The 115,343-nt window shown below is 43.5% G+C and carries 97 protein-coding genes and 7 pseudogenes (2 of these 104 only partly in view); 54 read left to right on the forward strand and 50 right to left on the reverse strand.

Features of this window, described 5'->3' with window-relative positions:
• Both LNL84_RS12150 and gltS read right to left on the reverse strand, forming a co-directional pair.
• The coding region (locus tag LNL84_RS12150; RefSeq protein WP_244357732.1) for a tandem-95 repeat protein at positions 1 to 1,425 on the reverse strand (1,425 nt) is incomplete at its 3' end.
• Positions 1,426 to 1,680: 255 nt separating this feature from the next.
• Positions 1,681 to 2,907 carry a sodium/glutamate symporter gene (gene gltS, locus LNL84_RS12155; protein ID WP_244357734.1) on the reverse strand — a complete coding sequence of 409 codons (1,227 nt, stop codon included), beginning with the start codon at positions 2,905 to 2,907 and terminating at the stop codon, positions 1,681 to 1,683.
• Positions 2,908 to 3,206: 299 nt separating this feature from the next.
• Here gltS and LNL84_RS12160 point away from each other — a divergent pair.
• Positions 3,207 to 3,890, forward strand: a pseudogene (locus tag LNL84_RS12160) (DUF4344 domain-containing metallopeptidase).
• 65 nt (positions 3,891 to 3,955) lie between these two features.
• On the opposite strand, the gene LNL84_RS12165 reads toward LNL84_RS12160, so the two are convergent.
• The 6 genes from LNL84_RS12165 to LNL84_RS12190 form a co-directional block, all read right to left on the reverse strand.
• Positions 3,956 to 4,834, reverse strand: coding sequence for an NAD(P)-dependent oxidoreductase (locus tag LNL84_RS12165; protein ID WP_244357736.1), 879 nt, complete (start codon positions 4,832 to 4,834; stop codon positions 3,956 to 3,958).
• Between the two features lie 241 nt (positions 4,835 to 5,075).
• Entirely contained in the window at positions 5,076 to 5,792 is a 717-nt protein-coding gene (locus tag LNL84_RS12170; RefSeq protein ID WP_244357738.1) for a YebC/PmpR family DNA-binding transcriptional regulator, read from the reverse strand.
• Between the two features lie 108 nt (positions 5,793 to 5,900).
• Positions 5,901 to 6,113, reverse strand: a complete 213-nt coding sequence (locus tag LNL84_RS12175; protein WP_244357740.1) for a DUF3283 family protein — start codon at positions 6,111 to 6,113, stop codon at positions 5,901 to 5,903.
• A gap of 111 nt (positions 6,114 to 6,224) precedes the next feature.
• Positions 6,225 to 6,431 carry a hypothetical protein gene (locus LNL84_RS12180; protein ID WP_244357742.1) on the reverse strand — a complete coding sequence of 69 codons (207 nt, stop codon included), beginning with the start codon at positions 6,429 to 6,431 and terminating at the stop codon, positions 6,225 to 6,227.
• 459 nt (positions 6,432 to 6,890) lie between these two features.
• Positions 6,891 to 8,861: a replication initiator protein RctB domain-containing protein gene (locus LNL84_RS12185; RefSeq protein WP_244357743.1), complete on the reverse strand. Its 1,971-nt coding sequence runs from the start codon at positions 8,859 to 8,861 to the stop codon at positions 6,891 to 6,893.
• A gap of 542 nt (positions 8,862 to 9,403) precedes the next feature.
• Positions 9,404 to 9,547, reverse strand: a complete 144-nt coding sequence (locus LNL84_RS12190; RefSeq protein ID WP_244357744.1) for a hypothetical protein — start codon at positions 9,545 to 9,547, stop codon at positions 9,404 to 9,406.
• A 507-nt stretch (positions 9,548 to 10,054) separates the two neighbouring features.
• On the opposite strand from LNL84_RS12190, the gene LNL84_RS12195 reads away from it, so the two are divergent.
• From LNL84_RS12195 to LNL84_RS12210, 4 genes are all read left to right on the forward strand, one after another.
• Positions 10,055 to 11,272: a ParA family protein gene (locus tag LNL84_RS12195; RefSeq protein ID WP_244357746.1), complete on the forward strand. Its 1,218-nt coding sequence runs from the start codon at positions 10,055 to 10,057 to the stop codon at positions 11,270 to 11,272.
• Positions 11,273 to 11,278: 6 nt separating this feature from the next.
• Entirely contained in the window at positions 11,279 to 12,250 is a 972-nt protein-coding gene (locus LNL84_RS12200) for a ParB/RepB/Spo0J family partition protein (RefSeq protein WP_244357748.1), read from the forward strand.
• 90 nt (positions 12,251 to 12,340) lie between these two features.
• Positions 12,341 to 14,434 (forward strand): GNAT family N-acetyltransferase, encoded by a 2,094-nt coding sequence (locus tag LNL84_RS12205; RefSeq protein WP_244357750.1) that lies wholly within the window; start codon positions 12,341 to 12,343, stop codon positions 14,432 to 14,434.
• Between the two features lie 260 nt (positions 14,435 to 14,694).
• Positions 14,695 to 16,368: a DUF342 domain-containing protein gene (locus tag LNL84_RS12210; protein ID WP_244357752.1), complete on the forward strand. Its 1,674-nt coding sequence runs from the start codon at positions 14,695 to 14,697 to the stop codon at positions 16,366 to 16,368.
• Positions 16,369 to 16,485: 117 nt separating this feature from the next.
• Here LNL84_RS12210 and LNL84_RS12215 read toward each other — a convergent pair whose 3' ends face one another.
• From LNL84_RS12215 to LNL84_RS12235, 5 genes are all read right to left on the reverse strand, one after another.
• Complete coding sequence (locus LNL84_RS12215) at positions 16,486 to 16,773, reverse strand: hypothetical protein (protein ID WP_244357754.1); 288 nt, start codon at positions 16,771 to 16,773, stop codon at positions 16,486 to 16,488.
• A gap of 156 nt (positions 16,774 to 16,929) precedes the next feature.
• Positions 16,930 to 19,044 (reverse strand): type I secretion system permease/ATPase, encoded by a 2,115-nt coding sequence (locus tag LNL84_RS12220; RefSeq protein ID WP_244357756.1) that lies wholly within the window; start codon positions 19,042 to 19,044, stop codon positions 16,930 to 16,932.
• Positions 19,045 to 19,059: 15 nt separating this feature from the next.
• Positions 19,060 to 20,970 carry a bifunctional diguanylate cyclase/phosphodiesterase gene (locus LNL84_RS12225; protein WP_244357758.1) on the reverse strand — a complete coding sequence of 637 codons (1,911 nt, stop codon included), beginning with the start codon at positions 20,968 to 20,970 and terminating at the stop codon, positions 19,060 to 19,062.
• 5 nt (positions 20,971 to 20,975) lie between these two features.
• Positions 20,976 to 21,614 (reverse strand): transglutaminase-like cysteine peptidase, encoded by a 639-nt coding sequence (locus tag LNL84_RS12230; protein WP_244357946.1) that lies wholly within the window; start codon positions 21,612 to 21,614, stop codon positions 20,976 to 20,978.
• A gap of 67 nt (positions 21,615 to 21,681) precedes the next feature.
• Positions 21,682 to 23,073, reverse strand: coding sequence for an HlyD family type I secretion periplasmic adaptor subunit (locus LNL84_RS12235; protein WP_244357759.1), 1,392 nt, complete (start codon positions 23,071 to 23,073; stop codon positions 21,682 to 21,684).
• A gap of 398 nt (positions 23,074 to 23,471) precedes the next feature.
• Here LNL84_RS12235 and pdxH point away from each other — a divergent pair, with 398 nt between their 5' ends.
• The 7 genes from pdxH to LNL84_RS12270 all read left to right on the forward strand — a co-directional run bounded on the left by pdxH (position 23,472) and on the right by LNL84_RS12270 (position 31,931).
• The gene (pdxH, locus tag LNL84_RS12240) at positions 23,472 to 24,110 is read left to right on the forward strand and encodes a pyridoxamine 5'-phosphate oxidase (RefSeq protein ID WP_244357761.1); all 639 of its coding nucleotides are present in this window, start codon (positions 23,472 to 23,474) and stop codon (positions 24,108 to 24,110) included.
• A gap of 150 nt (positions 24,111 to 24,260) precedes the next feature.
• Complete coding sequence (locus LNL84_RS12245) at positions 24,261 to 25,043, forward strand: helix-turn-helix domain-containing protein (RefSeq protein ID WP_244357763.1); 783 nt, start codon at positions 24,261 to 24,263, stop codon at positions 25,041 to 25,043.
• A gap of 311 nt (positions 25,044 to 25,354) precedes the next feature.
• On the forward strand, positions 25,355 to 28,480 hold the full coding sequence (putA, locus tag LNL84_RS12250; RefSeq protein WP_244357765.1) for a bifunctional proline dehydrogenase/L-glutamate gamma-semialdehyde dehydrogenase PutA: 3,126 nt from the start codon (positions 25,355 to 25,357) through the stop codon (positions 28,478 to 28,480).
• A gap of 12 nt (positions 28,481 to 28,492) precedes the next feature.
• Entirely contained in the window at positions 28,493 to 29,182 is a 690-nt protein-coding gene (locus LNL84_RS12255) for a 1-pyrroline-5-carboxylate dehydrogenase (protein WP_244357767.1), read from the forward strand.
• A gap of 87 nt (positions 29,183 to 29,269) precedes the next feature.
• Complete coding sequence (putP, locus tag LNL84_RS12260; protein ID WP_244357948.1) at positions 29,270 to 30,760, forward strand: sodium/proline symporter PutP; 1,491 nt, start codon at positions 29,270 to 29,272, stop codon at positions 30,758 to 30,760.
• Positions 30,761 to 31,068: 308 nt separating this feature from the next.
• Complete coding sequence (locus LNL84_RS12265; protein WP_244357769.1) at positions 31,069 to 31,317, forward strand: hypothetical protein; 249 nt, start codon at positions 31,069 to 31,071, stop codon at positions 31,315 to 31,317.
• 122 nt (positions 31,318 to 31,439) lie between these two features.
• Positions 31,440 to 31,931 (forward strand): Lrp/AsnC family transcriptional regulator, encoded by a 492-nt coding sequence (locus tag LNL84_RS12270; protein WP_244357771.1) that lies wholly within the window; start codon positions 31,440 to 31,442, stop codon positions 31,929 to 31,931.
• 51 nt (positions 31,932 to 31,982) lie between these two features.
• On the opposite strand, the gene LNL84_RS12275 is transcribed toward LNL84_RS12270, so the two are convergent.
• Positions 31,983 to 32,687, reverse strand: a complete 705-nt coding sequence (locus LNL84_RS12275; protein WP_244357773.1) for a DUF445 domain-containing protein — start codon at positions 32,685 to 32,687, stop codon at positions 31,983 to 31,985.
• Between the two features lie 270 nt (positions 32,688 to 32,957).
• Here LNL84_RS12275 and LNL84_RS12280 point away from each other — a divergent pair, with 270 nt between their 5' ends.
• Positions 32,958 to 33,458 (forward strand): hypothetical protein, encoded by a 501-nt coding sequence (locus tag LNL84_RS12280; protein WP_244357775.1) that lies wholly within the window; start codon positions 32,958 to 32,960, stop codon positions 33,456 to 33,458.
• Between the two features lies 1 nt (position 33,459).
• Positions 33,460 to 34,518 (forward strand): porin, encoded by a 1,059-nt coding sequence (locus tag LNL84_RS12285; protein ID WP_244357777.1) that lies wholly within the window; start codon positions 33,460 to 33,462, stop codon positions 34,516 to 34,518.
• A gap of 121 nt (positions 34,519 to 34,639) precedes the next feature.
• On the opposite strand, the gene LNL84_RS12290 is transcribed toward LNL84_RS12285, so the two are convergent.
• Entirely contained in the window at positions 34,640 to 36,487 is a 1,848-nt protein-coding gene (locus LNL84_RS12290; RefSeq protein ID WP_244357779.1) for an ABC transporter ATP-binding protein, read from the reverse strand.
• Between the two features lie 356 nt (positions 36,488 to 36,843).
• On the opposite strand from LNL84_RS12290, the gene LNL84_RS12295 reads away from it, so the two are divergent.
• From LNL84_RS12295 to LNL84_RS19815, 3 genes are all read left to right on the forward strand, one after another.
• Positions 36,844 to 37,830, forward strand: a complete 987-nt coding sequence (locus LNL84_RS12295) for an arginine deiminase-related protein (protein WP_244357780.1) — start codon at positions 36,844 to 36,846, stop codon at positions 37,828 to 37,830.
• A 211-nt stretch (positions 37,831 to 38,041) separates the two neighbouring features.
• A complete protein-coding gene (locus LNL84_RS12300; RefSeq protein ID WP_244357782.1) occupies positions 38,042 to 38,293 on the forward strand; it encodes an HP1242/YdcH family protein in 252 nt (83 codons plus the stop codon).
• Between the two features lie 61 nt (positions 38,294 to 38,354).
• Complete coding sequence (locus LNL84_RS19815; protein ID WP_425244308.1) at positions 38,355 to 38,498, forward strand: hydrogenase/urease maturation nickel metallochaperone HypA; 144 nt, start codon at positions 38,355 to 38,357, stop codon at positions 38,496 to 38,498.
• Here the strand turns inward: LNL84_RS19815 and LNL84_RS12305 are convergent.
• Positions 38,495 to 40,414: a winged helix-turn-helix domain-containing protein gene (locus tag LNL84_RS12305; RefSeq protein ID WP_244357950.1), complete on the reverse strand. Its 1,920-nt coding sequence runs from the start codon at positions 40,412 to 40,414 to the stop codon at positions 38,495 to 38,497. The two genes, LNL84_RS19815 and LNL84_RS12305, sit on opposite strands and share 4 nt — an antisense overlap.
• Positions 40,415 to 40,576: 162 nt before the next feature.
• Between LNL84_RS12305 and LNL84_RS12310 the strand changes: the two genes are divergently transcribed.
• A complete protein-coding gene (locus LNL84_RS12310; RefSeq protein WP_244357784.1) occupies positions 40,577 to 41,101 on the forward strand; it encodes a hypothetical protein in 525 nt (174 codons plus the stop codon).
• Between the two features lie 24 nt (positions 41,102 to 41,125).
• The gene (locus tag LNL84_RS12315) at positions 41,126 to 41,485 is read left to right on the forward strand and encodes a group I truncated hemoglobin (protein ID WP_244357786.1); all 360 of its coding nucleotides are present in this window, start codon (positions 41,126 to 41,128) and stop codon (positions 41,483 to 41,485) included.
• A 217-nt stretch (positions 41,486 to 41,702) separates the two neighbouring features.
• On the opposite strand, the gene glgX is transcribed toward LNL84_RS12315, so the two are convergent.
• Positions 41,703 to 43,661 carry a glycogen debranching protein GlgX gene (gene glgX / locus LNL84_RS12320; protein WP_244357788.1) on the reverse strand — a complete coding sequence of 653 codons (1,959 nt, stop codon included), beginning with the start codon at positions 43,659 to 43,661 and terminating at the stop codon, positions 41,703 to 41,705.
• Between the two features lie 434 nt (positions 43,662 to 44,095).
• On the opposite strand from glgX, the gene LNL84_RS12325 reads away from it, so the two are divergent.
• The 6 genes from LNL84_RS12325 to LNL84_RS12350 all read left to right on the forward strand — a co-directional run bounded on the left by LNL84_RS12325 (position 44,096) and on the right by LNL84_RS12350 (position 51,300).
• Positions 44,096 to 45,340, forward strand: coding sequence for a maltoporin (locus tag LNL84_RS12325; protein ID WP_244357790.1), 1,245 nt, complete (start codon positions 44,096 to 44,098; stop codon positions 45,338 to 45,340).
• A 74-nt stretch (positions 45,341 to 45,414) separates the two neighbouring features.
• Positions 45,415 to 46,227, forward strand: coding sequence for a MalM family protein (locus tag LNL84_RS12330; RefSeq protein ID WP_244357792.1), 813 nt, complete (start codon positions 45,415 to 45,417; stop codon positions 46,225 to 46,227).
• 488 nt (positions 46,228 to 46,715) lie between these two features.
• Complete coding sequence (locus LNL84_RS12335) at positions 46,716 to 47,996, forward strand: carbohydrate porin (protein ID WP_244357794.1); 1,281 nt, start codon at positions 46,716 to 46,718, stop codon at positions 47,994 to 47,996.
• Positions 47,997 to 48,130: 134 nt separating this feature from the next.
• A complete protein-coding gene (locus LNL84_RS12340; protein ID WP_244357796.1) occupies positions 48,131 to 48,928 on the forward strand; it encodes a MalM family protein in 798 nt (265 codons plus the stop codon).
• Positions 48,929 to 49,059: 131 nt separating this feature from the next.
• On the forward strand, positions 49,060 to 50,220 hold the full coding sequence (locus tag LNL84_RS12345; RefSeq protein WP_244357798.1) for a tetratricopeptide repeat protein: 1,161 nt from the start codon (positions 49,060 to 49,062) through the stop codon (positions 50,218 to 50,220).
• 366 nt (positions 50,221 to 50,586) lie between these two features.
• Positions 50,587 to 51,300 carry an oligogalacturonate-specific porin KdgM family protein gene (locus LNL84_RS12350; protein WP_244357800.1) on the forward strand — a complete coding sequence of 238 codons (714 nt, stop codon included), beginning with the start codon at positions 50,587 to 50,589 and terminating at the stop codon, positions 51,298 to 51,300.
• Between the two features lie 66 nt (positions 51,301 to 51,366).
• Here LNL84_RS12350 and LNL84_RS12355 read toward each other — a convergent pair.
• Both LNL84_RS12355 and LNL84_RS12360 read right to left on the reverse strand, forming a co-directional pair.
• Positions 51,367 to 51,750 (reverse strand): annotated as a pseudogene (locus LNL84_RS12355) (ABC transporter permease); the annotation flags it as partial.
• Between the two features lie 54 nt (positions 51,751 to 51,804).
• Complete coding sequence (locus LNL84_RS12360; protein ID WP_244357802.1) at positions 51,805 to 52,452, reverse strand: HAD family hydrolase; 648 nt, start codon at positions 52,450 to 52,452, stop codon at positions 51,805 to 51,807.
• 480 nt (positions 52,453 to 52,932) lie between these two features.
• Here LNL84_RS12360 and LNL84_RS12365 point away from each other — a divergent pair, with 480 nt between their 5' ends.
• From LNL84_RS12365 to LNL84_RS12390, 6 genes and pseudogenes are all read left to right on the forward strand, one after another.
• Entirely contained in the window at positions 52,933 to 54,807 is a 1,875-nt protein-coding gene (locus LNL84_RS12365; RefSeq protein WP_244357804.1) for a PTS mannitol transporter subunit IICBA, read from the forward strand.
• 111 nt (positions 54,808 to 54,918) lie between these two features.
• Positions 54,919 to 56,067 carry a mannitol-1-phosphate 5-dehydrogenase gene (locus LNL84_RS12370; RefSeq protein WP_244357806.1) on the forward strand — a complete coding sequence of 383 codons (1,149 nt, stop codon included), beginning with the start codon at positions 54,919 to 54,921 and terminating at the stop codon, positions 56,065 to 56,067.
• 23 nt (positions 56,068 to 56,090) lie between these two features.
• Positions 56,091 to 56,651: an MltR family transcriptional regulator gene (locus tag LNL84_RS12375; RefSeq protein WP_244357808.1), complete on the forward strand. Its 561-nt coding sequence runs from the start codon at positions 56,091 to 56,093 to the stop codon at positions 56,649 to 56,651.
• A gap of 295 nt (positions 56,652 to 56,946) precedes the next feature.
• Positions 56,947 to 57,717 carry a DeoR/GlpR family DNA-binding transcription regulator gene (locus LNL84_RS12380; RefSeq protein ID WP_244357809.1) on the forward strand — a complete coding sequence of 257 codons (771 nt, stop codon included), beginning with the start codon at positions 56,947 to 56,949 and terminating at the stop codon, positions 57,715 to 57,717.
• A gap of 78 nt (positions 57,718 to 57,795) precedes the next feature.
• On the forward strand, positions 57,796 to 59,628 hold the full coding sequence (gene glmS / locus LNL84_RS12385; RefSeq protein ID WP_244357810.1) for a glutamine--fructose-6-phosphate transaminase (isomerizing): 1,833 nt from the start codon (positions 57,796 to 57,798) through the stop codon (positions 59,626 to 59,628).
• A gap of 173 nt (positions 59,629 to 59,801) precedes the next feature.
• Positions 59,802 to 60,818, forward strand: a pseudogene (locus LNL84_RS12390) (IS110 family RNA-guided transposase).
• Positions 60,819 to 61,310: 492 nt separating this feature from the next.
• Here LNL84_RS12390 and LNL84_RS12395 read toward each other — a convergent pair.
• Entirely contained in the window at positions 61,311 to 62,603 is a 1,293-nt protein-coding gene (locus LNL84_RS12395; RefSeq protein ID WP_244357951.1) for an anaerobic sulfatase maturase, read from the reverse strand.
• Positions 62,604 to 62,718: 115 nt separating this feature from the next.
• Between LNL84_RS12395 and LNL84_RS12400 the strand changes: the two genes are divergently transcribed.
• The 9 genes from LNL84_RS12400 (at position 62,719) to LNL84_RS12435 (ending at position 70,358) form a co-directional block, all read left to right on the forward strand.
• Complete coding sequence (locus LNL84_RS12400) at positions 62,719 to 63,621, forward strand: LysR family transcriptional regulator (RefSeq protein ID WP_244357812.1); 903 nt, start codon at positions 62,719 to 62,721, stop codon at positions 63,619 to 63,621.
• Between the two features lie 4 nt (positions 63,622 to 63,625).
• Positions 63,626 to 64,609, forward strand: coding sequence for a Bug family tripartite tricarboxylate transporter substrate binding protein (locus LNL84_RS12405; protein WP_244357814.1), 984 nt, complete (start codon positions 63,626 to 63,628; stop codon positions 64,607 to 64,609).
• On the forward strand, positions 64,609 to 65,127 hold the full coding sequence (locus LNL84_RS12410) for a tripartite tricarboxylate transporter TctB family protein (RefSeq protein ID WP_244357816.1): 519 nt from the start codon (positions 64,609 to 64,611) through the stop codon (positions 65,125 to 65,127). Before LNL84_RS12405 ends, LNL84_RS12410 begins: the two co-directional genes overlap by 1 nt.
• A 5-nt stretch (positions 65,128 to 65,132) precedes the next feature.
• Positions 65,133 to 66,641 (forward strand): tripartite tricarboxylate transporter permease, encoded by a 1,509-nt coding sequence (locus tag LNL84_RS12415; protein WP_244357818.1) that lies wholly within the window; start codon positions 65,133 to 65,135, stop codon positions 66,639 to 66,641.
• Positions 66,628 to 68,109: a sulfatase gene (locus LNL84_RS12420; RefSeq protein WP_244357820.1), complete on the forward strand. Its 1,482-nt coding sequence runs from the start codon at positions 66,628 to 66,630 to the stop codon at positions 68,107 to 68,109. Before LNL84_RS12415 ends, LNL84_RS12420 begins: the two co-directional genes overlap by 14 nt.
• 10 nt (positions 68,110 to 68,119) lie before the next feature.
• Entirely contained in the window at positions 68,120 to 69,040 is a 921-nt protein-coding gene (locus LNL84_RS12425; RefSeq protein ID WP_244357822.1) for an ROK family protein, read from the forward strand.
• A 16-nt stretch (positions 69,041 to 69,056) separates the two neighbouring features.
• Positions 69,057 to 69,437, forward strand: a complete 381-nt coding sequence (locus tag LNL84_RS12430; protein WP_244357824.1) for a YidH family protein — start codon at positions 69,057 to 69,059, stop codon at positions 69,435 to 69,437.
• Positions 69,431 to 69,766, forward strand: a complete 336-nt coding sequence (locus LNL84_RS19820; protein WP_425244307.1) for a DUF202 domain-containing protein — start codon at positions 69,431 to 69,433, stop codon at positions 69,764 to 69,766. The genes LNL84_RS12430 and LNL84_RS19820 overlap by 7 nt, the downstream gene beginning before the upstream one ends.
• Positions 69,767 to 69,830: 64 nt before the next feature.
• Positions 69,831 to 70,358 (forward strand): hypothetical protein, encoded by a 528-nt coding sequence (locus LNL84_RS12435; protein WP_244357826.1) that lies wholly within the window; start codon positions 69,831 to 69,833, stop codon positions 70,356 to 70,358.
• Positions 70,359 to 70,374: 16 nt separating this feature from the next.
• Here the strand turns inward: LNL84_RS12435 and LNL84_RS12440 are convergent.
• Positions 70,375 to 70,739: pseudogene (locus LNL84_RS12440) on the reverse strand (transposase); the annotation flags it as partial.
• Positions 70,740 to 70,772: 33 nt separating this feature from the next.
• Positions 70,773 to 73,820, reverse strand: a pseudogene (locus LNL84_RS12445) (Tn3 family transposase).
• Between the two features lie 148 nt (positions 73,821 to 73,968).
• Here LNL84_RS12445 and LNL84_RS12450 point away from each other — a divergent pair.
• Positions 73,969 to 74,553: a recombinase family protein gene (locus LNL84_RS12450; protein ID WP_244357828.1), complete on the forward strand. Its 585-nt coding sequence runs from the start codon at positions 73,969 to 73,971 to the stop codon at positions 74,551 to 74,553.
• Positions 74,541 to 74,786, forward strand: a complete 246-nt coding sequence (locus LNL84_RS12455) for an arylsulfatase regulator (RefSeq protein WP_244357830.1) — start codon at positions 74,541 to 74,543, stop codon at positions 74,784 to 74,786. Before LNL84_RS12450 ends, LNL84_RS12455 begins: the two co-directional genes overlap by 13 nt.
• 185 nt (positions 74,787 to 74,971) lie before the next feature.
• Here the strand turns inward: LNL84_RS12455 and LNL84_RS12460 are convergent, their stop codons facing one another.
• The 7 genes from LNL84_RS12460 to LNL84_RS12490 are packed head-to-tail and all read right to left on the reverse strand — an operon-like array spanning position 74,972 to position 81,934.
• Positions 74,972 to 75,433, reverse strand: coding sequence for an L-rhamnose mutarotase (locus LNL84_RS12460; protein WP_244357832.1), 462 nt, complete (start codon positions 75,431 to 75,433; stop codon positions 74,972 to 74,974).
• A 42-nt stretch (positions 75,434 to 75,475) separates the two neighbouring features.
• Positions 75,476 to 76,624, reverse strand: coding sequence for an iron-containing alcohol dehydrogenase (locus LNL84_RS12465; protein ID WP_244357834.1), 1,149 nt, complete (start codon positions 76,622 to 76,624; stop codon positions 75,476 to 75,478).
• 51 nt (positions 76,625 to 76,675) lie between these two features.
• Positions 76,676 to 77,503, reverse strand: a complete 828-nt coding sequence (locus tag LNL84_RS12470; RefSeq protein ID WP_244357836.1) for a dihydrodipicolinate synthase family protein — start codon at positions 77,501 to 77,503, stop codon at positions 76,676 to 76,678.
• Positions 77,503 to 78,612 carry a mandelate racemase/muconate lactonizing enzyme family protein gene (locus tag LNL84_RS12475; protein WP_244357838.1) on the reverse strand — a complete coding sequence of 370 codons (1,110 nt, stop codon included), beginning with the start codon at positions 78,610 to 78,612 and terminating at the stop codon, positions 77,503 to 77,505. Before LNL84_RS12475 ends, LNL84_RS12470 begins: the two co-directional genes overlap by 1 nt.
• A 54-nt stretch (positions 78,613 to 78,666) precedes the next feature.
• Complete coding sequence (locus tag LNL84_RS12480) at positions 78,667 to 79,659, reverse strand: aldo/keto reductase (RefSeq protein ID WP_244357840.1); 993 nt, start codon at positions 79,657 to 79,659, stop codon at positions 78,667 to 78,669.
• A 20-nt stretch (positions 79,660 to 79,679) separates the two neighbouring features.
• Entirely contained in the window at positions 79,680 to 81,077 is a 1,398-nt protein-coding gene (locus LNL84_RS12485) for a PTS galactitol transporter subunit IIC (protein WP_244357841.1), read from the reverse strand.
• Between the two features lie 11 nt (positions 81,078 to 81,088).
• Positions 81,089 to 81,934, reverse strand: a complete 846-nt coding sequence (locus LNL84_RS12490; protein ID WP_244357843.1) for an amidohydrolase family protein — start codon at positions 81,932 to 81,934, stop codon at positions 81,089 to 81,091.
• A gap of 207 nt (positions 81,935 to 82,141) precedes the next feature.
• On the opposite strand from LNL84_RS12490, the gene LNL84_RS12495 reads away from it, so the two are divergent.
• Positions 82,142 to 82,744: a GntR family transcriptional regulator gene (locus LNL84_RS12495; RefSeq protein ID WP_244357845.1), complete on the forward strand. Its 603-nt coding sequence runs from the start codon at positions 82,142 to 82,144 to the stop codon at positions 82,742 to 82,744.
• 356 nt (positions 82,745 to 83,100) lie between these two features.
• Here the strand turns inward: LNL84_RS12495 and LNL84_RS12500 are convergent, their stop codons facing one another.
• The 11 genes and pseudogenes from LNL84_RS12500 to kdgR all read right to left on the reverse strand — a co-directional run bounded on the left by LNL84_RS12500 (position 83,101) and on the right by kdgR (position 95,157).
• Positions 83,101 to 83,577 carry a site-specific integrase gene (locus LNL84_RS12500; protein WP_244357846.1) on the reverse strand — a complete coding sequence of 159 codons (477 nt, stop codon included), beginning with the start codon at positions 83,575 to 83,577 and terminating at the stop codon, positions 83,101 to 83,103.
• Positions 83,578 to 83,686: 109 nt separating this feature from the next.
• A pseudogene (gene tnpC / locus LNL84_RS12505) lies at positions 83,687 to 84,475 on the reverse strand (IS66 family transposase); the annotation flags it as partial.
• 284 nt (positions 84,476 to 84,759) lie between these two features.
• A complete protein-coding gene (istB, locus tag LNL84_RS12510; protein WP_055318542.1) occupies positions 84,760 to 85,515 on the reverse strand; it encodes an IS21-like element helper ATPase IstB in 756 nt (251 codons plus the stop codon).
• Complete coding sequence (gene istA / locus LNL84_RS12515) at positions 85,505 to 87,019, reverse strand: IS21 family transposase (RefSeq protein ID WP_244357848.1); 1,515 nt, start codon at positions 87,017 to 87,019, stop codon at positions 85,505 to 85,507. Before istA ends, istB begins: the two co-directional genes overlap by 11 nt.
• Positions 87,020 to 88,085: 1,066 nt before the next feature.
• Positions 88,086 to 88,865: an IclR family transcriptional regulator gene (locus tag LNL84_RS12520; protein ID WP_244357850.1), complete on the reverse strand. Its 780-nt coding sequence runs from the start codon at positions 88,863 to 88,865 to the stop codon at positions 88,086 to 88,088.
• A gap of 11 nt (positions 88,866 to 88,876) precedes the next feature.
• Positions 88,877 to 90,184 (reverse strand): TRAP transporter large permease, encoded by a 1,308-nt coding sequence (locus LNL84_RS12525; protein ID WP_244357852.1) that lies wholly within the window; start codon positions 90,182 to 90,184, stop codon positions 88,877 to 88,879.
• 6 nt (positions 90,185 to 90,190) lie between these two features.
• A complete protein-coding gene (locus LNL84_RS12530) occupies positions 90,191 to 90,700 on the reverse strand; it encodes a TRAP transporter small permease (protein ID WP_244357854.1) in 510 nt (169 codons plus the stop codon).
• 70 nt (positions 90,701 to 90,770) lie between these two features.
• Positions 90,771 to 91,754 (reverse strand): TRAP transporter substrate-binding protein, encoded by a 984-nt coding sequence (locus tag LNL84_RS12535; protein WP_244357856.1) that lies wholly within the window; start codon positions 91,752 to 91,754, stop codon positions 90,771 to 90,773.
• Between the two features lie 22 nt (positions 91,755 to 91,776).
• Positions 91,777 to 92,610, reverse strand: a complete 834-nt coding sequence (gene kduI / locus LNL84_RS12540; RefSeq protein WP_244357858.1) for a 5-dehydro-4-deoxy-D-glucuronate isomerase — start codon at positions 92,608 to 92,610, stop codon at positions 91,777 to 91,779.
• Positions 92,611 to 93,662: 1,052 nt separating this feature from the next.
• A complete protein-coding gene (locus tag LNL84_RS12545; RefSeq protein ID WP_244357860.1) occupies positions 93,663 to 94,076 on the reverse strand; it encodes a VF530 family protein in 414 nt (137 codons plus the stop codon).
• Positions 94,077 to 94,374: 298 nt separating this feature from the next.
• Entirely contained in the window at positions 94,375 to 95,157 is a 783-nt protein-coding gene (gene kdgR / locus LNL84_RS12550) for a DNA-binding transcriptional regulator KdgR (RefSeq protein WP_244357862.1), read from the reverse strand.
• A gap of 248 nt (positions 95,158 to 95,405) precedes the next feature.
• Here kdgR and kduD point away from each other — a divergent pair, with 248 nt between their 5' ends.
• From kduD to LNL84_RS12590, 8 genes are all read left to right on the forward strand, one after another.
• Complete coding sequence (kduD, locus tag LNL84_RS12555) at positions 95,406 to 96,167, forward strand: 2-dehydro-3-deoxy-D-gluconate 5-dehydrogenase KduD (protein ID WP_244357863.1); 762 nt, start codon at positions 95,406 to 95,408, stop codon at positions 96,165 to 96,167.
• A 17-nt stretch (positions 96,168 to 96,184) separates the two neighbouring features.
• A complete protein-coding gene (locus tag LNL84_RS12560) occupies positions 96,185 to 96,691 on the forward strand; it encodes a YgjV family protein (protein ID WP_244357865.1) in 507 nt (168 codons plus the stop codon).
• A gap of 125 nt (positions 96,692 to 96,816) precedes the next feature.
• Positions 96,817 to 97,455, forward strand: a complete 639-nt coding sequence (locus LNL84_RS12565) for an RpiB/LacA/LacB family sugar-phosphate isomerase (RefSeq protein WP_244357867.1) — start codon at positions 96,817 to 96,819, stop codon at positions 97,453 to 97,455.
• Positions 97,456 to 97,525: 70 nt separating this feature from the next.
• Complete coding sequence (kdgK, locus tag LNL84_RS12570) at positions 97,526 to 98,455, forward strand: 2-dehydro-3-deoxygluconokinase (protein WP_244357869.1); 930 nt, start codon at positions 97,526 to 97,528, stop codon at positions 98,453 to 98,455.
• A gap of 9 nt (positions 98,456 to 98,464) precedes the next feature.
• Positions 98,465 to 99,088: a bifunctional 4-hydroxy-2-oxoglutarate aldolase/2-dehydro-3-deoxy-phosphogluconate aldolase gene (locus LNL84_RS12575; RefSeq protein ID WP_244357871.1), complete on the forward strand. Its 624-nt coding sequence runs from the start codon at positions 98,465 to 98,467 to the stop codon at positions 99,086 to 99,088.
• Between the two features lie 118 nt (positions 99,089 to 99,206).
• On the forward strand, positions 99,207 to 99,719 hold the full coding sequence (locus LNL84_RS12580; RefSeq protein ID WP_244357873.1) for a DUF2780 domain-containing protein: 513 nt from the start codon (positions 99,207 to 99,209) through the stop codon (positions 99,717 to 99,719).
• A gap of 536 nt (positions 99,720 to 100,255) precedes the next feature.
• Positions 100,256 to 101,209 (forward strand): M23 family metallopeptidase, encoded by a 954-nt coding sequence (locus tag LNL84_RS12585; RefSeq protein ID WP_244357952.1) that lies wholly within the window; start codon positions 100,256 to 100,258, stop codon positions 101,207 to 101,209.
• Positions 101,113 to 101,541 (forward strand): bactofilin family protein, encoded by a 429-nt coding sequence (locus LNL84_RS12590; protein WP_244357875.1) that lies wholly within the window; start codon positions 101,113 to 101,115, stop codon positions 101,539 to 101,541. The genes LNL84_RS12585 and LNL84_RS12590 overlap by 97 nt, the downstream gene beginning before the upstream one ends.
• Before the next feature lie 168 nt (positions 101,542 to 101,709).
• Here LNL84_RS12590 and nagB read toward each other — a convergent pair whose 3' ends face one another.
• The 3 genes from nagB to nhaD all read right to left on the reverse strand — a co-directional run bounded on the left by nagB (position 101,710) and on the right by nhaD (position 104,896).
• On the reverse strand, positions 101,710 to 102,510 hold the full coding sequence (gene nagB, locus LNL84_RS12595) for a glucosamine-6-phosphate deaminase (RefSeq protein WP_244357877.1): 801 nt from the start codon (positions 102,508 to 102,510) through the stop codon (positions 101,710 to 101,712).
• A gap of 256 nt (positions 102,511 to 102,766) precedes the next feature.
• The gene (locus LNL84_RS12600; RefSeq protein WP_244357879.1) at positions 102,767 to 103,147 is read right to left on the reverse strand and encodes a MaoP family protein; all 381 of its coding nucleotides are present in this window, start codon (positions 103,145 to 103,147) and stop codon (positions 102,767 to 102,769) included.
• A 309-nt stretch (positions 103,148 to 103,456) separates the two neighbouring features.
• Positions 103,457 to 104,896, reverse strand: a complete 1,440-nt coding sequence (nhaD, locus tag LNL84_RS12605; RefSeq protein WP_244357881.1) for a sodium:proton antiporter NhaD — start codon at positions 104,894 to 104,896, stop codon at positions 103,457 to 103,459.
• A 197-nt stretch (positions 104,897 to 105,093) separates the two neighbouring features.
• Between nhaD and LNL84_RS12610 the strand changes: the two genes are divergently transcribed.
• On the forward strand, positions 105,094 to 105,627 hold the full coding sequence (locus LNL84_RS12610) for an SPOR domain-containing protein (protein ID WP_244357883.1): 534 nt from the start codon (positions 105,094 to 105,096) through the stop codon (positions 105,625 to 105,627).
• A 31-nt stretch (positions 105,628 to 105,658) separates the two neighbouring features.
• Here LNL84_RS12610 and LNL84_RS12615 read toward each other — a convergent pair whose 3' ends face one another.
• Both LNL84_RS12615 and LNL84_RS12620 read right to left on the reverse strand, forming a co-directional pair.
• Complete coding sequence (locus tag LNL84_RS12615; RefSeq protein WP_244357885.1) at positions 105,659 to 106,525, reverse strand: glycerol kinase; 867 nt, start codon at positions 106,523 to 106,525, stop codon at positions 105,659 to 105,661.
• A gap of 300 nt (positions 106,526 to 106,825) precedes the next feature.
• The gene (locus LNL84_RS12620) at positions 106,826 to 107,365 is read right to left on the reverse strand and encodes an isochorismatase family protein (protein WP_244357887.1); all 540 of its coding nucleotides are present in this window, start codon (positions 107,363 to 107,365) and stop codon (positions 106,826 to 106,828) included.
• 204 nt (positions 107,366 to 107,569) lie between these two features.
• On the opposite strand from LNL84_RS12620, the gene LNL84_RS12625 reads away from it, so the two are divergent.
• A complete protein-coding gene (locus LNL84_RS12625; protein WP_244357889.1) occupies positions 107,570 to 108,460 on the forward strand; it encodes a LysR family transcriptional regulator in 891 nt (296 codons plus the stop codon).
• A gap of 48 nt (positions 108,461 to 108,508) precedes the next feature.
• Here LNL84_RS12625 and LNL84_RS12630 read toward each other — a convergent pair whose 3' ends face one another.
• The 3 genes from LNL84_RS12630 to LNL84_RS12640 are packed head-to-tail and all read right to left on the reverse strand — an operon-like array spanning position 108,509 to position 111,714.
• Positions 108,509 to 109,483 carry a TAXI family TRAP transporter solute-binding subunit gene (locus LNL84_RS12630; protein WP_244357891.1) on the reverse strand — a complete coding sequence of 325 codons (975 nt, stop codon included), beginning with the start codon at positions 109,481 to 109,483 and terminating at the stop codon, positions 108,509 to 108,511.
• A 57-nt stretch (positions 109,484 to 109,540) separates the two neighbouring features.
• A complete protein-coding gene (locus tag LNL84_RS12635) occupies positions 109,541 to 110,377 on the reverse strand; it encodes a beta-keto acid cleavage family enzyme (protein ID WP_244357893.1) in 837 nt (278 codons plus the stop codon).
• The gene (locus tag LNL84_RS12640) at positions 110,374 to 111,714 is read right to left on the reverse strand and encodes an aspartate aminotransferase family protein (RefSeq protein ID WP_244357895.1); all 1,341 of its coding nucleotides are present in this window, start codon (positions 111,712 to 111,714) and stop codon (positions 110,374 to 110,376) included. The genes LNL84_RS12635 and LNL84_RS12640 overlap by 4 nt, the downstream gene beginning before the upstream one ends.
• 565 nt (positions 111,715 to 112,279) lie before the next feature.
• On the opposite strand from LNL84_RS12640, the gene LNL84_RS12645 reads away from it, so the two are divergent.
• The gene (locus tag LNL84_RS12645; RefSeq protein ID WP_244357897.1) at positions 112,280 to 113,821 is read left to right on the forward strand and encodes a glutamate synthase-related protein; all 1,542 of its coding nucleotides are present in this window, start codon (positions 112,280 to 112,282) and stop codon (positions 113,819 to 113,821) included.
• A 98-nt stretch (positions 113,822 to 113,919) separates the two neighbouring features.
• Here the strand turns inward: LNL84_RS12645 and LNL84_RS12650 are convergent, their stop codons facing one another.
• Positions 113,920 to 115,343: the 3' portion of a lipopolysaccharide biosynthesis protein gene (locus LNL84_RS12650; RefSeq protein WP_244357899.1), read on the reverse strand. Its footprint extends 19 nt past the window's final position; only the last 1,424 of its 1,443 coding nucleotides appear in the window; its start codon lies beyond the right edge, outside the window — the gene reads right to left on this strand; the stop codon is at positions 113,920 to 113,922.
• A pseudogene (locus LNL84_RS19825) lies at positions 115,340 to 115,343 on the reverse strand (hypothetical protein) (its annotated part continues 53 nt past the right edge of the window); the annotation flags it as partial. The gene LNL84_RS12650 and the pseudogene LNL84_RS19825, both read right to left, overlap by 23 nt.

The raw sequence follows: 115,343 nt of genomic DNA on the forward strand, positions 1-115,343 counted from the left end.
CGCGTTATCAGCCAGATCCACATCCGTCGCGCTCATTGCGCCAGTAATGACGGTGTCTTCGGTAACGCTGTCGGTTTTCGCCTCTGCGACTGGCGCGTCATTAGTGCCCGTCACGGTAATGGTCAGCGTGGTTTGCGCAGCTGCGTCGTGCTCGTCGGTGACGGTCACGGGGATCTCTAATACTAACTTCTCGCCTTTGCCCAGGCTGTCGTACGAAGAGGCATCAAATGTATAACTGCCATCGGCATTGAACGTTAGGCCTTCTGCGGTGGATTCGGTGCTAAACACCAATTCAGCATCGTCACCTAAGTCGACATCCGAAGCACTCACTACGCCCGTAATCACCGTGTCTTCGGTAACGCTGTCGGTTTTCGCCTCTGCGACTGGCGCATCGTTGGTGCCAGTCACGGTAATGGTCAGCGTGGTTTGCGCCGTGGCGTTGTGCTCGTCGGTGACGGTCACGGGGATCTCCAGTACCAGCTTTTCATCTTTGCCTAAGCTGTCGTACGAAGAGGCATCAAATGTATAACTGCCATCGGCATTGAACGTTAGGCCTTCTGCGGTGGAATCGGTGCTAAACACCAATTCAGCATCGTCACCTAAGTCGACATCCGAAGCACTCACTACGCCCGTAATCACCGTGTCTTCGGTAACGCTGTCGGTTTTTGCGTCTATAGTAGGCGCGTCATTATCAGCAACAATATCAATTTTTGCTTTGGTTGTGGCAGTAGCACCATCATCATCTCGAATGGTGACATCTAATTCGACTTGGCCATTAAAGTGCTCATTTGGAATAAATGTGTAGGACCCGTCAGAGTTTTCGACAAGGGTACCATCGGTACCTGTATACGTTACGGAGTCAAATAAAACACGGCCATCGACGTCTATCGAGTTTGCTAGCAAATCATCGGTTGTGAAGGTAAGGGTTTCATCTTCTAGGATGCTGAAATTGGTGTCACCAGCAACAGGCGCCGCATTCCCAAAGACATCTAACAGGGATAAAGATTGAGACGTCGTGAGCCCTTGTTTTTCTAACGGTGTAGTATCAAATTGAGTGGTAGCTATCGTCTCTTCACCACTTCGTTCAACACCAAAAGACAAAGTAACACTCGAACCAATAGCAGAACCTGCGGCGGGAGCTTGCTCTTCCAGTTGGGTCGGATCTTGTCCATCTTCAATTTGTGCAATAATGTCATCGACATCAATATCGAGGTCTGTTTCTAGGTCAACATCCTTTAATTCACCGTCTTCAGTGACGAGCAAAATAGCAAGTTCGTCGTCTAAGTTTAGGTTGTCTACTTTGGTAATTACGACATCCCCCACACGAGGAGGAATACCGTCTTCTAGAACTCTAAGATTACCGTTTGCATCTAAAACCAAAGTTCCTGAAACTGTATTAAACCCAAATTGAGACAAAACGCTCATTATTCACTCCTTGAATTACTTAACCCTAGCTGGGAAGTAGTGTCATCACTGACCGTATATTTTTACTAAGTTAATCGACGATGATTGAAACTAGATTTAATTCGCCAACTCGAATGATTTGTTTTACTTATAGTTCAGTACCTTACTATCAAATTTACTATCAAATGTGAAGAGCTCTATACAGCTAATTTCTGTGAGTCTCAAAAACGAAAAAAGTCTCGCAATAACGAGACTTTAGGTGAAGGGTAGAAGTGGTTACCCGATGAAAGAAATATAACCCTGAAGTATTATCAAATTAACAATATCAATGAAGAAAGCTCCCACAATTGGAACCACCATAAACGCTTGTGGAGATGGTCCAAATCGATTAACTAATGAGCCCATATTCATTACGGCTGTTGGCGTTGCACCAAGACCAAACCCGCAATGCCCTCCAACTATAACCGCGGCATCATAGTTTTGCCCCATAACCTTGAACGTTACATAATAAGCAAAAATACCCAATACCACAGATTGCACAGCCAAAATAACAAGAAACGGTATGGCTAAATCAAATATATTCCAAAGCTTGAGGCTCATCAAAGCCATCGCTAAGAATAGTGATAATGAGACAGTACCTAGGATATCTACCGTTTCGGCATCAACTTTATAGCTCTTAGTCACTTCAAAAATATTGGTAATGAAAACGCCGATAAATAGGGCGTAAACAAAATCAGGTATCATCAACCATTTAATATCAAAACCATTGACCCACTCTTGAATATACTTAGCCCCTGTAACACAAATCAGCAGAACAAACAGGATTTCGATGACCTTCTTAGCCGTCACTCTGTCTTTTTCGTATTCATTATATGTAACCAGTTCAGGAAAGCGTTCGTGCGTGTCATTGCCTTTACCGTATTCAGATTCAAAGCCGTGCTTATTAATCAGTTTTTGTGCAACCGGACTGCCTATGATGCCACCAATAATAAGACCGAACGTTGCTGAGGCCATTGCGATTTCTAACGTATTGGTTAACCCATAACTTTCATTAAACGTTTGTGCCCAAGCCGCGCCAGTACCATGTCCACCTGAAAGGGTAATAGAACCAGCAATTAATCCCATTAAAGGCTCTAGCCCCAATACGCTGGCCAGACCAACACCTACACCATTTTGAATGATGATATAAACCGAAGCTATTGCCAAAAATACAAAGACCTTTGCACCGCCTTTTGCCAACTGAGTATAATTTGCAGCTAGACCAACCGTACTAAAAAACATCAGCATAAATGTCTTTTGTAATGGCAACGAAAACTCCAAAGTCACGCTATTGAAGTGTAAAACCGTAATCAAAAAAGCAACAATTAGCCCGCCGACTATCGGCTCTGGAATGTTGTACTTCTTAAATATGGGGAATTTGCTATTAATTAGATGACCTAAAAATAAAACGCCAATAGCAATCAAGAATGACTCTAACGCTCCGACTGAAATTGTATTGTTCATATAACCTCTGTATTCTGCTTTGCTCATCTTCCCTAATGAGGTTAGGTTCTAAGTAATTAGTGTAGTCGTTATCAGTTTGTAGGAAAAAAAATATCCCTAATAGTTACCTTACGTACTATAAATTTGACACTGAAAGAGTGTTCGAAAAGGACTTGCAAGAATGATAATGCAGAAGAATTAATCGACTTTACTTTGTTGAATTAACTACACTAAAGAAGACCCGTTTAGTGTACCATAAAATGAAGAAAACACCTAAACCGTCGCAAGGTGGCAAGAAGCAGGCAGCTACTGGAGCAAAAATGTCGAATATTTCTATAGCAGCTTTGTCTGTAATCCTTTTGCTTTCCGAACTCAACATCCAAAACAGTTACGCGAGTATTGCGTTCTCTTACCTTCCAACTAGAAGCGAATCTGAGGAGTCAGCTCAAAGCCAAATCAAGTCTAGTGAAGTCGCGATGTTAACTCAGGATCTGTCTCAAGAATACTTCCCTTTTAAGAAAACCCTATTGATACAATATGGGGGATAGGACGGTCCACTTTATGATCGTTCAGCAAAACAAGCTGCTATTGATACACTTTTGCATACCATACTGCATGAGATAGGGCATGCTTTTGTCAATGAGTTCGATATAGCTATCTTAGGAAAAGAAGAAGATGCGGTAGATAACTTCGCTGCAATAATCATACTAAATCACATTGAAAGTGGCGCGGATATTGTGATTAGTGCAGCGGATATGTTTGCTTTTGAGTCTGAGGATAAGCCTGAATACTATGAAGCTGGTGAGTATATAGATGAACACAGTTTTGACCTACAGCGTTACTTCTCTACATTATGCTTGGTTTATGGTAGCGATCCTGAGACACATTCAAACTTATCAGAAGAAATAGAGCAAGAATACCGAGCCGATAGAAGAGGATTCTGTGTGGAGCTGTTTAATATGAAAAATAGAAATTGGCATCGAGTGCTATCTTCCGCCTTATGAGTTCTATTTCTATAGATGAGCAACAATTGGTGAGCATTTACACTGTAAACACCCACCAATACTGACTATTTATCGAGTGCAGTTTTCGCGATTGCTTTCATCAAAACAGAAGTATCGGAGCGCCCTTCCCCGTTTTCAGAAAGTTCTTGATAATTTTCGATGGTTTGCTTGGCTAATGGTAAAGACATACCCAATCTATCTGCCTCATCAAGGCAAAAACCCAAATCTTTAATCATCCAATCAATCGCGAATCCAAAATCATACTTATCTTGGGCCATTGTCTCTGCGCGATTTTCCATCTGCCAAGAACCAGCAGCACCATTTTTCAAACAATTCACTAAGGAGGGGATATCAAGTCCACTCTTCTGAGCCAACAGGAGCCCTTCAGATAGACCCGTTAGCACACCAGCAATACATATTTGATTCACCATTTTCGCACGCTGACCTTGCCCTGCACGCCCCATAAGTACGCTGGACTTAGCATACGCGTTAAAAACCGGCTGGAGTGCATCAAATGTACTTTGCTCACCACCACACATAATCGTTAATACACCATTCTCAGCGCCCGCTTGTCCGCCAGATACAGGGGCATCCATAAAGTGGACGTTTTTTAGCTCGGCAAAAGCCTCTAATTGTTCTGACAATACTGCAGATGTCGTCGTATGGTCGACAAGAATAGAACCTGGCTTCATAAATTCAAGAGCACCAAGTTCCGAAGTGGTCATCTGTTTTACGTCATCATCATTTCCAACACAAACAGCCACTACATCGGCATTCGCAACACAATCAGCGACGCTACTAGCAAATGAACTACCAAACTCGTCAGCCCATCGCTTGGCTTTACTAGTCGTGCGATTGTAAACCGTAACATCAAAACCAGCTTTAACCAGATGTCCTGCCATTGGGTATCCCATGACGCCCAATCCAATAAAACCCACTCGCATGCTTTAATCTCCATTAGTTGATGATGTTATCGAACTTTAGGCTCTCACAGATTACGGTACGTTGACAATGTTTAATTGGCTGTATAAAAAGCCTTAGTGATCAGTCGGTCGCCTAAGGTTCTATATTAAAAACCTATGGGTGTAACCGGAACAATGATCAAGAGAGATTATTCTTTAGCTACTTATTTGGGTATAAAAAAAGCCGGCTAATAAAGCCGACTTTTCAATCTTCAGAACAGAATTAGAGTTCCGCGTTGTGATATACCTGCTGAACGTCATCACAATCATCCAACAGGTCAAGGAATTTCTGGAACTTCTCTTGGTCGTCTGCGCCAATTGCGGTGTGCGTTTGAGGTACGAAGGTGATTTCTTCAACGTCTAATGTGAGCTCTGGGTACTCAGCATTCAAAGCAGTTTTTACCTTGAAGAACTCTGTATGGGGTGCAAATACAGTGATAACACCGTCTTCCAACTCAATATCAGTGACATCAACATCAGCCATCATTAGTGCTTCGAGAACGGCTTCTTCGTCTTCACCTTTAAATTGGAAAACAGCCTGATGCTCAAACATATGTGCAACAGTTCCTGGGCTACCAATTTTCGCACCCGTCTTAACAAAGCACTGGCGAACATCTTGGAAAGTACGATTACCGTTATCAGTTAAGCAGTCAACAATAACGCTTGCGCCACCAGGAGAGAATCCTTCATAACGAGCTGGCTGGTAATCTTCACCGCCACCGCCTGTCGCTTTGTCAATCGCCTTGTCGATAACATGAGCTGGTACTTGATCTTTCTTTGCCTTAGCAATTAGATGCTTAAGCGACAGGTTCATATCAACGTCTGAGCCGCCATTTCTCGCACACATGTAAATTTCTTTACCGTATTTTGAGTAAACTTTAATTTTTGCGCCTTGAGTTTTTGCCATTGAGGCCTTGCGCACTTCAAAACTTCGTCCCATTGGGATGTTCTCTCTAATTCAATTTGACGAGCTGATTTTATCAAAACAGCGCCGCAATTCAATGATTGTGGTCGAATCTAGTTGCCAGTTCAGCAATAAATCTAAATATTAGTTCACACCCATGATCTTTTTGTACTTTGAAACACATTGTTCGAACCATTCTTTTTCAGCTTCGTTTAATAGTTTTGCTAATTGTGTGCTGATGGCTTCCGGTCCAATCTTTGCTTCTTTGATCTGCCAAACAATATACGACGCTTGTTTATCGATCTCGATTCTGTTTTTGTCTTCAGGGGGGAGTAGAGATAGGTTGTAGGGCTTCATTATCTTTCACTAGTAACGTTTATTTTTGTTTACTATATCACAAGCTTTAGACAATCATGCACTCACAAGGGTGGACAACTGCCACCCTACTTTATTTCGATTCACTGTGGTTCAATGAATAATTCCAAGCTCCCTAGCTTCCTCAAGTGAAAGGCCACTTTCTCTGATTTCCTTTAATGCTTCAATTCGACGACGAGCTTCAGCCGATTTTACTTGCTTTTTCGGCCGAGTATCTACAGATTGCTCAAGAGTTTCAGAAGCATCCCAACTGTTAGCGATCGATGTCATTTCATCATGATTAATCGAATTTATCGACATGTTACCTCCAAACAAAACTTCGCTAGGACAGGTCATCTTTAGCAAACGTAATTTTAATTGTTAAGACCAACAGTGTCAGAATGTGATGATGACGATATTTCAGAATATTCGTGTATGGAAGGCTAATAAATGTCTTTGAAATGTAGTCAAGTGCGAAGTACATTGAGCGGATTACTCACCGAAAACACAACATGATCTAAATCATTTTTCAGTTACTCCTTTCCTTGATCATCGTTTCGAGATCTATTCTTTAGACCAAAAAAAAAGCGAGCTCGAAAGAGCTCGCAAAAAATATCAGAATGAATGTAACAATATGAGCCAATCTATATATTTCATTAGAAAGGACAAAAGGTTGTCTATTCGGAATTGATACTACGCAACCAAGGCGCCATCTATGTCAGTGAATTGTCAGCGTTATTTCGAAAAAGAAACAAGTTTTAAATAAGTGTAACAAGTCTTTTAAACTGCGACTTCATCAAGCACTCTAAATACGGTCTCGTCAAAATGTCCCAGGTAGACCTGTTTACACACTTTCTTGCGTACTGCCAATGCAGAAATTAATCGCTCTATCGACAAATGTTTGTTTTCACTACGGCTATTATAAAGTTCGATCAGACGGCTCAATGTCTCATAGTTGACTGGATTGTCATCAACACGTAGCCAATCTAGCTTCTCTAGGAGCTCTGTACACTCGTTTTTAATCGAATTGTACGGATGACCTGTCATTGCGGATAAAGCCGTTATACTGCGCTCTAGAGCCTCTGTAGAGGTATATTTCGATAACACTATCGTGATTTCATCGGCATTTATTTCAACTAAGTGTTTACGAAGTTTAACGCGACGTCCCAAATTACCTCTTGGGGAAGGCGCTTTACGTTGGATTGGTTCAAATTCACCATCAATGACACTAGATAACTCGTCAAGTCGCTTTTTAGAAACTAATTCATGACGCAACGGATTTGGTAGCGTTGGAGCCATATTTCTTTTACCAGCGTTAGTCGTCCTAGCTCGGGAGTAACGCAAAACTTCCTCTACATCACACTTAATATCAACTTCAAAGTCACTGACTTTGCTTTGATCATCAAGTTTGGTCAGTGTCAAATGATAGCCCCATAGATTAACGACAAACAGCTCTTCGGATCCTTTCCCATCTGAGAGTTTTCTCAGTTCACGTAGAAGATCCATTGAGAAACGGCGCCATTCTATGTTTCGAGCAAGCTTTTGATTCAATTCCGTTAGTAACATTTGATCGGTGTGGCGGCGTGACATACGACTACGGAAATAGGAATACAATTGAAACACTAAAGTGTGTTGCTTTAGAATTTCGGGTGGAAATAGGAAAAAATAATCGCGCGTTAATAATTCTTCGTAGAATGATGGTTCCCATACCAAAATATAGAGATTAGGTTTGATCTTTATCTCGCCATCAGCACCTTCTCGTGGAGCTTCTTCTGAAGCAGTGATTGTTCTGGCCAAGAATCTGAAACGATCACTTTTAAAACCTTCTGGCATGTTTTCGCTTAACCAACGTCCCGTCAATTCATGTAACTGAAAGTCAGTGAATTCAATTCTGTCAATACTATCTCTGATTGAATCGCGTGCTGGCCCGCTGTCTTTCTTGCCTCTCAAAGACAGTATGTCGGTGATGTATAACGGAGTTTTATTAGGTACTTGTTTAGCGTCTAGATGATACTCTTCGTGATGATGATCATGATATTGAACCGTTAACGTAAAGAGTGCAAACAAGGTCATTAGATCGTCGACGGTCATAATGTTTTTCGATGATCTTGTTTCGATCACAGCACGGGTACCAGAAATAGAAACCATTGACTTTTGGTAACTTTTTCGTGTTCTTGGTGGCGCTAACGCTTGATCGATAATACCGGCCCAGTTGGTAGGAGAAACGATAAATTGATCCGCTTCGTCTTTCATCGCCGGTGGTGTATACAGACCGTGCTCGTTTAGAAGCCTTTTGTTAACTTGAGTTTGAGCAAGGGCTTTAGATTTTTTTTTCTTTTCCGATAACTTGACCGATTCAGTAATTAAGCTTGTTGCGCCAAGTGCAGAGACAAGTTGATTTGGATTCACGAAGCGATGCAACATCGTTTTGCCAGCGAGGCCTTCTTCAAATTTGACTGGATGTTGAGTAAACAAGCCAATATTAACGGCTGAGCGAAGTCTTTGTTGAACTGCCGCTCGAGTTAATTGTCCGTCTGTTGCATCGATCAGCTCTGTTGTTGATACGTAACCATCTTTACTGGAAAAACCTCGTAACGAAATAAGGTTCAGAAGTTCAATGATACTTTTGGTTACGCCTTTGAAGTGTTGATATTGCTCGATCCAATCAACAGCAGTTTCGGTGACAGCAAATAAATGGCCACCTTTGTGATCCCGAGGGGACTCGATCAATATTTTTTCTAGAGTGGTCATGATTAGATCTATATCACATTGTCCGTAAAACCGATATCAGTCCTAAAGAGGATAAAGAAAAAAAGATCATAAATAAAGAAAAAGTTGTTGCTCTAAATAAACTGATCTATTTGTTTATAATGATCTAAATTGATTATGTGATCTAATGATCTGGGTGGCAATCTGCTTGTAAGTTACTGTATAAGAACAAGTATTTTTTTTGCACATCAGAAGCATGATCATCGTAACTTAGGAAAGATGATCATTGTTTGACAGTAAGCATGATCATCTTTGACGGTAAGCATGATCATCAACAACAAGAACACATGATCATGAGAAAAAAGGAACTATGATCATCGGCAAACCACAGGTTATCCACAGCCACCTATAGGGGATTGCATTATTTGTGTTCTATTTGGCGATCTCACCAGCGAAAGCATGATCAAGATAGTGTCATTTGTAGTTTTAGCAGATTACTTATTTGTAATAATCGACTAATTTCTCATTTAAAAGTGTTTCTTTCTCACCTGACTTTACAGTTACATTGAATAAATTGGTTTTCCTTACCTTAGCGAAAGCATGATCATGGTAAAGTGACGTAGTTTCGATAGTTGAGTGTATTTTGACAGATCAACAGCGTTCATGAGTATGGCTTCTAACCCCTTACTCCAAAAGCAATCATCCGTAAACTGGTCGAGACTTTTCATGCTTCCGGTTCCCTACTCTCTTGATCATTTGTCCGGGGATTTGGATCTTTACTTGTAGTCTCATTGGTTAGATCTCATTCGGCTCTACTACCTTGATCATTGGTCCAGAACCTCGGAACGATGATCAAGTGTAACGTCTGCTGATACTTCGATATTCGGCATTTGAAAATTAATTAGTTTCAATAATTCTCTTTCTTATAAGTTGATAGTTGTTTAAATAACACCATCCGTAATCTAGTGAGTACATTCAATCGTTCCGGGTACAATTAATCTTTACATTGTAAATACGTGACACTGTGACACTTTAAAAGTGGAGTTCTTATCTTGGTTGACACAGACAAAAAATTGATGAATATTTGACACAATTTATGCAATGTTCGGTTAAAAGGTTAGTTAGCTCTCTAATTAATGTGATTACAATCAATAAATGAATGTGCAGCTTTTTGTTGAGTTATTCGTATATTGCTGTACTATAGTGAATATAGCTGAATACACTGGAATTGAGTGATGAAAAGAGAAAAGACGATAGAAAATCTCTACCAACTTGCTGAACAAACACAGCAGGTACAAGCCGATCGAATTGAGATTGTTTTGGAGGAACGCAGTGAAGAGCATTTTCCTGCGATGTCGAAAGCCCTAATGGAAACTCGTTCCGGCTTGACTCGTCGTAAATTAGATGAGGCAATAAACAAGATGGAATCAGACGGGCATCAGTTCACTAAGAATAATGCTAATCACTATTCTATTTCGTTGACCGAAGCCCATATGTTGATGGACGCTGCTAAGGTTCCTAAGTTTCATGAGCGTAAGAATAGTGCAAACAATAAGCCTTGGATTATCAATGTTCAGAACCAAAAAGGCGGTACTGGAAAGTCTATGAGTGCTGTACATTTAGCAGCATGTCTAGCGTTAAACCTAGATAAACGTTACCGTATTTGTCTGATTGACTTAGACCCACAGGGCTCATTGCGACTTTTCCTAAACCCTCAAATTAGTGTATCTGAGCATGATAATATTTATTCTGCAGTAGATATTATGCTGGAAAACGTACCGGAAGATATCGAAATTACACCAGAGTTTTTGCATAAAAATGTACTCCTTCCGACGCAGTACCCAAACCTTAAAACGATTTCTGCGTTTCCTGAAGACGCGATGTTCAACGCGGAAGCGTGGCAAAACTTGTCTCAGAATCAGTCCTTGGATATCGTTAAGCTCCTTAAAGAAAAGTTGATAGATAAGATAGCCGATGACTTTGATATCGTTATGATAGACACTGGGCCGCACGTAGATCCACTCGTTTGGAATGCTATGTATGCGTCTAATGCACTGCTAATTCCTTGTGCAGCAAAACGTCTTGATTGGGCATCAACGGTTAACTTTTTTCAGCATTTACCTACAGTGTACGAGATGTTTCCAGAAGATTGGAAAGGCCTCGAGTTTGCTAGACTGATGCCGACAATGTTTGAAGACGACAATAAAAAGCAAGTATCTGTATTAACTGAAATGAACTATTTATTGGGCGATCAAGTCATGATGGCAACGATACCTAGAAGTAGAGCGTTTGAAACCTGCGCAGATACCTACAGCACGGTGTTCGACCTTACGGCCACAGATTTCGAAGGTGGCAAAAAAACACTAGCAACAGCTCAGGACGCTGTGTATAAAAGCGCTCTAGAATTAGAAAGAGTTCTACATAGTAATTGGTCTTCATTGAACCTTGGATAATTGATTATGGCTATTAAAACTTCAGATCTGAACGCAAAATTATTCGGTAAAGCCAACAAGAGAAGGGCGACAACGCCACAAGAAGCACAAACAGCGGCTAAAGAAATGGCTCAGGTTATCGAGTTAGCTGTCGCTGGCGAAGAGATGGTTTCGTTTGAACTACTTCGCATACCTGCACACGATATTGAAGAAAAGACATTCGTATTTGAAGAAAACGCCCGTGAACAGTCGTTTTTAAATGAACACGCATTGTCAGATGTACTCGCAACGTTAAAAGAAAAAGGGCAACAGTATCCGGCCGTAGGTCGTAGAAATGAAGATGGGCGTATAGAGATTTTAGACGGTAGTCGCCGTCGTATGTCTTGTATTCTTTCCGATAAAGAGTTTTTGGTCTATACCGCAGACAATATCAATGCTGAACACGCTAAATTTCTTTCAGATGTTGCCAACGCTCATAAACCACTTTCTTTGTATGAGAAAGGCAGAGAGATGCTCATTAAATTGAAAAGTGGGGAAGCTGACGATCAGAAAGCTCTCGCTAAGATGTTCCAGTGCAGTGAAGCGCTCGTAAGTGGGGCTCTTAAAGCGGCTGATTTGCCACTCGAGTTACTTCAGGCTTACCCAAATGTAAGTGATTTAGGTCGACCGACAATTGTTAAGTTGCACAAGCAATTTAACGAACTTGATGAGGAAAACCAGCTTAAACTTGTAGCTCGCTGTCAGGATGAAGACGGCTTTGTTTGGCAAACGAGTTCAGCACAAGGTGTAGCCCGTATAACAAAAGAAGTGACGGAAACACTTGAATCCTGGATATACGATCTAGCGCCACCAAAACGAACAAGAGTTACCAAAGTCGATCTTGTCAAAGGTCGCGCTAGTTATACTAGAAAGGGAGCTAACCTAGCCCTTAATTTGAAAAAGGTTGATGACAAGCTTATGGACGAAATTTTGAGTTACATAAAAGATAAGCTAGATTAAACGTTATAAAAGTCTCGCTGAAGAAGCCTCGCATTTGCGAGGTTTTTTTTTGTGTTACCATTAATTCAACCACCACAACAAATATTTGCTATGAAACAAAATATTGAGCATCACATTGAGCAACTATTGCTTGTTAAGCGTAAAGCTGAAAAACATTTTTGCAGAATTCCAGTAGTCCTAAAAGGTGACGACAGCTGGATAAATTCTTTGCTCAACCGTTATGTCAGTTGTCTTGACGAAAGGGCTATTATTGTAAAGATCGGTGGAGAGAGCTTTGACAGAATATCCGCTTTACCAATTGGAAAAGGGAAGCAGTTATTAGGGAGTGAGTGTGATGTTTTGATATATGACATGCGAAGTGGATTTGACGCGAATTGCTTTAATTCAGCAGTTGGCACCATAAAAGGGGGAGGGGCGCTTATCGCATTGCAGCCGAACTCGTCTAACCTCAATCATTGGTTACAACGTCAAATTGAGATATTACCAACGTTACTAAGCTCCTCTAAATCAATCGCCAATCTTACTATGCTATCCGAATTACCACCAAGTTATAGTGATAGTGAAGACCTATACGGTGAACAAACCCAAGCCGTAGCGTTAATTAAACGAGTACTGTATGGACATCGAAAACGTCCTCTGGTGCTTTCTGCTGATCGTGGTCGTGGAAAAAGTAGCGCGCTGGGTATTGCGGCAGCGGGCCTGATTAGTGAACGCGCTTGTCAAATTATCGTATCTGCCCCTGCTCGCAGTACAGTGGAACCACTTTTTCAACACTGCTACAGATTGCTTGGTGATTCAATAACGCATAGCAGTCGCAATAAACTTTGTAGTCAATCCGGGAGTGTTCGTTACATCTCTGCGGACGAATTGATGAGGGACCAAGTCGAATGTGACTTACTTTTAATTGACGAAGCTGCAGCAATACCTGTACCAATGTTAAAGAATTTGATAAGTCGATATCATCGGGTTGTACTGTCTAGCACGGTTCATGGCTACGAAGGGTGTGGTCGAGGTTTTAGCTTAAAATTCGTACCCTGGCTTCGTGATGTAAGAGCAGGCATGAAAGAATTCTTAATGAGTCAACCTATCCGTTGGGCAAAGTCGGACCCATTAGAGACATGGTGTAGAAACACATTCTTGTTAGCAAGTGAACTGAGTAGTGTCGATAACATATCTAAATCCCACAGTCGCGCTGTTCTGTTTGAGGCTTTCCAAAAGGAGCACATGTCAGCTAATAGCGATACGTTGTCAAAAGCATTCGCTCTTTTGGTCAATGCGCATTATCAGACATCACCCAATGACTTAATGCAAATAATAGATAACCCAAACGTTACCCTTTACGTTGCTCGTGTTGATAAAGAAATTGTTGGTAGTGTATTGGTCAACAAAGAAGGGCAGTTGGCACTGGATATCGTTTCTAATATCCAATTAGGAAAGCGACGGCCTAAGGGGCATTTGGTGCCGTCAGATTTGGCTAATCACCTTGGAGTCGCTCAGGCCGCTACTCAAAGCTGTGCTCGAGTGATGAGAATGGCCGTTCATCCTAAACTTCAAAACTGCGGATTTGGTAGTGCTATGTTGTCGAAATTGGAGAACTTGCTTAAGGGCAAGGTTGATTATCTGGCGACGAGTTTTGGTGCAACCAAAGAATTGCTTCTATTTTGGGATAAAGCTAACTACCTACCATTGCGGCTTGGTTTTTCCGTGGATCAAGCGAGCGGCACCCACAGCGTAATTTTTGTTAGAGCATTATCAAACGATAGTCGTCAGTGGGTCACTGAAGGCATCGTAACTGCCACTAAGATTTTTCAAAGTCAGTTTATGGTCAGTGCAAGGAAAGTATCGCCCGATGTGGCTAATGTTTTATTTCATCTTATTTCTAAAGCAAAGTCGCACTGTGCAGTTGACATGACGCCGTTACTAAAACGTTACGCGGATGGCGGCAACAGCTTAGAAACCATTAGACCGTTTCTAGTTGATTTAATGGATGCCGGTGACATTGAGGATGAACATTCAGATTTGTTAGCAGCGATTGGTTTGCTCGGTTGGTCGTTACCTGAGTGTGCCGACTATTTTGGTATTAAAGGCAAGAAAGCCGTGGAAGCTAAGTTGCGACGAGAGGTTTCAGATTTGTTGGTTCGTTTACAGTGTAAATCCAATGGTATTTCAAATCAGGTCGACTAATTTACAGTGTAAAAAGCCAGACTTTGCGATTTACACTGTAAAATATCATACATCCGAAGGCGGCCAACTAATTCGTTAATTAAATTAAATTAAATTAATAGGTTAGTTCGTATTCGATTGAGACTCAGCTCAGAACTTTGCCCAAAAAATAGTGATAGAAGACGGATATTTGCCGAAGTTCAATAGTCTCAGCTTTGTGACAGAGATACACTGTTTTAAACAGAGTGCGATTTGACCTGCAAGGAAGTGTGAGAAAGATTATGTGGAAGAATGTCATACAGGTTTCGGAAAGTCGAGATCGTGTCACCGCCAAATTGAACGAACGGTATGAAGAGGGGTTGCTTCTAGAGCCTAACCTTCTGCATACGCACCTGCTTGAATTATCGCTCGAACATCTCTATGTCGATTCCGAAGCCGTTCGTCTATTTGTTGAATCTTCAAAAAATGGCACTTCTCCTGCCTTTCAAGGTATCGACATCGCTTATCAAAAAAATGCCCAGGTTGAAGTGGTCCTCGGTGAAAACAATATGCTAGCAAGTATGATCGTCACCGGTGCCTACGGCGGCACACCACTTCAAGGGAAAGATCTTGTTGAATGCTTGAAAGAAGCCAGTGTTACTAAAGGTATTAACAAGTTGGCGCTGAAAAAAGTGTTAATGGTTAGTCAGGAATTGCGAGGTGGGGAGACATTTAATCAACCCGTTGCTCAAGGAAAAAGACCAATAGAGGGGAGCAACGCACGTTTTATTCCCCTGATCGATGACATCAATAAACGTGTTCTGAAACCACAAAAAAAAGCGGGCACAGATAAGGTTGATATGCGTGACCTTGGTGAGCTCATTACGGTAGGCGTCAATGAAGCGGTGATGAAGCGTATTCCAGCTAAACCGGGTATCCCAGGGTATAGCGTTTGTGGCGATGATATTCCACCGAAGCCAATACAAAACGAACCTTTGATGGTTGGAAAAGGAACACGGATAAGTACGAAAAACGTCAATGTTCTAATCTCTACCCAAGCTGGAATGCCGATTATTAAACCAAGAACCATAGAAGTTGAAGATGCGCTCTGCTTAAGTCAAGTCGATATTTCTACGGGTCATATTAAGTTTAAGGGAAGCGTTATTATTAGCGGTAATGTCGACCCTAAAATGGAAGTACGTGCGACGGGGGCAATTACCGTAGGTGGTTTTGTTGAGTCTGCGTTTTTACAAGCCAGTGGCGATATTACCGTGGGCAAAGGAATTATTGGTCACAATGTTACGGAAGGAGAGGAGAAATCCTGTCAGATCATTTCCGGTGGTAATGTAACTGCTAACTATGCACAATTCGCCGACATATCGGCTAGAGGTGACATTAACTTTGTTGTTTATAGTATGAACAACATACTAGAATGTAACGGTAATTTGGTTGTCCAGGGCATTAACAATAAGCAAGGCGTGCTAAGTGGGGGCCTTGCACATGTCGGTGGTAAAGTTCTTTGTACTCAACTTGGAGTCGAGGGCGATACCGCTACGTACATTACTGCGTTTACTAAATATGTATCGATTCGAACGGAACTCGACGAGAAGCAAGAGCATTACGCATTATTACAGGACCGCAAGATGAAACTCGTCCGTAGAGAAATTGAACTTAAGAAAATACCTAAGTCGAAGAGAACAGCGGAAGAGCAACAAGAGTTGGATGCTTTAGACAGTACGAACAAGAAAGAGCTTGATCAGTTGCAGTCTCAAATTGATCGGCTTGAATGTGCAATACAAACTCAATTGCAGGTCAACACTGTTGAGTCTACGTTCCAAACGCACACCCGGGTGACGATTGAGTTTAATGAAGACAAAGTGACAACAAAAAATACCCACGGGCCATCCGTTTTTGCCTATAACCAAACGGGTATCGACTTTATTCCTAAATTGAAAGAAGACGATGTAATCGTTTAATTCTAAGCTGATTCTTTATTTTGAAGATAGGTACCAACGACATTGGTCAATTAGCAGAGTTTTCGATATTGAGTTTGATGCGCCTGATACCAATTAAGGAGCACTCTTAGTATTAGATTACTTGTCGAATATATGACGCATTGCTACGGACAAGTAGAGTTCTTTGACCACTTCTTCACACTGTTCTGGAGAAAGCTTGCGACGCCAACGTTCACCTTGTAATGCAATATGAGTTTGATTTGTGGGTCGATAACCATTTGATGCCTCACAGAGCTCAACGTCTGACATGTGGTTAGGGTAGCTATTGATAGAAGACGAGCGTAAACCTATCTGATTCATTTGATAAGACGAACAACCACTAAAAAGTAAAGAGATCAGTATGACGGAAAATGAACGTAACAACACGAATAACCCTATGATTTAGAATGCATGGAGAACATCTTAACACCTTCTATAGAAAGGCGAGATAAAAAGCACAGTTCGTGATGTAAGACAGTGATGAAGGGCGGGTTGATTGTTCATATAGGTAATAAAGAAATGGGGCTAATAGCCCCATTTTTATTAACCGGTAGCTCGAACTTTACCTTGTTTCAAGTCATTGAGAACTTTTTCTTTCGGACCATCGGCAATAATAGATCCTTTTTCCATGACGATGACTCGATCGACAACATCTAGCATGGACGTTTTGTGTGTAATCAAAAGCAAAGTTTCAGAGCTACGCAACTGTTTGAGTTGATTCTTTATGTGCATTTCTGAGCGGTTGTCCATCGAACTGGTAGGCTCATCCATGATAAGAATTGGCGGCCTTGCAAGAAACGCGCGAGCTACCGCGACAGCTTGTCTCTGTCCTCCAGAAAGCAATAACCCACCTTCTCCAACTTGTCGCTCAAGGCCCGCTGGATCTTGCTGAGTAAAGACAGTGACACCTGCTCTATTAGCCGCATCCATGACATCACGGTCGTCAACTAAAGGACGCCCTAATGTAATATTGTCGCGTATCGTACCATAGAAGAGAGCGCAATCTTGCGGTACGCAGCCTATATTGCGCCTGACATCGACATGGTGAAGTTGTTCTATGTCAGTATCATCGATGCGCACATGACCCTCTATGGGCTTATACAGGCCCATAATAAGGCGCTCTAGTGTCGTTTTTCCAGAACCTATGCGGCCAATGATGGCAACTTTTTCTCCAGGATTTATGGTAAGTGTCAGGTCCCTAATTGAAGCAATAGGTGAATCAGGATAATTGAAGGTAACACGGTCCAGCTCAATTTTCCCATGGATTATAGGTCGATGAATGTAGCGCTTACCAACTTCTTGTTCGTCGGGCATCTCCATCACTTGTTCGATGATAGTCATCGAAGACTTTGCTTGATTGTAGCGTGTCGAAAGTAAAGATAGCTGAACTAAAGGACCAATGGCACGGCCACTTAACATGGTCGCAGCGATAAGCCCCCCCATAGTAAGTTCGCCCTCTGCGATAAGATAAACGCCAAGAATAATCATCCCAATATTGGAGGCTTGTTGAACAAATCCGGCGGTGTTTTGGATACCATCAGTGATCCTGCGACTCTTGATATTCCAGTTAGCCATATGAGCTACGGCTTCTTCCCAGCGATACTGGTACTGACTTTGAGCACCAAATATTTTCACGGTTTCTAAGCCTGCCAGACTCTCAATGAGATTCGCGTATTTTTGCGAGGCGAGACGAGAACCCTCTTCGATCGTTCTTCTTAGAGGCCCCTGAATGAGCAATGAATAGATGACCAAAATAATTACGCCGACTATCGGTATGATGACGAGGTTACCAGCCATCAGCCAGATAAGGACCAAAAACAAGATAGCGAAGGGAAGGTCTATCAATGAAGAGATAGTTGCCGACGTGAAAAACTCCCGGATGGACTCAAATTCTTGCAGGTGTCTGGCAAACGCGCCAACCGAAGGTGGGCGAGATTCCATTCTTATTCCCATTACTTTGCTAAATAATTTTGAGGAAATGAGAATGTCTGACTTTTTACCCGCGACATCGATAAAGTAGCTTCGCAATAATTTGAGCAACAAGTCAAAGAGAAAAACGATGAAAATACCGACGGCAAGCACCCAAAGGGTTTCGAAGGCGAGGTTAGGAACGACTTTATCATAGACTAGCCGCGTAAACATTGGGGCTGCGACAGCGAAAACGTTTATTAGAATAGAAGCGACCAAAACGTCACGGTAGATGTTTTTTGATTCCCAAATTGTGCCCCAAAACCAATGACCATCGCGTGTTTTCAAAACCTCGGGTGAACGTTCATCATAACGAAACTGTTTCTTTACTAGGAAATAGCGGCCAATATATTGGCTTTCTAATTCGTCAAGTGGTATTGCGATGGGCACCATTCCTGATTCAAGGGTGATAACCTCGGCCTCTTGTGTATCTGGGCTTATGCTGTTCAGCACACAAGCGTCGCCATTTCTTAAAAGCAACACGACGGGTAAAGTAATTGCTGGAATACTGGCGAGCGAAGCACGATTTTCTTTGGCGACTAAACCAGCACGCTCGGCAGAGCGAGGAAAAAGAAAAGGTGTCAGTTTTCCTTCGGACAGGGGAAGTCCAGTCACCAGAGCATCTGGTGAGTTGGCTAGGCCATAATAACGGCTGATGTAGATAAGCGAATTCAGTAATGGATCTTGCATTCGTTGTGCGCCCGGTTATTTGTCAACGATAAAGCCTTGGAAGACTTCAATAAAGTGCTCAGACAAAAAGTCTAATTGCGTTTGAGTTTCGACTCGCGAAGCAATGGTTTTTATTCCTAAGTTATGCGCTGTGCGGCAGATAGACGTCAATGTGAACTTTTGTTTCTCGTCATCAAGTTGATGGGTGTAGAGATAATCAAGCTTGACATAATCAGGTCTGAATTCATTAATATACTCAAGGGAATGGAAGTTGCGACCGTAATTATCTACCCCGAATTTGGCACCTTCGTTTCTTAATGCATTACAAAATAGCGCAGTATGGTGAGGGTTACTGACGAAGCAACTTTCTGGTATTTCAAAATGAAGTTTGTTGGTTATGCCCTTGTGCTTGGCCAACACTTGACTGATCCAACGGATGAAGCTCGGCTGTCCAATACTGCTAGGTGCGATATTTATGGCAACTGGGTCGGTAAGTTCGCCTGCTTCAATTTTGTCGATAATGGATATGATTACATACTCATCAAAGATGTGGCTGGCATTGAGTTGTTCTAATGCGAGAAGATACTGGTTAGCGGCATAACGTTCGCCGTCATTTTCAATCGCAGAGAATACTTCTTTGTGATAGGTTTCGCCCCAACTGCTGTTAGCAGATTGGAAGCGGAACGCCACCCAATCATTACTGATGGCTTCTTCAACAAGACTACGCCATTCCTGCTTACCTAAAATAACGCCTGAATTTTCGCTAGACAGATAACCAAATTCTAGTTCTGGATCAGCCTTCGCTTTGGTTAAGGAATTATCAAGCATAGACAACATTTGTGTGGAATTTTTGCGTTGTTCGTTAAATACAATACCAAGGGAGGCTTTTGCTTTTGACAAACCAGTAGGATCTGAGTTTAGATCTTGAACACAACTTATTACATTGCTCGCGACATTTTTAAGTTCGTCATCATCGATATTAGGGAAAATGAAACCAAATTCATCGGTCGAGATACGTGCAATGATGGCGTTGGGGATGTTAATCGTCGTCGACAATAGATCTGCAAGCTCTTTTATCAAACCATCCCCAGCTTCATAACCATCCGCTTTGTAGATTTGTTTAATAAACTGAGCTTGAAGTATGGCTACGCCACCACGTGACGATTCCGACAACCACTGGTTGAGCTGACCCATGAAAAACGCACGGTTACCTAAGTGAGATACCGGATCCATATAGGCTCGCTCGCGCAGCTTTTGTGCCTCTTTCGCTTGCTGTTTAAACGAGGCCTCAACTTGAGCTGACATGCTATTGATGCCATCAACAACCGCAATCAAATCTTGAGTTTTTGGTCGAGATAGAGGCTCACCAAATTGTTTATTAGCCACTTGTTCCATCTTACTAACGATCGCCCGTAACGGCCTCAAAGCGCGTTTTAACATGAAAGTAATCGCTAACAAACCAAAGATGAAAATGAGACTAAAAGCAAAGCTCAGCCGTTCGAAAGCTTTCCATAATTGCGAATAGGCTTCACCAGGATGGCTCACAATTTCCACCTCGGCCAATTGCAACCAACCGCTTGTCACCACACGGCTATCGTGGATCTTTTGAAACAAATTTAAGTTTGTGAACCATGATGGAACATCGTTTGGTTGAATAGGGTAGGTCCGGACAATCTCTTCATTGGTTTCTAGAAAAACCAATTTTACCGATGAGTATGAGCTGCCATCGAATAAGGCGTTGATGACCGATTCAACGGCAACGGTGTCATGTGCCTTTAAATAGGGTGCCAAAGCCAAGCCCACCGTATTGATGGTGTTATTTACTTCTGAGCGTTGTTGAATTTCAAGGTTATTCCTTGTTGTGCTAAATTCAATAACGAACACTGACGTCAAAAGCAGTACAAAGACTGCAATCATGCCAACCACTAACTGTTTGTATAGAGTCATAATATTTACTCGTCGTAACTAACCTTTGGTTTCCTTAATTCCAATGAGCGCTTTCTATCGCGCAAATCGTTCCATAATTTAAGTCGTGACGACTTGCCTGCCAGTTTGCCTTGAGTGGTTTTCATTACCCATAGGTTTCGACCGTTAAAGCTGTAGATCGGCAGTAAATCATTACGTTTTGATGCAAGCTTAATCTCTCCGATTAAGTTATCTAAAATGATCGGTTCTGATCTTGGTGTTTCATAATAAGCAAGTACCATATGAAATTGATTCAGTTCTATGGCCTTGACGTAGACTAATCGCAATTTCTTATCTGAGACACCAAGCTCTAGCAGCGAGAAGTACTTTGCAATCGTGAAATCTTCACAATCGCCGGCATTGCTACCAAGAAATTCAAGTGGTGTTGCCCAATAGTCCTTTCTACCCCACAAATCGATATCATCAACAAAGTACAGCTGATTAAAAAACTGATTAACTTGCTCGAGTTGAACTTGCTCGGGTTGACCTTGCAACTCGGATATCAAGTGGCGCCAGGTTTCTGTTCGTAGTCCAGCTCGAGGTCCATACTTTTGGGAAACGGCGTCAACCCATTGTTGTTCTTGCCGATTCAATGCTTCACTATGCCCACCAGCGAATAACATCATGCTGGTTATGATAACGGTGAGGGTTTTTCGACTAAGCTGCGTTACATCCTTGATCACAATTTGGTCACTACTCTCTTAAGGCATTGGTTTGAGCACTGAGTATCGGTTTCAATAAATAATCCAGTACCGTTCGTTTCCCGGTAATAATATCCACTGACGCTGTCATACCGGGAATGATCGGTAACTCTTTGCCCCTTCCAAAATTGGTTACTTCGGTTCTGATCCTAACAATGTAGAAGCTGTTGCCTTCTTCGTCTTGAGTTGTATCCGCACTAATATGTTCTAACGTGCCATCTAGTCCACCGTACTTGGTGAAATCGTAAGCGCTAAACTTAACGATGGCATGCAACCCTGGGCGCAGAAATGCAATATCTTTAGGAGCAATTTTCGCCTCGACCAATAAAGTGTCTTCATTGGGAACGATTTCGATGATATCCATACCTGGCTGGATAACGCCTCCAACAGTATTGATATTGAGCGTTTTCACCGTGCCATTAACCGGAGATACCACGACTGTTCTATTCACACGATCCTCCAGTCCGACGGCAGACTCAGTCATAGAAGATAATTTGTCTTGTGCTTGGTTGAGTTTCTCTTGTTGCTCAGAACGAAATTGTTGAGCGGCATCGATGCGGCTTAGCATTGCTTCTCGAACCGCAGACCTTAAAGTCGGGATCTTTAGCTCTGTAGAGGTGAGTTCTCTTCGGGTGTCGTTGACCTGCCGCCTTAGTTTCAATAATTCGACTTTCGGGACGACACCTTCGTCGGCTAGTGGTGCGGTTATTTCTAACTCATTGCGTGCCAGATTATAACCTTCTCGAAGATTTCGGGCACGGGCCTGTAGTTCGATCAAATCCTGTTGCTTCTGCCTAACTTGCTGAGTTATAACAGAAAGTTGGTTGTTCAGATTATTCAGATCTTGCTGGTACTCCGCTCGGTGACGCCGGACAAGCTTTGGTTGTTCTTGTTCAAAAACCGGAGGGAAAACCAACTTATTGAAATCTAGAGAAACGGACTGTTGCCAGTTTGAGTTATCAAAATTTTTCTGGATCACAACACTGGTTAGTGATGCCGACAACTGCAGGACACTTGCGGTTAGGTTGATCACTTGTTGTTCCCGTTCCCGAAAGTCGGAGCGAAAGCGTGTGTCGTCAATTAAGATCAATTGTTGACCCTCTTCGACCAAATCACCTTCTCTAACCATGATTTTTTTGACTAGCCCGCCTTCAAGATTTTGGATAACTTGCACTTGAGAGGATGGAATGACTTTGCCTTGGCCCACCGTCACTTTATCTATCTCTGCCCATTTGGCCCAAAAAACAGCAGCAATGAAAAACAAAAGCACAACCCACAGCATTATTTTGGCGCTGGTTGGTGTGCCTAAAAGGAGGGCGGCGGTTTTGTCGTCAACATATTCAAGCTCGGTATCGGACAGCTTATTATATTCATTTTTTCCCATTCAAGTTCCTTTGGGATGGAAAAGTCATAATTGTTAGATTTTATTACTTCCTTTAACAAAATGTAATCCGGTTAATCAAAAATATTGAGCGTAGGAATGAATTGAGCTTTTGTATGACTAAGTAAATCAAACGTAGATCACATCTTCTTTTCCTGGCACCGTCACTCTCACATCAAATGCTTTATGTCTTTGTGAACATTGTTAATGATTAAAATTGTAGCAGTTACAAGGTAAATATTGATGCGGTATTCATAGAATATGAGCCATTTTTGAGAACCAAAGCGCTACATCGATGAATCAAACGACAAACACACTCAAGTATTTACAGCAAATAATAGCTGTTACTTGTTTTCTTTTTCGTATAAGAGCAAAATCGAGGAAAAAATGAGGAGCGTAACATGAAAATTGCTGATATTCGTCGAGAGTACATTAAGGGCGGTCTTAGACGAAAAGACCTTAAGGCGGATCCTATCGAGCAATTTAATTTGTGGCTAGAACAAGCTGTTGCCGCAAACCTAGAGGATCCGACGGCAATGACGATAGCGACCGTCGATGAAAATGGGCAACCTTTCCAGCGTATCGTATTACTTAAAAATGTCGATAAAAACGGTTTTGTGTTCTACACCAATTTAGGTAGCCGTAAAGCACAGCACATTGAAAATCACAACAAAGTAAGTATTCACTTTCCATGGCACACTCTAGAGCGTCAGGTGCACATCACTGGTGTTGCAGAAAAGCTTTCTGCGGTAGAGAACATGAAATATTTCACCTCTAGACCGAAAGAGAGCCAATTAGCTGCATGGGCCAGCAAGCAGAGCAGCCGCCTGTCGACTCGTGGTGTGTTAGAAGGCAAGTATTTAGAGCTCAAGCAGAAATTTGCAAAAGGTGAAATTCCTATCCCAACATTCTGGGGTGGCTACCGAATTCGACCTGAATCAATTGAATTTTGGCAAGGTGGTGAACACCGACTTCATGACCGATTCTTGTTTACTGATGCTGGGGAAGGTCATTGGGACGTTGAACGCCTAGCGCCATAGATTGTGTTGATGTGGGCCTAAGAAAGCCTCGATAAATTCAAGTGACAAAGGCCGTAAGTTTTGTGTTCTTGATCATTGTTCCGGAAGGTTGATCAAGAGGTGATCCGTTGGGAATGGCTTCTTGATCAAATAGATTTAACTGAGGTGGGTATGTCTGAACATTCGAAGGATCCACTACCAGCCCAAATTGTGCAGCTTCCTGCTTATATGTCTTCTCATGACCACCAGTATAGTCAAGTGGTGGTCGGGCTAAAAGGACAGGCGGAGTTTGAGGTTGGCGGTGTTGGCAATCTCGTCGGCCCCGGACAAGGTTGTGTCGTGACCGCTGGTCTTGATCATGCTTTCGGTGGTACCGTTGACGAGCCAGATATCTTAGTTCTGAATTTACCGATCCCGAATGACAACGATCCCTTAGTTCTTAATCGAATTAATGAACTATCTCAGGGGGATATCTACTTTCAGCTGGACAGTCAGATTCAAAAGTTGATCCGTATGCTGGTGCAAGAAATGACGGCAAACCCTGATGATCTACTACTTAGTCGCGCCTGTAATGATACGGTTGTTGCTTTATTGCAAAGGCATATTCTGTCTTTTAAGGGTAATCATCGAGAATCACGTTTTGATCTGGCACAAATCGATCGCTATATCGATCAACACCTTTCACGCGGTATTACCGTCTCCCAATTAGCTGGAAGTGTCTTTCTCGGAGAGAGCCAGTTTTACGCTCTGTTTAAGGAGCAACTTGGTATCACGCCTCATCAATATGTGTTAGGTAAACGCATCGATGCAGCAAAAACGTTGATTGAGCAAGGCCGTCTAAGCCTTGGTCAGGTCGCCGAGCTTACCGGCTTTTCTGGACAAAGTACTTTCTCTCACGCATTCGCACGCCTGCAAGGAATTTCTCCATCTCAGTATAAGCGTCGCTTTCGCTAGTGTAACAACGCACACTCTTTTTCTCTCTTCGATTTCTACGGTATGAGTCAGCCTTGTACCGCAAACCCGTCTTATGCTGTAAACCTATTAAATTGGAATATCTATTGAAACATTATGTTAATTTGGTTACATAAAGCCACAGGTGATTTTAATATTATCGCTGTGAGCTTGTGTTTGTTTTGTTAATAAGCATAGAAAACAGCAAAAAACTCGGAGGTTTTGACAAGTATTCAATAACAACTCAAAATACACTGCGTGCCATTGTAGAAGCTCTACTTGTTGTTTTAGTAGAGACAGAGAGAGGAAAACGCATGTTTACAGCAACAGACGTGTTGAACAAGGAGTTTGTTGAGCAACCGCTTGAGCAACTCTGGTCACTGATCTCACCACTGTATATGGTGGATGAATCACAATGGTTACAACAACTTCTGCCATTGGCTGCGCCTACGGCCCAAGAAGCCCGCGATATTCCGCAAAAGACCACAACCCTAATTGAAGCGATTCGCGCTGATAAAACATCTATCCAGATGATTGACGCTCTGCTTTTAGAGTACAGCTTAGATACACAAGAAGGCATTTTGCTGATGTGTTTGGCTGAAGCCTTGATGCGTATCCCTGATTCAGCCACTGCCGATGCTCTTATTCGTGACAAATTGGTGGTTGCGGATTGGAAGTCACACCTGAAAAACTCAGATTCTGTATTTGTCAATGCATCAACATGGGGACTTATGTTGACAGGCAAAGTGGTTGGCCTTGGCGAATCAGAACCAGAAAGCCCTTCAAATGCCATTAATCGACTGGTGAATAAATTTTCTGAGCCAGTGATTCGTAAAGCCATGTATCAAGCCATGAAGATCATGGGGCACCAATTTGTATTGGGTCGCAGTATTGCTGAGGCGCAGAAAAATGGTCGCAAAATGCGCGACAAGGGGTTTACCTACTCTTACGATATGTTGGGTGAAGCCGCTCTAACAAAAGCCGACGCAAATAAATACTTTAAAGACTACTTGATGGCGATTGAGGCTGTGGGTAGCAGCAACTATGCAAACGAAGGCAGTCCGGCGCCATCTGTATCGATCAAGCTTTCTGCGTTGCATCCACGTTATGAAGTGCCGAATGAACAGCGCGTGCTAACCGAACTGTATAACACGCTAACTGAGTTATTAACGCGTGCTCGTGAACTGGATGTTGCCATCACTATCGATGCGGAAGAAGCTGACAGACTTGAGCTTTCATTAAAGCTATTCGAGAAGCTCTATCGTAGCCATGTTGTGAAGGGTTGGGGTAAATTCGGCCTTGTTATCCAAGCCTATTCCAAGCGTGCGTTGCCAGTTTTGGTTTGGATCAATGGGCTTGCCAAGCAGCAAGGTGATCTCATCCCGTTGCGACTGGTAAAAGGTGCCTATTGGGACAGTGAGCTCAAGTGGTCACAGCAAGCGGGCTATCTAGGCTACCCAGTGTATACACGCAAAGAAGCGACCGATGTGGCCTACCTGGCGTGTGCTCGCTTCCTGCTTAGCGATAATGTAAGAGGCAATATCTATCCGCAGTTTGCTAGTCACAATGCCCATACGGTCACAGCCATCGCGTGCATGGCCCAGCACGGAGACTTTGAGTTCCAGCGCTTACATGGCATGGGGGACTCCCTTTATAATCATGTGATGGATACTTATGGACAACCCGTTCGTATCTATGCCCCGGTCGGAAGCCATAAAGATCTTCTTCCTTATTTAGTTCGACGACTACTGGAAAACGGTGCCAACAGTAGCTTTGTTCATCGTCTTGTGGATGCTCGTTGCCCAGTAGAAAGCTTGACACACCACCCAGCTGACACCCTTCTGGCCAATGCGACATTATATAACGACCAGATAGCGCAGCCACAAGATATATTCAGTGATCGCAAGAACTCTATAGGGATCAATATTGACATCGAAAACGAAGCCAAGCCCTTTGAGCATAAGGTTTCGAGCTTCATGAACAAGCAATGGCAAGGTGGGCCAATCATCAATGGTCAGTCGCTATACGAAAGCATGATCAAGGATGGAGAGAGTGTAGAGAACGTAACAGCACCTTATGATCGCCAACGTGTGGTTGGTCAGATCACAATGGCAAACCTTGATCATGTTTCCGATGCAATCCGGATCGCTGATCAAGGATTCCAGCAATGGTCTAAAGTCTCTTATCAAGATCGTGGTCTTTGCTTATTGAAGCTTGCGGATCTTCTTGAGGAAAACATCCATGAATTGGTTGCGTTATGCCACCAAGAGGCGGGCAAGACCATACATGACAGTATTGATGAAGTCCGTGAGGCCGTTGATTTCTGTCGTTACTATGCAAAACAACCTCATATCTTTGCAAAGCAATCGGTACTTGGCTTTGATGGACAGGCTAAAACAATGACTCGTGAGGGGCGTGGTGTCTTTGTATGTATCAGCCCATGGAACTTCCCTCTGGCCATTTTCTTAGGACAAGTGAGCGCAGCACTGGTCGCTGGTAACACTGTGGTCGCAAAACCCGCTGAGCAAACGTCACTGATCGCTGTAAAAGCGGTGGAGCTGATGCTTGAGGCCGGTATCCCTGATTCTGCCATTCAGCTTATTCTAGGTCGCGGTGCCGATATTGGTCATGCTCTTACATCGGATGAACGAATTGCCGGTGTCGCGTTTACCGGTTCGACCGTCACAGCGCAAAGAATCAACCGCACTCTAGCGCAGCGCAAGGTCGCTCCAGTTCCTTTCATTGCAGAGACTGGCGGGCAAAACGCGATGATAGTGGACAGTACTGCACTGCCTGAGCAAGTGGTTCGCGATGTTGTTCGCTCAGCCTTTGCCTCGGCCGGACAACGCTGTTCTGCGCTTCGCGTGTTGTATATCCAAGAGGATATTGCAGAGCGCGTCATTGCATTGATTCAAGGGGCAATGGATGAATTAAAGGTTGGATTACCTTACCTTCATGATACGGATGTTGGTCCAGTCATCGACTCTACGGCTAAGCAGAAACTACTGGCTCATATTGAAGCCATGCAATCCAATGGCAAACCTGTTGCTAAGTTGACTCTCGATAGCGAGTGTGACAATGGTGATTTTGTCGCCCCTTGCGCGTTTGAAATTAACGACATCTCCGTACTCAAAGAGGAGCAATTCGGGCCTATCTTGCACATTGTGAGATTTAAAGCGTCAGAATTACCAAATGTGGTCGAGAGCATTAACGCTACAGGATTTGGTCTTACTTTAGGCATCCATAGTCGTAACGAATCGACTTACCGTTGGATCGAAAAACATGTACGCGTTGGCAACTGCTACATCAACCGAGACCAAGTTGGTGCTGTGGTTGGAGTGCAGCCATTTGGTGGGCAGGGCCTATCGGGCACCGGACCAAAAGCCGGTGGCCCACATTACCTGTATCGTTTTACTAACGTCTCACACCAAACTGCATAAGGAGAAAATGACATGGTAAATAACGCAACGATTTTCTCTGATGTACAAACGGCCTGGCAAAGCTGGAATGTTCAGGGTTTCGCAACGCAACGTGAGTGCTTACTATCTGTTCAGCGCTCAATGGCTGAGATTAACTCCACCTTGGCAAGTGTGATGGCGTATCACGTTCAACAAGCGACGAGCTTACTGGCTGAACCTCATCTGATGCAGGGGCCGACGGGTGAAACGAATGAGCTTTACGCAGCAGGACGTGGCGTCGCATTAGTGTTAGTTGAGAGCAATGATGCGCAAGCAAGCGTTGCCGCTATTGCACAACTGACCGCCGCGTTGATTGCGGGTAATGGTGTGATTGTTTGTTCAAATAATCAAAATGTAGACCAGTTGCTGAAATCGGCGATTTCCAAGTCGAAGTTGCCGCCACAATTGGTTCAGTTTGTCGGTTTTGACCAAACCTCTGCCTTTATCGAGTTCGACGTTCGAGTTGTGGCTGTGGTTGGAAGCAATGAGACCGAATGGAAAGTTAACCATCAACTGGCTCAACGCGAAAGTGCGATTGGTTTGTTGGTATCTGAAACAGATCTTATGTCGTTACCAACGTCACACGATCCTAATCTAGTATTGAGGTTTATAACGGAAAGGACACGAACCATCAATATTACTGCCGTAGGAGGAAACGCTACCTTGTTAGAACTTGGTAGCTAGACAACTGATCGTTGCCTGCCTCTTACTAGCCTTCACTCTAGATGATTTAGGGTGAAGGCTGATTTTAATAATGAGGAAATAATAATGATTCAAAATAGCTTTGCTATTACGACTACGTTTATCGCCTATTTGGCAATGATGCTTGCAATTGGGGTGTACGCCTACAAACGTACATCGAATTCAAGCGACTACTTTTTAGGAGGGCGCTCTTTAGGGCCGTGGCCAGCAGCACTTTCTGCAGGGGCGTCAGACATGAGTGGCTGGCTGCTTCTCGGTCTACCTGGATATGCATACGCTGCCGGTATTGAAGCCTTCTGGTTAGCTGGTGGACTTCTATTAGGAACATGGCTCAACTGGTTACTTTGTGCCAAGCGTTTACGAACTTACAGCATTACTACTGATGCACTAACATTGCCTGAGTATTTGTCTCGTCGTTTTGACGACAATTCAAAAATGATTCAGGTGATTGCTGCGTTTTTCATTTTACTATTTTTCCTTTTCTATACCAGCTCTGGTTTAGTTGCAGGTGGTAAGCTGTTCGAGACGGTATTTGGTTTAGACTACACTACGGCGGTGATCATCGGTACCGTCTGTGTCGTTTCTTACACGTTGTTCGGTGGCTTTTTGGCGGTATCCTGGACTGATTTAGTTCAGGGTTTATTAATGGCAGCCGCCCTGATGATTGTGCCAGTCGTAGCGATGCAGGGTGGATTAGGTCAATTATCAAGTGATCTCTCGGCAATCAACCCAGAATTGCTGACGCTTTGGAACGATACGAAAGGTGAACCGCTTTCAGCGATCGCGATTGTTTCTTTGATGGCCTGGGGCTTAGGCTACTTTGGTCAGCCTCATATCCTGGCGAGGTTCAAAGCGGCCCGAAGCAATCAAGATCTTACTGCAGCGCGTCGAATTGCTGTTATCTGGACTGCGCTATCGATGGCTGGCGCGATGATGGTGGGGCTCGTAGGTCTTATCTACATTAATCAGTCTGGTGGCGATGCTCTGGCCGATGGTGAAAAGATTTTTATGCTCTTAGTTAATGCCATGTTCCACCCGGTGATTGCGGGTATTTTGCTAGCAGCGATACTCGCAGCAATTATGAGTACAGCAGATTCACAATTGCTCGTGTCTTCTTCGGCTTTGGCTGAGGACTTCTACAAACAAATCATTAAAAAAGATGCATCGTCTAAAGATGTGGTCAGGGTTGGCCGCTTCGGGGTGATACTGATTTCTATTGTGGCATTGGTTTTAGCGATGACACCAGATAGTTCAGTGTTAGGTCTCGTTTCTTATGCATGGGCTGGTTTTGGTGCGGCATTTGGCCCTGCGGTTCTGTTGAGTCTGTATTGGTCGAAAATGACCCGCAACGGAGCGATCGCGGGAATTCTTGTCGGCGGTATTACTATTGTGGTTTGGAAGCAACTGTCCGGTGGTCTATTTGATGTTTATGAGATCGTTCCTGGATTCATTCTGTCGACCTTATCTATCCTTATCGTCAGTGCAATATCAGGGCAGCCTAATGACACGGTTCGTAAACAACATGACAAGTTTGAGAATAATTTACGAGAACTGCCTTAAGTTTGTTAACGGTTAACGTACCGTTTACACTGTAAAAGCGCTCTAATTAGGGCGCTTTTTTGTTGTTGTTTGAAGCAATATCGACGAGTTAAGCGTATATTTCCCCGAAATTTTGAAGCTGATTGAAGAGGAAAGGGGATTTTGATGCGCGTGTAAGTAAATTTCGAAATCTTGATCAAACTTTAGCAAAGAAATGACAGGAATTTTGAATGCATTCCACATTTTTTGGCATGATCGTTTTCTTTTAGAGCGTACCTTCAACAGAATAGATGCTTACAAAACGATCACTAAGACAAGGACAAGATATCATGCCAACTCATTTTTGTGCAGCCTGTAAAAAGGATACCGCCCATAAAGCAGTTATGCGACGTAGTTTCAATGAGAATGGCTCCGTATTTCAAAATTTTCAACAAGTTGTATCTCAACTGGTTCATGGTAGCAGCTACCATAAGCTAGAGCGCCAACTGTTCTGTAGAGTATGCAATAAGCAACATGTTGAAATGGCTCCTCAAGTATCGACCGAAGCAGTAGCAACAAGGCAAACCAACTTAGCTTAATCTAAAGCTTGCCTTTAAAACTGATATTTATAGAGTATTAACTCGCTTTGTGATCGAAGGGGTTTTTACAACTCTAACGTTTGCTTTACAATTAGCTGATATAAAATTTATGAGATTTACTCGTGTCAGCGCTTGCCTTAGACAAAATTGATCTAGAGATCTTACGTATACTGAGCCGTAAAGGCCGACTTCCTATTGTTGAACTAGCCAAGCAGGTTAATTTAACCACGTCACCTTGTTCAGATCGCGTAAAGCGATTGGAGAAAGAAGGTTATATCAAAGGCTATCATGCCGAACTTGATCCCGAAAAGTTGGGCTTAGATGTCCAGGTGTTCATACACATTCGGCTCGATCAATCCAGCTTTTCTATATTCGAAAAATTTGCCAAAGCGGTCGAACTTATGCCCGAAGTTGAAGAGTGTTATTCGCTATCCGGTGATTTCGACACCATGATCAAAGTACGAACCAAAGATATGAAGTCTTATCAGACGTTTATGTCTACAAAGATGGGGACTCTGCCAGGTGTAATTCAGACGCGTAGTGAGGTGGTCATTGAGGAACACAAAGTGGGCTTCGGTGTGAATCCTGAATTACTTGACTTGATCGCAAAATAACAGTTGGGAGCTAAATCGCTCCCAACTAGACGTTAGCAGTGGATCGTTTCGCTATAATATTTGTGCTGAAATGACGCCAAGAAGGCCACCAAAGATCCCGCCCCATACCACCAGCCAACCCAGATGTTCTTTGATCATCTTCTGTACGATTTCCTTGACGATTTGTGGTGTTAACTCACTCAATCTTTGATCAATGATGCTTTCAATGTTTTCTTTGACTTCATTCATCATTGAAGGAGATTCAAGTTGCTGGATCAGTGCTTGCTTAATCTCATCGTTTTGACTGATTTCTACAATTGACTGCTGCATCTTTTCTACGAACGGTTCTTTCAGTGGTGCTAATGCTTCTGTGCCGCCAAACATGGCGAGCATACCGCCAAATGAGGAGTTGGCAATAACCTCAACCAGAGAATCAAACGTCGGGTTAAAGTCCACCTTTTCGAGAACAGGTTGCAGATCGATATTGAGGCCAGAACTCATTTCTTTATTGAGGAAACGGTCAATATTTTCGTTGGTAAAGAACTGCTCCATCATTAAGTTTTTAATGGCGGCTTTGAACTCTTCGAATCGAGCTGGGATGACGCCCGAGCCATAAAGGCCAGGGACTTTCTCAAACAGCATATGAACAGCGAGCCAATTGGTAATAGCGCCAGAAAAGGCGAAGAGCCCGGCGTAAAGTACGATGTCATTTTGGAAGTGGTACCCCACAAAAAGCAGGGTGAGCGCAAGAATATTAGTGATGATGCTTTTGTTCATGGTAAACGCGTTTTCGTTGTTGATGGAATGGCATGGAGTTTAAAGAAAAAAACACGGTATAAAAAGGCTGTTGTTGTTATGTGCGTATTTTCAAATCGCTAAGATCGACTGACAGTGCATCAATGATTCGCCAGTGAATAGTAAACTTGCCACGAGGAAGTGTGTGTAGAAGCAAGCGATTGACCGCCTCAAGTCACTGTTCTATCAATGTAATCTTGAAGTCTTGTTTTTGTACACTAGTCTATTCGTTAGACCAAGGAAGGATTATAAATGAGTGAAAAAATAGACATTAAGTTCTCGTCGGGAAGCGTTTATCATTCTTGTCATATACATCGCCTCGTAGTGTGCACGTTGTTGATATTACTGTTCTCATCTTTTGAGAGTCGAGCCTTTGCCGCCAACGAGTATGCGGTGTTTTCGCTTAACAGTGAGTTTGAAGAGTTGACTCGCAGTAAAGTAAGAATGCTGTATAGAGGCAAAGCAAAGTCACTTCAAGGTAAGCGCGTCGAAATTTCAGATTGGCCAGAAAGTTCGATTCAGCGCGCAGAGTTCTATCGCTTTCTATTAGGCAAAGATACGGCTCAGATGAACGCTTACTGGGCGAGTTTGTCTTTTTCTGGAAAGGCACGCCCCCCTAAAGAAATTCATACAGCTTCGGTTGAATCGTTACTCAATTGGTTAGATGAAAACCCCAATCGTATTGGATACGCACCACTTGAATTGGTACCAGATGATGCAAAAGTTTTGTTGGTTGTAGGTGAGGGGAAATAACATGAAAAAGTACATAATTGCACTCATAACTTCAGCTGCGACGTTTCCTAGTCAATCAGCAATCGAATTAAGTGAAAACTTTTCAATTAGTGGATTTGGCTCGACTTCATGGACCAAATCAGACAACTCAACGCCACTATTGGTCAATCGTAATATCGCTGATGAAAACTGCTTAGATTGTGATACCACTTTAGGGGTTCAGTTCGACTACTATCTTGATGTGTTCAAAGCGTCGCTGCAAGTCGTGAAAAGGCCACAGGATCATTGGAGCGAGCCACAAATTGAATGGGCGTACGCTGGTTATGCATTCGACGTTATTAATACCGAAGTGCGCGCAGGTCGTCTGCGTTTACCTGTCTTTTTGGCTTCAGAATATTACTATGTCGGTCATGCGTACACCACAGCAAGGCCACCTGAGGAAGTCTATAACAGCATTTTAGGCGTAACGGCTTACAACGGGATTAGCGCTATTTGGAATTACGATATTGCCGATGAGATTCAGCTTTCAGTTACCCCTTTTGCTGGTTTTAACGACACCAATGAAGTTGAGTTTGACTCTTATTTGAGCCTAGAGTTTGAAACCAAATCCATGTGGGGGGCGAACATTCAGCTGTCGGGAGAGTATTATCGCTGGAACTTAAGTTACCTCGATTCTAAATTTGATATGACAACAATTTTCCAAGGCTTTAGGTTGCCATCCGTTGAAGAGTCGACGCGTTTGTACTCTCTGGGTGCAGAATACGATATTGCAGGTTTTAAATTGACCGCGGAGGGGCAGACGAACGATTTGAGCTCTGCTTGGTATGGAAGTCTGGCCTATCGCATTGACGAAATTACGCCGTATGCAGTTTATGGGCAGCAATTTAATGGCGATCGTGATAAAACGGGGGCGAGTTATACGCTGGGTGTTCGTTATGATTTATTCTACAACGTCTCTCTTAACGGTGAGTGGCAAAACTTCGATGCCTATGGCGGTGAGCGAGGGGCATTTGTGAGTATTCCTAATCCTAGTAATACCGACGCCAATTTGTATACCGTGCTGATAAACTTCGTCTTTTAGCGAGAGTGCGAAAAGCCAATGATCATCTGTAACTGGCTTAAGTTAATAATAAAAGCCCCGCAATGACATCGCGGGGCTTTGTGTATCGGTATGTCGAACAATACGATATTAAACGCTTATGTTAAGCCGCAGGTGCTTTATCCTCAGTCCCAATAAATCCACCAGTCTGATGGGCCCAAAGCTGAGCATAGATTCCTTTTTTAGCGATCAGTTGCTGGTGGGTACCTTCTTCGATAATTTGTCCTTTGTCTAAGACAATCAATCTGTCCATTTGAGCAATAGTTGATAGGCGGTGAGCAATTGCAATGACCGTTTTTCCTTGCATCAATTCGTTAAGACTTTCTTGAATGGCTGCCTCGACTTCAGAATCAAGCGCCGACGTTGCTTCGTCAAGAATTAAAATCGGAGCATTTTTCAATAGAACACGCGATATGGCGATACGTTGTCTCTGACCACCTGACAGCTTCACTCCGCGCTCACCCACCTGCGCGTCGTAGCCTGTATTACCAAATGGGTCTGTTAGGGTGTCGATGAACTCATGCGCGTGAGCTTGCTTTGTCGCGGCGTACAGCTGTGCTTCAGACGCGTCTGGTCGTCCATAAAGAATATTGTCTTTGATTGAACGGTGAAGTAATGAAGTATCTTGTGTGACCATGCCAATACTGCTTCGCAGTGAATCTTGAGTTACTTTAGATATCGGTTGTCCATCGATACGAATAGTTCCGCCTTCCACATCGTGAAAGCGCAGCAATAAATTGACCAAAGTAGATTTACCAGCCCCTGAGCGGCCAACCAATCCGACTTTTTCACCGGGCTGAATGTTGAGGTCAAGATTGTCGATCACTCCTTTGTTTTCGCCATAATGAAAACTCACATTATCGAACTCAATCCCCCCAGCGGGCACCTGCAGAGGCTGAGCGTTGTCTTCATCTTTGATGGAGATGGGCTTGGATAGTGTCTTAATTCCGTCGACCACTGTACCAATGTTCTCAAATAGAGAGCCGACTTCCCACATGATCCACATCGACATCCCGTTTATTCTAAGCGCAAGGCTGATTGCGATGGCAATGGCGCCAACGGTAATTGCACTTTCCATCCAAAGATAGATAGAAATACCTGCGATCGAGAAAAGCAAAGTGTAGTTGGCTAACTGCACACAAACGTCAAAGCCAGTTACGTAACGCATTTGACGATAAACGGTATCCAAAAATCCATCCATTCCTTCTTCGGCATATTCTGTTTCGCGTTTGCTGTGTGAAAACAGTTTTACCGTAGAAATGTTGGTGTAACTGTCAACGATTCGCCCGGTCATTAATGAGCGAGCATCGGCTTGCTCTGACGCCACGCCTTTCAGTTTAGGAACGAAATAGAGTTGTATTCCGACATAAGCCAACAGCCAAAATAGCATTGGCAGCATTAGGCGCCAGTCGGCTTGAGCTAATATGACCAGCATCGAGGTGAAGTAGACAGAGACGTAAATAAAAACATCAGCGGTTTTCATTACAGTTTCACGCACAGCCAATGCAGTTTGCATCACTTTGGTCGCAACTCGCCCTGCAAAATCGTCTTGGTAAAAAGATAAGCTTTGCTTGAGTAAGTATCGATGCGCCTGCCAGCGAATCGACATTGGATAGTTGCCCAAGAGAGTCTGATGAGTGATCAGGGAATAGACCAAAATAAGTATGGGCATGACCACCAAAATGACTAAACCTACAAGTAGCAGGGTTGCACCATTATCAGCCATAAAGGTTGTCGGATCGCTGGCGGAAAGCCAATCGACCAGCTTGCCCATAAAGGCAAACAGCGAAACTTCAATGATGGCCACAGTTGTACTTAACAATGCCATTATAATCAGTGGCTTTTCAAAGCCTCGAGTATAATGACGGCAAAATGCGAGGATACCGGTTGGTGGTTGTTCGGGTTCCTGCTTCGGAAATGCTTGTGTGAATCCTTCAAAGCGCTTAAACATAGTTCACCTAGACGTGTAACGAGTGAATCAAAAAATACAGTCGTTGGAGTGCTGTAACTTATTGATGGTATTGAGTCTATCTGACTTTCTATAAGATATGAGGTGTGTTCTAACCAAAATACAAGACAGACTTGTTGAGTGTATATGTTTCAATTTGTGACCTCAAGTTCAGCTCGGTCGCTATTAAACATAATGAACGGGTTTACTCGGGCGCAGGTTTTTTTGCTGTCAAAAACATTAATGCCAATAATTATTACGGCTACGATGGCTTGTGCAAAGGGATTTCAGTAAACTAACATTTAACACATTATTTACAATTGCAGGATTGGTCATTTCTTGAATGTTAGGAATTAATAATGCTATTAGGAACAAACCTGCTTGAGACACCCGACTTGGAATTATTTGGTGTCCAAAATGCAAATTGTGTTGTCATGGTACCGCCAAAAGAATTTGGTTTTAACGCAGAAACTGCAGTAGACAATGAGTTTCAGAGCCAGCTTGATTTAGCACCTGAGGTGATAACACAGCAAGCCATGCGTGAGTTTGACGCTATGGTCGCACAATTACGTAAAGCGGGTGTTCAGGTGATAACATTTGATTACCCGTTGGGTGATAGGTCAACACCTGACGCTGTTTTTCCCAATAATTGGTTTAGCACGACCAGAGATGGAACTTTCTATACGTTTCCTATGGCGTGTCAAAACCGACAGAAAGAGGTGAAGCCGCAATCACTGATAGCTGAGTTGGAAAAATCAGGAAGGCACGTTTTACGCAGTGATAGCCTAGTGGATTTTGTTGATCAAGACATTTTCTTAGAGAGCACAGGCGTTATGGTGATGGACCACTGCAACGAAACTATTTATGCAGCGTTATCCCAGCGCTGCGAACGCTCTGCGCTAGAAGAGTTTGCCTCTCGGATCGGATATTCTCGAGTGATCTCCTTTCAAACAAGCTTGCCGTCAGGTCAACCGGTATATCACACCAATGTGATGATGGCTGTAGGGGACAACTTTGCGGTGATTTGCTCAGAAGTCATTCCAGAATATGAACGCCGATTTGTCATCAAGTCGCTAGCGAAAGACAAGCAAGTTATCGATATCACTCTTGAACAAATGAATCAATTTTGCGGCAATATACTACAATTGGAAACGATCAATGGCAGTTCGGTGATCGCTATGTCTCAATCGGCATTTGAGGCGTTTTCTCCATCTCAAATCGCGCAGCTGAGTAGTCATGGAAAACTACTACCATTTGACGTCAGCACGATAGAATCAATCGGCGGTGGAAGCGTGCGCTGTATGCTTGGGGAGGTCTTTTTACCATCACGTAAACGCTCTTTGTAAATACACTGACCATAGCTTGTCGAACACTTGGAGTCAGGAGCGTAGGCCTGACTTCACTGTGCCGAATTGCTCGCTGGCTATGAAAATGGTAGATAGCGTGCAAAGTAGAAAATCCACAATCTAAAGCATCATAACTTTGTGTTTTCAGACACATTTCTTTGCGTGAATTGTTTCTATACTGATGAGTAATTTAATCGAAGAGGGAACGTAAATGCTTAATGAAAACCACGCTTTTGTCATAGATTTTCCAGAGCTTAAATTGGATATTGTTCAGCTTAATCATGACGATCCCATTTTTAAAGCTAAGCTTCAAAAGTACCATGAGTTGGATTACGATATTCGTCAGTTAGAGGTGTCGGGAAGTCCAATTGATGATAGCAATATGCACGATCTTAAGCTGCAACGTATGGAGCTCAAAGATGAGCTATATCAGCAGTTAACAGAGCATCATCAACAAGGTTAATCTCTCAAGCAATGTCTTCTGAGTAAAGCAAGCAACGAGCAAGTCTTGGGGCCTCTTTATCATTACCGCCAGAGCGATGTGTAAGCTGTGTCATCAGGAGTTCTCGGTATTGCATTGCCAGTCGTTGTGCCCAATTTGTGGTAGTCAGGAGTGGGGCTTGCTTTGTGGACGTGAATTCAATATCAAAGAAATTATTGGCTGTTAGTCTTTGTTGGTATAACGATAACCAACGCCCCTCACTGATTGAATGACCGCCGACTTGTCATTGAGCTTTTTTCTCAGTGAGCGAATAATGGTATCGACAACATTGCTAGCGCCCTCGTACTCGATCCCCCACACATTTTTTAATAGGTCTTTTCGCGCCACCGCTGTTTCAGGATTACGGATCAGCAATTCAAGCGTTCCCAACTCGAGCGGAGTAAGATCGATTTTTTGCTCTTTCAAAATCAGCTGCCTCGCTTGTTTGTCAAACCAATTAGGCAGGGCAGCCATCTGGTTTTCCTGGTTGATTTCGTGCAGCAGCCTTTTGGAGATCCACCCATCTACCGAGTGCTCACCCATATCAAGCATCGCAGTGTAATAAGTACGATCGGCAATGTTGACATCGAGATCCAGTACTTGAAAACCAAGCTCAGTGGCCACCGAAGCGTAAGGCTGAAGGTCATTGAGTGCGAGGTATACGGTTCGTAACTCTGGTCGCATTTCAAGATAGGTTCGCTTGATATCAAGCCAACAAGCCGCCTGGACACCACTTAATGATTCGCCTTCGCTTTGTGATAGCCAACGACGGATAAAAATGCTTTTTGTAGCCTGTTGAGTATCTGCTGTCGAAAGAGACAAGTGCCGGTACCAGGCTGCGGTGAGTGGATCTTGCTGCAGTAGAGATGGGCTGACCTCGTCAGGGTTTATCAAACAATAGAAACCGACCAGACTATCATTGCTGTCTCTTACGCAGTGAAAGGCGTTGAGGTGCCTGTTCCACCAGTCTGAATAATAGGCTAGGCAATCTGTAGGCTCATGTTTTTTTATGATGTCCATGACCGCGGTTTTATCACTTTCTTGTGCCGGTTCGACACTGTAGCTTCTGCTGTCGTTCGGAGGGAAAAAGGCGCTGCGAATAACCACGTTATCGACCATGTAAAGCATATCCGCTGTATATCGCCATAGTTGGCTTGTTGAGGCTTGATGGAGCTCTTGCAGTAGAGTCTGACAAGCTCGATTTCGGTAGTCGCAATACGTAGTTGGTGAGCGCATCTTAAGGTTAGAAGAGAGCACATTCTTTAGCACATCGTGTAGGTTTAATCCATCTACCCGGCTATCTATAAAGCTGATGTTACTGAGTTTTTCGTAGAGTTTAGTGCTAGTAGTGTGGTCAATGTCTAGCATCGAGGACAGCAGTGACTCATTAATTCTTCTGACGATCGAAGTTGCTTCGAGCGCCCGACGAAGTTCTGGATCTTTTATGTCCTGAGCAAAATAACTCACCAGCGTTTGTATCACCTCGTTAGGAGGTATTTCACTGAGACGTCTGTTGGGCTCTTCCAACATGGCTGAGCTGGCTAGCTTCAACGCCAGTGGGTGGCCGCTCGCAAATTGATTGATCCCCATCGATAAGATCTTTGAGTGCCCTTGTTGTTGTAGGTAGTCGACGGCTTGCGCGAGTGGCAAACTATTAATTTTCAGACAACGAAATTGTCGATTTAATGGTGGGTTGAGTACCCATTGGTTATCTGGGTGTAATCGTCCAGACAGGATCAGCTTCAAGTCCTTATTCATATTCGGCAGAAAGTCGCGCCTTAGCCATGATTCGATCAAGATGCACGACTCGAACTGATCGAGGATCAGTACCGTGTTGGGCGGTAGACAGCGGCGCACTGAATCAAGGTCATTATCACAAGCCAATTGATAGTGTAATTGTTCGATAAAGCCTTTTGGTGTGGGCTCTACCGCTTGGCAGTCGACCTTGACGCAGTGACTTGGGTATTGTTCGACAAATTGTGCAAGGAGAGTGCTTTTTCCGATGCCCGCAATTCCGTATAGACCTATGATATCGGGCCCGTCATCATTAAAGATTTTCTGCAGAATGGTCAACTCTGTAGCTCGAATACTGTCAACATCCACTGCCAAAACACTCGCTCCATTACTTGAACGTTGTTAATGATAATAGTAAAGATAAGCGCAACAAGTGCACGTTCTCATCAAATTCTCATCAAATTCTCATCAATATTGCTTGTCTCTCTGACTATGGTTGTAGGTACGGAAGTGAAGTAGGTAGGAGATAATATGAGAGGTTTACAAATATTACCCGTTGCAGCGTGTCTGAGTTTGATGACATATACCGTTGGGGCACAGTCATTAAAAGTGGAACGTGCTGAAAGTGCTGCGCACTCTGGACTTAGTGCAAAAGCGACAATTCTCGATACTGATGGCAATGTACTAAGACAAGGGAATGCTGACTGGCATTGTACCCCAGGAGTGCCTGTCATCCCGGGTGATGAACACCCAATGTGTAACGATGCGGTATGGTCTAAGCTGTTACAGGCAGCAGCAAATGGCGAGCCCTTTGAAACGGACCGAATAGGCATTTCTTACATGATGCAAGGTGATGCGATGGTCAGTAACTCTAACCCTGCTGCGACCGATCCCAATAACGGTGACGTCTGGGTTAAAGAAGGCCCGCATATAATGATCGTTGTTCCGCACGAACTGTTAAAGGGGGTCAGTGAAGACCCTTACAATGGTGGTCCGTATGTGATGTGGAAAGATACGCCTTATGCGCACATCATGGTGCCTGTTGCCAACAAATAAGCTGTATTAACGAGGACAAATTTTATGAGTGCTTCATTATATGAAAGGCTAGGTGGCTCTGAGGCCATTACTCAGATTTCCGGTGACATTGTTGATTTTCATATGGATAACCAGAGCATAGCGAATCGTTTTGCCAATTCTGATACCAGAAAATTAAAGAAAGCGGTGTCTGAATTTTTTATTACTGGTACCGGTGGGCCAAACCTGTACACAGGTAAAGACATGCGTTCGGTACACCGGGGGATGAATATCTCTGCCATTGAGTTTGTAGCGGTTCTTGATGACGCTTTGCAAGCGTTACAGAAAAATGGCGTAGGACAAAGAGAGCAAGAAGAGGTGCTGTTTATTTTGTACAGCATGCGCTCTGAGATCATTCTAGTTTAGCGAAAATCAAAAAATAAAGGTGAGCTCATAGTGACCACTCCCTTTATTTTTTAAGCTCATTTAATGTGCACAATACTGGTCAAGCAGATTTGCTAGGTGGCGAAAAGCAACATATGGCTGTTCGAGAGGTTTTGGTTGACTATAGAACGGGTTGGCTATTAATGAGGCGGTGTTGGGTGTGTTACCAACCCATCACCGCCGCATGGTGGATATCGTTTTAGGCTTTGTAGTACAAAATCGCCATAGATTGAGGAGGCTGGAGAAGCTCATCTTCAACGTGATCAGCTTGAGAAAGACCAGTAGCCGTATCACAAATAGTCGTCCAGACCTGCTTGCGATCATTAGGTAACTTAAATCGTGCCGGTGCTTTGGTCTGATTAATCAGATACAAAAGCTCGTCACCTTCTTTGCCAATACCAAGGTGCAGAGCAACACTACTTAGCGAGTTCCAATCATCGTGCTCCATTAATTGACCATCGACGCGACTCCAGAATATTCGGTTGTTATTGCGCGTATCACCGCTGAATGCACGAATAAACGGTGTCATATACGTTGCTCTTGCTTTAAGCATTTCGGCCAACCATTGCTTGAAGTCCTGTTTCGCTTCACTTGGTTGCCAGTCTAGCCAGCTGATCTCATTGTCTTGGCAATAGGCGTTGTTGTTACCTTTTTGTGTATGAGACAGTACGTCAGCAGTGAGAATGTGAGGAATACCAAACGCAAACAACAAGCTCGCCATCAAGTTGCGTTTTTGCTTTTCACGAATGGACAAAATTGCTGGGATATCAGTTTCGCCCTCCACACCATAGTTCTCTGAACGATTGTCGCCATGTCCGTCTCGATTGTTCTCACCATTTTTTTCATTGTGCTTGTGTCTATATGAGACAAGATCTTGCATGGTGAAACCATCGTGATAGGTGATGTAATTGACGGTCAGTTTATAAGGCCAGTTTGCTGCACTGTATAAATCGCGAGATCCCATTAGCCGGGTTGCAAACTCTTTGAGGTAACCATGATCACCACGCCAAAAGCTGCGAGTGATATCTCGGAGTCGATCATTACACTCGTTCCAGCCAAATGGAAAGTTCCCCACCTGATAGCCGTTAGGGCCAATATCCCAGGGTTCTGCGATGAGCTTAGTCTGCTTGAGCGTAGGATCCTGAGCGACGGCTTTGAAAAATGCAGCCTCTTGGCTAAAGTGCTCGCCATTACGACCAAGGGTGGCCGCCAGATCGAAACGAAAGCCATCGACTTTAAACTCTGTCACCCAATAGCGCAGCGTATCCATGACAAGGTTGAGTGCGGGCTGGTGGCTGAGATCAACCGTATTGCCGCAACCTGTAAAATTGGCGAAGTAATCGCCATGTCTTAGGTAGGTTTTGTTATCAAGCGCCTTGAGGTTAAACACTGGCCCGCTTTCGCCGCCTTCGGCAGTATGGTTATAAACCACATCCAAAATGACTTCTATGCCGTGTTTATGCAATTCACGAATAGCTGTCTTGAGCTCTGTTACAGCGTCACTGGTCGCATAGCGAGGATCAGGCGCCATAAACAAATAGGGGTTGTAACCCCAGTAATTGACCTTATCCATATCTAAAAGGTGAGGTTCATGCATACAAGCGGCAATAGGAAGCAGTTGCAAAGATGTGATGTTTTGTTCTTTGTAAAAGCGAATCATTTCATCACAGACAAGTCCAAGGTATTTGCCGCGTTGTTCGACATTGACTTCATCATTAAGTTTGGTAAGACCTTTGACATGGGTTTCAAACAACACCATGTCTTCACGCTCAATTCTAGGGTGTGTTGTATCTTGCCAATCGAAATCATCGTTAATGACCAAACATTTGGCCATTGAAAAACTCTTCTCGGCACTGAATGGCGCGATGTAGTGTAACGGGCGATCTAACGCTTTGGCGTAAGGATCAGACAGCAATGTTTCATTCCCATCACCGTCAACGACGATGTACCCGTATTTCTGTCCGGGCTTAATACCTTTTAGGTATGTGAAGCGAATATCAGCATATCTGCCAGGTAATGGAAACGTTGTGAAGTTGTCATCGCAATCAAATAAGGCCAGCTCAATATTGTCGATATCAGGCGCATAAATGGAGAAGTTACAACCGCCTTCATCAGGTGTGGCACCTAAAGGATACGGACTAGATGGCTGTTTATTCATATAAGAAACTGTTCGTTATTCTTTTACTGATAAGGTATTAGCTTCTTAGTAAAAAGGTTTGTCAGCATTTGGTCAAGCTTAGATCACAGAATTTTATTTGTAATTAAATTTCATTTTATGGGGGGAATTGTTAAAAAGAGTGACACAGCTCGAGCTTTGCGCGGTGAAACATTTGTTTTATCAATCATACTCCCCCTTAAACCTGTGATCTAGACCGCTAATATGGCGTAAAGTTATTTTTCTCACCCCCTCTCATCCCCCTTGATTATAAATAGGGTGGATGAAGCACCACTCTCATCACTCCTTTAATCTCAACCTCGTTCAATTAACTCGGGACCCTAAAACCGATAATTCTGGCTTTGCTTTCGTTTGATACTGCCTTCAAACCAACGTAACGCCAATGAATATAACAATAAGTTAAACGGAGTTTTCTAATGAAAAAAGTAAGTGTAGTTGCTGCTGCAGTGGTAGGTGCTTTAACTGCTGGTCAAGCTCTTGCAAATGTGGACTTTAATGGTTACATGCGTGCAGGTATTGGTCTAAGCGAACATGGTGGTACTCAAACTACGTTCGAAAAGAACAAAGTTGGTCGTCTAGGTAATGAGAGCGATTTGTACTCAGAAGTGCAATTAGGCAAAGAAGTTTACAATGACAATGGCAAGACAATGTACCTTCAATCGATGTTTGCAATGACATCAGATGGTTCAAATGACTGGGAAGGTACTGCTGATCAAGACGCTAACTTTGCACTACGTCAATTCAACGTACAGGCGAAAGGTTTCCTAGGTTTTGCTCCAGAAGCAACATTGTGGGCAGGTAAGCGTTACTACCAACGTAAAGACATCCACATCTCAGATTTTTACTATGTAAATAATTCTGGTTCTGGTGCTGGTATCGAAAACATTGAAGCTGGCCCTGGTAAATTGTCTTTGGCCTGGGTTCGTCATGACGACGGAGTTGATGCCGGTACAGAGAACGGCAAAGTAAACATTAACTCAATCGATGTACGTTATGCGGGTATTCCTCTTTGGGAAAATGCTTCTCTAGAACTTATCGGTATGGCTGCGCTTCCAAATGAAACAGACCAGGCTGATCAAGCGATTAAAGACGCGAAAACTGGTTTTATGGGAACAGCTGAGCTAACTATGGGTCTGTCTGCTGGTTTTAACAAAACAGTTGTTCAATACGGTACAGAGGGCTACGCAGGTCACATGCAATGGTTCGGTGGCGGCGGTGGTTGGTACCCAATCAATGTTAATGAAGGTGCAACGGGTTATCGTTTGATTAACTGGGGTGTCTCTGAGCTAGGTAGCAACATTGAGTTTGGTCACCAATTAGTTTACGCGGCAGGTCAAGATGTTGGTGCTGAAGGTGATGAAAACTCGACTATCTCTGCAGTTGTTCGCCCTATGTATAAGTGGAACGACAACATGCGTACAATTCTTGAGGCCGGTTATGCTCAAGATGACAACAATGGTAGCAAAACAACAAACAGCAAATTCACTGTTGCTCAAGCATGGTCTGCAGGCTCAAGCTTCTGGGCGCGTCCAGAACTACGTGTTTATGCATCTTACTTAAACCAAGATGGCGACGGTCAATCTGAAGGTTCATACAAGTTCAACGGTGGTAAATCACAATCTCAAATGCAGGTTGGTGTTCAAGTTGAAGCGTGGTGGTAAACACATCTCGTTAACTTAGTATCAAGTACAGCCAGCATGTCTGGCTGTACTCATTTTTAAAGCGGAGAGTATTTATGAAATTTCGATGGTTACCCATTCTTGCTGCAATTTCTTTGGCAGGGTGTTCCACACCACAAATGGTTTCTAACGATGTAGAACCCTCTCGGCAAGTAATAACGTCTATTGATAGTCTTAAGTGGTTGCAGCTAGACTTACCGGTAGATATCTCTACAACATTAAATAATAACTCTCAGGTACTGCTGCAAGACAACATAGCAAGCCCTATTACCGGGTTCGTTATTTCAGGCGAACAAGGTAGCCTTGATTTTAAAATTTCCACCTTAGTGGTCAAAGAAAAAACGCTCTACGCCTCATCTGTCCGAGTGACGGATAATCAAGGGCGTATATTGGCAGAAAAAGCCTTTTCAGATTTCAACTACGTTGAAGCTCACATGCTTGATCCAGACATGTATGTGACAAACTTCACCGTGATTCCTTATCTTGATTCAAAGGAACTGAATGTTGTCATTTATACCACCAATGATGATCTTGATAGCACTTCTAAAGTCACCCATCCCGCGAAGCTGTATGCCAAAGCACGAGGCAACCATGAGCCAGATATCGCTGATCCATCAATACCGCATGCTCCCTATGGGACAGTAAGAATCACGATTCAGGGTAATGATGTAGTTAACAAGAGAGTTGATAACAGCGGTGACTATACTCCTGAAGCAGCCTCAAATGAGGTTTACTACAAGTCGGCTATCGAAAAAGCGGTTGCAAATAATGACATTCCAAAAGCGCTTAGTTTGTTAGATGAAGCTAAGGCATTGAATATTGATGGTGCACAAGATGTATTTATTAAGGCTATAAATAAAGCTAAATAAATATTAGATACGTTAAATTAGATATTCTTTCTATTAATTTGTAATAAAATATTTAGTGCCAACTGCGTGGGGGAATAATAAATTTCTCCCATGTTTGTTAATAATCCGCTAACAATTATATCTTTTTCACTGTGATCCTCGTCAAGTAACCAATAGTAATTAAATTACGCAAAGTGGGGGTGTGAAATTGAACTTGCGTGATCTCTGTCTCTTTATCCTCCCATCTTTTGTATTTTGATTACATTGCAAGCTTCCACCAAAGGCATTAGTCACATTATAGGGATATAAGTTCCACTTGGTATGCTAGTTATTGAGTGGGTTACTCGATACTTCCTATTACCTTTTTAAATATACCCAGTTTGCTGGGTTTTTATTTTGTCATTACTCTCCGCTCCCTATAGGAAATATACCTATATCTTCTATTTATCAATCCAACAACTGCCTTTTGGATGAGGAATAGATAAAAATAATAAGGTTTGGAGTTAATAATGAAAAAAATGAATTTGGTTGCAGTCGCTGTTGCTGCTTCTCTTGCTGCTGCCCCTGCACTTTCTGTTGAGTTTTTTGGTTACTTTCGCGCTGGTACTGCGTTAAGCACCAATGGTACTGGTGATGCAAATTACGAGAAGCAAAAAGTAGGTCGTTTGGGTAACGAGAACGACAACTACTCAGAATTTGGTTTCCGTCAGGATCTACAAACAGGTGACAAAAACTGGCGCGTAGAAGCAATGCTTAACAATGGCAACAGCGGCACCAACGCACCTAATTCAGGTGGTACGGTGGGCGTAGCGCAATTCAACGTTCAAGCAACTGGCGTACTGGGCTTTGATAAAGAAGCGACAGTTTGGGCCGGTAAACGTTACTACCAACGAAAAGATGTACACATCACCGACTTCTACTTCTTAAACACATCGGGCACCGGTGGTGGTATCGAAAACATTTCTGTCGGTAATCAAAAACTGTCTTTTGCTTTAATCGACGATACTAACTCTTCACAAGATACTGGTAAGCAATACTACGAGTTTGACTCAAAAACTGGCGAAAAAAAGCTGGTTAACGAAAAAGAAGAAGTTAAGTCTTACACCGCTGATGTGCGCCTAGCAAACATTGGCCTTTGGGAAGACGCAACACTAGAGATCGCAGGTGCTTATAACTTTGGTACCGGTACTGCGTCTGGCAACACAAACCTAAAAGCGGATGACGGCGCGTTAGTTACCGCTATTCTTCACCAAAACATGACCAGTGGTTTTAACCAGACTGTGGTTCAATACGGTAACAGCTCGTACGGTGCTCAAATGGCCGATCTCGGCAACGGTGGTAGCTTTGATCGTCGTGATGATGCTAACAACGATGCGCAAGGTGTTCGTGTTCTTAACTGGGGTGTAGTTAGCCTGAGCGAAAACTGGGAAATGGGTCACCAGTTCTTAGCTGCACGCTCAACGGATGCCGCTATCTCTTCGACAAACCGCATGAAGTCAGATCACGATCTAGTGTCTGCGGTCATCCGCCCAATGTACCAATGGACTGATTCTGTTCGCACTATCTTTGAAGCCGGTGCTTACCAAGAGAACTACAGCAATGCCGGCAACAAGAAAGGCAGCAAGTTCACTGTGGCTCAGGCGTTCTCTATGGGAGAAGGCTTCTTTGCTCGTCCAGAAATCCGTGTATACGGTACGTACCTAGACGATCGTTCAGACAGCGCACAACTTTCTGACAAGTCTAAGAAAAAAGAATTCTTGATGGGTGTTCAGGTTGAAGCCTGGTTCTAATCCAATACCGTAAGATACTTTTTTAGTAACACGCAATGGATTAGCTTGCTGATCCATTTAGCCTCCAGGCCAAGTTATATGTCTGGAGGCGTCATCCATAAGGCCGCGCACGAGCCCTTTGCTGAGGAGAAAATATGAAACTTCGAGCTTTAGTCCTATCAGGTTGTGTTTCATTAATTGGTTGTCAGGCTCCCTTAGTCCTAGAGCAAGCAGCAACGCAATCGGCAATAGGTGTTTCCAATGTGTCTATGCTAAATGTTGCGACAACAAAAATACCAGGACAAGTGCAGTTTAATATCACTGAACGGTCTCAGGTGCTGAGCAGCAGCGATATAGATAGCCCTGTTGCGGCGATCGAGTTACCCACTGATCGTGGCGCGTTGGCCATTACCGTGACAAGCCTTATTGATGATCATTTGTTCGCTCCTTACGTGAAGATCATGCGTAAAGATGGTTCTGTGATCGATGATTACGATTTCAATGAGTTTACTTATCTAAAGCCAAGGTTCGTTCTAGGAAATCGTTTGGAGGCGGAATTTAACTTTTTACCGCCGACAAATTCACTGCAACCGGTTATTTTGGTTATTTATACCAAACGTGAAGCGTTGAACCAAACAACCGATGTTATCCATCCCGCTCGCCTAGACGCTGAAGCGCGAGGTAACCACCTTCCTGAAGTGAAAGACATCCCGGTCCCACATGCGCTAACGGGAACCATTTCCGTCGTTGTTGATGGCGCAGCTAGCGTGAAGCCAGCTAACGCGCAACCGACACGAACTATCACACCTTCGAATAAGGCTTATTACGAAACCGAAATTGAGAAAGCGGTTACAAACAACGACCTTAAAAAGGCCGTAGGTTTGCTTGAAGAAGCAGAAGCGCTTGGCATCGAAGGGATGCGAACGGTTTTTAATAAAGCGGTCAATCTATAGTCAGCTTTCACATGTTTAAACAAAAAAACGGTATGCCGAGGCATAAATCGATAAGTCCATTTAATAATTGATGTAAGCTGCCGTTAGTATAAGGAGTAGATCTCACTTTATAATCGAGTCGCTTGTTACTTATGAATACGCTTGCCATCGCTATTGGTGCAACCAGTTTATCCCTTGTCCTTCTTTTCGTATGGATGCTTTCCTTGTCTATGCGAAAAAAACGGATGGATCAAGAGCGTGTCGAGCGGGAATTGGCTTTTCGTAGAACGATGGAAGCGGCTCGAAAACAAGAGCATCAAGACCGCTTAATGAAAGCGGAAAGTGGCCATATTCCAACGCTGCTCTTTTTGGCAAAAGAAGCAGAACGTAACGACATTACGCAAGCGTTCCATTGGTACCATAAAGCCGCTCAACTCGATAATATTACCGGCATGTACGGTATTGTCAGGCTAAGCGATCGCAAACGCGAGGACATGGTACTAAGAGAGCAGGCAAACTATTGGCGGTTATGCATTGCAGGTATAGAAGGCGACCTTAATGCTAAGTTTCAGGCAGCAAAAGCTCTGATATATGGTCAGGGCGTTGAGCGAAATATTCCTAAAGGTATCGCTGCCGCGCAAGAAGTTGCCGAAGAGGGCAATTTAGAAGCCATGCTTTTTGTCGGTGACTGGAGTGTGTCTCCAGATAACCCTACGCCTTCGCCTCGCCAATCGACACTTTGGTTTGAAAAAGCGGCAGAGAAGAACAGTGAAGAAGGAATGACGAAGCTTGGCCTCAATCACCTTAACGGTGTTGGCGTTGAACAAGACCTTGCTCAAGGCTGCTACTGGTTAGAGCGAGCGGGTGAAAAAGGCAATGTTATCGCCATGTACCACGCGGGTGAGGCATGGCGCGACATAGCTCCAAACGGAAATGCCATTGCGTATATCTGGCTATTTTTGGCAGCAAAATTTGGCCATGAACCCGCAATTTCAGCCAGAGACGCCGTTGGTTCGACCATTGGTGTGGATTCTGTTGTCGGACTTCAGTCTTTGGCCAAACCAATTATTAGTAAAATTTCGCAGGGTGCTGTGGTTAAGCACTCGCTGATTAGAGCGCTCAACAAGTTGTATAAGCGAGATGAGTTTTTTCCAAACCAAACGAGTCAAAACAGCGATTCGCAAGAAGTACCAGTAAAGAACCCTACTGATGCCAACGAGCCCCAAAGAGACTCTCACCCTCCAATCACAACTGAATCCTTTCAATATCAGACAGTTAGTCATGATTCGATAAATGGCACGAAAACCCCTTAGCGCGTCGCTCCACTGATTTCTGCCTGATTCATTGTGATCAAATAAATTGTATCATCAGCCTAGATCCAGTATTTATGAATCATAAATGATTCATGAGGAACATTTATGATTATTTATTGTGCAATATAGAACTATTTGTTACGAAAGTGATATTAATTATGTCACTTCCATTCGCTAGTGGTTTAAAGGGATGTGATCCAGGTCACCTAATTTTTCTGGCTGACACTTCCATGACAAAGCCACAGGTGAAGAACATACTCTGACGGGAGTTTTTTGCGCATTTGCTGAATGCTTGGCAGTGGTCATCTTATGCGTATTTTAAATCTCATACCTTCGGGTAATCCTGTTCTATACGGAGCTTTTTTCATGAAAACTTTAAAACTGACTCTTGCTGCTTCGCTAGTTGCAGCAGTAGCACTACCTGCAAGCGCAACGTATGTTGACGTTCGTGGCGCGTACAAAACTGAAGCAAAAACATACGAAACGCGTGTTCGTGCTGGTTTCGACTTTGCAGAAGATTGGCAGATCCACCTTGAAGGTACTCAAGGTCACGGCGACAAACTTCTAAGCAACAACGATCACAGCGTTGCAGCGTTTGAAACAGAGCTAAACTACAACTACGCGATCAACGACAACTTCACGTTGACTCCTGGTTTCGTTTACTGGAATGGTGCTAACCACACTGAATACCGTCCTTACCTAAAAGCGACTTACGCAGAAGGTAACTTCTACACGGCAGCTCGTTACCGTTACCAAGCAGCAACTAACGGCGCTAACGGTCAAAAAGTAAACGACACTAACCAAGTTGACGCATGGGTTGGTTACAACGTTTCTGACTTCAACCTGGAATACAACCCAGCGTACATCAACCAAAAAGAGGGTGGCGCATACTCTAACGGTATCGGTACAGACCAAGCAGATTCTAAGTGGGAACACACGTTCCAAGTAAAATACACTGGCTTTGATAGCTGGGCGCCGTATGTTGATTATCAGATCCTTGATAAGACGTACAACGATCGCATTACAAACGAGAACAAAACTGAAAACCGTATTCGTGCGGGTGTAACGTTTAACTTCTAATCGTTAGACAATCAGTTTACGCAAAGTCAAAGGCAGCGATATTCGCTGCCTTTTCTATTTTGAATATCAGTCGAGAGATTTCTTAAATCGTAAAGAGGCGACGACGAGGCCCACTAAGGTGAAGGCCCCGAGCCATAATGTGTCTTGCCAAAGTTCCGACAAATCTGTGCCTCGAAGAATGATCCCTCGAATCATTCGCATATAGTGGGTGGCGGGTAGCACTTCGGATATCCACTGGGCAGCTACTGGCATTCCTTCATAGGGAAACATAAAGCCAGACAGCAAGATAGAAGGTAGCAAGATAAACACGGTCATTTGCATAGCTTGTCATTACGTATGGGCTATGGTCGAAATCACTAAACCTAACGCTAAACTTGATGAAATAAACAGAAGACTACCAAGCAGGATCTGGCTAATGTCGCCGTTAACGGGAACATCAAAAATCAGATAGCAAGGCTCAAAATAATCCCAATTATTTAAGTTACTATTTATAAAATAGAAAACTTATAAGCAATTTAACAATGCTGAGACGTCTTCAAGCGATTCAAATAAATAGTCAGCGCTCTGCTGGCTATAGGGATCTTGCGGTGTCATATCTGGAATCATGGCAACAGTACACCCAGCTCGTTTTCCAGCCCTAACACCGTTGTTGGAATCTTCGAGCACAAGACAGCGCGAGGGTTTAAGATTGAGTTTCTGACAGGATAGAAGGTAGCAATCGGGTTCTGGTTTCCCTTTGGCTACATCTTCAGCGGTAATAATAGTGTCAAATTGCTCAAGATACGTTGAGTGTGCGAAGTTGAATTGGGTGTCGGCAAGTCCAGAAGAAGTAACGAGAGCTTTACGAAGACCTTTTTCTGTTGCCAATTGAAATAAGCGGTGGAATCCAGGCTTAAAAGCAATACCACCACTCCTTGCCTTGTGAAAGTGTGCATCACGAATGCTCCGATAGGCATTTAAATCGAAATTGTGATCGTATAACTTAACGAGCATTTGCTCGCATTCATGATCTTGTATGCCGATAAAGCTTTGGTAGAAACTATCAGTCAATTCAAGTCCCATTTCCTGAGCGGCAAATTGCCAGCTGGTTTTGTAGAGCTGCTCTGTATCGAAAATCAGACCGTCCATATCGAATAGTAGTGCAGAAAACATACACGACACTCCCTTCCTAAATTGACCAAAAGCAACCCTATTTACCTTCCCATATTGAACCTGAAATGGAAAGGTTTAGTGATGTAATTAAATTACAGCATTTTTCAAAAAAACATTGCCTGAGTATTTTTCTAGCCATTATCGACCGCTAATTGAGCTAAAAATCGATTGCGCTTTGATGAATTGGTCATTTATGTGAACCGAATCACAATAAATATAGCGGGGTGGGGGTGTGAAATGTGATCTGGGTCTATATTGATTGAGAGTTATTCGTATTGGTGTGGCTATGTAATTTATTGACAGTGGTATTTTGTGATCTGAGTCTCTCATGGTTATCTGTCGATATCTCTATATGGTGATCGTTATCACTAATTTTGCGTAATTTCCAGTTTTTAGAAATCTTGTGTTACTTTTTTATGGTCTCTTGCAAAACATTTTGGTCAAAGAAGACCATTCAATAACGAATACGAGGATACCCTTATGTTATCTCCTGAAGCGAAAATCAAAGTTCAAAACTTTGGTCGTTTCCTCTCCAACATGGTGATGCCAAATATTGGCGCATTCATCGCTTGGGGTTTGATTACGGCACTGTTTATTCCAACCGGTTGGATCCCAAATGAAACCCTGAGTTCCATGGTAGGACCGATGATCACTTACTTGTTACCATTATTGATCGGTTATACCGGTGGTAAAATGGTAGCTGGTGATCGCGGTGCGGTTGTTGGTGCTGTAACAACGATGGGTGTCATCGTTGGTACCGATATTCCGATGTTTATGGGTGCAATGATTGTAGGCCCATTAGGTGGCTTGGCGATCAAAAAATTTGATACTGCCGTTGAGGGCAAAATTAAAAGTGGTTTTGAGATGTTGGTTAACAACTTCTCAGCTGGCATTATCGGTATGCTATGCGCCATTTTAGCTTACATCGTTATCGGTCCTGCTGTTAAAATTCTATCAACAGGCCTAGCCGGCGGCGTTGGTTTCCTCGTTGATGCAGGTCTGCTTCCACTTACCTCAATTTTTGTTGAACCTGCAAAAATCCTTTTCCTGAATAACGCGATCAACCATGGTATTTTCTCTCCGCTTGGAATCCAGCAAACGGAAGAATTTGGACGTTCAATCTTCTTCTTAATTGAAGCGAACCCAGGCCCTGGTCTTGGACTGCTACTTGCTTACATGTTCTTCGGACGTGGTAATGCGAAGCAGTCAGCACCAGGTGCAATTATTATCCACTTCTTTGGTGGTATTCATGAGATTTACTTCCCTTATGTATTGATGAATCCACGATTAATTCTAGCGGTTATCGCTGGTGGTATGACTGGCGTATTTACTCTGACTATGTTTAACGCAGGCCTTGTATCGCCAGCGTCACCGGGCTCTATTTTCGCTGTATTACTAATGACTCCTAAAGCTGCATTTATTGGCGTAATTCTGTCAGTAATTGCCTCTGCTGCTGTTTCTTTCACTGTCGCTGCGTTGTTATTGAAAACTCAAAAGCAAACTGACGATGAAGAAGATTCACTAGAGCAAGCTGCAAATCAAATGAAAAGCATGAAAGCGTCGTCTAAAGGCCAATCTGGTGACCTGTCTGCTGTTCGCAAAATCATCGTAGCGTGTGATGCGGGTATGGGATCAAGTGCTATGGGTGCAAGCTTACTGCGTAAGAAAGTAGAAGCAGCGAACCTTGATATCTCGGTCACTAACCTTGCTATCAACAGTCTCCCTGACGATGCTGATATTGTTATTACTCATAAAGATTTGACTGACCGTGCTCGTAATCACGCAGCAAATGCGCAGCATATCTCCCTTAACAACTTCTTAGACAGTGCTATGTACGACGGCCTTGTGGCTGACTTGGTTGGAGCAGTAAAAGTAAAAAAGCCTGAAGCACCAGTGGACAATAGCTCTAGCGAAAATGGAACGCTAAAGCTTTCAAATGAAAATATCTTCTTGGGAATGGAATCAACATCCAAGGAAGACGTTATCAAGTTTGCTGGTGAGCAACTCGTAAAACTTGGTTATGTAGAACCGCAATATGTTGAAGGCATGTTGGCTCGTGAAGAGTTGGTTTCTACATACTTAGGTGAGTCGATTGCAGTACCTCACGGCACTATTGAGGCAAAACAATTTGTAAAATCAACTGGCATCGTATTTTGTCAATTCCCCCAGGGTATTCAGTGGGGTGAAGATGAAGACGATGTAGCAAAAATGGTGATCGGTATTGCGGCGCAAGGTGATGAACATATTCAAGTTATCACCGCCATTACGAATTCACTTGATGATGAAGACGCGATTGAATGTTTGAAGTCTACCTCGAACGTTGAGGATGTACTGAGAATACTGAATGGTAAGTAAAGTGGGTCTTACTCATCGCTCCTAAGTGAAAGAGGCCAACGTTCCCCCTGTTGGCCTCATTTTTGATTTTATCTTTTTGTTTTTTTACTTAATTATTTAGGAAGACGTCTTATGAAAGCATTACATTTTGGCGCAGGTAATATCGGTCGTGGCTTTATCGGAAAACTACTTGCAGATGCAGGCATTCACGTAACATTTGCAGATGTAAACGAAACCGTAGTTAACGCTCTGATTGAACGTCAGTCCTATCCTGTAAAAATCGTTGGTGAAGATGTAGTAGTACAAGAAGTAACAAATGTTACTGCAGTAAACTCGACCAGCAGCGATATTATCGACCTTATCGCTAGCGTCGATATGGTGACAACAGCAGTAGGTCCAACGGTACTGAAGATCATTTCTAAGTCAGTAGCGCAAGGTATTGAAAAGCGTGCTGCAAATGGCAATACCGCACAACTTAACATCATCGCATGTGAAAACATGGTGCGTGGCACTAGCCAGCTAAAAGCAATGATTTTTGAGCACCTTGCAGAAGATATTAAAGCATTTGCAGAGGCGAACATTGGCTTTGTTGATTCTGCAGTCGACCGTATCGTACCACCGGCAGAAGAGGGGGAAACGGATCCTCTAGCGGTAACGGTTGAAACCTTTAGTGAATGGATAGTAGATCAAACTCAGTTTGTTGGTGATATCCCTGCGATTGCAGGTATGGAGTGTACCGACAATCTAATGGCATTCGTTGAGCGTAAACTGTTCACACTTAACACAGGTCACCTAATTACTGCGTATCTTGGTGTACTAGCCGGTCATGAAACCATTAAGGATTCTATTGAAGATGAAGCCATTCGTGCAGACGTAACGGCAGCAATGCAAGAGAGTGGTGAGGTTCTGATTCGTCGCTATGGTTTTGATGCTGATGCACACGCAGCTTATATTCAGAAAATTTTGGGTCGTTTTGCAAACCCATACCTTCGTGATGAAGTTGACCGTGTTGGTCGTCAGCCAATCCGTAAGTTAAGTCCACAAGATCGTTTGATAAAGCCTCTTAATGGCACACTTGAGTATGACTTACCTAATGAACACCTGCTTAAAGGCATTGCTGCTGCGTTTCTCTATAAAAATAATGATGATCCTCAAGCCGTTGAATTACAAGCAATGTTCTCTGAACAAGGTTTCGAAAAGACACTCGCACACTATTCTGAGCTGAATATTGATTCAAATATTGTTAAACTAGCACATCAAGCGTATTTAGCCCTAAAATGATTGTTGTATCAGGTGCCATGCAAATGGCACCTTTTGTTTTACGAGATGTTATGCCTATACACCCGAGCAATGAAACTGAATTACTGGAAGCCTTGTCAGAAGCCAAAGATGCTAGTGAATGTCTAATGGCAGCTTACGACGCTATCGATGATACGCTCGATACGTTGATTAACAGTATATTTCACAAAGACGACTATGCAGTAAAATATGTCGTTGATCCTTTGCTCAGTAATGATGGGCCATTAGGCGGAATATTAGTTCGTGCAAAACTGCTATTGGGGCTTGGTGTAATATCAAAAGAAGTCTTTGATGATATAGATATCTTTGTCACGTTGAGAGAGTGGACAAAGCATCAAGACAATAAGGTCAGCTTTACTGAAATTGACGTGTTGTTTGAGCTTAATAAAATCAGCGCGATACAAAAGATGATGCCTATTGAATACGATGCAACTGTTGCAGAAACATTGGACGAACCGATGCTCAACATGTATTTGGAAAGACATTACCAACGTGTAAAATCTACGATAACTCTTGCCATCACCGAACTGGTCAATACCTTGTGTAGAGACAACCCCCTTATGTAAGTCAGACACTCTCTATTTATGGGAGTGTCTATGCCCACTTTTTACATCTACATCAACTCCTGTGATTCAGTCGAGAGCCTCAATAAAAGCCTTCTCCTTCGTGACCATCTACCTTGCCGCTAGTTTCCTAATTCATCCCAACGTTTAATTATAGCTTGTATTTTATTTCGAATCGAAACCCAAGGGTTCACCAAAACCTTCTCAGCCTCTCTAACTTTCGATGCAACATTTGGTTTGCCTAATTAGTTCCGGTGTGAAATAATTAATCAATTATTAAATTTCGAAGTGAAACTTAATGCGAAAACGAAATACACAGGTCAGACGCCATTCAATTGCACAACTTGTTCAGGAACAGGGTCAAGTCACCGTAGAAGAATTATCGCTACGCTTTGACACTTCAGAAGTGACGATTAGAAAAGATCTGACATCGCTGGAGCGGAATGGGCAGCTATTGAGACGTTATGGTGGTGCCGTATCATTGCCACAAGAGGCTGTTGATGAAGTACTCAATGAAACGGCCATGGCTTCAGCTACGAAAGAAAGCATCGCTATTGCTGCCGTTGAGTTGATTCGAGACCACAATCGATTGCTCATAGACTGTGGCAGTACAACAGGTGCATTAGTGTCGCGCTTAAATGGCAAAAAAGGCCTCGTAGTGATGACTAACTCTTTGTCTCTCGCGAATGCGATCAATGAGCTCGAAAGTGAGCCTACGTTATTGATGACAGGTGGCACATGGGACAACCATTCTGAGTCTTTTCAAGGAAAGGTTGCTGAATCGGTGCTGCGTTCTTATGACTTTGATCAGTTGTTTGTTGGCGCTGATGGCGTGGATCTTGAGCGTGGTACAACAACATTCAATGAGCTAGTTGGATTGAGCAACGTGATGGCCGAAGTCGCTAGAGAAGTCATCGTTATGATTGAATCCGAGAAAATTGGCCGAAAAATTCCTAATATGGAATTAGCATGGGATGTCATTGATGTACTCGTAACGGATGCTGGCTTGTCTGTGGATTACAAAGAAAAAATCGAATCTCACGGCGTAAAAGTGATTTGCGCTAAATAGAATAATTTCCCCTTGTCTTTATGATTTGCTTGCGCTCATAAGGGGAAGTAAAAAAAAACATAATTGGAGTAATAAACTATGTGTGGAATTGTTGGTGCGGTAGCACAAAGGGACGTCGCTGAAATCTTAGTCGAGGGTCTACGTCGTTTAGAATATCGCGGATATGATTCGGCAGGCGTTGCTGTTGTTGATTCAAGTTTAGAATTAAAACGTGTTCGTCGTCTGGGTAAGGTACAAGAACTCGCTGATGCTGTTGATTCACAAGATGTGACTGGCGGAACAGGTATTGCACACACGCGCTGGGCAACGCACGGCGAACCTTCTGAAGCGAACGCTCACCCACACGTATCAGGCGATATCGCTGTTGTACACAATGGCATTATCGAAAACCACGAAGAATTGCGCGCAATGCTTCAAGAACGTGGTTACGTATTCCAATCTCAAACCGACACTGAAGTGATTGCTCACCTTGTAGAGTGGGAGCGTCGCACGTCTGAAACCTTGGTTGAAGCATTACAAAAGACCGCAACTCAACTAGATGGTGCCTACGGTACAGTTGTGGTTGATCGTAAAGACCCAAGCCGCATTGTAGCTGCTCGCTCTGGTAGCCCGATTGTTATCGGTTTTGGTGTGGGTGAGAACTTCCTGGCGTCAGACCAACTTGCACTGCTTAGCGTGACGCGTCGATTCATGTACCTGGAAGAAGGTGATGTAGCAGAAATCACTCGTCGTGAAGTGAAAGTACTTGATGTAGAGGGTAACCCTGTTGAGCGTGAAATCACAGAATCTAACGCAGAACATGATGCGGGTGACAAAGGTCAATATCGCCACTTTATGCAAAAAGAGATTTACGAGCAGCCTCGCGCGCTAATCAACACTATGGAAGGTCGCATTACTGATAAAGCGGTAGTGACTGAAGCGATTGGTGTGAATGCGGTAGATATCTTGCAGAAGGTTGAGCACGTACAAATCATCGCATGTGGTACATCGTACAACTCGGGTATGGCGGCGCGTTACTGGTTTGAATCTATGGCTGGAGTAAGCTGTGACGTGGAAATTGCTTCTGAGTTCCGTTACCGCGACTTCGTTGTACGTCCAAACAGTTTACTAGTGACACTATCTCAATCAGGTGAAACGGCCGATACGCTAGCGGCACTTCGTTTAGCGAAAGAGAAAGGCTATATGGCAGCAATGACAATCTGTAACGTTGCTGGCTCTTCACTTGTGCGTGAATCTGACTTTGCGTTTATGACCCGCGCAGGTACTGAGATCGGTGTAGCGTCAACAAAAGCGTTTACCACCCAGCTAGCAGCAATGCTAATGATGGTAGTGTCAATTGCTCGCCTTCAAGAACGCATGACAGAAGAGCGTGAAGCTGAAATCGTCAAGTCACTGCACGAACTGCCTGCAAACATCGAGAAAGCGCTGGCATTTGATAAAGAAATTGAAGCACTGGCAACAGACTTCGCTGACAAGCACCACACGCTCTTCCTTGGTCGCGGTGAGTACTACCCAATCGCGATGGAAGCCTCTTTGAAACTAAAAGAGATCTCATACATCCACGCTGAAGCGTATGCAGCGGGTGAGCTTAAGCACGGCCCTCTAGCTCTGATTGATGCTGATATGCCAGTCGTTGTCGTTGCACCAACGAACGATCTCCTAGAGAAGCTGAAGTCAAACATTGAAGAAGTACGTGCTCGTGGCGGCCTGTTGTATGTATTTGCAGATGAGAAAGCCGGCTTTGAAGGCGACGAAAACATGAAGATCATCCAAATGCCTCATGTTGACGACATTATCGCTCCAATCTATTACACCGTACCAATGCAACTGTTGTCTTACCATGTTGCATTAATCAAAGGGACTGACGTTGACCAACCGCGTAACCTAGCGAAAGCGGTAACGGTTGAGTAATGTGATGTGCTCTTGATTAGATAGTGTATGAGAGTAATAAAGTATCATACTAAAAAGGCAGCGAAGATTCGATCTCGCTGCCTTTTTGCTGTTTACTCTAGCGCGTTAATTAGATGGTACGCCCCACACCTAAACTAAACTCAGCATTGTCGCTGAACTTCGGGAGTACCATCATGTCGACTATAAAAACCATTGGTATTGATTTAGGTAAATCTACATTTCATATTGTTGGTCATGACTATTCAGGCCGCCAACTCTATCGACACAAGTTTTCTAGAGCGAAGCTTCTTCAGTTTATCTCGGTTCATGAGCCTGTAACGATAGCTATGGAGGCTTGCTGTGGAGCACATTGGCTGGCAAGACGGTGCCAGGAGTATGGACATTAAGTAAAGCTCATTCCTCCGCAATATGTAAAGCCTTATGTTAAGAGTCATAAGAATGATTTTATCGATGCAGATGCGATTGCCGAAGCTGCGACTCGACCAAGAATGAGGTTTGTTTCTCCTAAGACCGAACAAGCGCAACTAGGGGTTGTGATTCGAAGAATTAGAACAGGCTATATTCGGGAGCGAACCGCGACGATGAACCGCATTAGTTCTATCCTCACTGAATTTGGCTTCAGTTTTCCGCGTGGACACGCAAACATGAAACGACTTTTTCAGTGGCTTGCTGACACTGGTCAAGCTGTACCTTCGCTTCTTATCTTTGAGTTAAGGAATCAGCTCGATCACTACCAACATCTAAACGATAAGATTAAAGAGCAGGATAAGAAACTAGAAACTTTGAATAGTGAAAATGAGCTTTTCTCCATGTTGCAAACAATACCTGGAGTTGGACCAATGACTGCGGCATGCTGTATATCGTCTGTATCTAATCCAAAAGACTTTACCAATGGTCGAAACTTCGCCGCATGGTTAGGACTCGTCCCATTTCAGTATTCAACTGGAGGGAAACCAAGAATGCTTGGTATATCAAAACGGGGAAATAAAGAGTTAAGGGAACTGTTTGTACATGAAGCTAGAGCTGTGATGTGGCGAGATGAAACGGCAGAACGATATTTTGGCTCTTGGCTGACAGATTTGAAGCGCAGAAAGCCTTTCAATGTCGCATTAGTTGCCTTGGCAAATAAGCTAGCAAGAATAGCCTGGTCGGTAATGACTACTCACAAAACGTTCGAAATAAGACTATAACTCAAATTTACATATGAAAATGAAAGATGACAAAACGGTTAGACCACCAGATTGAAGACCTGATGGACAGAGCAGCATTAAAAGTGCTTTCACGTTTTTGAGGACAATCTGGCGCGGATCTCATCATAGAGCTGAGGCTATGGGAAGTAAGTCTCAATTAGACTCTGAATACATTAGCGCAAACCAACTCTGTTATTTTGAGTTTTTACTTGCAAAACGGGGCGTACCATACATTCTGTCCAATTTTAAGTTAGCTAGGATGACCTGCTTTTTGTGAGCCCCCGCAGCAGTGTGATCACCGCAGCAGTTCATAGTGCCGAACACATCTTTGACCCAAAACTTTTCAGAACTGATAGAAACCAGATTCTCCTCACTTCATAAGTGCATAAAAACGGCTCTAATCAGTGGGGTGTTTAGTGAAGTGGGGGGCTTACCATCTAGGAAGGCCCCTTCCTGATCGTCATGATTGAGGTCAGCGAATATAACCACTGCTCACTGTCCACAACAGCGTTTAAACTTTTTACCACTGCCACACGGACATTGAACGTTTCTGGAACGCTTATTGATGGTTTTCGCGCGTGTACTAAGCATCGGCATAATTAATTCAATGGGTCGGCCATCTTCAATTAAGCGACTCATGACGTTCATGGTAGGCGTGGCATGCTGAAAAAACTGATAATACGCTGCACATAGATAATTATGGTGAGAATAGCCTTGAACATTAGAAATTCGATGTTTCGGGCAACCACCGTGACATACTGATAAGTATTCACAACGACGGCACTTAGTATTTAGGGTGTCGGACTTATCTTGTCCGAATCGTCGTGCTTGTTCAGAGTAATTCATTGTAGTCAGTGATTGGTGATGAATATTTCCTAATTTGTATTCTGGATATACAAAATGGTCACAATTATAGACATCACCGTTGGATTCTAACGCAAGTGAGTGACCGCAGCTTTCAGCAAAGATGCATAATGTTGAACTATCACCACACCATGAAGATAGAGCTGACTCAAACATCTGGATGTAAACTTTGCCAACATCATTATTGACCCACTCATCGTAAACTGTTGTGAGAAAATTACCGTAGTCTTGTGAGACAACTGACCATTCCGTGATATGGGCACTATCGTGTTCTGGGCTGACCAGGTAGAGCCCATCATCAGTTGGTTGTGAGCTTTTGCGTTCGACTAAGGGGATGAATTGGATATAGGTAGAACCAATTTTTTTTAGATATCTGTATATTTCGAGCGGGTATTTCGCGTTATGACGGTTTACCACTGTAAGGGTATTAAATGTAATATTATTCTTCTTTAGTAACGTAATCGCCGCGATAACTTGAGTATGAGTTCCTTTACCAGAGCGTGTTTTACGGTATTGGTCGTGATGTTTTTGGGGACCATCGATAGAGACACCAACTAGAAAGTGATGACGCTTTAGGAAGTCACACCATGATTGGTTAAGTGCAATACCATTTGTCTGGAAGCTATTGGCAATAGTCTTGTCACCTTTATATTTTGCTTGCAATACCATTGCTCTTTCAAAGAAATCAATTCCCATCAACGTTGGTTCACCGCCTTGCCAAGCGAACTCTACATGATTGCCATTTTGAGCCTCAATATATTGTTTGATGAATTTCTCAAGCGTTTCATCGTTCATTTTCCATTGTTGTTTTTGATCTGGATAAAGCATTTCTTTTTCCAAATAGAAGCAATAATCACAGTCAATATTACATTTGGAGCTAGAAGGCTTCGCCATCACATGGCAGCCATTTACTTGGCGTATTGTGTCCATAAAGCATGAACCTCGTAACAAAAAATCATAACAAATAACGGATTGGATCACAGTAATGAAACATTTTGCCGTATAACCTTAACTTATATCTAAGGGAGTTTAATTGATGGAAAGGTTATTGCAACAGCTATTGGTGGTCGCGAAGTCAGATTCGTTAAAAAATGCAGGCCAAGCGTTGGGTATTAGTCAGCCAGCTTTAACAAAAAATATGCAACGACTCGAATCTCAATACAAGGTTCCATTGCTAGAGCGGACATCACGCGGTATCACACTGACTCAGTTTGGTGAAATCATTGTAAATCGAGCGAAGCGCATCGAGCATGAACACGTTCTATTAAATGAAGAACTCAGTGCGGTTCGAGGGGGGAAGGGAGCGCATCTTAGAGTTGGATGCGGCCCAGTATGGGCCTCAAATGAACTGCCAGATGCTATGGTTGAATTGGTAAAAAAATTACCAGAACTCAATCTTCAATTAGATGCAGGTTCTCAAGAAGACATGTTTCATCGTTTAGGAAACTCCGAACTCGATATTGTTCTAGCTAGCGATACTATTTCTGCTCGGTCGCAAGGTGAATTTGATTACATTCCTTTCTGGGATAGTAGTGTTGAAGTTTACGTTTCTCCTTCTCATCCCCTTGTAGACCAAATCACAGTGAGTGCTCATATGTTAAGTGAGTATTCGTGGGCGTTGCTGACACAATCAAATGATGTAGTCAGTGTGCTAAATCAATTTTTCCACGATCAAGAACTACCACCCGCCAATGTTGCATTTCGTAGTGCATATTGGGAAAGCATCCCTAACGTAATTAATGAAACCGAATTATTGCTTTTAATACCAGAACGTTTAGCGACGCAAGCACAAGCTAAAGGCTTAATTTTGCTTGATTGCGAAGCGCTAAATTGGGAATTCAGCAGTGGAGTTTGGCTTCGAAAAGGCATTATAAAAACTAAAGCTCAGAATCTATTTATTGAATGTCTTGAGCACCACACTGTAAACAAAAGGAACTAAGAATATGTTAAAAGAGGTTTTTCTAGCAGGTGCAGCAATGGCTGCTTCATTTTCAATTGCGGCGGCAGATTACCCCAGCCGTAATATTGAGAATATTTTTCCATGGGGGCCTGGTACTGCCTATGCAAGTTCACAAATTATCACTGATGCTTTGGCTGAAGAGCTTGGCGTAAAAATTAGTGTTGTCTCTACACCTGGCGGGGCAGGAGCGAAAGCTATCCAAAAAGCGCTGAAGAAGCCAGCGGATGGTCATACGATTATTGATGGTTGGGTAGCAAACCTAGTCCTTCAGCCAAACCTTGGGAACGTAGATTGGAAATATGATGACTTCACACCTTTATGGTCAGCAACTCAGGTTCCTTTTGCACTCGTTTCTCGTAAAAATGAAACACGTTGGTATGATTTTGAGAGCTTTATTGCTTATGCAAAAGCTAACCCTGGCAAATTGCGATACTCATCAGGTACGTATAAAAACCTGCCTCATATGATTATTGCACAGGTGCTTCGTTCACAAGGTGTTTATGCACGTAACGTCCCTTACCCACAAGATGGTGATGCGTTCAAAGATCTGCGTAGCGGATTGTTAGATTTCACATTTAACAACCCAACGACGTACAAAAACAACAAAGATGCTTTTAAGCCGCTTGTTGTCCTAAATGAAGATAAAGGCGTATCAACCATGTTTGATAATGCGCCTACTGTCAAAGATCTTGGTGTTGATATGGGCTTAACAGGCCTGAGTGCATCAGGTTGGAACTGGTACCTAGTACATAAAGAAACACCACAAGAAGTTGTTGATGAAATGCGCGCTGCGATGAAGCGTGCGCTTGATAAAGCTGAAACTCAAGAGAAGCTTATCTCTCTAGGTTTTTACCCATCTATGTTCTCTCCAGAGCAATATGAAGACATTGTTTCTGCCGTTAGTAGCCAGCTTACAAATGCACAAACGGCTATTCAATGGGAGAAAGACAAGTTAGCAGGTAAGTAATGATGAAAAGTGCGCTACGTCCTAATTCTACTTGGTTGATTTACTCCCTTTTTGCTTTCGTGATCGCCGCTATTTTGTATTCCGTGAACACGAGTTTGGAAGAACAAGGAGCAGTAGGCGGTGATGCCTTGATGGATGCATCTATGTTTCCAATGCAAGTCATTACCATCATGGGACTATTGTTAGTAGCAGATGTAGTGCGCTTACTAATCAGCAAGCCCAATAATGAATCTGACGTCAATAAGGCGTCAGAAACCGAGGCTCCAATACGAAAAATTGATATCACCCGCATTGGAATCTTCGTTGCAGCCACGCTAGGTTACCAGCTGATGTTGGATCCTGTGGGGTATCTATTGCTTACACCGTTTTACTTGATGATTGTTTTTAGAGCCTTTAATGCAGCCAACTTAGTTTGGTCAACTATAGGCGCTCTGGTGGTAAGTAGTACGTTATATTTTCTATTTGAAAATGTATTGAATGTCATTTTGCCGATAGGCCTATTACGTTTCATAAGCTAATTATTATGTTTGATATTTTAATTCAAGGTGTGGATCATTTTTTTGAATGGTCGGTATTTCTTAGTATTACCTTCGGTTGTGCTGCTGGGCTCCTTGTCGGGGTGCTACCGGGTTTAGGTCCTCTAATGGGTATTATCCTCATGCTCCCAGTGGCATATCACTTACCTCCAGTGGCTGGGATGGGACTGCTCATCGCTATCTATATTGGCGGTTCGTGTGGTGGTGCAATCTCAGCGATATTACTTCGTATTCCTGGAACGCCCTTGGCAGCTGCAACTTTACTTGATGGTTATCCGATGGCTAAAAGTGGTCGTGCAGCTCAAGCTATCGGTTTGGCAATCACTGCGTCTGCGATTGGAGGGATGATCGGTGGTTTGATTTTGGTATTTTTTGCGCCACTACTGGCTGAACTAGCACTTAACTTCGGCCCTCCAGAGTACTTTGCTTTAGCCATCACAGGTTTGATTTCTATTGCTGTCGTGTCTGCGGAGTCTACTATTCGAGGTTTGATGAGTGGTTGTTTAGGCTTTCTTTTAGCGACGGTAGGCACTGATCAGCTTTCTATGGCGGAACGCTTTACTTTTGGCTCGAGTGAGTTGCTTGGTGGAATTCATGTAGTGGCGTTGGTTGTTGGCTTGTTTGCTATCTCCGAAGCTTTATTTCAAATTCGTGGTGGTCACTTAAATAAATCACCGGAGGTTGATACCGTTAAGTTATCACCCGAGGCGTTACTTGCTGCATTAAAACATAAAGTTAACTTAGTACGATCGAGCTTAATTGGTACGTTTTTTGGTACATTACCTGGAGCGGGTGGCATTATTAGTGCCTTCACATCTTATGCCATTGCTCGTTCCGTTGCTAAGAATAGAGACGAATTTGGTAAAGGTGCAGAAGGCGGGGTTGTTGCAACTGAAGCTTCCAACAATGCTTGTTGCGGTGGTGCTTTAATTCCAACGTTTGCGTTGGCTGTGCCGGGTGATGCATCATGCGCAGTATTAATGAGTGCCTTAATGCTACTTGGTTTACAACCCGGCCCTCAGTTATTTGCACTTAATGGCGATGTGGTTGGTGGCGTATTCCTTTCTTACTTATTTAGTAATGTCGCTTTACTGATCCTGGGTGTACTTATGGTGCCATTATTTGTATCGGTATTAAAAGTGAAGAAAAGCATATTAGTTCCAATTATTGTTATGTTATCTATTTTGGGTACTTATGCACTTCAATCATCAATGTTTGATCTTTGGGTTATGTTAGCGTTTGGCTTTATTGGTTACATGATGCGATTGGCGAAGTTCCCATTAGCACCTATAGTAATTGGCTTTATTTTAGGTCCGATTGCCGAAGGAAACTTTAGACGTTCGTTGCTGATTTCTCAGGACGGATATTCTATTTTCTTTGAGCGTCCAATTGGTACTACTATTTTAGCGATTAATGCCGTTGTTATCGTCGCTTCAGTTCTTTATGCAGCATACAAGTCTCAAGGACAAAGGAAGGTAATCAGTGAAAGCTGTTAATATTATGTTTGACTCTCTAAATAAAGAGTATTTATCAGCTTATGGTTGTGAATGGACACATACGCCAAACTTTAAGCGATTAGCTGAAAAAACAGCACGATTTAACCGAGCTTATGTGGGTAGTATGCCGTGTATGCCAGCTCGTCGTGAATTACATACTGGGCGTTATAACTTTTTGCACCGTTCGTGGGGGCCATTAGAGCCGTTCGACCAATCAGTTCCTGAGTTATTGTCAAATAATGGTGTCTACACACACGTTGCTACTGACCACGCTCATTATTGGCAAGATGGTGGTTTGACTTATCATAGTCGATATAACTCCTACGATATGATACGTGGACAGGAAGGCGACTGGTGGAAGGCGGAAGTAGAGGGTTTTGAGGAACGCCTCGACTTGCGACGTCAAGATGATATTAACCGAAAGTATACCGAAGAAGAACGTCACCATCCACATGTACGTACGTTCCAAGCTGGTATGGACTTTCTGAAAGCAAATAAAGATGCAGATAATTGGTTCTTACATTTGGAATATTTCGATCCTCATGAACCTTATACTGCCCCGCGCCGTTTCTATGAAATGTATGATTTGGAAAACCAAGACCACGATTGGCCGAAATATGCGCCAGTGGTCGAGCAATCGGATGGTGTCAATGCTGAAGCGAAACGAAACTATGCAGCTGCGCTTTCGATGTGCGATTACTACTTGGGGAAAGTACTCGACTATTTTGATGAACATAATCTTTGGGAAGATACGCTACTTATCGTGAACACCGATCATGGATTTCTGCTGGGTGAGCACGGGTTCTTTGGTAAGAACTACATGCCTACTTACAATGAAATTGCCAATATTCCATTCTTCATTTGGGATCCAAGGCACCCAGCGCAAAACGAAGAAAGAAACTCGTTAGTCCAAACGATCGATATTGGCCCAACCTTGCTAGGATACTTTAATATTGGTCAGCCAAAAGAAATGCTTGGTAAAGATTTAGAGCCAGTCATGGAAAACGACGCCAAAGTGAGAGAGGCAGCATTATTCGGCTATTTTGGTAAACACGTGAATGTGACTGATGGTGATTATGTCTATATGCGTGCGGCTCAGAGCGAAAAAAATACTCCGCTTTATAACTACACGTTAATGCCATCACATTTGTTTGTTCCGTTTAGCGTGGAAGAAATGAAGCTGGCTGATGATGAATTATATCGTGATTTCCAGTTTACCCGGCAATCACCAGTGATGCGTATCAATGCAAATCACGACCTTATGCCTAAGAACTCATGCTATGAGTTTGATAAACATATGGAGTGGGGAGACGTGTGTTTCGACCTAAAATCGGATCCAAAGCAATTGACTCCGCTACACGAAGAGCACATAAAAGTACGATTACTGGAGAAAATGTATGTCTTAATGCAAGAAAACGATGCGCCAAAAGAACAGTATGAACGATTACAACTACCGTACTGTAATTAAGGGGATGTAAATGCTGTATTACGGTTTGGATATTGGTGGAACGAAAATTGAACTGAGAGCGTACGATGCGTGTTTACAAGAAGTGTACTGCAAACGTTTATTAACACCCGCGCAGGACTTTCAAGCGTTTATCGACACAGTAGCAAAGCTTGTATTAGAAACTGACGCATATTTAGAGATTATAGGAGCTGTAGGTATTGGTATTCCGGGCTCAGAATCGACGACAACTAAGCGTATTTTTGCACCTAATATCCCTGCGATCGATGGGCGAGAAATTCGTTCGCCTCTGGAAGATTTATTGAAGCGTAAGATACATTTAGCCAATGATGCAGACTGCTTTGCGATTTCTGAATCAAAGAGTGATAGTGTAGAAAATGGCATGTACGTGTTAGGTTTTATATTGGGTACTGGTTTTGGTGGCGGGCTTGCTATTGCACAACAAGCTTATTTAGGCTCCAATGGTATGCCGATGGAAGTAGGGCATACTCCTTTAAATATGGAAGCATATAATCGACTTAATCATCATAATCGCGCTCCTCTATTTGGGTGCGAGTGCGGTAAAAATGGCTGTTTGGATAGATATTTATCGGGGACAGGCTTCGAGGCATTATACTTGAATGAATATAATGAATCTCTTCCCGCGATTAAAATTATTGAGCAGTATCGAAACAAAGAAGCCAAGGCTGTTGCTTTTGTTAATATGTATATTGACGTTTTAGTGATGTCTATTGCGCCCTTTGTAAATATCTTTGATCCTGATTCGATTGTGCTGGGCGGCGGTTTATCTAACTTTGAAGAGATGTATGCTCTGATTAATGAACGTCTCCCAAACTTATGTTTAGAGCGCGATTCCTTTCCATTAGTGAGTAAAGCTAAATATGGAGATTCGAGTGGTGTGCGTGGTGCAGCCATGCTTGCTTTAGATGTTTAATAGTTTGGGTTGAATTATGAAAGGGAAAGGAAAAGTAGGCTGGAGAAGTCAAGGGCAAGCTCCGGACTATCGATTTTCATTGGCAAATGAGCGTACATATTTATCTTGGATACGTACCTCTTTAGCCTTGCTTGCCGGTGCTGTCGGTATTGAGCACTTAGTGCCCGAATTTGCCGACTCTGATTTGCGAGTTTTAGTATCGATTATTCTCTGCGCTATGGCAGCTTTCTTACCGCTAATGGCTTATACGCGATGGGCAACTAATGAGCGAGCAATGCGGACAGGTCAAGCGTTACCCTATTCCTCTGCCATTAAGTTGATCAGTATTATTATGTTTTTGATTGCAGTTTTACTGATCATCATGATGCTACTGCAGGGGGGTGAAATGCCATGGTAAGAGATCCCGGCTTGCAACTTGAGAGGACCGTATTAGCATGGTTTCGCACCATGTGGTTGAGTCTACTTCTTTCGGTTGTTATGATTAAATATGGCATAACGGAGCAAGATCCAAGTTTACTTTTTGGTGCTACTTCCTCAGTTGTGCTAAGTCTGTTACTTCTTGGTAGCGGTCATTGGCGTGCCAAAAAATTTCGCTACGAAAGTCATCAAACCTCAGGCTATGAAGTAATGATTAAAAAAGGAATTGTGTTTTTGGTGTTCCTAGTGGGTTTACTCAATTTTCTGCAGCTAGTACAGGTTTTTTTGCCTAGTTCAATAAGCATGTAGCGTGTGTTTGAAGCTTCAAGATTGATCGGGACCACTTCTCTTGATCAGTATGAATGTCGAGCTAATGTCAGTATATGGCGAATACCTAAAGGATGACCGCCTAGACAGAACGGTAGGGGCAGATACGCATATTTATGCGCATGCTCATCTTAATCATAGTCAGCTTGAGCAGGGGATTGATTTGGTTATCGAAGCTGGGAAAGCTGGAGAGGTCTGGGACCGCCGAATTGAACTCTATTTTGATGAATACGTTGTTGCTATAGGGTTTGGCACACTAGGGCACCCACCTTATGTTTGGATTATGAGCGATGAGCAAGTTGAAATGAAAACATTCGAAGTTGAAGATTCGGGCTACTCGATGCACTTCAACGATATTTTAAGCGCACTTGGTTTTGAGCGAAAAGCAGTGCTTACTGAGGTGGAGAGTGGCGCATTGATGAGTAAGGCGATGAACATTATTCGTGATATTTACTTTGAACTTGGCACTGATTTGGAAGTGCGCGAGCAGAACCTTCATGAGGCAGAGGTTCATCGCGCTCGTTATTTGACCGAACAGCAGCTTGAAGTTCGAACTCGCCTTAAAAGTATATAATCTTACCTATACTTGTTCAACTTGAAGATGCAGGTTTGAGTAGCTGAAAATTATCCGTAATTCTGGATACCAGAGAGCCTGCAACTTCTGGTAGTGTCACATCGAAAAACTCTTTGATTGCGAAGATAAACTCTCTCTTGGATGAGAAGTAAACATTGTTCCGTGCATGTTCATTCATTACTTTCCAGAGCCGTTCTATCGGATTTAAGTTCGGACTGTAGGGCGGTAAGTAATGAAGATCAATATAGAGTACTTTTGCTGCATCTTTCACCAACTCGGTTCGGTGATAGACCGCTCCATCTAAGATTAGGTGTCCCTTTTGTTCCACTGGATAGTGCTCTTTCTTTAGTTTCCAAAAAAACGAACAATGCTCTCACTATTAGGGGTTCTACGCCGGAACCGCCGAAATTTCCGTTACCCTAGTTTTAGCTCCGCAACCAACTCATCCAAATCAATAATTTCATTGCTGTTTTGGAAGGTATAGTGCCCGTTCAGTAAAATGTGTTGCCAGGCCACGGGTGATATCCGAGTTAAAGCATCAATGCCTTTAGTATTGCCTTCCGCTTCCAGTCGCTCTAGTAATCGTGACAGGATTGCTGAGTTGTAGTAGATGATTGCGTTGGAAATTAACCGACCACATTGGTTACTGATTTCCGTTTCTATGTCATTTTTTCCTGTTAATTCCTTCTTTCCACCAACTTTGGCTATTGCTGCGCGTAACTGGTGATAGGATTCAACTCTATTCTGGGATCGCCGTATATTACGCTCTAACTGCGGATCTCGAAGGTACTTCAATGTGTAAATGCTACGCACCAATCGGTCATATTCGAATAGAGCTTGTCTTGTAGGGTTGGTTGTTGAATATGTGCACAATTTGCGGACTAGCGTTCCTTGCGTCATTTCTTTCAATCCCAGTGTGGCCACAATGCGATCAAGGTTGTTTTTTTCACGACAGATAAGGTCAAGATCAATCCGCCCTGCTGGTTTAATTAGACAATTTTTATAGACCGATGGATCTCTGGCACAATACAACTCCTTTAGCTGCTTGTTCAAGGCTGTGAAATGAGGTTCAAAGCGCAAACCAAACCAGTACAAGATCGCAAAGTTCGCTTTGCTTAAGCTGTGCATATCACCAGTGATGGCTGTAGGCTTCACCTCAGAAGTGTTTCTATACCAGATATTAAAGACATGGTGAGCTTCGTAGTCGTTTGTTCCAATTAGGTAGCCGTTAATCGGAATGTGGTTACAAAGCATTGTGTAGGCGACCATGCCCTTACCTCGGCCAAAATATTTGTGCGAATGTCGTGCCTTTACTGTTGGTCGTTCGACACCATACTTCTGTCCGTCAACAGCACCGTAAAGTGTTTCAGGATCAAATGAATAGTATGGGAAAATTGGCAGCGTCTGTATTGCATTGGTTATACAATCATTAGCAGTAACAAGTGACGCTAAGCGGAGGTACTGTTCGTACGTGCTTTCTAACACATGAAATGGAATATCACTGGTTCGGGCCATCACATGATTACCATGATTCATTGCTTGAGCAACGATAACCGCCATCAAACTGTCAACATCAGCATTCTTTTTCGCATAGCGGGGCTGTAGTGGCTTCATGGTTTGAAGAAAATTGCACTGTCCGTTAACAAACTGGAAGACGTCAGCTACATCACAAAATGGTAGCTGTTCATAGAATCGCGTCTCTTTCGCTTTATTACGATTGATAACGGGTTTATGCCAGGTCAGTTTCTGCGTTTCTTTATCGTATACCACATGTTTCAACTTCCCCCTGTTTCAGTTCACGGTTGAATGCTTTCCATTGTCGATGCAGTTCAGACTCTAGCTTCCTTAGTTGTGTTTTGATCGGTTTGTGCAAAAAAGGGATATTCATTTCAGCTAGTACAGTCGCCTTTTTTCCTTCTGGTACCAGTTCATCAGAAAGATGGCGATGGCGGAGGCTGTTGTTAAGGTGGAATTCACCTGCTTGGAAACGTTTTCTAATCTGTCGGCAGAGCCAGAACTCATATCGCCCAGCATTCAGCCCAATGATCTCGCCACTCTCGTCAAACTCCAGCAAATACGGGCGTAATCGTTTGGGTAATGTTCCCTTCGGGCATTCTGTTAGTGGTCGCTGCGAAAGCGTCTGCTTTTTACCGAATACCACCTTAAGCCAGTTCATGGCTTCAACCCACGGACTATCTCTGACTACGCTGTTGAGGTCGAGCGATAGAAATAGTGGTCGAAGGTGACGCCGGATTAACGCGGTCATACCATCGACAGCTTACCACTGTAATGCCAGTTTGCTGACAGGTTTTACGCTCATGCGCTGAGCGGTGGTTTGCAATGTCTCCCGTGGCATGATTTTCCAAGCTCTACGGCGGACTTCGCCAAAGGTGATAAAGTCTGAAACACTATCATCAACATAAAGAGACAGCAGACGTCCGATCTTAGGCGTTTCACGCCGGTGTTTTTCTTGAACGTCAACCAGAAGCTGTTTAGCCACACGGCGGCTCTCATCCTCAAGCTGTTTCAGATGAAAAAACATGGCTTCCACCAAGTTATCGCTGAACTGACGATAACGAACCCATGCAAAGCACAGCAGATAAAGGCGTGCTTGCTCGGGTTTCAGTTTACGCAGGTCGTAAACGGTATAGAAGTTTGCCAGACTCGCGTAGTACAGCAGATTTTGCTGAGAAATATTCAGTGCAGGTAAAATGTTGCAGGCTTTATGGTGCAGTGGTTCCAAAATGGTTCGTTTTTCCCTTTCTTGGGTCATCTGTCGCCATCCGAAGTCTCGTGCATCTTGCCTGAGAATGGCAAGGCGGAAAGAGTTTCATCGCGTTCAATCAGCTTGTTCAAATGAGCAATAGTCGCGTCATCGAGTTGTTCCGTTAAAATATTTCCTAATCTTTGTCTTTCATTAGAAAGGACTTTGCTGACTAGTTCTTGAAGTGTGGTATAGCCGGGTCTGATAATTTTGTTCTCGTTGAGCCAGATAATTAGCTCTGTGGCAACAAATCCGGGAGTGATATCGCGGTGAACAATATGGACAGCTTGTTGTTCAATCAATGAAGACAATGCTGAGGACCATGGACGATAATTATACAATTTGCATATTTTTTCTCGCTGAGCATAGCGTTCATATTTAGAGGGCGATTGAAGTGGAATTGACTCTCCAGGAAAATAACGACTTAGGATAAAGTTGCAGTCGTCCAAGACATCATGCCAATTGAAATGAAAAAACAGACTTTTAGCTTTAAAGTAAGCACTCTGCAGAATGCAATAAAGCTGCGCATGAAGCCCTTTTCGACTGTTGACTAACGCTAACTCCGATTCATCCAGAACCAAAAACTCTAATTGTTGTGCATCATCGAAATCAGGGAGGCCATAGAGAGCTTCTTGTTCAGCATTACTTAATACCGCTAGTCGTTCACTTTTACCAGCGGCTTTACCACCACTTACCATCTTGCCCCCCGAAATTAATGTCCGTAAGAAGATCGTTAAGCGGACAATAATAACCACTTTAATAATCCGCCTATTTATTAGGCTGACGTTGTCTCATATAACTGGCACGATATCAATCTATTTTGTCCCTCCTTAAACGTACATTAATATGACTGGAATCAAGATTGGCTATGCTCGTTGCTCCACAGACCAACAAGACCTAACCGCCCAGATAGAAGCGCTGATAAATTTAGACGTTTCCACTGACAGAATCTATACCGACAAAGGACTGACTGGTTCAAACCGACAGAGGCCTGGCCTAGAACAGGCGCTTGCAGCGGTTCGAAAGGGAGATACGCTAGTTGTTCCAAAGCTAGATCGTTTAGCCCGTTCAGTACCTGATGCAAGGGGTATTGCTGATATCCTACAAGCTCGAGGAGCGAAACTCGCTCTAGGAGACAGTATTTATGACCCAGCAGATCCGATGGGGAAAATGTTCTTCAATATTCTCGCTACTTTTGCAGAATTTGAAGCAGACCTTATTCGACTACGAACTAAAGAGGGGATGGCTGTTGCCCGTTCAAAGGGAAAATTGAAGGGAAAACAGCCTAAACTATCTGAAAAAAAACAAAAAGAACTATGCCGTATGCGTGATACTGGCCAATACTCTATCAGCGATCTGGCGGAACGATTTACAGTCTCGCGTGCAACGGTTTATCGAACACTTTCACGAGGACAAAAATGGTCGACTTAACGACAGAGCAACAACATCTAGTAAAGATTCTCCATGATTATGCCTGCCAATTTCCTCAAACTGAAAATGGAGATGCTCAGTTATTACAAGGTTGTTATGACTATATGGATGCCTTCAAAAGGGTTATGGACAGTACATCAAAGGTTCAAATGGATTACATCTGCATTCAATACCCAGGTTATTTCCGCTTTGCTAAATGGAACGGTTGGCGCAGAGTATTGCTGATGGTGTAATTGAAGTTCCGAAAGATCATTAAAATATCAAATCGGAAATTTCGGCGGTTCCAGCGTAGAACCTCTTTTAGGAGACTAATAAACTCAGAACCCGAATTATGAGCGCCTTCCCATATCAAGGACTAGGATAAAAGGGCTTAACCGCCTCTCTACTGGATGAAAGTCCGTGTAGAGAAGCGGTAAGGTTATTTAATAGACATCAAACTCTCTAAACTCATCCATTGCTCGCCATCTGGTGTACCTGGGATAATCTCTTGATAACTATCAGTAAGAGGCCACCACTTTTTTCGAGTTGTTTCATCAAGGGCCATTTTTGCAAAATCATTTTTCATGTCATTTCCATGGTACTCAAAGAAGCTGAATAAGTATTTTTTACCATCCAATGGAGCAATAAAAATATGGTAATTGTGGATATTTGCAGCTTTAACTGCATTTAACACTTCAGGCCAGACATCTGCGTGAAGTTCACGATATTGCTTTTCATGCGTAGCTTTTAGTTCGACGACACTGCCAAAATAGCGTACTCTAGCATCAATAAGAGTATCTGGTGAGGGATTTGTTGGACCATAGATGGACTCAACAGCAAAAGTCCTAAAAGTTAAAAAAGATAAGCTTATTAGTAAGATGTTAACTATTTTATACATCATAATCACCTAAAAACCCGACAGTTTTAGTGTCGGGTTTGTTAATTAAAGAGCAGACTTATACATTTCTAAAACTGATTCTTCAGACATAACGCGTGGATTGCCTCCCATGCACACGTCATTCATTGCCGGCTTTACCCAACCTTGTAGATCGCTTTCTTTGATACCAAGTGTTGATAAGCCAAGAGGAATATCTACTAGAGATGACAAGAATTCGATCTTTTCAACGGCCATCATTGCTGCTTCGTAATCATTCAGCTGGCTAGTATCTGCCCCCATCGCTTCGGCAATTGATCGAAAAGCTTGTGGTTCACCCTCTGCATTAAATTTACATACTTTGGGAAGAAGAATCGCGTTACAAACTCCGTGAGGTAAATCATGAGTGGCACCAGGCTGATGAGCCAGTGCGTGAACAGCGCCCAATCCTGCGGAGTTAAATGACATACCCGCTAAGAATTGTGCATCGGCGAGCTTGCCGCGAGCTTCAATATTACTGCCGTCTTGAACGGCAACGGGGAGCCATTGACTGATAAGGCGAACAGCTTCGAGGGCCATCGGTTTGGTCAAGGTATTCGCGCCCGGTGTAACGATAGACTCAATAGCATGGGTTAGCGCGTCCATGCCTGTTGATGCGGTAACATGCGCAGGTAATCCCACCATCAGTGATGGGTCGTTCACTGCGATATCGGGAATTTGCTTGCCATCTACGATGACCATTTTTATTTTGTTTTCGGTATCAGTAATGACCGAGTTTGACGTCATTTCTGCTGCCGTACCCGCGGTGGTATTAATGGCTATAAAGAACGCGCCATCATTTTTAACCAATCCAACACCGTTGTAGTCGACGATATCACCGCCATTAGATTGAACGATGCGAATGGCTTTGGCACAATCAATTGGACTACCTCCACCGACGGCAATGAAGCTATCGCAGTCATTGTCATTAAAACATTTAACGCCAGCTCGTACTAATTCGGCTGTCGGATTAGGGGTAACGTTTTTAAATACCGTATAGGGTATCTTCTTTTGATCTAAGGCGGCGTAAAGTCCATCTAGTAATCCCATCTCAGCTAAATTAGAATCCGTTACGATTAACGGATGAGATAACGATTTGTTTGCTAGTGCTTCGATAGATTCCTCAACAGCACCTACGCCGGATAGAGAAAGTTTGGGTAAATTCAGTGCAAAAACCATAATAATATCCTTATTAGAGACTTTGATAATATAGTTAGAAAATATTTAATTTTAGTAAACACCACGATAAATACTGTTATTAATTAATTCCGATTCTTTAAGTTTATTTTTTATTGCAGCAACGAAATGTGGGTGTAATTGGTACGTATGAAGCTGGTCAATAATCATTCGATGCTTCCATATCATATGTTTGACATCGCAGGTTTGAAACGCATTGACTAACGAGACAAACGTATCTGGAATCACGTTTACCAACCCAGAAATAACACTGGTTCCACCTGAGAAGAGTGCAGGGAGGAAGTGCTCATCAAATCCGGCATAAACGGTAAAATTCTGGTCTTCTAAGCGCGAAATCATCAGCATCGTAGACTCAATGTTTTTTGATGTGTTTTTTACGCCTGAGAAATTATCAAACTCAACTTTAAGCTCCGCTAGCGTGTCTATACTGATATCAATACCATTTCTATCTGGGAAATTGTAAGCGATGACTGGCTTTAAAGACGTTTCACATACCATTGATAGGTGAGATTTTACTGACGCTTGTGTCAATCCAAAATAAAAGGCAGGCATTGACAAAATTGCATCCACCGCAGGCATATCATTACAGAGTTGAACTAAGTCAATGGTCTCTTTGATCAGAGTTGATGACCCACCAACAATAAGCTTCGTCGAGGTCTGACTGAACACAGCGTTTGCCGCTTCAATAAGACGTACTTTTTCCACATAGCTGAGCTCTGTGTTTTCACCAATCGTTCCTAAAATTACGACACCGTCTATGTTTGAACTCGCTAGGCGCTGCCAATACGCTTTGTTCGCTTCTATATCTAGCTTCTTATCTTGGTCGAAAAGAACGACAGATGGACAATAAATTCCTTTCATCACGACTCCTTAAACTCTCGGTGATAAATTGAAATTTCACGGATCATTTCCCAGTTCCAATCAATACCAAGCCCGGGTTCTGTTGGTGGGTAAGCAAATCCGTTTTCGATTCTCACCGCTTTGTGAGTAATGCTGTCGAGTTGAGGGATGTATTCAAGCCATCGAGAGTTATTGATAGCGCAACACAATGACACGTGCAGTTCCATCAGGAAATGAGGACAAACAATCTTGCCAAAGCACTCGGCCATATGCGCCACTTTTAACCACGGGGTAATCCCACCGATACGAGCAACATCGACTTGGATAATTTCGGCAGCATCGTGCTTTAAGTACTCTTTAAAGTGGTGGATCGAATAGATGGATTCGCCAACCGCAACAGGGATAGTGGTGCTTTTATTCAGAGCTGCATGCGAATCTACATCGTGTGCTAAAAATGGCTCCTCAATCCAACCAATGCCCAGCTCTTCAAACTGACGCACGCGAGCCTGGGCTTCTGATAGTGTCATCGATTGATTGCAATCGGTTTTAATTGAGTAATCAGGCCCCATGGCTTCACGGACCGCTTTCAGTCGAGAGATGTCTTGGTTAGGGTGCAGCCCCACTTTGACTTTCGAACCAATAAACCCTTCGGCTTTAACTTTCTGGGCATCTTTGATGAGCTCTTCCGGAGTCAGATGCAGCCAACCCCCTTCGGTGGTGTAAAGACGGATTTTTCCCGAACGCCCGCCTGCCAGTTTGTAGAGAGGCTCGTTGGCACGTTTACACCTTAGATCCCATAGCGCCGTATCTATCGCTGCCAAAGAGAGTGAGGTGATAGGACCAACAGAGGTCGCATGGGTTGATAGTAAAAGTTCATGCCAAACTTGCTCCACCATTGAAGCATCTTTACCTATCAACTTTGGAAGCAAATGATCCTGCAATAGGGCAATGACTGATGAGCCTCCCGTTCCTATGGTATAGGTATACCCCACTCCAACAAGGCCATCTTCTGTGGTGATGCTTAAGATGGGCGTCTCCTGTGACTCAAAAGCTTGAATCGCATCTGTACGCTTAACCTTTGGTTTTAGGTCAACCATCCACAGCTCAGCTTTAACAATTTTATTACTCATTTTCGCTCCTTACCCACCGCAGCATGCATGCTGCGGTGGTTTGTATTGTTTACTCTACTTGATACCTATTTCCGCAAGGTCGGCCCAAACGGCATCAGGAATGCTCATTGAAGCCCATTGCATATTCATTTGTGCTTGCTCCGGCGTTGCTACCCCGCAAGTCACCGTAACGACAGACGGGTTTCGCAGTGGGAACTGCAAGGCAACCGCACCAATTGGCACTGAATGGCGCTTACAAATGCTTTCAATCGCTTCAACCTTTTTCACTACTGACTCAGGCACTTGACCGTATTCGTATAGGGAGCTCGCTTTTTTGACACCCGCCACCAGTACACCTGTGGCGAACGGCGCAGCGACCGCCACCGAAACTTGATGTTGGCGACACGCGGCAAAAAACTCTTCCCTATTCGGCTCTAGCAGGTTATACCTATTCGCCAGCATGACGACGTCAGGTCTGAAACCTGCCTCAAACAGCTCTAGAAAAATTTGCTCTTCATTGGCACCTAATCCGTAACCTTTGATAAGCCCTTTCGCTTTTAGCTCTTCTAACGCAAACACACCTGAAGTGATAAAGTCGTTAAAGTGTTTTCTTTCAGCGTCAGTTTCGCCATGCGTGTACGTTCCAAGATCGTGAACATGCAGTAAGTCAATATAACGGGTACCTAAACGCTGAACAGAATGTTCAAATGACGTCATGATGCCTTCGTAGGTATAGTCATAGACTCGGTTGAACGGATTCTCCTCATGGAAGAATTCACCCGCTTCCAAGCCTTCTTCGCGTGGTGCAAGCAGGCGGCCAACTTTCGTTGATAAAATGTACTCACCTCTTGATAAAGCGCGCAACCCAAGACCAAGACGAAGCTCAGATAGACCCGCACCATAATGAGGAGCGGTATCAAAGTACCTAAATCCTGCTTTTATTGCCGCCTCTACCGTATCGTTAGCTTGAGTATTGGATAAGTTTAAAAATAGGTTGGCAATTGACGCTCCTCCAAAAGTTAAACTCGGTACTTCAAGACCAATTTTTTCAATCGTATTATGTTTCATATTTAGACCTTTATATTGAGTTAAACGGTTTGTTCTTCTGTTGAGTCCGCTGCTGTTTCATTGCTGTCGCCAATATTGGTTCTTTCGTTTGTAGGGAACAAGAACTTGATTAAGTACGACAACACAATCGAAGCAACTAGAACAATGACACCACTAATAAATGAGTTCATAGAAGACATGACTTCAAAGAGTTTGAAGAACACCCAGCTCGTTGCGTGTGAGCCACCATCAATAGACGAAGCAAGCATGTTCGGTGGCACTTCTAGGTTCGCATCCACCGCCAGTTCATGAGTAATTTGTGCCAAATCAGTACCAAACCACAAAATACAGCTTGCGATAAGAATGCCGTTAACCAGGCCACGGAACATGTTGCCGTTGGCTGCCACGGTACCAAAGACCACAAACATCGGTAAATAAGGAATATCAGCGAATGGCATCATGGTATTCCCCGGTAAAACGGCACTTAACAAGATAGTCAGTGGCACCATTAAAATACCGACAGACAGTACCGCAGGGTTTTTAAAAGTGATCTCTCCAGAAATACCAAAGTACAGGGATTTATTCGGGAACTTTTTCTTTACCCATTCGCTGGCAGCCTCAGTGATCGGCACCAAGCCACTCACCAACACGCCAGCCATGGTTGGCAATAAGACCATCACCGCGGCGAAGTTCATTCCAGATTTAACGACTTGATCAATAGGCAGCGCACCCAGTAACGCAATGAGCACACCTAGAATAGCTCCCATAGCGAGTGGACTACCAAAGAATCCAAGCTTTTTCTCAAGGGAAGCAATATTGATATCGACTTTGTTAAGCCCTGGGATTTTGTCGACAATTTTATCCATTGCGAATGCCAATGGTGCCCATGCCACGATTTCAGCTTGAGTGATCGTCACATTTGGCGTTTCACAGAATTCTTGAACTCGAGGGGCAATATAGTCGGCAATTTTAATCGTGATAATAAAGGTGGATACGCCACCAATAATGCCGAGATAAAAGTTACCAGTTAAGCGTTCGACAATGATCGCGGCAAAGACAAAGTGCCAGTAGTTCCAGAAATCAACGTTGAGTGTCTTGGTCGTGTTGGTCGCAATCATCGCTAGGTTGATGACGAAACAAAGGGCATAAACAATGGGAAGTGATAGCGCAGCTAAACTAAACGCACTAATTAATGGCCATCCTAAGTCAAGCACTTCATAGTGAAGGCCTAGGTTTTCGACCATAGCTTCGGTTGAAGCTGATAGTGAACTCACCATAAACCCAATGAGCAGGGAGAGGCCTAAAAAACCGATACCAACAGTCATCGCATTTTTCGCCGAATCTGCAATCTTTGCACCAAATATAAGGGCAAAGATGAACATGATAATCGGTATTACTACTGCTGGACCGAAGCCCAATATCATTTGCACAAACTCCATAACAGCATTCCTTATTTAGTTAATGGATTCAAATACAGCGCTTCTGCATTCGAGTAAAGGATCTTATCTGCGGATACTTCAGGGTTATCGTTCAACCAGTTGGTCACCAATGTTAAGACTTGAGGGTAACTTGCTGCTAGCAAACAGACTGGGTAATCAGAACCATAGATGACGCGGTTTTCTCCAAAGGCACTCAACACGGCATCCATGTAGGGAGTAATTTCAGAGGCATTCCAAGAAGCAAAATCGGCTTCCGTGACTATCCCAGACAATTTACAGTGCACGTTTGGGTACGCGGCAAGCGTATGCAAATCGTCTGACCATTGCTCAAATTCACCGTCACGGATAGCGGGCTTAGCAATGTGCTCAACAATGAACGTCATATCTGGGCACTGCGAGACCAACTTGGTGGCTTGTTGCAGTTGTGCGGTGGTGATCAATAGCTCATAAATCAAACCTTCATTGCCAACTTGCTTTACCCCTTCAACGAATTGGGACTCCATAAGGTGTTCTGGCGGTAAGCCTTGTGACATGTAACGAATGCCACATAACTTTGAGTAACTTTGTTTTAGTGATGCGATGTCCTCGCCGACTTGGTTGCCCTTAGTAACGTCAACCCAGCCAATGACACCCACAACAGTGTCTGAAGCCTCGGCAATGTCAAGTAGCTCACGGGTTTCCCAGATTTCTGGAACCGCCTGCACTAACACGCTTTTTTCTACCTTATTGTCAGCAAGAACACTTTCAAGATCAGAAATCGAGAAGTCGCGTTTTATGACTTTTAGGTCGTCAGTTATCCATGCGAAGTGCTCGCCTTCGCATCGCCATATGTGGTTATGACTATCAAATATTCTCATACAAACTTTCCTTTTGTACTCATTGGTGTATATTTAATGTATGCACAAAATATACACTACCGTTGCCTTTGCAACTGAGTAAAGCGTCACGAAAGTGGCTAAAAAACAAGCGGATGCTTGGAATTAATAAAGGCCTCACATACTCACCCGCCTTTGTCATTAGTGCATACAATCTGGGTGGTGAGGGCATTCAATCAAGGGGGCAGCATGTCTAGATTTGGCGTTTATCAGAAAATTAAAGATCTGATTATTAATCGTGAACTTAAAGATTCAATCACTGAAACAGAAATATCGAAAAAGTTGGAGACCAGTCGAACCCCCGTGAGAGAGGCTCTCACGTTATTAATGCATGAAGGTTGGATTATTTCTAAGAGTGAACGAGTCAAAGTGGTTTCTGAGGTGTCTTTCAGAGAACTAAAGCATATCTATCAGATAAGAGCTGATATTGAAGTGCTCGCTCTTAAACTAGCATGGCCTAAATTAGACAAGAATCATATATCAGAGTTTATTGAAACGTTGAACAACCAATCACAGTGCCAAGAATTTGAAGAAGTGCATAAGCTTGATAGAATGTTCCACGACTTAATTTACAAGGCTACAGATAACACTCCGCTCATTGGTATACTGACTCATATTAATGATAGACTCTCACTATTGAGGGATGACAGACAGAACTATTATGTTCAAGAATCAAATAAAGAGCACCTTGCTATCGCTGAAGCTATAATGAAGGATGATTTTGACCTCACGGCTGAGACACTAAAGGTTCACATCAGTAATTCCTATAACCGGTTAATTGATGTAATATAATTTATGAAAAACATTGCCGTAGAAACTAATATTACGGCAATGGTTAAAGCCCAACTTTAAGGTCTCACTTGACACAGAAGTACAACCTACACACCAACCAAATATCTACTTGGAAAAAAGAACTACTTGAGAATGCTGCCATGATCTTTGCCTCTGAAGGCCAGTTGGACTAAATCTTGTCAGAGGTTCTACAAAATTAGAATCTAATGAATAACCCCAAGTATGGTAAGTCGTTTTACTCAACTCAAGGTAATCTAGAAACTTTGAGATCGGCTCACCATTGTTGCACTGCGCTTCCATTATTCTTAATGTTAACTTGAACCGTTGGAGCGAGGCTCGACCACCGGACTTAAAACCTAGTTCCGTTCCAATAGTGTTGGATTTTCAATCGAAGATAGCAATTCTTGAACTTCATTAGCCGATAAAAACTGAGCTTTCTTTTCAAAAGTTTTCATCATCAAATCAGAGCTGTATTTCTTACCACCATTTCTCTCGGTGTGGGCTAAGAACTGCTGACCCTTGCGCACTGAAACTAACTCTAGCGAATAAGGTAATGAGTCAAACCATCTGCCAACACCATAGCTATAAAAGCGTACTATCGTTCTTAAATGCTGATTGGTCGAATTAACTGACATACCAAACTCACCAACACAAAGGTCACGATAGGCACTGACTAGCATTTCATCTTCACTGCTTTCAGAAATATCTCGCCAATCTACACCGTTCTGTTCACAGAATGTCAGGAATTGATTTAAGTGACGGGCATAAGTCCACCAAGTATTTTCACTATCTACTCGACCACGTTTCAAGCACTCATAAATAAGAAATTGCATTGCTTCCACACAAAGCATTCCAGATTCAATCCCTAGCTTTGCATTATCAACTTCCCACGTTAAGAGGGGAAAATTAGTATCCGCCCCATGAACCCACGGGGCGATATGACTAATTTTTGAAGTTCCAAGGCAGGAGCGCATCGATATCTGGCTCCGCTTTCGCCAGCTCTTTCATGCACTTGACCATGTAGTCGTAAAGGATAAGGCCGTTGGCTTTTGCAGTTTCGACTATACTGTAAAGCATAGCACTCGCTTCAGCCCCGTTAGGATTGGTCGAGAAGAGCCAGTTTTTCCTGCTTATCACCAGCGGTTTTATTGTGCGTTCAGCACGATTATTGTCTATCGATAAGTGACCGTCATCAATATAGCGGATGAGCTTCGGCCATTGGCCGAGCGTGTATTTTATCGCTTTACCCAACGGGCTAGACTCTATCACTTGTTGAGTCGTCATCCATTCGTACAACTCATCCAGTATTGGCTTGGCGTGCTGTTGGCGTTCTGCTTTTCGCGTCTCGACAGACGCACCTTTTAAGCGGGATTCTATTCCATACAGCTTCTGGATTTTGGCCAACGCTTTATCTGCTTTGCCTGACTTGCCTTTACCTTGAAGCTTCTTAGCATCCATGAACTTGCGACGTGCATGTGCCAAGCAGCCAACATTGGTCACTTGGTGAAGCTCATCATAAGCACCATAGCCATCGGTTTGAAGATAACCACTGTAATCCCCCAAGAAGGCAACAGGGCACGCCCTCGCGCGACTGTTTTGATAGTCGTACAAGGCAATATTTTTCACGTTGGGAAGTGCGGCATCTGGCGAGTCTGCGCCTGAGCAGTAGAGCCACATGTAGCATTGCTTATCTTCTTTGAGGACATTGAGTGGTGTTTCATCCGCCTGAACTCCTAAGCCAGACAAATACCCTAAAGGTCGACTTACTTCAAAGCTCTTACCAATATAACTAGAGTTGTACTCAATAAACTCATAAGTGTCGCCCAATGCTCGATACAGTATTATTGCCACAATTATGATCAGGGAGGTTATCCATTTTATCGTTCTCTGAGACAATTTATTTATACCTGCCTGTGAAATATGATGTTAATTTGCACTTAAATCTGATCCACCATTTGCATCCAAAAGTGATCCACCTAAGTAGGTCTATTTAGATCATATTTTCAGGTTAATTTCTACTTGCTTTTCTCCTTAGATTTCTTTTTTGACTCCTTAAATCGATAACTGTCGTTACCCGTTTCAATGATGTGACAGTGGTGAGTTAGTCTATCGAGTAATGCTGTGGTCATCTTTGCGTCACCAAACACCTTTGACCATTCGGTGAAGTTCAAATTGGTGGTGATTACAACACTGGTACGCTCATAGAGTTTGCTCAGAAGGTGGAACAACAATGTACCGCCAGCCTGACTAAACGGGACATAACCCAGTTCATCCAATACAACTAAATCACAGTTAACGAGTCGATTCGCCATACGACCCACATGACCCGCCTGTTTTTCCTTTTCAAGTGTGTTGACTAACTCGATAGTCGATAAAAATCGTACACGCATCTGGTGATGCTGTATTGCTTGAACTCCTAGCGCCGTGGCTAAGTGAGTTTTGCCTGTTCCAGGGCCGCCAACCAATACGATGTTTTGGCTGTCTTTTATGAACTCACAACGATGCAGGCCGCGTATGAGATACTCATCAACTGCACTTTCGCTAAAATCAAAACCGTATAAGTCACGATACGCAGGGAACTTAGCTGCTTTCATTTGGTAAGCGATACTGCGTACTTCTCGGTCTGCCACTTCCGCTTTTAGCAGGGTCTCTAGTATGGGTTGAGCTTGTTGGTACGCAGGAGAGTTTTGAGAGGCAAGCTCCGTAATACTGCTGGCCATGCCGTGAAGTTTGAGTGTTTTTAATGTACTTAATAGGGCTTCATTGTGCATGACGTTGACCTCTCAACTCATCGTAGCGCGATGTATCGCTGATTGGCTCAGTAACCAGTCGCAGTCCCTTTGATACAGGAGCTGGCTCAACAGGTTTAGGGTTAAGTAGTCGGCTTAAGCAGTTTATGACGTGCTGCTTTGATGGTGTGCCAGCATCAAGCGCCATCTCTATCGCTTGCTCGACCTGTTTTTCATCGTGATGCAGTACCAGTGCGAGTACTTCGACCATTTCCTTATCACCACCTTTGCGTTCCAGCAAAATAGATTGCAAGTGTTTAAAGCTATCTGGTAATAAGCTGAACGGCGCACCATTACGTATCGAGCCTGGCTTACGCTGAGCAACTAACAAGTAGTGTCGCCAGTTATAGATAATGTGTGGTGGCTCATGTCTTGGATTAAATACTCGAATATGCTCCGCCACTTGCACTCCTTCAGCAAGTAATACGATTTTATCTGGGTAGGCATGCAGGCTCACCCTACGGTTCGCATAGCTGGCTGGTACGGAGTATTTGTTTCTGTCGAAGTTCACTAAGCAGGTGGAAGAGACACGTTTGCTTTGCTCGATAAATCCATCGAATGGAGCCGTTACTTTCATTAGGTGGGGACGCTCATTCAGCCATACTTGCTCGATAGTCTGATGGCTGTATTGAGGATGTTTACGTGTTTGCCACTCTTGTATACATTGTGCTTTAAGCCATTCATTGAGTTCAGCTAACGTTTGAACCCTCGGTGCGCGTTGCCAGATAATGGAGCGAGCATCACGTACATTCTTCTCTATTTGTCCTTTCTCCCAACCTGCAGCTGGATTACAGAAGTCGGCTTCAAACAGGTAGTGGCTTACCATGGCTAAAAAGCGGCGGTTCACTATGCGCTCTTTACCTTTTTTAACCGCATCAACGGCGGTTTTCATGTTGTCATAAATACCTCGTTCTGGTACGCCTTGAAACACTCTAAAGGCATGATTATGCGCATCGAACAACATCTCATGGCTTTGAGTGTAATAAGCACGAAGTAGGAAGGCTCGACTGTTACTGAGTTTAAAGTGGGCCACTTGCAGCTTGGTTTTACAGCCGTTGATATAAGCCCAGTTTTCGCCCCAATCAAACTGAAACGCCTCGCCAGGGGCAAATTCGAGCGGCATATACGTCTGCTTTGAAGCGGAGAGCTTTTGTTCTTCTCGCCATTTACGCACAAATAAGGCAACTCTGTCGTATGAGCCACTGTAACCAAGAGGAAGAAGGTCTTCGAACAAGTTTTTTACCGTTTTGCGCTGTTTTCTTGGGCGCCTTGCTTCTCTTTTCAACCATGAAATCAACAGCTCTTCGAAGTCATCAAGCTTACTCAAGGTATTACGTTTAGGGTAAGTAGGTTCGATGGTTCGGTCTTGTAAATACTTTTTCGCAGTATTTCTGGAAAGGCCAGTACGTCTGGCAATTTCCCTTTGCGACATTCCTTCGCGGAAATGCCAGCGACGAATAACACTTAATAATGACACGTCAATCACTCCACATACTCCTGCGTAAACTCAGCAGGATCTAGATTAGATTATGTGGATCAATTTTCGGTGCAAATTAGGGGGTAAAGTGGATCAGTTTTGGATGCAATTTAACAAAATATGAATCATAAAGTGCTTGAAGAATTATAGCTTATAGAAACATTCCTAATGTTTCATTCAAAGAAGCTTTGGGGCAAAGATGTGTCAGGCCCGTACTCCAATTTGGCCACTAACTGCGCTTCGATAAGATTCCCTTTTTCAAGGGAATGACGGTGATTTTGGATGGTTTGAAACACCGAATGGGGCAAAGATGCGTCAGGCCCGTACTCCAATTCGGCCACTAACTGCGCTTCGATAAGATTCCCTTTTTCAAGGGAATGACGGTGATTTTTGGGATGGTTTGAAACACCGAATGGGGCAAAGATGCGTCAGGCCCGTACTTCAATTTGACCACTAACTGCGCTTCGATAAGATTCCCTTTTTCAAGGGAATGACGGTGATTTTGGGATGGTTTGAAACACCGAATGGGGCAAAGATGTGTCAGGCCCGTACTCCAATTTGGCCACTAACTGCGCTTCGATAAGATCTCCTTTTTCAAGGGAATGACGGTGATTTTGGGATGGTTTGAAACACCGAATGGGGCAGAAATGAGTTTGGCAACATCGCCCCTGTAAGATTCCAATCAGCAAAGAAAGCACTACCTCTATAAGAATAATGCTTTAGTTAAGTTAACCCTTACAACCGCAGATATTAACCATTAAGATAGATGTTAAACTCTCAAGGATACATAACAAACTTTATTGTTATTCGCATGGTGTTACTGATGCAATACGCCTCAAAAATGATCAAACTTTAAATTTTCATGGGCCATAAATCGGTTGAAAAGATAAATTTCCGATCAAGGTTTATTGTCCTCTGACAGATTTTGTCTGAAGACAAAATTAAAATCTTTTTAAGCCCGGTTACGCTGGTTGAAAGCTAACCGGGTTTTTGTTTTGGCAAAATCAAAGTACGTTTTAACGGAAAAGCCGATAATCAAGAAGGTTAAAGAGGCACGCGCTCTTGTGTACTTATTTTAAGGAGAAGTGCATGGTGTGATTTCGCTGGTAATAGTTTGGCAGATTCTTATTAGTGCTTCTTTTGTCGTTTCGATACTGTCTACAGCGTGATGAACAGCCTTTGAGTCAAGCGTAACGTATGGGATCGTCATTACTGCTAAAAGTTTTTGGCCCATGTAGATAGGGACGCTGATATTGGTAATTCCGGAAATTTGCGGGCTCGCGCCAATAAAATAACCTTGCTTTCGAGTCGGAACTGTTAATGTAAGCGCGTGGTCGATTTCTGAGCTAGTGGCTTCACTTTGCGCCAGTATATGTTGCTGCTCTTGTTCTGAACTATAACTCAGCAACACGATGCCAGAACCAGAAGAACAGACATCAAGTTTTGCACCCACTTTCAAACTAAAGCCCATTTTATACGGGCTTTCCACTCTCGCGACGACAACGAGGTTTAAGTTGTCATACCAAGCGATATGGCAAGATTGGTTGACCTTTTCGCTCAGTTCTTTCATTAACGGTTTGGCGATATCTAACAACCTTAACTGAGGAGGATATTGGTTAGCGACGGTGAACATCTGCATCGAGAAAGTGTACTCGCCACTCTCTTCGCAAAACGTGACATATCCACGGCGAACCAATACAGAGAGTACTCGGAATATTTCGCCAATACTACGACCTGTCATTTGAGCAATGTGCTTTTTTGACAAAGGTTCTGCGGAGCTAGCGAGTAGCTCCAGGATATCGAGGCCTTTTTCTAATGCAGGAGCGTTGTACTCCTGCCGAACTGCTTTTTCCAAGCACGTACTCCTTACTTAACTAGACCCATCATTTGAGGGATAGTCATCGAAATTGCTGGAATATAGGTAACTGCCATGAGCACCAAGAAGATGACTGCAAAGAATGGTAGCAACGTTTTAATCACATGGTCAATTTTTATGTCGCTAACCTTGCAGCCGGTGAATAGGATTGGACCTACCGGTGGTGTAATCGTACCTAGTGAAAGGTTAAATACGAGCAAAATTCCAAATTGAACAGGGTCCATACCCAGATTCATACAAATTGGCAAAAAGATGGGTGTAAAGATAAGTACAGCAGGGGTTGGATCCATAAATGTACCCACAAAAAGCAATACTATGTTGATGATAAGCAGAATAATGATCGGATTATCAGTCAATGACAGCAAAGTATCAGCAATGACCCCAGGGATTTGGGTAAATGCCATTACCCAAGACATAACCGAAGATGCCGCAATCATAAATATGACAATAGCGGTCAATTTAGCTGTAGCTAGTAGAATTTCTGGAAGTTGCTCTACTTTTAAAGCTCGATAGGCAAATCCTAGAGCCAAAGAGTATACAACCGCAATTGCTGAAGCTTCTGTTGGGGTGAAGATACCAGCAAGAATACCACCAATAACAACCACGACGAGAGACAAACTTGGTAGAGCATCGATTAGCAGTTTCAATCGCTCTACAGAGGACATTGTATGTTTTGTCATATAGCCACGGCGATAAGCCATGATTCCGGCGACAAGCATAACACCACCGCCCCAAAGAAGGCCTGGAAGGTAACCACCCATGAAGAGTGCAGAAATCGATACCGAGCCAGCGACTGTGGCATACACGATAAGCGTATTACTAGGCGGAATAAGCATCCCAGTTGGTGCGGAAGCGATGTTCACTGCTGTGCGAAATGGTGAGTCGTAACCCTCTTTCTTTTGAATCGGATTCATGATGCCGCCAATTGCAGCGGCAGAAGCAACACCTGACCCGCTAATTGAGCCAAATAACATATTTGAAACTACGTTAGTTTGTGCTAATGCACCAGGGAAATAGCCAGTGATAATTCGCGAACAGTTAATCAACCTGATGGCAATCCCACCGTTATTCATAATGTTACCGGCGAGGATAAAGAATGGAATGGCAAGTAGTGCAAAGCTATCGAGACCAGTGAACATACGCTGTGCAGCTGTCGTGGTTGCGCCCGCTAGCGGTAGAATACTAACCATAGCAGCGAAAGAAGGAAGACCAATACTAATACCGATCGGTGCCCCCAGAATGAGTAACAGAACCGCGCCGCCAAACATGATCAGCGCAGCAAGAGTAGCAGCATCCATACGACTTTATCCTTTTACTCTAAGTTGTTGAAATTTATTTATGAGTTTGACTTGATTGATAGCGAAATAGAACAGAATTAACGCGCCAGCGATCGGCAAGGCAGAATAGATAACGCCCATAGGGATTTCTAATGCCGAGTCTTGTTGCCACATTTGGCGAACTGACGCCTTGTAGCCCCCTTGCCACATGACAATATACGCAAAAATGGCAATCGCCCACTCAGTTAACATGTCGACAATGATGCCGATCTTTGGGGGGAATTTATCGCGCACGTAGCTGATTGCCATATGCTCTCTTAACCCAAAGACATAAGCGCCCCCAATGAGCACTAGCCAAACGAACATGTAACGAGAAAGAACTTCGCTGACGGCACTAGGGCTATCAAATACGTAACGGGTGACAACTTGATAGGTGACGAGAATGGTCAGGACGGCCATGATCGCAATGCAAGCCCGCTCGACTACCCAGTCGAGGACCGTTTTGAATGTATTGGTCCAGAATAACAGCTTTTCCACTAGACTTTTCCTTACTAAAGAAGAAGGGCTAAGGTGATGCCTAGCCCTTGACTGTTAGCCGATACGTTGATTAGCTAAGTTCGTTGATTGCGTTAGTGAGGGCTTTTTGAGCGTCCGACTTAATCAATTTGTTCTTAAGAGGCTTACAGCTATCTTGGAATTGCTTCACATCGACGTCGATGAAGGTTGCTCCGTTTTCCTCTGCCAGCGCACGTGCGTCGCCGATTCTCGCATTCCATTTCGCAAACTCATCTAAGGTTGAATCTTTTGCTAATTTACGAATGGTTGCTTGGTCCTCTTTGGATAAAGAGTTCATGAAGTCGTCGCTAACTACGACGAGATCTGGAACCATCAGGTGCGAGGTTTTACTGAAGTATGGGGCGACTTCATAGTGCTTCATGTCTGCGTAGGTAATCTCATTGTTTTCGCCACCATCTAGGACGCCCTGTTGAACTGCGGTGTACACCTCGCCTTGGCTCATTGGTACCCCTGTTCCACCCATACAACTTAGCATTTCAACCATTGTATTGGACTGCATTACACGGATTTTACGACCGTTCATATCCGCTACGTTTTTGACATTGTCTTTCTTAGTGTAAATATTGCGAGAACCAGCTGTGTATGCTGTGAGAACTTCGAAGCCGAACTTCTTCGTTGATGCGAAGAGTTCGTCTAGGACACCAGAGGTGAATACTTTCTCTTGGTGCTCGATGCCAGTATATGCAAAAGGCATCCCGATTGCTGTGAATGTGTTGTCATAGTTTTCGATAAGTGGGTTAGCCACAACCGCCATTTGAACAGCGCCAGCCTGAACCAGTTCTAGCGCAGCACGTTGATCGCCTAGAAGTGCGTTTGGATAGATATTGATTTTATAACGGCCGTCTGTTGCGGCTTCAAGCTGTTTACCAAACTCCGCCAACGCTGCATATTGAGGATGGCTGTCAGATTGGTTGAAAGCGGCTTTGATCTCGGTAGCTGCGAATGTCATCGAAGATACGGCGACTGTTGCGCCAGCGACAGTAGTAAGAAGTGCTTTTTTCAGAGTTTTGTTCATGTTGATTTCCTATTATTATCAATTAAGCCAATGTATCCATTGGAATAAAGTCCATATCGTCGAATGTTTGGTTTTCACCTAACATTCCCCATACAAAGCTGTAGTTTTGTGTTCCGCAGCCAGAATGAATAGACCAACTAGGGGACAGAACCAGTTGCTTATCGCGTACTACAATGTGACGAGTTTCAGTCGGTTCACCCATCATATGGAAAACGGCTTGTTCTGGTTTTATGTTGAAGTACAAGTACGCTTCCATACGACGTTCATGAGTATGTGCTGGCATTGTGTTCCAAACACTACCTGGCGCTAGGTGGGTGATCCCCAAACATAACTGGCAAGTCTCAATCACGTCTGGATGCAAGTATTGGTTGATGACTCGTTGATTCGATGTTTCAAGAGATCCCAGCTCGACTACACGAGCGTCTTTTTGAGTGACAATTTTGGTTGGTAGTGTTTTATGGGCTGGTGCACTCAGTCCATACACAGTCGCATCGCCATCTTCTCGTGTGATGTTAATTTCTTTTGCGCCACGTCCGATGTAGAGAACATCGAGAGTGTTTAAATGATAAGTTTTTGCGTCAACACTTACCGTTACAGATCCCGACAAGCATGCCAGCCCGAGTTCACGACGTTCTAAAAAGAACTCTGTACCGAACGATTTGCTATTGATCCATTCTTGAAGAACTAATGGTTTGTCAGTTGGAGTGATACCTAATGCTACAGCGCGGTCAATATGGCTGTATGCAACTTTGATCTTTGACTCTTCAAATAACTCATCAATTAGAAACTCGTTACGCAGTTGCTCTGTCGAGTATTTTTTTACGTCGTTTGGGTTTGCGGAATACTTCGTTAACATAACTTTCCTTAGCCGTTACTAATGTAATTAATACTACATCTTATTCTTATATGATCAAATTGCTTCACATATGAAATGTGTGTAACGGTGATCGGTGACGCTAAAATAGCTAGGTGCTAAGTAGAATGTTTGATATAAATCTCATTTATTGAAACGTCATTTCAAAAAAATGGAAGTTGAATAACTATGAGAAAAGCCTTAAATGCCGTGTGAACTGGATAGCCGTTCTATCGTGGCCGTTATGAGATCTTTCGCTGATATTTCGTCCATTTTCTTTATACGGCGCCTTGCTTGTTTGTCTGCTATAAGTGATTGGCTTGGTCAACTCGAACCCTGTCCGTCACTTCTCAACCAACTCTGAGAAATTGGTGTGTTTGAGCATCAGGAATGACAGTCACATACCTGTGCCTCTTGAAGATCACGAGCTCGTCCATAATAAGCTGACGTAGATTACTTCAAGGTACTGGTGGCACATCTCTATTAAGACGTTGTTTATCCACTTTTGGAATCGTATGCCAATGTACATCGATTAGGTCGGAAAATCGCTTGATAGGTAAGGGAGGGAGTAGCTATTCAATATAGTCGCTAGGCGATCAGTGGTTCGAGCGTTATATTCGAGACAAAAGGAATGGTTACGCGAAAGGATAAAAAGATCCGAACAATCCGCCGTAACACTTGCCGCCATATGCTCGATTAAAACCACTACGGGTTTAAGTTGCGCTTGAAGTGGTATGCTAAGAAGTACGGAAAGCAAGTCGTTGACTATAACGAGCCACACACATCTTAAACTCGCTCTTGGGATGGTTCTATTGATGAAAAACTAGGTTCATCAAAGATTATCAAGGGTGATGGTTTCGCCGTTGACCGAGACATCAACGGCGCCAGAAACATATTACTTAAATATTTAACAAGGTAGCTTGAACTTTAGTCATAACAGCGAACATTGCGTTCGTTGCGATTTAAATCAAGAGTAGTCACTACAACTGCTGTTACTTGAACGAAGTAGCAACTCTCATGCCCACATTGGCACTTCGATTGTCAAACATCTCTTGCTAGCGGCGTGAATTACGTCCACGAGGCGTGCGGTTTTTAAACGCTGAGGCTGCTTTCGCTTGAGATTTCAAAATAGAGTCGACAGTGAGCGGCATAGGCTCTTTCGGTTCAAGGCCATGCGGAAATGTTCGAGCTCTCGGTGGCAAGTCAAATTCCTCTGCTGAAGCACGAGGCATACGCTTAAAGCGATACAGATAAAAGTTTTCTAACTTCTCTCTTGCCCAATCCGTTTTCTTTAAGTATTTAACGCTACTTGCAATCGATGGGTTGGTGTTGAAGCAGTTAAAGCGCATGGCGGTATCAAGAATATCCCAACCATAACAGTCCACTAGCTCTTGCAGTAGTGTTTCTAGTTTAAGGCCATGCAGTGGGTTATTTTGTTGTAGTTCAATTCTTTCTTCATCTGTCATCATCACAAGTTCCTCGATCACTCAGTTACTGTGCCTGTTCAACAAAACTTACCACAGGCGCAATAGAGCGGGGAGTCTAGCAAAGTATCGAACGCATACCCACATAAATCGGTCAGTGTCAGTGCTTTTAACGACCATGTCGCTCATTTTTATTTATACGGATTGCACTTAGTGACGAAATGAGCTTACATCAAGCGACCGATAATGCTAGAAGTAGTCATACTGTTGCTAAAAAGGCCAGCGTTCGCCGGCCTAAATTTTATTCTTAATTGTGAATACCACACTTATCAAGAGTTAACATTCATACTGGGTAATTCTTAAACCCAAGTTGCTCTGATATGTTCTTGCCAGCTTGATGTAGCAGCTTTATGTAGTGCGACTTTTTATTTTCATCGAAACGAACGGTTGGAAAAGACACCGAAACACCAGCAATCACGTTGCCAAATCGGTCGTAAACGGGAGCTGCAATACAACGTAGTCCTGGCTCTTGTTCTTCGTTATCTTCACCAAAGTGCTGTTGCTTTACTATAGCGAGTTCTTCAAGCAATTGTTCTATGTTTGTAATTGTTTTTTTTGTACTTGGTATAAACTCAGTGCCCGTTAATTGCTTGCGAATAATGGCTTCGTCACGTTCAGCCAACAGAACTTTACCTATTGCGGTCGTGTGCAGTGGATTGCGGCGGCCAACACGAGAGTGCATTCTTAACGAATAACTCGAGTCGATCTTGTGAATATAGATAATAGAGCCTTGATCTAAGGAACCAAGATGCACCGTTTCGTTCGTTTCATCTGAGATTACGCGCATCTCTTTCTCTGCGATCGCAATCATATCCACCCACTCAAGTGACTTTGAACCGAGTTCAAATAGCTTTAGCGTCAGAGAATATTTATCTGCTTCACCTTGCTGAGACACATATCCAAGAGTTTTCATCGTTTGTAAAAAGCGGTATGTGGTGGCTTTAGACATCATAAGTCGTTGTGAAAGCTCTGAAACACCAATCTCTTTTTGATCACCAAGTGATTCTAATATGTTAAACACTTTGAGTACCGATGATACGGATTCTGGCTGAGTGGACTTCTCCATCAGTGTTCCTTTTTCGTTTTTTGACTATGGGTACAAATTAACATTGATCACTATTTTCAAAAAGCCTTTTCAAAAAAATCAGAACAATCATTGATTGCAACTCACATTTCTGAACGCTGATTTATTAATTATTGAAATGGCGTTTTAAAAAAGTTGCTCAATGAGTTCATTTGGATTATTGTGCTCTAAACATAGTGAGCGGATCATACAAACCCGTCACGAACCTAAAAATAATTGAGGATCTGAACATGATGTTAGAGTCATTTAATCTACAGGGAAAAGTGGCGATAGTTACTGGTTGTGATACTGGCCTGGGACAAGGCATGGCAATGGGGCTGGCACAGGCCGGCTGTAAAGTGGTGGGTGTTAACCGATCAGAGCCAGCAGAAACGATTGAAATGATGAAGCAATCAGGCCATAGCTTTTTGGATGTTCGCGCGGATTTGCTAAAGCAAGAGAATATTCCCACGATTATTGATCAGGCACTAACGGAATTCGGTCAAATCGATATTTTGGTTAATAACGCCGGAATTATTCGACGTGAAGATGCTATCGAGTTCTCTGAGGAGAATTGGGATGATGTTATGAACATCAACTCTAAAACAGTATTTTTCATGTCTCAAGCAGTTGCTAAGCAGTTTATGGCCCAAGGTTCGGGCGGAAAGATCATCAATATTGCATCTATGCTTTCTTACCAAGGAGGTATTCGAGTTCCTTCCTACACTGCATCGAAGAGTGCGGTTATGGGGATTACTCGTGCAATGGCAAATGAGTGGGCGCGCCATAATATTAATGTCAACGCGATTGCGCCGGGATATATGGCGACAAATAACACGCAAGCCTTACGTGAAGATGCCGTGCGCAATAAGGCTATTCTTGAGCGTATTCCAGCAGACCGCTGGGGCACTCCGAAGGATGTTGCGGGGCCGTGTGTCTTCCTGGCATCTTCTGCATCAGACTACATCAATGGCTACACAATCGCCGTTGATGGCGGCTGGTTGGCTCGTTAGTTCTAAAAAAACCTTAGATGACCGATGATTTTGTTGCCCAAACCTTTGGCTTTGTTAGCTTGACTTTGGGCCTATCAACCTTTTATCAAAAAGATGACAGAAAACTTAAATGGGTGATGTTGTTGTTGAACATAAGCCACCTTATTCACTTTCTGTTATTAGGTTCGTTAACCTCGGTACTTGGGGCGCTACTGTCTGCTCTGAGGACCGGAGCGGCCATTTATACCAAGTCGATTTGGGTTGCATGCCTATTTATTATTGCTACCTTGGTGATAGGCGCGAACTTTGCTGAAAACTGGTATCAGATGCTACCTTTAGCTGGCACTATTGTCGGTACATTTTCAATATTTTTGTTGAAAGGAATTGCACTTCGAATTGGATTTTTAATAGGTGCTGGTTGCTGGTTAGGCAACAACCTTATCATTGGTTCTATAGGTGGTTCTTTATTGGAAATGGCTGTGATTACGATGAATATTATCACGATCTATCGACTTTATCGTAATCAGTTGCCATTGAAGGTCTGAGCGTGCAGTGCGAAGCCGTCTTTGGACATGAATGGCATTCCATTTGGAACCAAAATAAAACAATAAGCGGTTAGGCAACCCCTTTTAAACAATTTAGATTAAGCAGCAAGGCTGTAGGAGAAAACATGAAAATTGCATTAATGATGGAAAATAGCCAGGCAGGCAAAAACGCAATGGTCGCGGAACAGTTGGATAACGTCGCTGGTGGTTTGGGTCATGATGTTTTCAATTTAGGTATGACTGATGAGAACGATCATCATCTGACTTATATCCATCTAGGTATAATGGCGAGCATTTTGCTGAATTCGAAAGCCGTAGACTTTGTTGTGACGGGCTGTGGGACAGGCCAGGGGGCATTGATGTCTTTGAATTTACACCCTGGTGTCGTTTGTGGATATTGCTTAGAGCCATCAGACGCTTTTCTATTTAATCAGATCAACAACGGTAATGCTTTATCACTTGCTTTTGCTAAAGGTTTCGGCTGGGCAGGAGAGCTGAACGTTCGCTACATGTTTGAGAAAGCATTTAGTGGTGAGCGCGGTCAGGGCTACCCGCTAGAGCGCGCTGAGCCTCAACAGCGCAACGCTGCCCTTCTAAACGAAGTGAAAGCGGCCGTAGTGAAAGATAACTATGTGGATTCACTACGAGCAATCGACCAGGAGTTGGTGAAAGTTGCTGTGGGTAGCTCACGCTTTCAGAAATGTTTCTTTGACTATTGCCAGGTTAGCGAAATTGAAGAGTACGTTCGCTCAATTCTAGCGTAAGTCTCGAAGCTTAGTTGTATGAAAAGCCAGCCATTGGCTGAGCTTTTCATTCCAAACAGTTGGAGAAATGATGATAGAGAAAACTAAGATTGCCATCATTGGTGAGTGCATGGTGGAGCTGCGCAGGAGCAATGGTATCTTAAATCAGAGCTACGGTGGAGACACGTTGAACACTGCAGTGTACCTATCGAGGCTAACGCATGAGCATAACATTGAAGTCGCTTATGTAACGGGGTTAGGTCAAGATCCGTTTAGCAAAGAGATGATTGAAGGCTGGCGTCAGGAAAACATCAATACAGATTTGGTTCACATAGACGATACTAAGATGCCGGGGCTCTATTCGATAGAAACGGCAGAAGATGGCGAACGCAGTTTCTTCTATTGGCGTAATGACTCTGCCGCCAAATATTGGCTACGACATCTTACGATGAAAGAGTTAATTGCCCAGTTAAGCGACCATCAATGGATCTATCTTAGTGGCATCAGTTTGGCCATTTTGCCGCAAGATTGTTTGGATAAACTCATCGAAGCTTTATACGTTGTTCGTAAAAAAGGATGCTTCATAGCTTTCGATAACAATTACCGCCCTGCCTTGTGGGCGACAACAGCGCTAGCGCAAACTACCTATCGGCGCATTCTGGAAATTACGGATCTGGCTTTTCTCACATTTGACGACGAAATGGTGTTGTGGGGAGATACGAAAGAACAGCAGGCAATCGAAAGAGCACAAGGCTTGGGGGTTAACGAGATTGTGGTGAAACGTGGTGCGGAACCGTGTTTTGTGGTCTCGAACAACGAGGTGGACGCTGTCGCTGCAAATCACGTTGAGCGGGTGGTTGATACAACCGCTGCAGGCGACTCATTTAGCGCGGGTTATCTTGCTAAGCGACTTCTTAATGGTGATAACATTGCGGCTGCAGAAGCGGGCCACACTGTTGCAGGAACAGTTATTCAATACTCTGGCGCCATCATTGATAATGATGTGATGCCAAGCATTTAAGGAAGGAAAATGAGTACATTAGAACAGCGTTTGGCTGAGATTAAAGTGGTTCCGGTGATTGCAATTAAGGATGCCTCTAAAGCTCCCAAATTAGCACAGGTACTGATAGAAAACGGTTTGCCTTGTGCAGAAATTACTTTTCGAACGGAGCAGGCGGCGGATGCGATAAAAGCGATGCGTGCCGCATACCCAGAGATGCTGATCGGCTCGGGAACAGTTCTGACGAAAGAGCAAGTGGATCAGTCTATAGAAGCGGGTGTTGATTTTGTTGTGAGCCCAGGCTTTAACCCAACGACGGTTAGATATTGCCAAGAGAAGAATGTTGTCATTGTTCCTGGTGTAAATAACCCAAGTCTGGTCGAGCAAGCAATGGAGATGGGTTTAAAAACGTTAAAGTTCTTCCCAGCTGAACCATCTGGTGGCGTTTCGATGCTAAAAGCACTAACAGCTGTTTATCCGGTTCAGTTTATGCCAACAGGGGGCGTTAGTCCTAAAAACGTCAAAGACTATCTGTCGATACCAAGCGTTGTCGCGTGTGGCGGTACCTGGATGGTTCCAAATGATCTTATCGACAATGAGAAGTGGGATGAGTTAGCTAAGCTGGTCAAACAGGTCGCTAGCATTATCGATTGATGCCGAGCTTATCGTTTAATCACAGGCTGGAGAGGAATCTTCAGCCTTTTTAATTTGAATCATTAAACTTAGCGGCCATCGACTATGCTTAACAAACGGTTACGCATAGGGATGAATGATGAAAAAGACATTAATAGCCGTGATTGCACTGAGCGCGCTAGCGGCATGTCAGTCAAACAATACAGCTCAGACCACGCACCCATCGTCAGAGACAAATTCAAGTGACAACTCAGCACTCATGTCTGCGGCATTAACCACCGCGATGAATGTCTATTCCGCCCAAAGTGGCATGAGTAGTGAAACGGCCGTGGTGAGTGCAATTGAAGACAAATTATCTTTAACGCCGGAACAAGCGATTGGCGGGGTAGGCGCTTTAATGTCGGTGGCTCAAAATACATTGGGTAGTGAAGCTACAAATGAGCTAGCGACACTGATACCGGGTGCACAGGCGTTGGAATCAAGTGGCTTATCTTCGTTGCTAACCAATATGGGGGCAGTAGACAGTGCCTTTTCCGCACTTGGTATCGACCCAGCGTTGGCCTCTCAATTTTCCCCTTTAATTATCGAAGTACTCAAAACCCAAGGCGCATCGACGTCATTGATCAGCGGCTTAACATCTACGTGGAATTAAATGGTGCTATCAAGCCAAATCTAATTCCCATTATTAACCGTTACTTCGGCCACTTAAATAAACTAAGTGATCGAAGTTTGCGAGTTTGACTTAACATGATGACTCGTTAGGTGTTATCAGAACTTTTCTTTTTGCGCAAGACGTTAACTATAATCTGGCGATCGCTTCAGAATTCATAGTCGTTAGTGTCCGTTTAGCTCAATGATTGATATAAGAGAATCTACCCAACTTTCCCTGTTTGATACGACAATGAGTGGCGTATTTGTTCTACATCAGAATCAAAAAAAACAAGCTTTATCTTAGGTTTTTCCCATTTTATCGTAGAGAAATTACACATTCTCGCTACCTCAGTGGATGTTCGAATTTTGTTACGGCAGATAATCTAAATTATTAAATTATCAATCGATATTTTTCTTTTATTCCGCAGCGCTTCACATCCTGACACTGGCTAACTCTACCCATACTGGTCAATGATTTACTGATTGCGTAAAGTTGCTATAAAGCTTTAAGAACATGGTTATTCTAGCACTCAAATGATGAAAGAACGGTTAGTCATCTCAATTTCGACGATAAGCGGTACTCGGCACTGGTCTCTAGGTAAAAAGACCAGACGCAGCATAAAAGTACTGGCTTGTTCTGCGTTGGTCTCTTCGATAGCAGCAGGTGTAGCAATCAAGCATCTATCGAGTGAGGTTGATGTCGCTAAGATTAAGCAGCAGGAATTACAAAGCGAATCTTTAAGCCTTGGCGAACAATTGGATGCATTGAGAGACCTGAAATCAGGGCTTGAAACTGATTTGAGTGAACGGGAAGAGCGTATTTCACACGTTTCGGAACGATTGTTTGAGCTCGAAAAAGTATTAGGATTTTCGGAAGATAATCTGGCCGCTGATCTGGATTCTCGATTAGATGCCGCAGCCATCAGTTCGAGTGTGAGAATGGTCATGTTGACACAGATCCCTAGTGGGTCACCTGTTGGAAAAAGCCGGCAGTCATCCCAGTTTGGTAAACGAACGCATCCGGTGACGAAGAAGATAAAAATGCATCGAGGATTAGATTTCGCGGTGAATACGGGAACTCGCGTCTATGCACCTGCTGATGGTGTCGTAGAGGTGACCAGAAGGAGCAGTAAGGGATCGGGTAACTTTTTACGTATCCAACACTCATTTGGCTTCTCTAGCTCTTATTCTCATTTGAAGTCGTTCAAAGTGAAAAGTGGTCAGTTTGTTCAAAAAGGTGAGCTAATCGCCTTATCAGGAAACAGCGGCCTGTCTTCAGGCCCACACTTACACTATGAAGTCCGATTTGTCGGAAGAGCGTTAAACCCTAAACCGTTTGTGAACTGGGGCGTAAATGAATTTGAAACGATATTTGCAAAAGAAAGAGGAATACGATGGGAATCTTTAATAAACAGAGTGGAACGCCGAGTAAGCCGTCAGCTTCAACTCTCATCGCAAAAGGATGTTCTATTAGCGGACAACTCAAACTAGAGTGCGACATCCAGGTTGACGGTATGATCGATGGTCAATTGTATGCGGAGCAGTCTTTGGTGGTTTCTGAGTCAGGACGCATTCATGGTGAAGTGTATGCAAGCCAAATCATCGTCAATGGCATTATTGATGGTGAGTGCCATGCTGATCATATTCAAATCCTGGCTCAAGGTCGCGTGAACGGAAAAATCTGGAGTAACAATCTTAGTATTGAACCGGGAGGAAAATTCTTCGGTGAAACGGCCGAGCTGCAAGAAAAAGAAGTGGTAAAACTGATTGAAACTCAAGCTGATGATGAAGCTGAAATTCTTGAAGTGAAAGCGGCTAACTAAATAAAAGTGATAAGAGAGGTCGGGTTTAGCTTGGCATATAAACCCGACATTTACGGAGCTAGGAATTAATAGCAATTCCTTTGCGTTCCACGCTTCATGTTACGTGGACTCTCGTTTTGATCTGAAAATGGCGGACAAGTTCCGCCATTCCCTTCCAAAAATCAGTAATTACAGACCTTTGATATTTTCTACTTCTAATTCGTTGAAGTATCTTACTGTCTTAACTTTAAGTTCTTGTTGTGCAGCGTCGTCAGCAACAATGATAGCCTTACGGTGCATTTGTAGAGCTGTTACAGTCCACATGTGGTTTACAGAACCCTCTACAGCCATTTGTAATGCTAGAGCTTTATTGTGGCCAAGAGTTAGAATCATAACTTCTTCAGCATCTAGTAGAGTTGCAACACCGATAGTCAGTGCGTACTTTGGTACTTGGTTGATGTCGTTGTCGAAGAAGCGAGAGTTTGCGATACGCGTATCTTCAGTTAGTGTTTTGATGCGAGTACGAGAAGTCAGTGATGAACCTGGCTCATTGAATGCAATGTGACCGTCGATGCCTACACCACCCATGAACAGGTTGATTTTGCCGTATGAACGCATTTTTGCTTCGTACGCTTCACAATGTGCGTCGATATCATCCGCAAGGCCGTCTAGAAGGTTGATGTTTTCTTCTTGGATGTCAACGTGATTGAAAAAGTTGTTGTACATGAAAGAACGGTACGACTCAGGGTGATTAGGATCGATACCTACATATTCATCCATGTTGAAAGTAACGACATGTTTGAAGCTCACTTCACCTGCTTTGTACAATTCGATAAGTGCTTTGTACGTAGAAAGAGGTGTTCCACCCGTTGGCAGGCCTAGAACAAATGGCTTTTCTGCCGTTGGTTTGAATGCATTGATGCGTTCAGCGATATGACGAGCAGCCCATTTACCTACTTGATCTGCGTTTTGTAATGGAATAAGTCTCATGTTGATCCCCTAATGATAGAATTTAGTGTGTTCCGAAACATTAATTCGCATTATAAAATAAGCCAAGCGGTGCGGCTATCGTTTTTGCGACTCTTTTCAAATTATTCTTGATCTAGATCCCTATAAGCCCACTATTAGCCTTTATTTTCGACGTGGTTTTTAGGTGAGTTTGTTTCTAAATTTTACTTATAAATAAAGTGTATTTGCTCTATTACAATGTCCGTCAGTGTAGTAGAGCTGTGTCGTGGCGTTGGCTTTACAAGTTATCGTCGTCGGAAAGGTCGTTAATCAGGTCATCTTCTGGTTCATAGGCTGCTATTGAATCATCGATGTCAGGCTTTTTACCGTTAAGAGTATGAAACTTTTTGCGGTCGCGTGTTTGATGACAATATTTCAACCATGTTTTCTCAAGTTTACTTTCGGCTTTGCTTTCATCAGATAAGGCAAGCAAAAAATGTTTTTCGACGTCGCTCTGCGGTATAAGTTCCCCCTTTTCTAAACCGAGGAAAGTGTCTCCGTAACGGATAAGGATTTCCTCTTCGGCGATAGTGAAGTTGCCGGATTTTGCAAAACCACGACGAAATTTTTGATTGTCGTAGAAAGGTTTTTTTCCAGTGCGGAAATCAAATTCAGACATAGGAACCTCGTAAAATGATGCATACCGTTAAAACACAAAATCTAGTATAGACACAAAATCGTCTTTTTCAGCCTAGGATTTTAGGGCTAAATTGGTGTCTAAAAAGTTGAAAGATTTATCTCACTCAATATAAAAAAAATAGAGTCGTTAATGCTAGGTGTTTTGGTTAAATTTTTGTGAAGAAGTGGTGAGAGTTTGATTGCAGGGAAGCAATACCTGAGAAGCGAAGTTCTGTGGGAATAAGATAAGTGATGATGGGATGCAAACAGATTGAGGATGCAGCTATGCTAGCTGCATCCTTATTGGCGTTTAAAATAGACTGCCATTTAGGAACAAGTGAGCCCAGATGCTAGCCGCGTAGCCAAGCGATATGACCGGCGCCCATTTTAAGTGTCCAAAGAACGTATATTTACCGTGCGCTGCACCCATTAGCGCCACACCCGCCGCTGAACCGATAGACAGTAAACTTCCCCCTACACCAGCAGTGAGTGTGACTAACAACCAGTTACCCATAGAAAGGGCAGGATCCATAGTTAGTACCGCAAACATTACAGGAATGTTATCGACAATAGCGGATAGGATGCCGACCATGACATTGGCCCAAATAGGATCCCATTGGGTGTACATTATTTCAGAAACAACCCCGAGGTAGCCGAGTAGGCTTAACCCCCCCACACACATTACCACGCCGTAGAAGAACAATAGAGTGTCCCACTCGGCGTGAGAGACTCGACGGAAAACATCAAACGGTACGATAGAGCCTAGGCGCTTTAATGCAGCTTCATCATTGTTGGCGATGGCCAGTGCTTTTTTCTTGGCTATCGATTTTGGCAGTGTTTTACGAAGGAAAAAGCCAAAGAATTGCAGATATGCCAAGCCCATCATCATTCCCATCACCGGCGGGAAATGAAGCACAGCGTGGAAACCAACCGCGGTAGCAATTGTTAGAATAAATAGGCCAACAATACGTTTAGCACCACGTTTTAGTTCGATATGCTCATGCACTGAGTCTGGCTGTGCTTTAGGGATAAACAGCGACATGATGAGCGCAGGTATTACATAGTTGATTACGGAAGGAATAAAGAGAGGTATAAATTCAGAAAAACTGACATGACCTGCCTGCCACACCATCAAGGTGGTGATATCTCCAAATGGGCTAAACGCGCCACCGGCATTTGCAGCAATAACAATATTGATACAGGCAATATTCACAAACCTTGCGTTATTTCCGGCTACTTTGAGGACCACCGCACACATGAGCAACGCGGTCGTTAAGTTATCGGCAATAGGGGAAATAAAGAACGACAGGATACCGGTAAGCCAGAATAGTGTTCGAAAGTTAAACCCTTTTCCAACCATCCAAGATTGTAGGGCATCGAAAAGTCGTCTTTCTTCCATGGCTGAAATGTAGGTCATTGCCACTAAGAGAAATAACAGCAGCTCTGCGTATTCGAGAAGATTATGTTCAAGTGCACTTTTGGCAATCTCAACCTGACCGATCTCTTTGTATACAAGCCCAATCATGATCCAAATTAACCCGGCTGCTAACAACACGGGTTTGGATTTACGCAGCTGTAGAACTTCTTCCAACATAACTAAGGTATAAGCAATGGCAAAAATGAGTAGCGATGCATAACCAACGGTAGATTGAGTAAAGTTAATTGCGTGATTTGATAGGGCTTCAGATGCGAAAGTTGACGTGGCAATAAAAGGGAGCAATAAAAGGAGTAGCCATCGACTTTTCTTCATAACATTCTGGTCCTTCGAAAGTGAAAAATAGAAAAATTGTTAAAAAATGTCTGTTACGTTGTAAATAATATTCTAGAGCGTATTGAGGGGCGGCGTTGTGAGCGAAATCCGATATGGCGCAATTTTTATACTGAAACTACATTGACTTACGTTGGTTCTTTTCTAGGCTAAATGTAGGATAGGGGGGGACTTTGTCTATGTACCAGTTACGGAAGATTCTATTTGTTGTTACGCCAATGATGGTGTCATTTTCATGGGCAAGCACGCCTGAATTGACCTGTAATAGCATCAAAAATGACTTAGAGAATCGTTGGTATTTGTCACAAGATTGCCCAATAGGTAAGGGGGTGTGGGGAGACCCGCGAGTGCACCTTTCAGGGGCGTCTTACTGGATCCAATGTGGCTTTGTTGAAGGCCGAGCTTTTCGCACGCTACCGAAGCAATTCATTCAAACGACAAATGCTTCTATCTGGTTTAAACAAGAAGATCGCAGTAAACGTTGTCTTATCGGTCCCTTTGATAACTTTAAGGCCGCGAAATCTGAGCTATTGGCCGTTAAACAAGTTCGAGGGTTAAATGATGCATTTATCCGTTCGGTTGACGTTGCGATACGTGTGACTTCGAATAAGCACGCCACATCGCAAAAGCAACAAGGAAAGTCGCGTCGAAAAGTAACCCCTTATATGATTGCTGGCCAGCATGGTCGAAACGATTGTCAGTGTTATTTTTAACGAGTCGCTAGAGTGATACGGTTAATTGTGCTTAGTAAGCCTCGATACCGTACTCTTTTAGCTTTGCAGGAAGAAGCTGGTCTAAGCGAGAAACGTCATCAAATTCGATCTCAATGAGATTAAACTGATGGGCTTGGTAAACTGATTGAGTCCTTTGCTTAACCTTGTCATCTGTTGACCCGGAATCGTCCCCCCAAAATTGCAGATACACATTACCGGCGGGCAAATAAAAGTCGCAGATCATGTCTTCTTCGATGGGGAGTTGTCTTTCGTAAGCGTGGGCAACACCCGCCATATATAGCCAATTGTCGATAATCAGCTCACCTTTAGACTTAACATAATGTCCGTCTAGTGTACGGTGCTTAGCAGAAAACTTTTGCTTAAAACTAGAAAACGACTTGTCGGTAGAATGGCTTTCGGCATCAGAACCTTGAAACTCGATTACAGATTGCTTTAAACGTTCATTGCGTGTGATGTTGTGGTGCCAAACAACAAAATGTTGCTCAGAGGCCTTATCGATTTTTTGTTGCCCTCCCGCTTTTACACCCGCCAATGTTGCTTTCCAGCCCGTATCACTTCGTTGGATCCAACCGAGCTCAGCGAGCAATAAATTGACCTTTTTTGCAGCCAGTGAAAAGCGTTCGCCAATTTGTGTTGCAGACAACGAACCTCCTGCGACAAGGTTTTCATCGATGATGAGATTACAAGGCCACACAACGAATCGACCGTACTTCTCACTGTCCACGTACTCTCCACCAAATCGATAACCCAAATCGGTTATTAGCCAAGAGTCATCGTGCCAGGCCAGATAGCCCGCGTGCTTTAGACGTGTAAAAAGAGTTTTGCTGTCGACCTTGAGACGTTTCGCAAGGGCAGACGTTGAGAGTTTCTCGTTCATTAGTACTGAATCCTAATCGCCATACTTCATTTTCACTGCTGCAATAAAAACAATCAATGGTCATAACAGTAAAATTTGAACCATCTGATTTGTCGATATGATCTATTTTGTCTAAAGGGGTGGCTTTACTTAAAGTGACCTTGTTGCACCTTAGTAGGCTGGAACACCCAAGTTTGTTACTGATAGTCATTCTTTTATTGCGTCATCTAAATGATGGCGATAATCAAAAAGCGTGACGGGAAAGGTTATTCGGTTAGGCTCATCGTATTGATGAGCCTTTTTTTTATTCTGTATAAAGGGTTATTTCATTAACTTAATAAGAGAGCGAAATTGTTCACCTTCAGCCGTCTGTTGCAATTCAAACAAAGCCATTTCTGTGCTAGTCAATGTGGCACCTTCATGTGTCAGCTTTTTAATTGCGAGGCTTTTATTCTCGAATGTACGAGATGAGATCGCATCTGTCACTAAGTGGACTTCATAACCTTGAGCGAGAAGGTCCATCGCAGTTTGATACACACAGATATGAGCTTCAATTCCAACCAACAAAACTTGCTTACATTGTGACTGCTCTATTACTTGTTGAATGGAAGGTTCTTTAAATGCGCTAAATGTCGATTTACTCAACGGCTCCAGTGGCGTTAATAGATTGGCTATCTGGGGAGTCGTAGCGCCAAGCTTATCGGGCAATTGCTCGGCCCAAACAATGGGCAATGCCATGAGTTTGGCACCTTGAATCAGCAGGGCCAGCTGCTCGATGAGTTGTTCTTGTTGGTGCATCAATTGAGCCAGCTTGCCTTGCACATCGATAATGATGAGCTGTGTATTACTCTGCTTTAACATGCTTTCTCCTAAGCCTATTTTACCTATGAGCTAAACTCATATGGTGACAAGTCGCTCAACGGTTGCTTTCATTAATAATGAAAGATCGATAATTTTTAAGTTTATGTAATATTTCCACTTTTACTAGGAATTTGCAAAAGCAATTGGATGAGCTGACTGTGACATTTGATCAACGAGTATCACTTGATGGAATAGGGGAGCGATATGCTCAGAGGAAGTGCATTGCCTTCAACAAAGGCGCTTAGAACCTTCGTCGTTGTGGCCAATAGTCTGAGCTTTTCTAAAGCTGCCAAAGAGCTCTCGGTGACACAAGGTGCCGTGAGCAAACAAATAGCCTCTTTAGAGCAACAACTCGGTCAAACGTTATTTGAACGGCACTTAAATGGCATTGTGTTAACCATTGCTGGTGAACAGTATTTGCCTCATATCATTGAAGCTTTAGAACAAGTTCAACGTGCGACCGCGGAGCTTGCGCAAAGTGAGCAGAAAGAAGAAACCTTGTCGCTAAATGTTACCCCGTCTTTTGCGAGCTTATGGTTAGTTGGGGCACTTGATGATTTTTGTCAGAAGCACACCAATTTGAGTATTAGCATCAGAACTGGGGATGGCCCTTTGCGCACAGTAAACAGTGACGATGATATTGTGATTCGTTGCCTACCGATTGCACAACACTATAAAAATGCACATTTACTGCGAAGTGAGTCTTTACGTTTGGTTGGGTCTTCGACATTACTAACCCAAAAACCGATCACAGTTATCAACGACCTTAAGCAGCACGATTTTCTTTCGCATGTGACGCGCCCCCAGTTATGGGAACAATTTAAGAGCAGTGAACAGATTCAGCATACTTTGAATTTCTATGGTGTGGGCTTTGAGCATTTTTTTATGTCATTGGAAGCAGTAAGAGCGCACGCTGGGTTGGCGTTGTTACCGGACTTCATGGTCGATGGTTTAGTTGAGCGTCAGCAACTAAAAAATCCTCTTAACTTGGAACTTACTAGCGGTTATGGATACTATGCGATTATCCCCAGTTATAAGCTCAATTCGAGATTGGTTTATCTCTTTCAGCGCTGGTTAAAGGAGCAATTACAATAACAATCAAAAAGGCCCAGCGATCACTGGGCCCTTGTCTGCGTCAAATCGCTATTTCATCAGACCTGCTTCTCTGTAATACTTTTCAGCACCAGGGTGAAGAGGAGCAGAAAGACCGTCTTTGATCATTTCCTCTTTTTTCAGATTGGCGAAAGCCGGATGGAGGCGTTTAAAGTCATTAAAATTCTCAAAGACCGATTTGACGATGTTGTAAACCACTTCATCTGGTACCGAAGTAGAAGAAACAAATGTCGCACCGACACCAAATGTCATTACATCATCAGGGTTGCCGTTATACATACCTCCTGGCACTGTCGCAACGCGGTAAAAGCTGTTGTCTTCAACCAGTTTTTCAACCGTTGGACCAGCAACGGACACCATTTTGCTGTCACATGATGTAGTGGCTTCTTTGATGGCACCACTTGGGTGACCAACGGTGTAGATCATGGCATCAATGTTGTTGTCACACAGAGCCTTAGCTTGTTCTGATGCTTTCAACTCTGATACCAGCTTGAAGTCGTTCATTGACCATCCGTAACGGTCCATCAAGACTTCCATCGTGCCTCGTTGACCGGAACCTGGGTTACCAATGTTGACTCGTTTGCCTTTGAGATCTTCAAATGTTTTTATACCCGCGTCAGCACGTGCAACAACGGTAAAGGGTTCGGGGTGAATCGAGAATACGGCGCGCAAATCTTTGTATGCACCACTGTTTTTAAATTTGCTCGTGCCATTGTAAGCGTGATATTGCCAATCCGATTGAGCAATACCCAGGTCTAACTCGCCAGCTCGGATAGTATTGATGTTGTAGATAGAACCGCCGGTACTTTCCACAGAACAGCGGATATTGTGATCCGATCTACCTTTGTTTACTAGGCGACAAATGGCACCACCTGTCGGATAGTACACGCCAGTTACACCACCAGTACCGATGGTGACAAATCTATCCTGTGCTTGTGCAAAAGACGCTGTCCCCAATATCACGGCTGCGGTCGTGGCGGCTAACAGTGTTTTCATTCGTGTCATACCAATTCCTTTTTGTTTGTTATGTTTCGTTTGCAATCGTCGCTTCTATTGTCACAATCAAGAAGCTCCAAGCATATTTCGAAACCTGTTGGCATCAATAGTTTCAATGTTGAGCCTCTGGGCTGTAGCGCACAAATACGCTACTTGAGATGCATTGCTTTGAGCTCTAACTCCAAGACAATTATAGTGATTATTCTCAAAACCGACTCGTACGTCGGCCCCCATAAGCATAGCAGTTGTTAAACAATTGTGTTCTTTTTGACCGAACGCACATATTGACCAACGGTTTTTGTGATCTAGCAGTCGAGGAACAAGGAAAGGGAGCAAGTCACTTGGTGTTGATCTGTTCTGTTTCTTGTAGCGCCCAAGGACGAACAAGAGGTGATGTTGACCTTTAGGTAAAGCGCCCTGATCGAGCAGGGAAAAATAGCGCGCCAGTTCTCTCTCGTCATAGACAATGTATTGAGCGATGATGTTGTTTTTGGCGACCCAATGAAAGAAATCTGCCGCCTGGTCAATATGGTGGTTGCTTGGAATGAGTTCATGTAGTGCAAATGAAGCGGCCTCGGGTTTCACTTCTTGAATAAGCGCCATTTGTTGCTGGGGCTGATAGAGACCAATAGCTTCTGTGGTTAATTGGACGATAATGCTATCACCGACCTCGTGCTTTACCTCGCGGTATAGCTGACTGTTTTCCGTGATGTCTAAAGTGTGCTGGCCGTATGTATCACGAGTGTGCAAATGTACCATTGCCGCCCCAGCGTCTCGGCAGGCAATGACTTCCTTGATGATCTCATCTCTGGTTATGGGGAGCCGAGGATGGTGTTGGTGGTTCTTATGAGCGCCATTGGGGGCGACGATAATAGCCGACTCTTGAGAGGGGTGAGAACTCATAGACAATCTCTCCATTGTGCCGCGGCCATGTCTAAAGAAAGAGTAAGTTTAAAGACAAGCTCTTCAATCTGTTTTTCGTTAATGATATATGGCGGCGCAAGTAATACATGATGACCATCATGCCCATTGATGGTACCGGACATCGGATAACACATGAGTCCATTACTCATTGCGATAGATTGAACCCTCTTATGGGCTAGTGTATCCGATGGAAGTGGGCGTTTACTTGTTTTGTTGGCGACAAGTTCAATACCGACCATAAGGCCGCGCCCTCTGATGTCACCGACATTGGGGTGACTTTGTAAGGCTTCGGTTAACTGTTGTAAAAGCTGTTGACCGCGAAGTCTGACACATTCAAGCAAGTTGTCTTTAATGATGGTATCGATGGTGGCTAGTGCGGCAGCACAAGCCACCGGGTGACCCATGAAGGTATGGCCATGTTGAAAAAAGCCACTACCATTGGCAATAACCTGATAAATTTTGTCATTGGCAATGGTCGCTCCGATGGGTTGGTAACCTGCTGCCAGTCCCTTCGCTATGGTGACTATATCAGGCACGATCCCTTCCTGCTCAAAGGCATAAAACGATCCTGTGCGACCCACGCCGCACATGACCTCATCTAAAATGAGCAATACATCGTAACGATTGCAGATCTCACGGATACGTTCGAAGTAGCCGGGAACGGCTAAAACAGCCCCTGAGGTTGCTCCGACTATAGGCTCTGCCACGAAAGCCATGACATTTTCAGCGCCAAGCTGGCGTATTTTCAGTTCCAACTCTCTGGCTGCGCGTTCACCGTACTGCCAATTGGATTCATATGGCTGTTTCAGACGGTAAGCATAGCATGGAGAAATATGGTGCGCGTTGGAGAGCAAAGGTAGAAAGGGCTCTCGCCGCCACTCATTTCCGCCAACGGCTAGCGCGCCGAGAGTGTTACCATGATAGCTTTGCTTTCGGGCAATGAACCGTTGCTTACTGGGTAAACCTCGTTCGACAAAATATTGTCGTGCAAGCTTGAGCGCCGTTTCGACAGCTTCTGAGCCACCACTAACGAAATAGACGTGGTTAAGGGTGCTTGGTGCAAGTTCAGCCAACTTGGTGGCGAGTTTTTCGCAACTGGTGTTGGTGAAAAAACCAGTGTGAGCATATGGAATTCTGTCTAACTGCTCTTTAATCGCATTGATGATTCGTGGGTGATTGTGCCCAAGGCTAGAGACCGCCGCGCCGCCGCAACCATCAAGATAATGCTGATTATTAGAATCAATTAAGTAGACTCCTTCGCCACAAGCAATCGTTGGCAGAGATTGATGACAGTGTCGATGAAAAACATGGGTCATTGGTCGAGCCTATATTCTTTTGACTATTGGATTGCTTGATAATTGAGTGAATAGGCGTTGTTGACAATCGAAATATTATTAAGGGGTATGAGAAACAGTCATGTAAGAGGGAGGAAGCCGGGTGTAACAGAGCTTCGGTGTTTTTTCAGAACCATGACCGCCACAGGTACATTAACATCTTGCTGTTACTCGGGTCTAATTACTTGCTGTGGCCTGCATACCAATAGATAACGCCTAAAACAGCACCAACGGCTATAAAGCCACCGGTTATCATTAACAGGGCAATTTCAATTTCCATATGTAGCTCGCTGTGGCTAATCTGAGTTAGTGACTAGAGTCATTATAGATCCAGTAATGATGAAGGGACAGCCTACCCAAAAGACTGTATTAGTCGTCGCTAAGGAGTTCCACGCTTCATCTATTTGGCTTAAGTTTCTATCCAAGTGGTCTGGTCAGCTTGTCTTTTATAGGCTCGCTTAATTTAGGGGCGTCGTGATTGAGCAATAGTGTTCTACGCTTATTACTGTTATGCAAAGTCATTTCGCCTAGTTCAAAGGACACTTTTATGAATAAACCGATTATTGCCGACAATAAACCAGCTAAAGTTGAATTAGTAAAAGATCAGGAATATTACTTTTGTACGTGTGGCCGCTCAAAGAACCAACCGTATTGCGATGGCTCTCACGCAGGTTCTGGGTTCAAGCCAAAAAGTTTTGTTGCCGAACAAAGTGGTGATGGCTACCTTTGTAAGTGTAAACACTCTGCCAATTTACCTTTTTGCGATGGCACTCATAAGCAATTTACGGCGCATCAGGTAGGGCAACAGGGGCCTGGCGTGCAAATATCTGAGGCGGATGGTCCAGTCGTTGCGGCCACTAAGGAAGAACCGACCGTTGAGTTTATTCATCAGCTAGCCAGAGAAGGGCTAACTAAGTTAGGACATCATGGGCCGATGACCTCAATGGGGGTTCCACGTCATCTATTGCCCCATTGGGATGATATTCAGGTAATGGTGGCACAAATGGCCACTAAGCCGTTATTAGAAGATGTAGCGGTAACAACAGAGCTGATCATTGGGCCCAGAGCAAAGAAACCACTCAAGCTTGCAATCCCCTTGTTTGTGTCGGACATGAGCTTTGGCGCGTTGTCAGAGGAAGCAAAGATCTCGTTGGCCAAAGGAGCGGAGCTTGCGGGGACGGGGATTTGCTCGGGGGAGGGCGGCATGTTACCCGAAGAGCAAGCGGCCAATTCACGTTATTTCTATGAGCTGGCCAGCGCAGAATTTGGTTACGATGAGTCGAAACTCAAACAGGTGCAGGCATTTCATTTTAAAGGTGGTCAGGGAGCGAAAACTGGAACAGGGGGCCATCTTCCGGGCAGTAAAAACATTGGGAAAATCTCTGAGGTTCGGGGAATACCCGAAGGAGAACCCGCCATTTCCCCGCCAACCTTTAAAAACCTTCATACAGCGCAAGATTTCAAACAGTTTGCTGATCGAGTTCGGGAAGTCACAGGTGGAATACCCATTGGATTTAAACTCAGTGCCAATCATATTGAGGACGACATTCAATTTGCACTTGATGCCAGTGCGGACTATATCATTCTCGACGGTCGAGGCGGCGGCACGGGAGCTGCGCCACAAATGTTTCGTGATCACATCAGCGTGCCAACCATTCCAGCATTGGCCAGAGCGCGGCGTTATCTTGATAAACAAGGTGCGAGTGACGTTACCCTGATCATCACCGGAGGGCTGCGGGTTCCTATGGATTTTGTGAAAGCAATGGCACTAGGCGCTGACGGCGTGGCCATTTCAAACAGTGCCATGCAATCGATAGGCTGCGTTGCGGCGAGGATGTGTAACACCAATAATTGTCCGGCAGGCATCGCTACGCAAAAAGCGGACCTTAGACAGCGATTAAATGTTGAAAAGGCATCGCGCCAACTAAATAATTTCTTCGCAGCATCGGTTGAGTTAATGCAAGTCATGGCGAGGGCTTGTGGTCACAGTCATTTGGGGCAATTTAACCACAATGATCTAGCCACATGGGATCGTGATATGGCACGCTTGTCAGGGATTAAATATTCTGGTGTCGATTCGCCATCATAGTGCGAACCTGTATTCATTGATGGCTTGTGAGTAGCCCTGATTTTTTAAGGCTACTCACAGGCACCAACATCGAGCTCAGCTGTGCTGTGGAACCGCGGTTAAGAGGTTCTTACGTATTGTTTTTTTAATGACTTCACTTTGGAAAATATGAAATCGTGAACGGGAATGACGCGTAATGCGATCAGCAATATGATGGTTGCAATGCCAAACAGCAAGCCATTGATTAAGGTTAAAATTGGAGACAGTGGTTGGGACACCCAAGCGTGTAAATACCAGGCAGAAACAGAAGTTAAAATTGAAAGGATCCAGGTGCGATGTGCATAATTTAGCGGCTGTATTGATTGGCTGACCACGTAGAGTAGCATCAGCCTTAATAGATAAACGGAACCCAGTATCGCGACCACACCCCACAAACCATATTGAGGCACAAACCAAAAGTAGCCAGCCACGGCGAAAGCGGCACAGCCGATGTGTATCCACATTTGGGATTGACTCGAATTACCACTAAAGCAGCCAAGGTTCATATAATCCCCTGCATTTTTTACAGCATTAATCGCTAAGAGTGCAACGGTGATCCCGCCAGCTGCATGATAGCTTTCGGGTAACAGTAGCATCAGGAGACTTGGCACTGTCAGTGCCATGCCAAGGGCAATGACGATGCCAGCATTGACGCCGAGTAGCGCGAGGTCTGCGCATTTTTTCTCGCCGTCGTTTTGTTGTAATGTGGCCATTCGATTTGGAAACCACCAGAGAGCGTAGGGTTGCAACACCAGAGCTAACAGCAAGGCAAACTTCACTGCAATTGCGTAGATAGCGAGTTGTTCTACCCCGACGTATTGGGCCAGTAACCAGCGATCAAGACCCGTGATCATATAGACTGACGTAGAGCCGATCAGTACTGGGATGCAGAATTTTAATAACATGGCCGAATCTTTTAGATAACCAAAAGAACCCATTTGATCCCATTGGTATCGAATTAGCGCTAAAGCCAGCAAGACACTCGAAACCGTCGCCGCAACAATGACGCCATCAATGCCAAAACCCAACTCCAATGTGACAAAAGTGATTAATGCTTGAATCAAAGCCTTTGCAACATTGAGCTGACAGAATTTTTTTGCCATCGCCTGCATACGCATTAGAGTGAGAGGGATTGAAATCAACCCGTCGATCAGGATAGGAATAGCGAGCAATATCAACTGATAAGGTTCGAACTTAACGGGTAAAAAGGCAATTAGTTGAGTCATTGATACTGCAAGCAGTAAGGCGCCGAACACACTAAACAGAAAACTGAGCGTAAAACAGTTGGAAATAAGGCGTTTTTTCTCGCTGCCCTCCGTCGTGCCCACATAACGATACATCGCATCGACTAAGCCAAAGCTGAATAGAATGGTGCCGATATCCGCGAGCAAAACGAGTGATTCTAAAGAACCGTATTCTGCTAGCGATAGCTTTCGTGTGATGTACGGAATCATTAATAATGAAACACCTTTCATCATGATAATGCCGATGGCGTAATACACGG

Source organism: Vibrio gelatinilyticus (assembly GCF_022836845.1).
Taxonomy (GTDB): domain Bacteria; phylum Pseudomonadota; class Gammaproteobacteria; order Enterobacterales; family Vibrionaceae; genus Vibrio; species Vibrio gelatinilyticus.

Coding starts and splice junctions, on each gene's coding strand:
- LNL84_RS12580 (WP_244357873.1), top strand. CDS start 99,207: ATGAAAAAGACATTAATAGCCGTGATTGCACTGAGCGCGCTAGCGGCA.
- gltS (WP_244357734.1), bottom strand. CDS start 2,907: ATGAACAATACAATTTCAGTCGGAGCGTTAGAGTCATTCTTGATTGCT.
- LNL84_RS12455 (WP_244357830.1), top strand. CDS start 74,541: ATGGTCGACTTAACGACAGAGCAACAACATCTAGTAAAGATTCTCCAT.
- kdgK (WP_244357869.1), top strand. CDS start 97,526: ATGATAGAGAAAACTAAGATTGCCATCATTGGTGAGTGCATGGTGGAG.
- LNL84_RS12405 (WP_244357814.1), top strand. CDS start 63,626: ATGTTAAAAGAGGTTTTTCTAGCAGGTGCAGCAATGGCTGCTTCATTT.
- LNL84_RS12365 (WP_244357804.1), top strand. CDS start 52,933: ATGTTATCTCCTGAAGCGAAAATCAAAGTTCAAAACTTTGGTCGTTTC.
- LNL84_RS12330 (WP_244357792.1), top strand. CDS start 45,415: ATGAAATTTCGATGGTTACCCATTCTTGCTGCAATTTCTTTGGCAGGG.
- kduD (WP_244357863.1), top strand. CDS start 95,406: ATGATGTTAGAGTCATTTAATCTACAGGGAAAAGTGGCGATAGTTACT.
- LNL84_RS12200 (WP_244357748.1), top strand. CDS start 11,279: ATGGCTATTAAAACTTCAGATCTGAACGCAAAATTATTCGGTAAAGCC.
- LNL84_RS12430 (WP_244357824.1), top strand. CDS start 69,057: ATGAAAGGGAAAGGAAAAGTAGGCTGGAGAAGTCAAGGGCAAGCTCCG.
- LNL84_RS12575 (WP_244357871.1), top strand. CDS start 98,465: ATGAGTACATTAGAACAGCGTTTGGCTGAGATTAAAGTGGTTCCGGTG.
- LNL84_RS12400 (WP_244357812.1), top strand. CDS start 62,719: ATGGAAAGGTTATTGCAACAGCTATTGGTGGTCGCGAAGTCAGATTCG.
- LNL84_RS12560 (WP_244357865.1), top strand. CDS start 96,185: ATGACCGATGATTTTGTTGCCCAAACCTTTGGCTTTGTTAGCTTGACT.
- LNL84_RS12165 (WP_244357736.1), bottom strand. CDS start 4,834: ATGCGAGTGGGTTTTATTGGATTGGGCGTCATGGGATACCCAATGGCA.
- LNL84_RS12210 (WP_244357752.1), top strand. CDS start 14,695: ATGTGGAAGAATGTCATACAGGTTTCGGAAAGTCGAGATCGTGTCACC.
- LNL84_RS12265 (WP_244357769.1), top strand. CDS start 31,069: ATGCCAACTCATTTTTGTGCAGCCTGTAAAAAGGATACCGCCCATAAA.
- kduI (WP_244357858.1), bottom strand. CDS start 92,610: ATGTTAACGAAGTATTCCGCAAACCCAAACGACGTAAAAAAATACTCG.
- LNL84_RS12600 (WP_244357879.1), bottom strand. CDS start 103,147: ATGTCTGAATTTGATTTCCGCACTGGAAAAAAACCTTTCTACGACAAT.
- LNL84_RS12410 (WP_244357816.1), top strand. CDS start 64,609: ATGATGAAAAGTGCGCTACGTCCTAATTCTACTTGGTTGATTTACTCC.
- LNL84_RS12285 (WP_244357777.1), top strand. CDS start 33,460: ATGAAAAAGTACATAATTGCACTCATAACTTCAGCTGCGACGTTTCCT.
- LNL84_RS12435 (WP_244357826.1), top strand. CDS start 69,831: ATGTCAGTATATGGCGAATACCTAAAGGATGACCGCCTAGACAGAACG.
- LNL84_RS12590 (WP_244357875.1), top strand. CDS start 101,113: ATGGGAATCTTTAATAAACAGAGTGGAACGCCGAGTAAGCCGTCAGCT.
- LNL84_RS12625 (WP_244357889.1), top strand. CDS start 107,570: ATGCTCAGAGGAAGTGCATTGCCTTCAACAAAGGCGCTTAGAACCTTC.
- LNL84_RS12425 (WP_244357822.1), top strand. CDS start 68,120: ATGCTGTATTACGGTTTGGATATTGGTGGAACGAAAATTGAACTGAGA.
- LNL84_RS12615 (WP_244357885.1), bottom strand. CDS start 106,525: ATGAACGAGAAACTCTCAACGTCTGCCCTTGCGAAACGTCTCAAGGTC.
- LNL84_RS12630 (WP_244357891.1), bottom strand. CDS start 109,483: ATGACACGAATGAAAACACTGTTAGCCGCCACGACCGCAGCCGTGATA.
- kdgR (WP_244357862.1), bottom strand. CDS start 95,157: ATGGAGAAGTCCACTCAGCCAGAATCCGTATCATCGGTACTCAAAGTG.
- LNL84_RS12645 (WP_244357897.1), top strand. CDS start 112,280: ATGAATAAACCGATTATTGCCGACAATAAACCAGCTAAAGTTGAATTA.
- LNL84_RS12225 (WP_244357758.1), bottom strand. CDS start 20,970: ATGACTCTATACAAACAGTTAGTGGTTGGCATGATTGCAGTCTTTGTA.
- LNL84_RS12170 (WP_244357738.1), bottom strand. CDS start 5,792: ATGGGACGAAGTTTTGAAGTGCGCAAGGCCTCAATGGCAAAAACTCAA.
- LNL84_RS12245 (WP_244357763.1), top strand. CDS start 24,261: ATGTCTGAACATTCGAAGGATCCACTACCAGCCCAAATTGTGCAGCTT.
- glmS (WP_244357810.1), top strand. CDS start 57,796: ATGTGTGGAATTGTTGGTGCGGTAGCACAAAGGGACGTCGCTGAAATC.
- LNL84_RS12635 (WP_244357893.1), bottom strand. CDS start 110,377: ATGAGTTCTCACCCCTCTCAAGAGTCGGCTATTATCGTCGCCCCCAAT.
- LNL84_RS12525 (WP_244357852.1), bottom strand. CDS start 90,184: ATGGATGCTGCTACTCTTGCTGCGCTGATCATGTTTGGCGGCGCGGTT.
- glgX (WP_244357788.1), bottom strand. CDS start 43,661: ATGAATAAACAGCCATCTAGTCCGTATCCTTTAGGTGCCACACCTGAT.
- pdxH (WP_244357761.1), top strand. CDS start 23,472: ATGAAAATTGCTGATATTCGTCGAGAGTACATTAAGGGCGGTCTTAGA.
- LNL84_RS12375 (WP_244357808.1), top strand. CDS start 56,091: ATGGCACCTTTTGTTTTACGAGATGTTATGCCTATACACCCGAGCAAT.
- LNL84_RS12620 (WP_244357887.1), bottom strand. CDS start 107,365: ATGTTAAAGCAGAGTAATACACAGCTCATCATTATCGATGTGCAAGGC.
- LNL84_RS12175 (WP_244357740.1), bottom strand. CDS start 6,113: ATGAAGCCCTACAACCTATCTCTACTCCCCCCTGAAGACAAAAACAGA.
- LNL84_RS12465 (WP_244357834.1), bottom strand. CDS start 76,624: ATGGTTTTTGCACTGAATTTACCCAAACTTTCTCTATCCGGCGTAGGT.
- nagB (WP_244357877.1), bottom strand. CDS start 102,510: ATGAGACTTATTCCATTACAAAACGCAGATCAAGTAGGTAAATGGGCT.
- LNL84_RS12185 (WP_244357743.1), bottom strand. CDS start 8,861: ATGACCACTCTAGAAAAAATATTGATCGAGTCCCCTCGGGATCACAAA.
- LNL84_RS12345 (WP_244357798.1), top strand. CDS start 49,060: ATGAATACGCTTGCCATCGCTATTGGTGCAACCAGTTTATCCCTTGTC.
- LNL84_RS12475 (WP_244357838.1), bottom strand. CDS start 78,612: ATGAGTAATAAAATTGTTAAAGCTGAGCTGTGGATGGTTGACCTAAAA.
- LNL84_RS12565 (WP_244357867.1), top strand. CDS start 96,817: ATGAAAATTGCATTAATGATGGAAAATAGCCAGGCAGGCAAAAACGCA.
- LNL84_RS12545 (WP_244357860.1), bottom strand. CDS start 94,076: ATGATGACAGATGAAGAAAGAATTGAACTACAACAAAATAACCCACTG.
- LNL84_RS12640 (WP_244357895.1), bottom strand. CDS start 111,714: ATGACCCATGTTTTTCATCGACACTGTCATCAATCTCTGCCAACGATT.
- LNL84_RS12480 (WP_244357840.1), bottom strand. CDS start 79,659: ATGAAACATAATACGATTGAAAAAATTGGTCTTGAAGTACCGAGTTTA.
- putA (WP_244357765.1), top strand. CDS start 25,355: ATGTTTACAGCAACAGACGTGTTGAACAAGGAGTTTGTTGAGCAACCG.
- LNL84_RS12230 (WP_244357946.1), bottom strand. CDS start 21,614: ATGATGTTATTCGCTGGTGGGCATAGTGAAGCATTGAATCGGCAAGAA.
- LNL84_RS12380 (WP_244357809.1), top strand. CDS start 56,947: ATGCGAAAACGAAATACACAGGTCAGACGCCATTCAATTGCACAACTT.
- LNL84_RS12205 (WP_244357750.1), top strand. CDS start 12,341: ATGAAACAAAATATTGAGCATCACATTGAGCAACTATTGCTTGTTAAG.
- istB (WP_055318542.1), bottom strand. CDS start 85,515: ATGCACAATGAAGCCCTATTAAGTACATTAAAAACACTCAAACTTCAC.
- LNL84_RS12325 (WP_244357790.1), top strand. CDS start 44,096: ATGAAAAAAGTAAGTGTAGTTGCTGCTGCAGTGGTAGGTGCTTTAACT.
- LNL84_RS12315 (WP_244357786.1), top strand. CDS start 41,126: ATGAGTGCTTCATTATATGAAAGGCTAGGTGGCTCTGAGGCCATTACT.
- LNL84_RS12495 (WP_244357845.1), top strand. CDS start 82,142: ATGTCTAGATTTGGCGTTTATCAGAAAATTAAAGATCTGATTATTAAT.
- LNL84_RS12275 (WP_244357773.1), bottom strand. CDS start 32,687: ATGAACAAAAGCATCATCACTAATATTCTTGCGCTCACCCTGCTTTTT.
- LNL84_RS12300 (WP_244357782.1), top strand. CDS start 38,042: ATGCTTAATGAAAACCACGCTTTTGTCATAGATTTTCCAGAGCTTAAA.
- LNL84_RS12290 (WP_244357779.1), bottom strand. CDS start 36,487: ATGTTTAAGCGCTTTGAAGGATTCACACAAGCATTTCCGAAGCAGGAA.
- LNL84_RS12180 (WP_244357742.1), bottom strand. CDS start 6,431: ATGTCGATAAATTCGATTAATCATGATGAAATGACATCGATCGCTAAC.
- LNL84_RS12360 (WP_244357802.1), bottom strand. CDS start 52,452: ATGTTTTCTGCACTACTATTCGATATGGACGGTCTGATTTTCGATACA.
- LNL84_RS12485 (WP_244357841.1), bottom strand. CDS start 81,077: ATGGAGTTTGTGCAAATGATATTGGGCTTCGGTCCAGCAGTAGTAATA.
- LNL84_RS12370 (WP_244357806.1), top strand. CDS start 54,919: ATGAAAGCATTACATTTTGGCGCAGGTAATATCGGTCGTGGCTTTATC.
- LNL84_RS12340 (WP_244357796.1), top strand. CDS start 48,131: ATGAAACTTCGAGCTTTAGTCCTATCAGGTTGTGTTTCATTAATTGGT.
- LNL84_RS12310 (WP_244357784.1), top strand. CDS start 40,577: ATGAGAGGTTTACAAATATTACCCGTTGCAGCGTGTCTGAGTTTGATG.
- LNL84_RS12610 (WP_244357883.1), top strand. CDS start 105,094: ATGTACCAGTTACGGAAGATTCTATTTGTTGTTACGCCAATGATGGTG.
- LNL84_RS12350 (WP_244357800.1), top strand. CDS start 50,587: ATGAAAACTTTAAAACTGACTCTTGCTGCTTCGCTAGTTGCAGCAGTA.
- LNL84_RS12500 (WP_244357846.1), bottom strand. CDS start 83,577: ATGCAATTTCTTATTTATGAGTGCTTGAAACGTGGTCGAGTAGATAGT.
- LNL84_RS12415 (WP_244357818.1), top strand. CDS start 65,133: ATGTTTGATATTTTAATTCAAGGTGTGGATCATTTTTTTGAATGGTCG.
- LNL84_RS12190 (WP_244357744.1), bottom strand. CDS start 9,547: ATGAAAAGTCTCGACCAGTTTACGGATGATTGCTTTTGGAGTAAGGGG.
- nhaD (WP_244357881.1), bottom strand. CDS start 104,896: ATGAAGAAAAGTCGATGGCTACTCCTTTTATTGCTCCCTTTTATTGCC.
- LNL84_RS12295 (WP_244357780.1), top strand. CDS start 36,844: ATGCTATTAGGAACAAACCTGCTTGAGACACCCGACTTGGAATTATTT.
- LNL84_RS12585 (WP_244357952.1), top strand. CDS start 100,256: ATGAAAGAACGGTTAGTCATCTCAATTTCGACGATAAGCGGTACTCGG.
- LNL84_RS12460 (WP_244357832.1), bottom strand. CDS start 75,433: ATGATGTATAAAATAGTTAACATCTTACTAATAAGCTTATCTTTTTTA.
- LNL84_RS12335 (WP_244357794.1), top strand. CDS start 46,716: ATGAAAAAAATGAATTTGGTTGCAGTCGCTGTTGCTGCTTCTCTTGCT.
- LNL84_RS12470 (WP_244357836.1), bottom strand. CDS start 77,503: ATGAAAGGAATTTATTGTCCATCTGTCGTTCTTTTCGACCAAGATAAG.
- LNL84_RS12535 (WP_244357856.1), bottom strand. CDS start 91,754: ATGAACAAAACTCTGAAAAAAGCACTTCTTACTACTGTCGCTGGCGCA.
- LNL84_RS12490 (WP_244357843.1), bottom strand. CDS start 81,934: ATGAGAATATTTGATAGTCATAACCACATATGGCGATGCGAAGGCGAG.
- LNL84_RS12255 (WP_244357767.1), top strand. CDS start 28,493: ATGGTAAATAACGCAACGATTTTCTCTGATGTACAAACGGCCTGGCAA.
- LNL84_RS12280 (WP_244357775.1), top strand. CDS start 32,958: ATGAGTGAAAAAATAGACATTAAGTTCTCGTCGGGAAGCGTTTATCAT.
- LNL84_RS12220 (WP_244357756.1), bottom strand. CDS start 19,044: ATGCAAGATCCATTACTGAATTCGCTTATCTACATCAGCCGTTATTAT.
- LNL84_RS12450 (WP_244357828.1), top strand. CDS start 73,969: ATGACTGGAATCAAGATTGGCTATGCTCGTTGCTCCACAGACCAACAA.
- LNL84_RS12195 (WP_244357746.1), top strand. CDS start 10,055: ATGAAAAGAGAAAAGACGATAGAAAATCTCTACCAACTTGCTGAACAA.
- LNL84_RS12235 (WP_244357759.1), bottom strand. CDS start 23,073: ATGGGAAAAAATGAATATAATAAGCTGTCCGATACCGAGCTTGAATAT.
- LNL84_RS19820 (WP_425244307.1), top strand. CDS start 69,431: ATGGTAAGAGATCCCGGCTTGCAACTTGAGAGGACCGTATTAGCATGG.